This window comes from Agrobacterium tumefaciens, from assembly GCF_009649785.1.
Lineage (GTDB): Bacteria > Pseudomonadota > Alphaproteobacteria > Rhizobiales > Rhizobiaceae > Agrobacterium > Agrobacterium tumefaciens.
In genome coordinates this window covers 1-115343 of sequence record NZ_WJOK01000004.1, presented here as the reverse complement: position 1 = coordinate 115343, position 115343 = coordinate 1, and the positions used below count along the sequence as shown (strand labels likewise).

Genomic DNA, 115343 nt, shown 5'->3' with positions numbered 1-115343 from the left:
TCTGGAATCGCGGGATTTTTGACGCGATTGAGAAACGCGACGCGTCGACGGTCTATTTTCTCGGATCCGTCTTTCCGCTGCTCGTCCTGGGAAGTGTCTTTATCGTGACCTCGCAGGTCTATGTCAGGATGCGCATTCAGCGGCGCTGGCGCTCCTGGCTGACAAAGGCGCTCGTTGGAAGATGGATTGCGAATGGCCGCTATTATCAGCTCAATTTGATCGATGGTGACCATCAAAACCCCGAGGCAAGGCTCTCGGAGGATATGCGTATTGCCACCGAGGCGCCCGTGGATTTTGTTTCAGGTGTCATCGCTGCATTCGTGTCTGCCTCCACTTTTATCGTTGTCTTGTGGACGATTGGTGGCGCTCTCACGGTTTCCATCGCGGGTGTCTGGATCACGATCCCCGGCTTTCTCGTGATTGCGGCTGTTATCTATGCAATCATCACATCCAGTTCCATCGCCTTCATTGCCAGGAACTTCGTCAAGGTTTCCGAAGTCAAGAACCAGGTTGAAGCGGAGTTTCGCTACACGCTTACGCGCGTCAGGGAGAATGGTGAGAGCATCGCCCTGCTTGGCGGCGAAGACGAGGAGCGCAGCGATCTGGACAAGCGCTTCGGCAATGTCCGGCGGCAGTGGCGTCTCATGGCGCAGCAATACATGCGCACCACGGTCGTATCGAATGGATCGATGTTGATTGCCCCCGTCGTACCGGTTCTGTTGTGCGCGCCGAAGTTTCTCGATGGAAGCATGTCTCTCGGCGAGGTAATGCAGGCTGCTTCCGCTTTCACCATTGTCCAATCCGCATTTGGCTGGCTGGTCGACAACTATCCCCGTCTGGCCGACTGGAATGCCTGCGCGCGACGTGTTGCCTCCCTGATGATGTCGCTCGATGGCCTGGAGCGGGCCGAAAAGAGCGACACTCTCGGTCGGATCGTGCGAGGCGAAACGGAAGGCGAGACAATACTCAGCCTCAAGGATGTGTCTGTTTCTCTCGGTGACGGAACGGCCGTCGTCAAGGAGACGGATGTCGAGATCGGCGCGGGTGAGAGAGTGCTTGTCGCGGGGGAATCGGGCTCGGGCAAAAGCACACTGGTTCGGGCCATTTCCGGTCTCTGGCCATGGGGTGGGGGCAGCGTCAATTTTCGCGCCGGCAGCCGATTGTTCATGCTGCCGCAGCGGCCGTATATTCCGGCCGGCACGCTACGTCGGGCGGTCTGCTATCCGCAACCGGCCGAGAGCTGGACGCCGGAAGAGATCGGGGCCGCTCTCGACAAGGTCGGTCTGGGTCAACTCAAGGACAAGATTGAAGACGAGGCGCCGTGGGACCAGACCTTATCAGGTGGCGAAAAACAACGGCTGACCTTCGCACGCCTGTTGCTGAACGCCCCCGACATCATCGTTATGGACGAGGCGACGGCGGCTCTGGACGAGAAAAGTCAGGACAAGATGATGCAGACGGTAATTGATGAGCTACCCGATGCGACGATCGTAAGTGTAGCGCATCGTGCCGAACTGGAAGCGTTTCATAGCCGGAAGATCACATTGGAACGGCGGGAGGGGGGCGCAAAGCTTGTCAGCGATATCGATCTCATTCCTCGCAAGGCGAGAGGCTCCATGCTTCGGAGAATAGTCAAGCGGAGGTGATGGCACCGACGCTTGTGCTGACCTGCTTGAATGCCGGGGTAGGAGAGTTGGTGGCCGCCTCATTGTCGTTGGGGAGAATTCACCGACCAGTTTGGCGCAAACGACCACAAACGAGGGCTTGCGGCGGATCGAAGTGTAAATCGGAACTTCTGCTGTCACGGCACCCCGGAACAATCGTGCATTTTGTTGGTTGGTTGGCATCCCTAAAATGGCAACAAGGGGCAGCGTGTTATGAATAAATTCTTCACTCGCTTCGCAAGCGCTATAGCTTCATTTTCCGGCTCTCCAACGGCTTTCATGGTGGCTCTCGGAACCGTGCTCGTCTGGGGGATCAGCGGACCGCTTTTTGGGTTTTCGGAGGTCTGGCAACTGGTCATCAATACGGGTACGACCATTGTCACCTTCCTGATGATTTTCCTCGTGCAGAATTCACAGAACAGGGATTCCGCAGCGATGGAAGCAAAACTGGACGAGCTGCTGCGGGCGGTGGAGCAGGCGCGCGGTGACTTCATTGGGATCGAGCACCTCACGGAAGAGGAAATCGAAAAGATTCGTGCACGTCTAGAAAGGGAAAGCGGACCCGATAGCGATAAGCCGGCACCCCATCATGCCATGGCCCGCTTGCTTTCCCGACGTTAGTGGCATTTACCTTTGGCAGGCGCGTGTCAGTCCCGCTCTATGCGCAGAGAGAATTCGCCTCGGGTCAAAAGTGGCTCGAAGCCGTCATCGAAGCGTCCGAGGCGGATCAGCCCTTTCGAGTATCGGTAGCTGTCGTAGTAGAAGACCAGATTACCCCATGGCGCGTAATAAGCGATGTCGCCGGGACGTGCGTTATCGAACGGCGTGTCCGTGACCTGCGTCAACTTTCGAGGCAGATATGCGATTTTCTCGTTGGTCGAATAGTCTTCGATCGTGAGATCGAGCGGCAGCATTTTCATGAGCTCGCGTGCCGACGGGTTGTCGAACAAGGTCGCGGTCATGCTGTGACCACCAAAGGCCATTCGGAAACTCATCAAGGATACCTCCGTTTTTGTTGCCTGACCGAACAATGCGGACGGGAAAGCTGTGGCCGCGGTAGCCAGCCCAAGAAATAGACGCCGGTCGATCATTGGAATGCTCCCATGCCGAACTGCTTTACGAGGATATTCTCGATGATTTGAATGCCAGCGCTGACGCGGCCAGGAGCAAACCTGCGCTTGCCAGGAAAGTCATGCGGTAGCCGGATGCGTCGTAAAGAAATCCGCCCACTATCGCACCGGCTGATATCGCAAGCTGGATGACCGCAACCATGAGACCACCTCCGGCTTCCGCATCCTGCGGCAGTGAGCGGGCGAGCCACGCCCACCAACCCACTGGCGCCGCAGTGGCGATCATTCCCCAGACCGCAAGCGCTATCGCCGCGACAGGGAGAGTGTTGCCGAAGGCAACAAGTATCACGGCCGTCACCGCCATCAGAGCCGGGATGACGATCAGAACGCGATACAGGCGGTTGGCGAGAAAGTAACCGATAAGGCTGGTGCCAACGATGCCGGCAACTCCGATGCCCAGAAGAATGAAGGTGAGTACCGAGATATCTACTCGTGTCACAGTTTCGAGAAACGGGCGGACATAGGTGAACAGCGTGAACTGGCCCATGAAGAAGACCGAGACCGATGCCATGCCGATAGCGATCAAAGGACGGTTCAGTAGCCTGAATGCATTCTTTGACGTTTTCCCGGGGAGGGGCTTCATGGAAGGGAGGCTTGCCAGCTGCCACAGGAATGCGATCGCCGCGACGGGGACGACAGTGAAGAAGGCACCTCGCCAACCGATGATCGATCCGAGAAACGCGCCGAGCGGAGGAGCAACGACAGTTGCCAGCGCGTTACCGCTGTTAAAGATTGCAAGCGCTCGGGGAACGAGATGCTCCGGTACAAGACGCATGGCGGTCGCCACCGATATGGACCAGAACCCACCGATCACTATCCCGATGAGCGCGCGCCCGACCATGAATATTTCATAGTTCGGTGCGATCGCCACGGTCACGCCAGAAAGGGCCATCAGTGCCGTCAGAGCAAGCAACAGCAGCTTACGGTCCCACTCTCCCGCGAGATACGAGACAAAGAGGCTCGTGACGACGGCGAAAGCGCCGGAGATCGCGATCGAATGTCCGGCCGATCCTTCGCTGATGCGCAGTTCATCCGCGATCGGCGTCAGCAGGCTGAGAGGCATGAATTCAGACGCGATCAGGGCGAAAACGCAGAGCGTCATCGCCAACACACCGCCCCAGTTTGCGGATCGGGATCTGGCTTCCCCTGTGGAAATTGTAGTTTCTATGGACATGGTACGGCAGCTTTTCTTGGCTATTTCTTCAACGGTCTTCCGCTGCTGATGGGAGGCAGCGAGGTGAACATAAGTCATGAAGCATCTTGCAATAAGCCGCCTGTCACGGGATGCAGTCATGAACGATGCTCATCAAAAGGTCTTGTTTAGCCGCGCCCGGCCTGCTTGCGTATTATCCACGTCGATGCAGGGGCTCGGTTCATTCATGAATATCGCTCATGACGGCATGCCTTCGCCGCGCTCTAATCTCGCGACAATCTCCGATCTATCTTTTGAACGACGCTGCTGCATCACCCCTCAAAGCAGCCCACCGGCCGCTCGTCACGGCAACGACAATGGAGAGTGAAGTGAGCAATCAGAACGAAAACGCTTCTACGGGAGAGGGCCTGGACATGGGCCGCCGTGGCCTTCTCAAGATTACAGGTGTCGGCATCGCCGCGATTGGCGCGGTGTCAGTGATGGCGGTATCGAAGGCAGAGGCGCAAACATTGAAGATGACGCAGGACTGGGACAAGGTTTTTCCGAAGAGCGAGAAGGTCGATCACCAGAAGGTCTCGTTCAAAAACCGTTATGGCATCACCCTGGCGGCCGACCTCTACATGCCCAAAACCCGCAACAGCGTCGGAAACCCCGCAATCGTGGTGAGCGGACCGTTTGGCGCGGTCAAGGAACAATCGTCCGGCCTTTACGCACAGACGATGGCCGAACGCGGTTTCGTCACTCTGGCATTCGATCCTTCCTATACAGGTGAGAGCGGCGGCGAACCGCGCAATATCGCGTCTCCCGACATCAACACCGAGGATTTCAGCGCGGCTGTGGACTACATCGGCCTGCGTCCCGAAGTCGATCGCGAACGGATCGGCGTCATCGGTGTCTGCGGCTGGGGTGGCATGGCGCTCAATGCCGTAGCCTCGGACAAGCGTGTGAAGGCCGTGGTTGCCAGCACCATGTACGATATGACCCGCGTCATGTCCAAGGGCTACAACGACAGCGTCACGCTGGAGCAGCGCACGGCGACCCTGGAACAGTTGAGCCGCCAGCGGTGGGTCGATGCGGAAAAGGGTACACCTGCCTATCAGGCAGCCTACAACGCGGAAGTCGGACCCGACGCGCCGCAGTTCATGGTCGATTATCACGACTACTACTCGACACCACGCGGTTATCATAAGCGGGCGGTCAACTCCCGTAACGCCTGGTCGCAGACAACGCCAATTTCGTTCATGAACATGCCGATCCTGAGCTACATCGCGGAAATTTCGCCGCGCCCGGTTCTATTCATTCATGGCGAGAAGGCCCATTCTCTCTATTTCGCAGAGACCGCGTATGCGGCGGCGGCCGAACCGAAGGAACTCCATGTCATTCCCGGCGCCAGCCATACGGACCTCTATGACAAGATGGATGTGATCCCCTTCACCAAGCTCGCCAGCTTCTTTGAGCAGCACCTGTCGGCTTGATACGTTCGGCAGTGACGTAACAGCTCAGGAGCCCGCCCGAAGCGGGCTCTTTTTCTGTTAGTGCGGCATGAGCATTATGCCATAATCAACAGGTCTGGATGCAGGAGGCTCATGAATGGCACGCGATACCGTCAACGATCTTGCAGCTTTCATTGCTGTTGCCCGAGAACAGAGCTTTACCCGGGCGGCGGCGAAGCTGGGCGTATCGCAGTCAGCATTGAGCCACACACTCCGCCAGCTTGAAGCCAGGTTGGGCGTGCGTCTCCTGATGCGGACGACCAGAGCGGTTTCGCCGACGGAGGCGGGCGAGCGGCTGCTAAACGGGATCGGTCCACATTTCGACGAGATCGAAGCGCATGTCGATGCGTTGAACGAACTGAGGGAAAAACCGGCGGGAACGATCCGTATCGTCGCCGCCGAGTACGCGATCACCTATGTCCTCTGGCCCAAACTCAGGAAATTTTTGCCTCAATATCCCGACATCAAGGTCGAGCTGATCCTCGATAACGGACTGACCGACATCGTGACGGAGCGTTATGATGCGGGGGTGCGTATGGGTGAACATCTCGCGAAAGACATGATCTCCGCAAGGATCGGTCCCGACTTTTGTCTCGCTGTCGTCGGATCGCCCGCCTACTTCAAGAACCGACCACACCCCAGGCATCCCAAGGACCTGGTCGGCCATGATTGCATCAACTTCCGGCTGCCGAGTGCCGGCGGCCTTTATGTATGGGAGTTCGAGGACAAGGGCCGCGAGATCAAGATCAAGGTCGATGGTCAGCTCGCCTTCAACAACAGTTTCAATTCGCTGGAAGCCGCGCTTGACGGCTTCGGGCTTGCCTACATCCCGGAGGAAATGATCCTTCCTTATGTCGCAGACGGCCGGCTGGTTCGCGTGCTGCAGAAATATTCCCCGCCCTGGGACGGATATTACCTCTATTACCCCAGCCGTCGCCAGGCATCACCGGCGTTCGTCAGGGTTTTGGAGGCCCTGCGATATCGGGTTTGACGGGAGTTGTCGGCCCCCCTGTGGATGTCCGTAACCCGGAACGATCCATGTCCGACTTTCGTCTTCTCTGCGCTCGCTGCGGCTGACAAGTCCTTATCCTAGATCAGCAGATAGCTGGCTTCAGAAATGCGTTGAACAATGGCTTGCCCCGCAAGGACGATAATGTCGCCCTCCATCGGTTGATGAGGCCGCAGCAAGTGTTTGTCGATCGTCAGCAGGAAATGCGATGAATGCAGTTCGCCTGGGGAAATGGAAATGTAAGACCAGCGATGCCAGGCAAATGGCATGGTGGCGAGGGCCATTCCCAGCAATCCCTTGAGGCGCATCGACCATGTTGACGAGGACTTGGCGTGGCGCGCAGCATCGGTTGCAACGGCACCGTCGACAATATGCTGTTGGTTCCAGGTTGTCTGGCCATGGTTGATCTTCCATGCTTCGGGGTCATCGTTTGCCAGATCGATCCTCGATTTTACCGGTTCGGCGATCAGCGCGACGTTCGGACTGAGCAAGCGTGGAACAAAAGAAAACGGCAGGCTGCGGATTTCGCGCAGGGGCGCGTTGACGCGGATAAGCTGCGCCAGACACCGCCAGTCGAAGCCCTGATGTGACGTATGGTGAGCGGGCACGCGGTCCAGCCGGTATAAGCCTGCCCAAAAAGTCTCTTTCAGATTGCCGGATTGCCGATTGTAGCCCATGAGGGCCGAACCCCAGTTCTTGATCCATACGGCTGGCCCTACTTCGACGGGTACCGTAACCAGGAAAATGCGGGGACGAACGATCGCGCAGACGTGCTCAATGACACGGACGGTGCGGTTGAGGTGGATATGTTCAAGCGTTTCCAGCGCGATGACGATGTCGGCCTCGATCGTTTTGTAAAGGCTCCCGTCGGTGGCGTCGCCGACGATGAAACGGCAGTTTTCGTAGTTGCTGTAGCGATTGCGCGCGGCCTCGATGAAGATTGGATCGTAGTCGATACCGACGTAATCAACGTCGAATTTTTCCAGAATATGTCCGACCGCGGTTCCGGGGCCGCAGCCGATATCCAGTATTCTGACCTTCCGATTGCCGACGTCCTTCTGCACTGTTTCGAGGACCTCAAGCAGCTTTCGATAGCGGCCTGCATGCAGAAAGCGCGTCAGCCAGTTGAAGTTCTGCATTTTTTCGTAAGTCGTCGCGAACGTACCCATCCAATCCGCCTCCATGAACCGTAGATGATGTCGTCTCGCGCTCCCTGTTATCGTAAAGATCGTGCGCGACCCGGCGTTGTATTTTTGAAGTCTGGCACGGCCTGCGTGACCTGCAACTCGACCAAAAGGCTTAAGTCGGAAGCGGGGATACCCACCCTGCCTCCTCTTAAAGGCAGATGTCGACGTGGTGGACGGTTAATCAGCCGGTTCTGACCGGCCGTCCTCTCCCTTTTGGTATGCTGCCGATGCGCAAGGCCTCGTTATACCTTTCAAGGAGGCGCCATCCGGGGCCGGAACCGCTGGGAGATGTGGTGGATGGTAGACAAGAGAGCCTTGATTATCGGCGTAACCGGGCAGGACGGCGCTTATCTCAGTGAATTGCTGCTTGCCAAGGGATATATCGTGCACGGCCTGAAAAGGCGGTCTTCCTCATTCAACACCGGCCGGATCGATCATCTTTATCAAGATCCCTTCGAGGAAAACCTTCGCTTTCGTCTTCACTTCGGTGACCTGACGGACGCCACGAACCTGTGCCGGGTCATTCAGGAGGTCCAGCCCGACGAGATCTATAATCTCGGCGCCCAAAGCCATGTCCAGGTCAGCTTCGAGACGCCGGAATATACGGCAAATGCGGATGCGCTTGGCACGCTGAGGCTGCTGGAAGCCATGCGCATTCTGAACCTCGGCGACCGTTGCCGGTTTTATCAGGCATCCACGTCGGAGCTGTTCGGGGGGATGGGCACTGTTGCTCAGCACGAGGGTACGCCGTTCTATCCGAGAAGCCCCTATGCTGCGGCAAAACTCTACGCATACTGGATGACGGTCAATTACCGGGAAAGTTACGGCTTTCACGCATCCAACGGCATTCTCTTCAACCATGAGAGCCCCATTCGCGGGGAGACATTCGTCACGCGGAAAATCACGCGCGGCGTTGCCGCCATCGAACGCGGTCTCGTGAGCAAGCTGCGTCTTGGTAATCTCGACGCAAAGAGGGACTGGGGGCATGCGCGCGATTATGTTGAAGGCATGTGGCGTATCGTGCAGCAGGAAATACCCGAGGACTATGTGCTCGCAACCGGCGAGGCACATACGGTGCGGGAATTCGTCGAGCTTGCTTTCGGCGTGGTCGGCAAGACCATCGAGTGGAACGGCGATGGCAGTGACGAAGTGGGATACGACGCCAAAACCGGCAATACGATCATCGAAATCGATCCCAGATATTTTCGTCCCGCGGAAGTGGATTTTCTTCTCGGCGACCCCAGCAAGGCGCGCAGGAAACTCAACTGGAGCCACTCGACTTCCTTTTGCGACCTCGTTCAGGAAATGGTCGAAGCGGATCTTCGCCTCGTGATGTTGGAAGAGGGAAGAAATGAATTCGTCGCATAAATCGCAAGAAATCCCGTTCAGCTTGAATGGCAAGCGCGTCTGGGTTGCCGGCCATACCGGAATGGTCGGCTCGGCACTCGTGCGACGTCTCCAGCGCGAAAATTGCGAAATTCTCAAAGTCTCTCGCAGCGAGCTCGATCTGACCCGACAGTACGAGACGGAGCAATGGATGGCGGCGGCAAGACCTGAGGTCATTTTTGTCGCTGCCGCCAAGGTTGGAGGCATCGCAGCAAATGCGGCCTATCCGGCGGACTTTCTTTACACCAATACGCTAATTTCGATGAATATCATGAAATCGGCTGCCGATATCGGTGTTGAAAAGCTTCTCTGGATGGGATCTAGCTGCATCTACCCGAAATTCGCAGCGCAGCCGATCACGGAAAATGCCCTTTTGACAGGCCCTTTGGAGCCTACCAACGAGGCCTACGCGATTGCGAAGATCGCGGCGCTCAAGCTTTCCCAATTCTACTCCAGTCAGTACGGCCTGAATTGCGTCTCCGTCATGCCGACCAATATTTACGGGCTGAACGACAATTTCGATCCGCAAAGCTCACACGTCATTCCTGCGATGATCAGGAGAATGCATGAAGCGAAAATCAGCGGCCAGAACAAGATTGTTCTATGGGGCACCGGCAGTCCTCTGCGGGAGTTTCTCCATGTGGACGATCTGGCGGATGCCTGTTGCTTCCTCATGAAATCATCGGCGCATTTTCCGCTGATCAATATCGGCTCGGGGCGGGAGATATCCATCCGCAATCTCGCCCATCTGATTGCAGGCATCGTCGGCTACGATGGGCAGATCGTTTTTGACACCAGCAAACCGGATGGAGCCCCCAGAAAGCTGCTCGATTGCTCGCGGCTCAACGCGCTTGGCTGGAACTCGACGGTCGAGCTCAGATACGGAATTCAGGATTTGTATGAGTGGTGGCGACAACCGAAGTCGCTGCAATCGGATATGTTACGACAAGCGGCAAGATGAGATCGCCAAATGCCCTGATATTATCGATTTTGCTTGCCGCCCTTGTGCTCGCATTTTCGGGTCTCTCGTCTGCCGGGCAGCCTGCGGTGCGGGGAGGGCAAGAGCAAGCCAGCCAACCTGATCCACGGCAGTTCGGTTTCCCGATACCTGTTCCAGAACCACGATTGCCGGATGATGCGGATGCCTTCAATCCGCCGTGGACAGGGGTAGGCGGCAAGGGGCCGGCAATCGCGGAAATTTCGAGAACGGCGGGCCCTGGCGAGGTTGTCTCGATGACCGGTGTCGATCTCGATGGACGAACGGGTTTCGAAGTCTTTTCGCAACACCCCGGTGCCGCGGAGGGCGTGGTGACACCGTTGGCGTCGCTGACGGCTGACGCGACGGCGGCGACGCTGCTGCTGCCAGCCACGCTTCCTTCATGGTCCACCTACCTGATCAGGCCCCAGGGTAGCACTGTTCAAGGGCGCAGCTTCGCAATCAATCGCACGGAAAGCTGGTGGATCGGGCCCGATGCCGCAGCGCCGGGAGCCATCGTCTCGGTCTATGGACGCAACCTTTCGCGGTCCAACGGGACCAGCCAATCCTATCTCTATATCAAGCCGGTCGCTGTTGCCGGCTCGTATGTTCCGGCAATCTCCGTCAACCCCTTCAAGGTCGATTTCGAGGTGCCGGCTCTGCCACCGGGTAACTATGAAGTCTGGGTTCACAATACCCATGGCGGCCGCTTCGGCTGGAGCGGTCCGCTGACGCTTGAGGTCCTGTCGCAATCGCCATGGGCGGCGCAGGATAAAAAGCGCATCGATGCCAGGCAATTCGGGGCAGCGGGCGATGGCATGACCGACGACACCGCAGCCATCTTGCGCGCGCTCGACGCCGCGGCCGCAACGGCGCCATCGGTTTTGTATTTCCCCGCCGGGATTTATCTCGTGACAAAGCCTTTGATTGCGCCCGCCAATGTGGCGTGGTTCGGGGAAGGGGTGAACAAAACGGAGATCAGGCTGAACCACGGGATTGATCAGAGCATGGTTGTCGTTAATGGCGACGACACCCGGTTCGGAAACCTGACCCTCAATGCCAACCGCAACATTGCAGGTAAACCTCTTCTTGCTTTGCGCAACACCAAAAACACACGGCTGGATTCCGTACGTATCGACGCCTGGGGCGTGCCGGCGTTCGATGCCCAGGACACCGTAGGTCTTTTTGTGCATGCGTCCGAGCTGATCGAGAACGGATCCTTTTACGGCGCGAGCCGGCAGGTGTTTTTCTCCAACAATCGGTTTCGGATGACGGGTTACGGCGAATCCGTCGTCGCGCTATGGGGTGGGCGCGATTTCGCCATGATGGACAACGAGCTGACAAATGCGGATGAAAGCCGCGACGACGGTCATGGCATAGGACGTTTTTTTGTTGGCCAGGCGCATTTCGGGAGCATGCGAAACCTCTATTTTGAGAAAAACATCTCGCGAAACGCCGCGCCCCACGACTGCACCAAGGTCGATTGCAACAAGGGCGAACAGATCTGCTTCGAGATCGTCGGGAGCAAGCTTAAAAACGATTTCGTCCGCGCTTCCTCGAACTCGGTTACCTTCAAATCCCTGTCGGATCTGGGGGATGCCAAGCCGGGCGGCTTCGATCTCGTCATCGTTGGCGGGCGAGGGGCCGGGCAACACCGTCACATCGCGTCGACGGACGGATCTGTCGTTCTGCTCGAGCAACCCTGGAATGTCGTGCCGGATCGAACGAGCCGTTTTGCTCTGGCAGCGACCGCATCGAGAGCCGTGATATACGATAATGTGTTCGATGGCAGGGCAAGCTATGCGGAGCATGATTCCGATTCCACCGGCGTTCTTCTCTACGGCAACGTCTATGACGTGGTGGTCGACAGCAACCGCATCTCTCAGATGCGACATGGCATGATGACGGTTGCGCTGGACTCGACGCGGGGACTCAGCCCGTATTTCCTGCAATATTCCAACAACAGTGTTACACGCAGCAACAGCGGCCTCTATGTCGGCACGACATTCGCGGATTCCGGCGTTCCCGGCATCTGGGGCGGTCTGGGGAATATTTATCGCAGGAACAGGTTCACGGATATCGCCTATATCGGCGTCGAATATGAAACCTGGAACCATCCCGGCGCCGACTATAATGGGACGGTCTTCGATGGAAATACCTTCGCCAACGTCCGTTACGGCTTCGTAGATGCCTACAAACTCATGTGGACGCACGACGGCAGCTTCAAGGCCGGACCGGCCGAACGCTCAAGGCGGATCAACACGGTGCTCTACGACAATCATTTTACCCGAGGAACGCCAGGGCCCGTTCAAAGTGCGGGCTTCGTGACGATGCATCCGCAGAACAGCTGGGTAAATGTCGGCTCTACATGGAGCGGTTTTGCAGTGGGAAACGAGGGGCCAAAGGCCGGCACCGTTAAATCGTCCTCCAATGCTGCAAGGCTGACACCTGATTGAACCGGAGTCTATTCCCCGAAAATCCCGGCAAGGTACCTCTAATGACGTATCTGCGGTGAATTGACGAGCTGCCGGAAAGTGGCGAATATGGCTCAATCAATCAAGGCAATACGATGCCACTGGCCATTGAGATCAAGGCTCGACGGTTTTCATTTCAGGCGAGGGGACCGACGGATCGTTCGTTACTCCATGAGTGGCGAGCGATCTGTGGTTCCAGTTTGACGAGGGTAATATTCTTGCAAATTTCAATCTCAACCCGTCGGCGCAACAAGATTTGCGCGGCGCTGGTGACGGTTTGTGCCGAACGCAAATAGGCTCGCCCGGTTGAACGAGCGAGCCCTCCCAGTTACCGGGTAACCCCGGTTGCCAGGGACCCGCCAAAGTATCAGGGGGCGACGGGTTACTCTTACAAACCGCTTTTATCGTTTCGGTTCAATCTAGCTATAAGCGGTAGGGTTCGCATCCATCCATGTGCTGTGCGCCGAATTTTCGCGCTTGGGGTAAAAGTATAGGGACAAAAGCGTTAGAGTTTGAGAGACGTTACTTGGCGGCCCCGTTTTCCGCCGCCAAATTGAGCCAGGCATGCACGTCGGTCGCTGTGATCCAAATCCGTCCATCGAACGCGAACATTCCCTTCTCGATTTTGGATGCCGCTATCGTTGCAAACACGTCGACGAATTGCGCCAGACGTTGCGCATCGCACCGCGGTGGGGACTGGATGTCGTTCAGTGCATCCTGTGTCACATTGACGGGCTGCAGCCCTTTCTCGCCGTTCACGATGATGACGGCACGCTGCCTGACCATATGATAACCGACCGGAACGTTCGCAGATTCCATCTCCGTCTCCCTGGCAGTGGTACCGGTCGTTTCTATTCTGTGGAGGAAATCGAGATCCTACCGATCGGAACGCCGGCAAACTCTTTTGATTGGTGCTGGTCCTACGAGACTGCTGGAGGGCACTATTGAGGATAGCAAATTGCGACATGGCGCTATAGCTCTCCAAAAGCGGTAGCTGCTTTCAGGGCCGCTCAAGCAGGGGCGTCGGAGACGCTCGTCTCTCTTAGTTGACGCTTCCTGTGACGACTGCCGCTGAAACAGGGTCTCTGCCGGATACCGACAGGCGGACGCGCACAACGTCTCCCGCCCGGACCTGCGTATGCTCGTCCGCAGCTGTTTCGCGGTATGTACCTGCAACCTGACGCACGATGAAAAATTTGGTCTGGATCATGTCCTCGAGGCTGGAAACCCGCCGCGCCGTCGAGCCGATCTCGGCCATGGATTGAAGGCTGAAGGCCAGCTTTTTCTTCAAACGCATGATGTCCAGGGAGGTTTCCCGCAATTCGGTCGCGGCGTCATTGTGCCTTTTGCTTTTCAGCTCCAGAATACGCCGCTCTACTTCGCTTTTGTTTTGTTGCGCGCGCGCCAGAAACGATGTCGATTCCAGCACCTGCTGGTTCATGGATAGCAGTTCGCGCTTACGCTCTCTCAGTGCTGATTCTGAGGCTGCACCGCGCGTGACAAGCTCCTTCGAGGCGTTGACGTCCATGTCGAGCAACTCTAGTTGCTGGGTGCGCATGACGTTGCTTTTCTGGAGCGTGTCTATTTCCTGAATGAAGTTCTGTCGTTGGACCTCGAGGTTGGTCTTTTCGTCTTGCTGCGCCGAGAGGCGAAGGCGAAACAGACTTTTTTCAGATTCTACGATCTTCTCCAGTGCGGTGCGATCCCGGACGAGTCCGATTTCGTCGCCCTTATATTCAAATTCGGTGTCGTTGAGTTCCGCTTCCAGTCGGACGCGCCGGATATCCTGCGACAGGAGTTGCATCGACATGTCTTCATATTCCTGTTGGGCAGAGATCAACTGTATGCCCGAGGTATCCCTCTGTGCATTCGACTCGCGCAATCCGCCGCCGAGTGCGAAGAGTTCAAGCACGATCATGCCGGGACGGTATTCATATTTTCCCGGCTTCTGGACGTCGCCGACAACGAAGATCGGAGCATATTCCTTGACCGCAACGGCAACGGAGCGGTTTGCCACATGGCTTGCCAGATCGCGGCTGATCCGCGCACCGATTTCGTTCACTGTCTGGTCGACCACGTTGACGTTGCCAAGAAGCGGATAACCGATCGTTCCATCTGCACTGACGGGGAAGAGGCCGGTCAGGCCCGGGTCGCCATAGACGGAGATCGTCAAGACGTCGCCGGTAGCCACCTTGTAGTTCGTGCCATCTGCGGCGGCCGGTAATTGGCAAACGGCGAGAGACAGAAAGGTGGTGCTGGCCATCATCAAGGAAAAGCCCTTGGACCTTGTCACGAAGCGCATGTTTCACCTCTCGCTATGGACGACAGCCGGGGGGCGCAGACTGGTCGCCCGTTTCCGCAGCTTGAAATGAGTATTCCAGTCCCGGAAAATCCTCGGCCAGACTGGGGGATGGCGCTTTTTCGGGCGTCGGATTCCGTTGAGGATGATGCCTGTGATCGGCCGGCCCGCGACCCGCAGTTTGATGACGGCATTTTTCATGCCCGTGCCATCTGCGACGTCCTGCCGGACCACGAATGATACGGCATCCGACAGGGTGGCGATCCGCAACAGGTCTAGGTCATGGGCAACGGATGGGGCCTCGATCAATACCAGTTCGTATCGCTGTCTCGCCTCTGCAATCAGGCCGGCGAAGCGCTTGCTTCCAAGAACAAGATTTGGCGGCAGGTCGCTTTTCTCGGCGACGATGATGTCGACCCCGGAGGCCTGATCGCGTTGGATGATGTCGTCCAGAGACACCTCACGGCTGACCGCCTGGCCAATATGCAACGTCGATCCCACATCGAATTCCCTCCCGAGAGCCGGGTTCCGCAGATTGGCATCGATCAGCAGCAGATTAACGCCGCTCATCGCAAGAGATCTGGCAAGATTGGCGATCACGAACGTCTTGCCTTCCCCATCGGCCGAAGAGGTGAAGGCTATCACTTTCGCCTTGCTCTCGGCCAACTGTATGTGGGTCTGAAGGTCGGCAAACGCGCTGTAGAAATCCGCCGCGCCGCTGCTGAATTTTCCGGGCGTGTTCTGGAGCTCTCTGAAGGAAATGCGTGGAATGCTCCCAATGACGTTCAGTCCGGTTTTCTGTTGAAGAGACGTGATGGAGCCAACGGACCGGTCCGTAAAGTTCAGGATAAAAGCTGCCGCTAAACCGGTGCTGCAACCGAGAAGAAGCGCGACCACTGCCCACAGACGCTCGTCAGGACTGGTCGGTTTACGGGAAGGCATGGCGCTCGATATGATCCGAGCCTCGGCAGTTGCGATACCGTCCTGTTCGATGGTCTGCTTGTAGCGTGCGAGGTATGTCTCGTAGATCGAGCGGTTCGCTGCTGCTTCCCGGTCAAGTTGCCCGGATTGAACCATTGCCATATCCGTCGTGGAAATGGCGCGTTGCACATCATTGAGGCTGGCCTCTACTTCCTGCCGCTGTTTTTCGTTGACCTCGATCTCGTTGCGCAATGCAGCGATGATCTGGGCGATCTCTGAATCGATTTGCTTGTTGAGTGAACTGAGCTGGGAGGATAACTGCGGCCGCTCTGGGCTCATGACGGCGCCGCTTTCATCGATCTGGGCAATGGCTCTGATGACCCTTGCCTGCTCGGCCCTTAAAAGCTGGATTGATGGTGAGGACAGAACTTCGGTGATCCCGAGCCCGTCACCGCTTTTCTGCAGTTCGAGTGCTGTGGCCAGGCGCGCCCTTGACCCCGCCAACTTGGCCTGTAGCGTTGTCAGCTCGACATTTAGACTTGAAAGACGCTGCGACTGCAACGGAAGACCACCAGTGTCTATCAATCCGGATTTTTCGCGAAATTGCGAGGCCTGGCGTTCAGACTCCTCGAGTTCCGTCCGAAGACTGACCAGCCGCTCGCCGAGCCATGCGCTGACACGCCGGGTTGCCGTTGTCTGGAGGTCGATCTGGTAGTCGATATAGGCTGCTCCGAAAGCATTGGCGACTTTCGCAGCAAGCGCCGGATCGTTGGCGTAATAGGATATGTAGATTGTATACGACCGGCCATCATTCATCACACGAACATTGGTCATGAGGTTATCGATCATTTTCGATGTCTCGGCGTCGTTGCCAAGCACGATCGCGTCGGCGTCCGCCCGGTCGGAGTTGGGTTGCCGCCCTTCGAGCAGTCGATCTTTTTGCAGGATGACGAGAACCCGTTCCGCCATGGACCTTGACCCGATGATGTCGAGTTCGGTTCGAAGCACCGGGCTTTCCTGAGGCAGCGGAGAGACCACGGATTCAGTGGGGAGCGCCTGAAGCTTGCGGACATCAAGCGCAAGGGTTGCCTCGGCCTTGTAACGGATGGGGGTTCGCGCATAGCCGATTGCCGCGATTGCGAAACTGGCGAGAAAGCAGATGAAGACGGCTCTGCGCCGCTCCCGCAGTATGGATATGAAGCGGGAAATACCTTCCTGCTCAACCGGAGATGATGACGACTGGATCATGACGGTTCCTGCTGTAAGCGGGGCGTTCGGTAGCGGTCAGTGGATGTCGTGTGCTTAGCGGTCGTACGCCATGTCGCCGATCTTGCAGGCAACTTCCGTGCGGTTCGTTGCTCCAAGCTTCTTCATGATATTGCGGATATGCACCTTGATGGTGCTTTCACAAAGGTTCAGCTCCAGAGCGATATCCTTATTCGCCTTTCCGCACCGCAAGGCCTCCGCAATAGCCGATTGACGGCTTGTAAATTTCGTCGGAGGAACGGATGCGTGTGCAGTCAGGCCGAATAGACTTTTCATGTTCATGACGCTGCTGGCCGGTATGAAACGGCCGCCCGCGATTGCAAGACTGATCGCCTGGACGCAGACGTCGATGCTGACGGAACTCGATATGTACCCGCGCACGCCAAGAGCGATGGTATCCAGAATGGTATTGATATCCTGATCGTCAGAGAGCACGACGACGGCGGCCGGAGACACGGCAGCCACAATCTCTGCAAGATCGCGGTTTGTCTCTGCAGACGGACCGGGCCAGGCGCTGACCAGAACTGCAGCAGGCATGCCGATTTCCGCGCGTGCCTGTTGCCATTCGCCGAGATTGGAGAAGGTCAGGATGCGCCTGTCCGCATATTGATAGTTGAGACTATGGGCGAGGCATTCCCGCTCCAGCATGCGACGATCTATGATGCCGATATAGCCAGCCGCACTTGCTGCGGCCTGCGGATGCAGTGTGCCTTCCGGCGGGTTTTCGGAGATGTGGTTCTGGATCATGACGACAATGCCCCCTGTATTGTTTTTGGTTTCTTTTAATTTCCGCAAAACGTCGATTTCGTACCGTAAACGGGCCTTCTGCCTGTTCAGGCGAACGTCAGCTTCCTGACGGTAAAGGCTTCCGCAAAACGTGTAGGCGCACGGCATTCCATTCCCCGCAGCCGCGCCAGACCGCGAAAGGTATCCGCATCGAACCAGTCCTTGGATCTCTGTGTTCCAAAATGCTGCAAGAGAAGCTCGACCTTCATGTTCATCGCGTCTTCGCTCAACGGCACGTAGGCGTTTCTTCTGCCGAAATCGCCGTCCCATTTCGGGATTTCGTATTCCATGATCAGGTGATTTCTGAAGATGTTGGATGTGAGCCTGTTGATTTCGCGGTGATCCTGATGCGCGTCCTCGCGGCTATGCGTGAATATGACGTCGGGACTGACTTTGTCGCGCAATGTCAGCAGCCATGACTTGATCTCGCGGCTCTGCGAGGGAAAGTAGCTGTCCTGAAACGATGCCAGTTCAATTGAGTAGGACGCTGCTTTTGCAAGAAAAGCTTCGGCGGAACTGCGTGCCTCCAGGGCGCGCTCGTTACCGGCACTGAGGACGCACCAATAGACATCGAGCAACACGCCCTTTGAAAGCAGGCTGAGTACCGTGCCTCCGACGCCGATCTCAATGTCGTCGGAGTGAGCTCCGAGACAAAGGATCGACAGACGATCACCGGCGGAAGCGAGGGACATGTTTTTCATGGCAGCAGCTTCGTGTTTGACGACTTGCGTGCCATCGAGGCATCGTCTCCAATCCATGGCATGTCACCACGCTCTACCATTGCCTCCAACGTCTGCCAGTCGCGCAGCGTATCCATTGACCGCCAGAAACCCTCATGTTTGTAGGCCATCAATTTATCTTCAGAAATCAACCTCGAGAACGGTTCCAGCACGAGTTCCTCACCCTCGCGCATGTAGTCGAAAATTTCTGGTCGCATCAGGAAGTAGCCGCCGTTTATCCACATGTCGGATGTTTCCGACGACCGAAATTCCCGGACTCTTCCGCTCTCGTCGATTTCCGCCAGGTGGTAAGTGAGGGGCGGTCTGACAGCCAGAAAACAGGCGAGCTTGTCGCTCTTTTCGAATTGGTCAATCATGTCGTCGAGATCGACGTCGGTCAGGCCGTCGCTATAATTGGCAAGGAACATCTTCTCGCCCTTGAGATGATGACGTACGGCCCAGAGGCGCTCGCCTATATTGCGCCATATCCCCGTATCGATCAGGGATACGCGCCAGTCCCTTGGCAGTTCCTCAAGCAATTCCACGCGTCCGGGGCTCGATATGACGCAGTCGGCATAGCTTTCCGGCCGGCTGTTCAGAAAGAATTCTTTTATGACGTGCGCCTTGTAGCCAAGGCAGAGGATGAAGTCCTCATGCCCGAAACGGGCGTAATATTGCATGACATGCCGCATGATCGGTTGAGACCCGAGCGGGATCAGCGGTTTCGGGACGCTTTCGGAATATTCCCTGATGCGAGTACCCCTGCCGCCACAGAACAAGACGACCTTCATTGTACCAACTCCTTCGGATCAATGATGGATATGTCGGGAATTGGAACGACGAATTTCCCGCCCCAGTTCCTGATGTCGTTCATTTGTGCAACGATCTCATTCTTCAGGTTCCAGGGGAGAATGAGAACGTAATCCGGCTTCATGCGCTGGATTTCGCTCACGGGCCGGATCGGAATATGCATTCCCGGCGTGAGGCGACCATGTTTGTAAGGATTGCGATCGACTGCAAAATCGATGAAATCGGTGCCGATACCGCAATAATTTAGCAGCGTGTTGCCCTTTCCCGGTGCGCCATAGGCACAGATCGATTTGCGCATTTCCTTGAGGCGGATGAGGAAAGACAGGAGGTTTCGCTTGGTTTGGCGCACGGCTTCGGAGAAGGCCGTATAGGTCTCTATTCTGTCGAGCCCAGCATTCAGCTCCCGTTCCAGGAGGCTATCCACGCGGGCTTCACGCGGGAACTTGCTGTCCTCGTGCGAGAAAAAGACCCGCAGCGAACCGCCATGTGTGGGAATCTCTTCGACATCGAAAACCTTTAACCCATGACAGCGGGCCATTTTTTCTATGGTCAGCAATGAGAAGTAGGAAAAGTGCTCGTGATAGATGGTGTCGAACTGGTTTTCCGCGATTAGCTTTTCGATATGCGGGAACTCAAGGGTGATGACGCCTTCAGGCTTGAGCAGCACTTTCATACCGGCGACGAAATCGTTGATATCAGGCACCTGGGCAAGGACATTGTTGCCGATGATGAGATCGGCTTTTTGGCCTCTGGCCGCCATATCGGTTGCTAGAGCCTCGTTGAAAAATTCAGTCAGTGTCGGAATACCTTTGCCGATCGCCACCTTTGCGACGTTGACCGCCGGTTCAATTCCCAGCATCGGGATGTTGCTGGTCAGGAAATGTTGCAGCAGGTAACCGTCGTTGCTGGCAAGCTCGACAACGAAACTGGATTCGCCAAGCGCGAAGCGCTCGATGACCATGTCGCAGTACCGCTTTGCATGAGCGACCCAACTGTCCGAGAACGAGGAGAAATACGCGTACTCCGTGAAAATATTCTCGGGCGCTACATATTCCTGAAGCTGGACGAGGAAGCATTCGTCGCAAACGAATGCGTGGAGCGGATAAAACGGCTCGACGTCGTTGGCTGCGTCAGCTGCGACGAAGCTTTCGCAGGGCGGAGACATTCCAAGATCGACGAAGGTATGCACCAATGGCGAGCTGCAAAGACGGCAAAGCCCGACGTGATGCGTCGAGCTCAGTCTTGCAGAAAAAACTGCCTCATTATTCATCTGACGCCCCCTGATTTCATCGCATTGTCTTCGAGTGAATTTCAGAAAATTCTTTTATTAACTGGAAAAAATACTATGGATCGGGGTGGGTGACGATACTGCATTCGGCTCGAAAACGTCATCCATAAGCCGTAGGGTTATATTGGAATCCGCTAAAATTCGCTTCCGGCGGCTGGTTTCCGCAACCGAAAGGGTGACTTATTTGCCAGCCCGCCTTCAAGGTATGGTGCTGCCTATGGGTGTATTCCGGAGCCGCTGAAATGGCGGAGAATTCTTCTTGAATACGGGATTGCATCAGGAGCGCCGAATGCTGTTTGAGAAGACGAAAATCGAGGGGCTCTGGGTCGTCAATACGGTGCCTGTGCGGGACAGTCGCGGCTCTTTTGCCAGGACGTTCTGCAAACGCGAATTTGAGAGCAACGCGCTGGTATCGGACTTCAGTCAGCACAGCCTTTCTCTATCGAAGCTGAAACACACGGTACGAGGGCTGCATTTCCAGCGACCGCCGCATCAGGAGACAAAGCTGGTTTCCTGCGTCAAAGGATCGATCTGGGATGTCGCCGTCGATCTGCGCCGGGGCTCGCCCACCTATCTGCAATGGGTTGGCACGGTGTTGTCGGCCGACAATGGCGCGCAGTTCTACATTCCCGAGGGTTTTGCACACGGCTTCCAGTCGCTCAGCGACGACGTTGCTGTGTCCTATTTGATTTCGGTGCCCTATGCCGAGGCAAGTGCGGCAGGGATCCGGTATGACGAGCCCGCGATAGGTGTAGAATGGCCTGCGCCGCCCTCGGTCATATCGGAAAAGGACCTCGGTTGGCCCGCTTTGCAATGAAGGTCTAGCGCGTCAGGAAACCGAGGTTCGAGACAAGGCCCGCCTCGAGCAGCCTGCCGGCAGCGCTCGCAATATCGACAAACGGCATTTTTGACCTTTCGGCGATATCCAGTAGTGAGTTGGTTCCATCGGCGAGGTTGAGTATCCATAGAAAGGCCATGGTGCGGTCGTCATTCGTCTTATGGCCGCCTATCGCAGGAAAAAGCCCGTATTTTCCGAGCTGTGGCTCACCCTTGGGCCGAAGGTTCAACGGCGTCCAGTTGTCTTCGAGAGCATCGATCATGTCCATGATCATCCAAAAGGATGACTCGAGATGTTCGGGCCGGATGAAGTCGAGATTGTCGGCCGAGGTGTGATATTCGGGAAAGGTTCCGAAAGCGCTTCTCTGCAATAGTCCAACCGGCAGGTTGAAGCCCGGCGAACAGAATTGGCGCTCGTCATAGCCGTAGGGAATGAAGTCGGCGATTGCCAGATGTTTACGATCCTCTCCGCAGCGGGTGCAGGCGGCGATCCGGTCGATCAGTGCATCTCCCCTGCGGCTGCGCTTGTAGTTCGGCCCGCCCCCGTCACCAATGCACGAAACCACAAGACCATGCGCAATGTTCGATATCCCGTCTTCGTTCTGCGCAAGCCATGACAGGGAGCCGATCGTTCCGGGTGCGAAGACGAACCTGTAGCTGTAATATGTGGACCTGCTTTTCAGGCCTGCAGCAAGACACGTCAGCAATGCCAGGCCGGAACAATTGTCGTTTGCGAGCGACGGGTGACAGATATGCGCGAAGAGAAGCACTTCTTCGGTACTTTGTCCGATATGCAGATATTCGCCGTAATACAGATTGCCTGACGCCTTTTCGGTGTCGATGACGACCTCATAGTCGCCTTCCTCTAGCTTGAGGAATTCATGATGCGACATGCAAAAGCCCCAGGCATCCGTGTAATAGGCTGTTTTGTAAGGAATGAGATCGGGTTGTGCCGGCAAGGTGTAGATATGCGCTTGCAGTTCGGCCAGCGGCATCACGCGACGTTGAGGGATGCTGTAGCTCATGAGATGCAGGTTCGACATTTGAAAATCGATTACCTTGCGTCCCGCCGCGTTCTTCACATAGGCGTCCCGGACGTTCCATTCCTGGGGCACCGTCCAGTCGAAAACCCGCGTCCCGCTAGGGACGGCGCGCTGCTCGATATCGATATATTCTTTAAGGATATCGATGGTGTCGCGCACGCCTTTGCCGGTGATGCTGCGACAGATCGGAAAGAGGCGGGAAGCCAGATCATGAATAGTCTGGCCGATACCTGCCTCTCTCCATGCATCGCCTGTCAGCTTTGCACCGGGCTCCATCTTGCCCATCCGGGCCTCCTGTTTAAACCGATGCCGCAATATCGGCGTTCTGGCGCGGCGCGGCCATGGGGCGGCGCAGGTTGATGTCGATATCCTTGTCGCCGATCAGCTTCTGGAGCTGGCCGATCCGCTGATAGTGCGGTCCCTCGAATTCGGCCATTGTCAGGCCGGCACTCTTGTAGGCCCGGTAGAGTTGCTCGGCACCCGCGGCCGCCGTCCATGTCGGTCTGAACGCCGGAAGCGCACGGGCGATCTTGCCAAAATCGACGCGGTAGGAACGGGTATCGGGGCTTGCATCGCTCGCATATTGCAGCCGGCATCCGGGCACCGTGAGAGCGACGATTTCGGCAATCTCCCGGATCTGATAGTTGTGCGCATCCTGTCCGACGTTGAAAGCCTGATTGTGTATGGCATCGGTCGGCGCTTCGAGCGCAGCCAGAAAGGCGCGCGAAATATCCTCGATGTGAACGATTGGGCGCCATGGCGATCCGTCGGATTTCAGGAGGATCAGTCCTTCCGTCACCGCCCAAGCGGTCAGGTTGTTTAGGACGATATCGAAACGCAGCATGGGCGAAAGGCCATACGCTGTAGCCGGACGCATATAGACCGGCGAGAAGCCGGGGCTCGCGAGGCTTGCAATCTCCCGCTCCGCCAAGACCTTCGACGTGCCGTAGGCCGATACCGGTTTCAGCTCTGCCGTCTCGTTGACCAGTCCCTCGCCAGCGGCGCCGTAGTTGCTGCACGACGAGGCGAAGATGAAACGCTTGACGCCAGCCTGTTTTGCGGCTCGCGCTGCCCGAACGCTGCCGCGGTAATTGATCTCATAGGTAATTTCCGGATTGAGATTGCTCAGCGGATCGTTGGACAGCGCCGCAAGATGAATGACAGCGTCGAAACCTTCCATATCCGAAGGCTGGATATCGCGGATGTCCTTGCATACGCCGGGGACCTGCGGCAAAGGTCCGCCTGGAACATAAGCGCAGCGATGGTAGAATTCAGTGTCATAGCCGTGTACTTCGTGACCCGCCTTGCGCAGGATGGGTACCATGACGGAGCCGATATATCCGCGATGCCCGGTGACCAGAACGTGCATGAAATTTCCCCTCAAAATCTATTTTCGATTGCAACGAGCGTATCTTTTCAGGCGAGATCGATGCACCGCACAAAGCGGCTGTATCGATAATGCGAACGGTCTAGGTGCCCCGGCCGGTTAAGGCTTTCGGACGCTTTCCGATAATTCGGGCATGTCGGCCATGACCAACCCATGGCTGGCGTGATGCTGCGCGTTGCCGTTGAAACGCCGGAAGACGACATCGGATGGGCGTCCCGTCAGGAATTTGTCGACGCCGTATTCCAGCGCTTTACGGTAGACGACGAGCGCTCCATCGATGGCGTCAAGCGTTTTGGCTATATCCTCGTCCTCATGCGTGTAGCTTACAACGAGAGAAGGTGCGAGAAGTCCGCGACGTATGGTTTCCTGCAGAAACAGCGAGCGAAAAGCCTGAGACGGCTTTCCGGTCTGGTCCAGCGTGAAGTAGCTGAGGCACGCGGAGTGGCCCTGAATGCCGAAGTAGGAATCGAGTCCGTGCGCAATTGCGATCTGGCTGATGGCGGCGCGCAGCGAATTTCCCTGTCGGACCAGATGTGGGACCACGGGTTCCTGCATGTAAACTTTCATGGTCGCGATGGCCGCCGCCATCGCATGCGTTTCCGCGCCATGCGTCGTCGAAAGCAGGAAGACGCGGGGGGCATCGGTTTGATCGATACCGCCTCGTTCCATGAACTCCCGCTTGCCGGCAAGTGCGGAAATCGAAAAGCCGTTCCCCAGCGCCTTGCCGAAACAGGATAGATCGGGGACGATATCGTATGTCTTCTGCGCGCCACCCGCATCCCAGCGGAAGCCGGTGATCATTTCGTCGAGAATAAAAAGCGCGCCGTTTTCGTGACAAAGCTTCTGGAGTTTGTGAAGAAACTGGTCCCGAGGCGGATCACCGCGTGACGGCTCCAAAATAAAGGCGGCGATACGACCTGGAAAGCGGTCAAACAGACTACGCGCACTCGCCAGATCATTGTAGGTGAAGCCAAGGACCAGCTCCTGGATCGCCTGAGGAATGCCCGCATTCATCTCCGTTGTTCCGATGAACCAGTCGTCCGTGGAGAAAAAGGGGTGGTCGCTGCAGCGCGCGATCAGGTCACGGCCGGTAACAGCCCGTGCAAGTCGTATCGCGGCGGATGTCGCATCGGAACCGTTCTTGCAAAATTTGACCATTTCGGCCGTCTGGATCGTATCGAGAAAGGTCGAGGCGCAATCCACCTCGATCTTTGACGGGCGCGTGAAATTGCAGCCGCGGTATAGTTCCGCACGCGCCGCCTCTACGACGTCTGCATAGGCGTGGCCTAGGCCGACAGCCCTATTGCCCATGCCATACTCTATATATTCATTTCCATCGACATCCCAGACATGACAGCCATATCCCCGTTCAATAAAGCCGGGAGACAGGACAGGGTACTGGTCGTCACCCTTTGCATAGGTATGTGCACCGCCCGGTATGATGTTGCGGGAGCGCTGGCGCAGTCGATCCGAGTTTTCGAAATTTTCGACGAAAGTTTGCATGGCGCAATCCCGGGTCCATATGTCCAATGACCAGAGATTACCGTATCCGGCTCGGTGGCCGTTACCCCGTCTTTATGTTGGGAATGCTAGCCGAAAGGCTTAGAGGAGATGTACAGCCTTCCCGTCATAATCGCTCCGATACGTCCGCATCATGCGGGGCCCGACACCCGCAGGCAATTATGGTTCTGCAATAGGTCCACTGCACGACACTTGATTTTAGTTTTTGAAGAGATCGGATATTTTGAAGATCACTTCCGTTCTGTTTTTGGCGCCTACTTTCTTCATGATATTGCGAATATGTACCTTTACGGTGCTTTCACGAAGATTGAGCTCATAGGCGATGATCTTGTTTGGCTTGCCTTGCGTCAAAGCGTTGATGACGTCGACCTCACGTTGGGTGAACATGGCCGTGCGCTGTCGTTCCTTGTCTTCCGCAACCACGAGCAACTGCCTGAGATCGCTCAGATTTTCAGCCGATACGAACGCGCCGCCCGCCAATGCAAGTGAGATGGCGCCCACGCACACCGCCAGTCCTATCGACGAGGAGATGTATCCCCGAACGCCCGCGTCGAACGCCCTCATGACCTGACGCAGATCGCGGTTTTCAGCGAGAATGACGACCGGCAGATAAGGGAAGTCGGCAATGAACTCCCGTAACTCATGGAGGGATACGTCATCGCAAAAATCGCTGCGACCGACGTTGACCAGGATGCCGCTATGCTGGCCGTTTGGAGCATGTCTCCAGTCGTCGAGTGATGAAAACAACTCGACTTCCATATCAAGGCCGTATGCGATCAGGCTCTGAGCCAGACACTCACGGTCGAGCGCGCGGTCATCGATGATCGCCAGCTTTCTGACTGAAGTTTCCATAGGTTTCGAGTGCGCAACCACATGGAAATTTGATGAGAATTGGCTATGTCCGTTGTTGGGAACTGATGTCAGCATGGTATGTCCTATCCGCGCTAAAGAGTGCTTTGCGGATCTGTCTGGCTTGGCAGAGACGCAACCGAAGATTTTCTTTCTAAGATTCGGCACCACGGAAGTTTGAAGTAATTCAACCCGGAACGCCGTCATCAATCAGAACTTCGGAAGCTACTCTGTTGCGGTCTGGATTTTTCGGAATTTAAAAATCGGCCAGAAATCAACAGACGTGGCACTACCCGAATTTCGACTCCGGCATCCTACAATGGAGTATCGCAACTGGAAAAGGTTCGGAAATTACTCACTTTTGATTGAGATTTCGAGCGGGCGTTCAATCTGGCATGATGTGGGTAGACAACCAGACACGCCATAACTGTTGAAATATAATTCTTTCAGGCCATCATCATGTTTTGCGCGACACCACTAACTATAATGGATGAATTATAATCGCGGCCGGATTGATTTATCATCCTCCATTCGTGCGTTTGTTCGCGATGTCAGCAACTTATACGTGTTAATCGCATTTTGAAATTGCACCTCACGACAATCGGACGCGCTGCGCCCCGCATGTGACGGGGCATGGTGACTATGTTTCCCTGACTGATGATCTCAAGGCCTTGATGGCTGCTTTCAAGACTTGTTGACCCACAACGCCTGACGCTTCGCAAGGGTCGATCTCTATTTGGAATGCGCGTCAATTTTAACGAGAGCGAATATGGCGGAACGCGGCGAGGATAGTAAAAAGGTTCCTTCTACTTTCGAGGTAGACACCGGTTCGATGTCCGGATCACAGGAAGAACGTCCTGTTAGGATGTTCCCGATTGTCGGCGTCGGTGCTTCATCGGGTGGACTGAATGCGTTCAGAGCCCTGCTCAAAGCGTTGCCTGAAAAAACCGGCTGTGCGTTTCTTCTCGTTCAGCATCTTGACCGGTCGCATGAAAGCATGCTCGCAGAACTTCTGGCAAGCGAAACGACTATGGTCGTAACGGAGGCTGTCAACCTTGCCTTGATAGAGCCCGAGCACGTCTATGTCATTCCACCAAAATTCCTGATGTCGGTTGACGGAGGAAGGATATATCTGTCGCCCCGGCGGGAACTGCATGAGGCACCTCTGCCGTTTGATTTTCTCCTGGGTTCTATGGCCAAGGAATTCGGGCCGTGGGCGATAGCAGCTGTCCTGTCCGGCACGGGGTCAGATGGCTCATCCGGCGTCCAGCAGATCAGGGATTTCAAGGGACTTGTTCTGGTCCAGGAGCCTCAAGAGGCACAGTTTGGCGGCATGCCCGAAAGTGTTATTTCGCTGGGCATTGGCGCTACGGTTTTACCGGTTGAAGAGATGCCTGCGGCCATCGCCAAACATATTGAGCTGCTGTCGCGGCTTCGAGCCGATCACTCGATGGTGCGCCGAATGCCCCAGCTGGACCGGATCATCGAGATATTGAGGTTTTCCACAGCGAATGATTTTTCGGCCTATAAACATGGAACGATGCAGCGCCGGGTCGAAAAACGCATGGCGGTTCTCGGTATCGAGATTGAGAAGATAGACCGGTATCTTGAGATTCTCGAAAGCAGCGAAGACGAGCGGCAAAATCTCGTCAGAGATCTCCTGATCAACGTCACCAGCTTCTTCCGCGACGGGAAGGTGTTCGACTTTCTACGAGATACCATTATTCCGGATATTCTCCACGCAAAAGCGCCTCACGGAGCAGTGCGGGTCTGGGTCGCTGGATGCAGCACGGGGGAAGAAGCATATTCTCTGGCTATTCTCTTCCTCGAGCTCATTCAGTCCATGGGCCTTCGTCTCCAGTTTCAGATGTTTGCCTCGGACGCTGATGGCGAGGCGGTCGCAATTGCCAGAGATGGACATTATTCACATGAGGCGACCAAGTCGCTGCCGCCCGACTTGCTGGAAAAATATTTCGTAAGGGATGACAACGGATACACCGTGACGGCGCAACTGCGTGGGGCGGTGGTCTTCACCGTGCAGAATGTCCTCAGCGACCCACCGTTCTCACGGATCGATCTAATTTCATGCCGCAACTTGTTGATTTACCTCGAAGCGGAAGCCCAAGCCAAGGTCTTGTCGCTTTTCAGGTTCGCCCTGCGGGAGAACGGCATTTTACTGGTCGGAAAATCCGAAACCGTTGGCGGAATGGATGACCGTTTCAAGCTGATTTCGGAATCCGAAAGGGTATATCGGCGTATCGGGCCGCCGGTTTTCGGTGATCTTAATTTCGGTGCGGTTGCGGGCGGAAATGTCAGAATTCCCTCTTCGCTAGGAAAGGTGACTTCAGCGTCGAGGCACAGTGCGCTTGCCGAGGCGGTTTCCCAGGTTCTGCTGGGTAGCTACGTGCCCGCCGCAATCCTCGTCAATCGGAAGTATGAGTATCTCTACTCCATCGGCCCGACAGCAAGGTTCCTGCGGATCGCTTCAGGCCCGGCATCGCATGACCTGTTCGCCATCACACCGACGGCGCTCCATAATAAGATCAGGTCTGCGATCCACCATGCGAGCCGGGATCAAAAGCCGTTCGTAGCCAAGAATGCAAAACTCGACAGCAACGGCGCACACATCGAGTTCAACATTCATGTCGAGCCGCTCTTCAGTCAGGGTGAAGAGCTATTTCTCATATGTTTTGTGGAGGATGCTGCGCAGGCCAACGGTGTTGTCCGATCGCAGAAATCATCAACGACAGATGCGTCGCCCATTACCGAGCTTGAATTCGAACTGGAGGAGACACGGGCGGAATTGCAGGGCGCCATACGCAATCTGGAAATTGCCAGCGAAGAACAGAAGCAGATCACCGCCGAAGCGCTGTCTCTGAATGAGGAGTATCAGTCGACGAATGAGGAACTCTTTACTTCGAAAGAGGAACTGCAATCCCTCAATGAAGAGCTGACAGCCCTCAACAATCAATTGCAAGAAGCACTGGAGCGTCAGCGGGCAGTTTCCAACGATCTGCAAAATGTCCTGTACAGCACCGATGTCCCAACGCTCTTTCTGGATGCCAGCCTTCGTATACGGTTTTTCACACCAGCCACCCGGTCAGTATTCAAGATTATATCGTCCGATGTCGGCCGTCCCCTCTCGGACCTTAGCGGCTTTGACGGCGACATTACGCTTCAAGTCGATGCAACGGCGACGCTGCTCCGAGGCAACACAATCGACCGAGAGATAGGAGGACCCGATGGTCGCTGGTATGTCCGCCGCGTCAAACCCTATCGCGGCGCGAGCGAGGCAATCGACGGAGTGGTCATCACCTTCATCGATATAAGTGCCCAGAAACAGGTTGCCGAAAGCAGGGAAGCTGCCAAGAAGTTCGCCGAGCGGGCGACCGAGGCCAAGTCGCAATTCCTGTCTGCGGCAAGCCACGATCTGCGTCAGCCGCTGCAAACCTTGAAGCTGTTGCACGGGCTTTTGGAAAGGAACGTGGGTGAAGGGCAAGCACGCACTTTCGTCCAGAGGATGGGGGAGACGCTGTCCTCGATGCTGGGTATACTCAACTCTGTTCTTGACATCAACCAGATCGAGGCGGGGATGGTGGAACCGCAGATCGTGAGCTTTGCGATTGGCGATCTTCTGGGAAGGCTCTTCAAGGAATTTTATTATCCCGCTCGGGCGGCGGGGCTGCAACTCCGTGTCGTACCGTCCAGCCTTGCCGTTCGCACCGATCCCCGCCTGTTCGAGCAGATCGTTCGCAACCTTCTATCCAATGCACTGAAATACACGCCGAGCGGCAAAATTCTGGTCGGCTGTCGCCGGGTCGATGCAAAGGTTCGGTTCGAAGTGTGGGACACCGGTATAGGCATTCCCGAAAACCATATCGAGGAAGTCTTCCAGGAATACCATCAACTCGACGCATCTGCTGGCGCGGAAGACCGGGGTTTGGGGCTGGGATTGTCAATCGTCAAGCGGCTGAGCGAACTTCTGGGACTGAAGATAGCGGTGCGGTCGCGATTGCATGAAGGTTCCGCATTCATGATCGAAATCGATCGGGCGCCGGCAGGGGAGCCGCTTGCGCCATTGCGTGCGCCAGTCGATGACAATTCGCGTCAAGCGACCGCCCTGTCGTCCGCGTCGATTTTGATCATCGAAGACGAAAACGGAATGCGCGATCTGCTCAAGATCGGTCTGGAGCAAACTGGATACGTGGTCGCTGCGACCTCAACCGCTGCCGAAGCGATCGCGATTGTTAGAGGGCTGAAGTTCATGCCCGACGTTGTTCTCGCAGACTACAATCTTCCTACAGGGGGGAATGGCATAGCTGCGATTGAAGATATTCGGCAGGCACTCCGCCAAAATGTTCCGGCACTCATTCTCACTGGTGATATTTCAAGCAAGGCCCTGAGGGATTTTGCTCAGCACGAAATTCCTTATCTGCACAAGCCGGCGAAACTCAAGGACGTCATGCAGATGGTGGAGACACTGGTCGTTCGCCAAAACGGCGAGAGAGCAGGTCATATAAGCGAACCTGAATATATGGAGCCGATGACGGGCAGGCTCATCGAAGTCATCGACGACCAGCAGGACATAAGGGACAATTTGCGCGCTCTGTTCGAAGGAGAAGGCTGGGCGGTCGCAACCTATGTCTCGGCAGAAGAGTATCTTGCAAACTACAAGCCCGACAGATCAGGTTGTCTGCTTGTCGATGCGTATCTCCCCGGCATGGTCGGCATGGAGTTGTTACGTTTGCTGAAAGAAAGACATCATCGGTTTCCGGTGATTGTGATCACGGGTCGCAGCGATGTCCGTATGGCAATCAATTCGATGCGATATGGAGCGGCCGATTTCATCGAGAAGCCTTTTTCTTATCAGGAAATATATCGGAGCGTGCAGTCGGCCCTCGAGCGATCGCGTGATGCGAACGAGCGCGAAGAGCGGCGTGAAACAGCTCGAGCCACGCTGGCGATGCTTACTCGCAAGCAACGTCAGATCCTTGACCGAATTGTTCAGGGGCAGGCCAACAAGGTCATTGCAGCCGATTTGAAGCTTAGTCAGCGCACTGTCGAGAATCATCGCGCCTCAATCATGCGCCGAACGAAATCCACTTCGTTGCCGGCGCTCTTGCGGCTTGTCCTGAATGCAGAAGAATAGGCCTTCATCATCGAAAATTTGGCCGGTCGATCACTATCGGCGGGCGATCGCTGCGCGAATCCGATGCAACGCATCAGGTCGGCGGACAAGATAACTTACCGGCGGCAGAAACGCTGAAGCGGGTCTCAGGCGGAAAGCCTGTGCAAGAAGGGCACCCGCGCCGGGCCGGCGTCGGATCAGATTGGAAAGCGCACACCAATAGGCGCGGTCGCTCAGGCTCGCGCGACCGCGCCGGAGCAGGGTTTGGGCATCGGCAAGCAAAGCCCCTTCATTGCCAAAGAAGCTTTCGAGCGCGGCTTCGATTTCGGTATTCCAGGCAAGCACGTTATCAAGGATGGCCGACTGGTTGGCACCGTGGATACGGGTGAAATTCTGCACGACGTCAAGTTCGACGATATCGCCCAGAACTGCTAGCCGCATCCACATCTCGACATCGTCAGTATGGCGCAGTGCTGGCCGATAGTGACCGGCATGTTGTTGAATGTGTGTTCTGGTGACAGCGAGTGGGCCTGGCACCGGGCTGCGTCCCGTCGCGCAAATTTTGGCGATGAAGTCCATGCCCCGATGAAGCTGCATGCCATTGGCATCGCTGCGAAGGCCCGATTCTATTTCGGCGTCGTCACGGAAGAAGGCGGTGCGCCCGAAGGCCATGTGCGCGCCGGGGTGATTGTCGAGCGCCTCCATCGCGCGCGCGAGTGCTCCAGGCGACAGGACATCGTCGGCGCAGATGATGGCGAAATAGTCCGCCCGGGCCCAATCAATGCCTTCGTTGAAAGACGCGTGACCGCCGAGATTCTTTGGCCGCAGGCACGTTTCGATACGGGGATTTGTTGTCGCCAGAGACCGGGCGATCGCGACACTGTCGTCTGTGGAGGCGTTGTCGATGATGAGGATACGCATGTCCGGGATGTTCTGGCCAAGGACGCTTTCTACGCATCCCTCCAGAAAGCGACCGTAATTGTAGTTGGGGATGACGATATCGATGCTGCTCATGGTTCCACCGCTGCGGGAACGACGGTGTCGGGAATGGAAGCCGATACAGGTGGTTTTCCGATCTTGCGCGGTCGCCCGGCAAAAGCATCGAGCGTCGAACGTATTTCGCTGACGAGTGGGTGACGCAGAAGAAAGAGGCAAGCGGCCCAGCCTGTCACCGAAAGGAGGACGGCGCCGCCAGCCTGGGCGAGGGAGTAATCGAAGCGGAATCCCATCCAGGCGGATATGGCGAGCGGCCCCGCAATCGCGGCAAGGGTCACAGCGGAACTCGGCCCGATGGCAGCGAACAGTTCGGGTAGTTTAAAGTGCGCATGGCGTCTTACCAGATAGAAGGCGACGAGCATCTGGAAGGGCAGCGTGACGAACTGGCTCAACGCTACCGCGGTGAGACCGAAGAAGCTGGCAGAGCAAAGCACAATTGCCGAGACGCTGCGGCAGACGAAATTGCCCAGAAAAGCCTCCCGGTTGGCGTTGAGAGCGATCAGCAGCGGCGTTGTCAAAACCATGGGAAACCAGAAGATCGACGCAAGCGCGAGAATCCGGGTGATCGGTACGGCGGCAAGCCACTGGTCTCCAAGTGCAAGGCGCACGATAGGATCGGCGAGAATGGCGACCATGATCAGCGACGGCCAATACAGCACAGTGATGTAACTGAGGGCGCGCAGGTAGGACCTGCGGACATCTCCACCCTCGCGAACCTCGGCGGCGAGCGCCGGGAAGGCGAAGGAAAAGATCGCCGAGAGGAAAATGCGGTCGGGAATGGAGCAAACGGTATTGGCGCGATTGTAGATCGCGACCGCTGTCGGTGTCATGGCAAAGCCGAGCACCAGTTGCGGCAGGGACTCGTATAATTTGTCGACGATGGTTGCAGCGCCCCTGTAACGGCCGAATTCGGCCATACGGCGCCACGACTTTAGAGAAAGGCGTGCGGTACGCTGGGCCGGATCGGCATAGGCGGCAAGGGCGCTGGCAACGCTGTTGCCGACGAGCAGGCCGAGCGCGAAACTGACAAAGCCCCATCCATTGCTGGCAGCGAAGATCGTCACGCCAGCCATAACGACGAGGCCGGTGGTTCGGACGCGTGCGATGGTGCCGAAGGCCAACCGGCGACGCAGCATGGAAAACGCTGGCATACCCAGGCTTTCGGCCATGACCGCGGCAATCGCCAGGATAAGATAGTGCTGGAGACTGGGCTGGTGGTAGAAAATCGCCAGATAGGGGCCGCATAGATAGAGAACGATCCCGAGAATGCCGCTGACCAGGAGCAAGAGCGTAAGCGACGTGTTGATGTCATCGCGTTCAACAACATCGAGCTGAATGAGGAAATCGGAAGAAACGAATTCGCGAAAGGCGAAGATCACCGCTGTCACTCCGTAGCCGATAACGGCAAAACCAACTTCCGCAGGCGAGAGCAGTCTCGATACGATCGCGATCAGAGCGAAATTGATCGCAATTCCGAGGTGCTGTTCCAGCATGGCCATGAAAAAGGCGCGGCGGACTTTGTGCATCGAGGGCTCCGACAGCGTCGCCGATAATCGACGGTAGCGTCAAATCTAGAGTGTGGACTTGGACCTTGGAAATCTGACCGTTGGGATGGCAGCCGGATCCGTAGGTGTAGGCCGTTTGGAGAATGTTTGTTGAGGGGCATACAGGAGCGTGCGGTCTACTCCCGTCGAGTATTGAAGAGCCTCGGTATTACGCCGAAAGCATTAGGTTGCAGGACTGCGTGTCTAAGGCGTCACGCTCTGCGGCGTTGCGACGGCATCAATTGAGAGAAATTCCCGGCCGAGCAGCGCTTCCTGCTCGGAAAGCTGGCGCTTGAAGCGATCATTGGCGTGGGCAATCCTCTCCCTCACCGCACCGGCTCCAGCGAGTATCTCCTTGACCAGCTCAATGACTTCCTCGACTTCGAACGTGTCGATATGCCGGGCGAATTTCTCCTGGTCGAAATCGTTCATCAAATCACCGAACTTTCTGGCATAACCAATTGATATCGTTGGAATACCTAGTTTTAGAGAGCAGACAACTCCATGATATCTCGACACCACGGCAAGATCGATTGCTGCCATCTGCTGCATGATGTCGCGCAGCGTTGCGGCAGAGCTGATGTCGATCCGCGACAGCTTGTCCTCGGACAGCATTTCCGTCAGCAGGAACATCAAATCCGCGCAGGCGACCCTGTCGGTAACGTCCCCCATCAAAAGGGTGATGCGATGGCCTTCACCGATCAACCAGCTCACGAGACGTGAGAGCTTGTGGATGTAGGTCTTGTAAATCCTGGCGGCCTCGGGATCGTTGTGACGCCAGCCGCGATAGTCCATAACGCCGACGCCTATTCTCATTGAGCCGCCGGCGGGGCTCTGCCGGTGGGGCACAGGAACAGGAAGATCAAAGGCGATATCGGGGTAACGGTGGTCGCGCGACACGTCGACACCGATCATTTTCATATAGTTGAGCGAGAAATCGTCCCGGTAGGATCGATAGGAGGCCATCTGTGCGGCCGAGCGCAGGAACCAGCGGCTGAGACGGCTTTTCATCGGACCGGCGCCGATGCTGACAAAGGCGATCCGCGTGTTGCGAAGGCGTGCGACGAGGCACCAGCAAAACACGACAAAGGGCCAGCCGAACCACTTTTCCTGAAAATCATCAAGGATGCCGGTCCCCGGTATGATCATCAGGTCAGCCTTGTCGAAACTAAAGAGGGAACTGACCAATAGCATGAGCCGTGAAGGCACCTTGCCGAGTAGCTTGTCCAGTTGCCTCATCCAAACATTTGTCAGGGGAGGCCCCCCAACACCCATCGCACGAATATTGAACTTCGCACTTACGACTGTCGGACTTGCACAGATACACAACAGATCGGCATCGGGCCTCATCCTGCGCAGATAAAGGAGCATGGCTTCCAGCGATCCGTCATTGCCCGAATTGCCAGAGCCAAATTGTCCAAGGAGAGTGATCCTCATTTATTTTCCAATCGCAGCCCGGCGCCGACACGCTCGATATGGTATTGATATCCGCTGGATCAGCACGACCCCACACCGACCTTCGGGTTGCGTCTTACGCCAAACGAATAGTCTGGCCGACGCAAACCTCTCAAAGGAAGATACAGCTAAGCCTAAGATGCAACTGACTGTCATCCCGTGGCTTTTTAGAATGTCGCCTTAGCAGCCACTCGAACCGTCCGCCGTCGATCCGTTGCGGCATGGTTGTGGATGCAGGAGCGAGAGTGTCCCATGAAGCTTGCCTATTTTGTCCTTCCTCATATTGGCGGCACCTATTCCGTCTTCAAACATCTTCGCAAAGGCCTCGCAGCCTATGGCATAGACGTGCGATGGCTCGGCGTGTGCAAGGAAACATACGGGCTGCCTCTCGATCTGCAGGGTGAAAAGGCATTCGGGCAACTGCTGCGCATGCCCGTCAATCTCAGTGAACGTGAATGTGCATCGCGAATGGCGGCCGCCATCGAAGAAGGCGAGTTTGACGGGGTGATCGTCAATGTTCTTGGCGATCAGTTGCAGACGAATATCGCGCGCTATCTCCCCGAAGGTATCCTGCGTATTCTCGTCGTTCATAATATCTCACCCGGAACATACGCGGCCGCGCGTTCGGTCCGGGACTATGCCCATGTCACGATTGGCGTATCGGAGCGGTGCCGCGCCGATCTGGTCGCGCGCAACGGCTTTTCGAAGGATCGCACCTACGCAATCCCGAATGCGGTGGATAGCGATGCGTTCCGGAGCCAGGCGGTTCGGCGCGTCAACCGGGGGCCGGAACTCAAAGCTCTCTTCGTCGGCCGCATTGAAGATGCTTCGAAAGGCGTGATGTGGCTGCGGGAAATACTGGATGCCTCGCCTGAGGCAGTGCGCCTGACGATCGTCGGAGATGGGCCGGATATGGGCAAGCTCAGGCGAAGGCTAGACGGCCATGGCGATCGCGTCAGTTACGCAGGATCCGTGCAGCTTTCAGACATACCGGTCATCATGTCCAGTCACGATGTTCTCATCATGCCGTCCCGCTTCGAGGGGCTTGGCATGACGATGATAGAGGCAATGGCCGGCGGCTGCGTCCCGGTCGTGTCTCATATCCGGGGTGTGACGGACACGATTGTCGAGCCGGGCCGAAACGGCTTCCTGTTCCCGATCGGCAATTATACGGCAGCGGCTAATGCGATTGCGCGCTTGCATGCCGATCGCGACCTTCTCGAGCGGATGTCGATCGCGGGAAAGGAAATGGTTCTGAACCGCTTCAGCATCGAACGGATGGCCGCACGATATAACGAAGTCATTACCATGACACTGAACGACCGTCCCGGCCTGTCAACAGTGCTCAGGATGGAGGACTGGTCTATTCCCGCCGGTTTGAGGCCGGGCCTTCGAACCTATCTGCCGTTGCCCTTGAAAAACTGGCTTCGCGTCGTTCGTGAACGGCTCTGAAGCGATGTTCGGCGATCAGCGGCGCCTTGGACATCTGTGCGGCGTCTTCTTTTTTTGGCTTTGCATGTTTTCGGCCTGCAACGCACAGGATCCCGTTTTTCCGCTGCAGACGTCGCAGGACGGGCGCTATCTTGAAGACAGCAAGGGTCTGCCGTTCCTGATTGTCGGCGACAGTGCGTGGTCGCTCATTGGCGATACCTCCATTCCCGATGCGGAATTTTATCTGGAAACCCGAAAGCGGCAGGGCTTCAACACCGTGCTTGTATCGTTGATCGAGCATCAGTTCTCCCGCAAGGCGCCGGCGAACTTCTACGACGAGAAACCTTTCGCAGGCGATGCCTTTGAGCAACCGAACCAAGCCTATTTCGACAGGGCAGAAGCAGTCATAAAGGCAGCCGCCAGTCGCAATTTGCTGGTGCTTCTCTGTCCGGCCTATAGCGGCGCACGCGGCGGCCCCGAGGGATGGTATCAGGAAATGGTCGCGGCCGGGCCAGAAAAGCTTCGGGCTTATGGACGCTATGTCGGGCAGCGTTTTGCGAAGTACCCCAACATCATCTGGGTGCAGGGCGGGGATTACGATCCGCCAGATCGCAATCTGGTCATGGCTGTTGCAATGGGGATCGCTGAAACTGATCCTTCGGCATTGCAGACCGTGCATGGCAATCCCGATACCGTGACGAGCGATTTTTGGCGGGACGCATCCTGGCTCGATATCGATTCAGTTTATACTTACAGCAATGTCGCGGCGGCGGCGCTGGATCGTTACCGATCTGGACCAAGACGCCCTTTTTTCCTCATTGAAGGCGCATATGAAGGCGAGAACGATGTGAAGGAGCGTCAGGTTCGTCTTATTGCCTATGGTGCGCTGCTTTCAGGAGCGAGCGGTCAGCTCTTCGGCAACAATCCGGTCTGGCATTTTTCCGCCGCCGGGCTTTATGAAGCGAAGGACAGCTGGCCGGGTTCGCTGAACAGCCGTGGTGCTCAAAGCATCACCCATCTGGCCTCGCTTTTCAGACAACTGGCATGGTGGAAGCTCGTGCCCGATCAGGGCAGCTTGCTGAAAAGCGATGCGGGCGCATTCGCGGCGCGCGACAGGGAAGGATCTTTCGCCGTGCTCTATCTCGACACTCCTTCCGTTGCGATTGATCTCGACAGTTTGGCGGCAGGCGAGAAAACCCTTCGCTGGTACGATCCCTCGAATGGAATCTACATCGAACCGATCGAGCGTCTTGGCCGCAGCGGCCTTCGCAACGTGACGGTGCCGGCATTGGCGAATGCTTTCGGCTTTCAGGACTGGATTGCCGTTCTCTCCACACAGGAATGATCACTCATAAGATGCCGCTGGCTACCGAGTCGTTCATTTGTGGTCGCTTGCCGTCAAGGTCCCAAACCTAGCTCTTTCGATGGTCGATCCGGTTCGGGGGTAGGCAGGGTAGACGTTAATTTCGACACCCTCTCCCTTTGGTGGATTTCACACGCCTTTTGCCCGCATACCCCTCAGGGCCGGTGTTTTTTAGGATCGTCAGGAGGCGAGTTTCGTCGCAAATGCGCCGCCAAGGTTCAGCGTGGGGATCAGACATGTCGGGGATACTCTTCAATACCATCGCTACTTTCATTCTGTGCGTATCCCTCATCGTCGTTCTCAGGCGCCTGACCATTGTGTTTCAGCTTGTGGATCGCCCCGATTCAATCCGCAAACGCCACACGGGAGCCGTTCCGCTTTGCGGTGGCATCGCAATCTTTGCCGCTTTCGCCGTTTCCGCCTTCGTTGGTGGGTGGAGCGAGGCTCTCGGCATGAACTTCTGGCTCGGACTGGCGGTCATCCTGCTAATGGGCGTCGTCGATGATCGCCGGCCGCTGCCCGCAGCAGGAAGACTTCTCATGCAACTGGCAATGGCTATCGCTCTCGTAGGCGGCGCCGATATCGGCTCTCTCTCCATCGGCGTGCTGTTCACGCAGCATTCGGATCTGTTCCTGCCGCTGTTTTTCGTCATCGGAGTTCTCTTCGTGACCGGGCTGGTGAATTCGTGGAACATGCTCGATGGTGTCGACGGGCTTGCTGGCGGCACTGCGGGTGTCGCGTTGATCTGGCTAATGGTCGTAGCGATCTTCGCAGGTATCGGCGACGTCATCCCGCCGCTCCAGGCACTCTGCGTATGCCTCTGCGCTTTTCTGGTCTTCAACATGCGCGGTCCATGGCGCGCACGGGCGAGCATATTCCTCGGCGATGCGGGCAGTACCGCACTGGGTGCGACGATTGCCTATGTTATCGTCCTGCTGGCGACCACAAGCGCTGCCGTATCCTTTCCGGCATTGCTCTGGATCGTGATCCTGCCGATCACCGATACGCTCAGCCTGATTGTCCGTCGTATCATGAACGGTCGCAGTCCAATGTCGGCCGATCGCTGGCATTTTCATCATCTGCTGCTGGACTATGGTTTCACGCCGGCGGCGGCAACGAACACGTTGGTCGTCATTTCCTTCATTTGCGGCGGCGTCGGTTTTGCCGGGATAAAAGCCGGTATCCCGCCGGAAATAATGGCGGCCGGACTTCTCGTGCCGATTGCCCTCCACACGGCTTTCGTTCTAACCGCGACGGGCTATCTCTCGAAAACCTGGCTTCACAGGGGAAATTTCGATCTCTACCGCGAGGTGGCGCGTCTCCCTGTCTCCGCCAACGCCGCACCGGAGCCAAGAGCCATGCAATCGGCGAGTGATGAGTAATCGCATCATGAAAGCGCCGTGGCCCGGAACGCGAATTCCCTCGACACCGGTTTCGAAAGGACGGCTTTCGCGTTTGCGCATTTCCCAGAACATCAGAAATGCTCCGCCATTGAAACGGAACGCGTTTTTACTGGGCTTGATGATGCTGAGTTCAATCGGGCTCTACGGACTTGCCCTCGTTTCAGCGGGGTCGCTCCTTGTCGTGGAGGACCCGCCTGCGCAGGCCGACGTCATCGTTGTTCTGGGCGGTGACGGTCCACCTCGAGCTGCCCAGTCCGCAAAACTATGGCACGAGGGAAGGGCGCCGCTCGTTTTGGTGACTGGTTATGGGGATTGCGACTTCATCCGCGACATGCTGGTGCGGTTGGGCGTGGATTTCGCAGCCGTCTCAACGGAATGTCTTTCGCTCAGCACTTGGGAGAACGCGACATTCTCACAGCCGATACTGACTGGAATGGGAGCAAAAAGCGCCATTCTGGTCACGAGCTGGTTTCATTCACGGCGCGCAGTAAAGCGCTTCCGGTTTGTGATGCCTCAAATTCAGTGGATTTCCCTTCCTGCGGAACGAACCGTGTCGCTGTGGCGGCTTGCCATCAACGGCGACGGGGTGCAGGTGTTCAAGGAATACGCCAAAGCGCTCCTCTACGACCTCAGAAGCAGTTTCGTGCAGGATTTTCCTCCGGTTCAGGCGAGGCTCGCCTCATGAACACGCTTCTGGTTTTTTGCCTCTTTGGTGGTGTTATCCTGCTCATCTGTTGGGGAATGATGCGTCGGGAGCGAATTTACGAGTTCCCGTTTCTGACGGGCGTCATCACGTTCAGTTTCATCTTGCCCCAGGTTCCCGGACTGGCGTCAGAACGATTCTTGCCGGAAGGCGCGTTTGCAAGAACCGCAATCTTTATGATGCTGTGCCTGTTCATGTGCTGGTGGGGGTGGAGCAGAACGGCAAAACCCTTTGCATTCTTTCGTATCGATTTCGATGAAACACGTCTGCTGATCGTCGCAGCCGTTCTCTCGGTCGCCGGCGCCTACTTCTATTTCAAGCTTAGCCGTTTGCCGGGAGAGTTGACCATTGCGGTGCAGATGACGGGAGTTCCGGTCATGTACATCTTCTTTTCGCGCTTGTTGAGCTATGGTCTGGCCATTGCAGTGCTTTGCCTTGCACGGCGATTTTCCTGGCTGGCGCTGGCTGTCCTTGCGTTCGATCTCGTCTTCTACCTGGATCGCATCGTGATAACGGGAAAGCGCGCCGAAGCGGTGGAACTCATCATGATGTTCGCGCTGGCATGGTGGTTTTACAAGGGATGGGCGATCCCGCGCATCTTCGTGATCGTGGCACTTTTCCTCGGCACACTGTCGATGAACAGCATGGGCGACTACCGCGCCATCACCAAGGCCAACGACGCTCCAGTGTGGGATGACATCAAGAAGATAGATTTCATCGGCAATCTTGAGAGAGTGTTCCGGGACGGCGGCGACGAGATGCGCAACGCGATCATGCGGATCGACAACACCGCAAACACCTTGCAATTCGACTACGGTAAGTTCCACTGGAACAGGCTGGTGTTCAACTTCGTACCCGCGCAACTCGTGGGCGTGGAAGTCAAGCAATCCTTCATGCTGCCGGTGCCGGTCCAATCGCGCGACTACAATCCTGTTCTCGGCACGACCGAGACCGGAATGGCGGACGCGTTCGGATCCTTCTGGTATCTGGGAGCGTTCAAATTTTTCCTGCTCGCCTATCTGGTGCGCCGGATCTGGGTGACCGCAAACACGGGCGAGTTCGCTGCGCAATTCACCTATCTGCTGTCGATCATACCGTCCATGCACGCCATCTCGCATCAAACCGACTGGGTTCTCATGGTCTGGGTGCATATGCTGATGTTTGCTGCTCCGGCGCTGGCATTTGCCGTCATACCCGCGCGCGTGCAGCAGCGTCGATACGCGATACGATCCTTGACGTCTCAAGCCGGAGGATAGGCCATGCGCTCACGATACGACGATCCTGCCTTCCAGCATGCAACGACGCCCCTGCCGCGCTTCGGAGGTCCGACCTTTGCGCTGCATTTGCGGTTGAAACGGCTGGTCTGGATGATCGTCTGGCGGCTTCTTGCCTCCTGGACGCCGCCGCCGATGCGGCGCTGGCGCAATTTTCTCCTGCGTAGTTTCGGCGCGCGCCTGCATGCCACGGCGATGGTGCATTCCAAGGCGATCGTTTGGTGGCCGGGGCACCTCGTCATGGAGCGTCATTCATCTCTCGGACCTGGGGTGATCTGCTACAACGTCGACATGATCACCATCGGCCAATATGCCTCTGTCTCGCAACGTGCCCATCTGTGCACCGGGTCGCATGACGTTCAGGATAGCGCGTTTCCCCTGGTGACGCGGCCGGTGGTGATCGAGGAGGACGCGTGGGTGGCGGCGGAAGCCTTTGTCGGTCCCGGTGTCGTCGTCGGCAAGGGGGCTGTTCTGGGCGCGCGAGCCGTCACCGCGAAGTCATTGGAGCCCTGGACGATCTATGTCGGCAATCCGGCAAGGCCAGTCGGCTCGCGTCGTCAGGAAGCGGCCGCGTCCAACGCGCTCAGCCGATAACCTTCAAGCGTGGCATGGGCGATTGCCGGCCAGGTGAATTTCTCCAGCACGAGTCGACGGCCGTTTTCGCCCATCGTCCTCGCCTTGGCGGGATTGCTGAGCACGCTTGCCAAACCCTTGGCAACTTCTGCCGCGTCAACCGAGACGATAACTCCGGCATCGGCAGCTCCGACTTCGGGAAAGTGACACTGGTCGGTGATAACAACAGGCGTGCCGCAGGCAAGCGCTTCGGTGATTGCCATGCTGAAACCCTCCTGTCGGCTTGGCAGGCAGAAACAGTCGGCATCGACCATGGCTTCGAGCTTCGCTTCGCCGTAGATCGCTCCGACCATAAAGACGCGGTGCCGGATGTTAAGTTTTTTCACCAGGTGCATAAAGTGGCCCTCTGCTCCACCGGGCGGGCCTGCGACGACGAGATCAACGTCGACGTAGGTGTCACAGATAGCCGAAAAGGCCGAGGCAAGGATGTCGATACCCTTTTTGATGTGCAGGCGTGACAGGAACAGAATGTATCGCCTGCCGTGCGCCAGGGCGATTTTCTGCCTGAAATGTCCTCGGGCGGGCAGGGGATCGAATTCCTCGGCAAAAACACCGTTCGGAATGATCAGATTTCGTGCCTGGAGATTCAGTGGCTCGACAGCTGCCATTTCATCGACATTTAACAGGTGCAGGAACGCAGCCTCGTTCAGCATCTTGCGGTAGCACAGCATCAGGGCGATCTTCTTTTTCCACGATCGCTGGCCGAGACTCCAATGGTCCAGCATGCCGGCCGGGCAAATGCAGTAGGGTACGCCAGCGGCGCGGGCGAGCTTGGAAGCATAGAGCAGAAATGGCTCCCACACGCCGTGAATATGCATGAAGGAGGCATCTTTCAGCACGGCTTTCAGCATGCGCCGGCCCCTGAAGCAGAACAATGTCTCCAGCCTCCCGGCCGGCGGCAGGAGATGCCAGTGGATATTCTCGAAATGCGGTATGGTGCGGCCAATTTCCTTGACCTGCGCTTCAATGGCGGCGTCGCCATAGCTGACGATATTCACATCTGCGCCGAGGCCGGCCTGTGCAGCGGCTAGGCGCATGGCAACGGCCTGCAAGCCGCCGTATTTGGGATCAATCGAAGCGATGACGTGGATGATCTTCATTTCTCTTTGTTCCCCAGGTATCGCGTGTTATCGGCCATGCAAAGACCCGCCGACCCTGACAGATTCGGCCCCGACAAGGCGGCAAGAAGCCGCTCGCCATATGACTCCACGGTATGTTCAGCTGCGCGCAGGAGTGCATTGGTGGACATGCTTCGCCTTAGCTCAGGATTGTCGGCAAGCGCACGCACCGCAGTTGCGATAGCTTCCGGATCGCAGACGGGAACGATGAAACCTTCGACACCATCGCGAACGACGCTGCCGGTATTTTCGGTCGTTATAACCGGCAGGCCCGCTGCCAGTGCTTCATAGACGGCAGTCGCGGAGCCTTCGCAGAGCGACGGCAGCAGGAAGACATCCGCCCACCGAAACTCCTCGACGATCTGCGAGCGCGGAACGATCCCTCTCAGCTCGACCCATTGCGAAATCTCCTGCTTGACGTCATCGGGCACACGAACGCGGCCCGCCATCCGGAAGCGGGCGTCGCCCTCCATCAATCTGGCGGCTTCCACAACATAGGGCGATCCCTTGCGCAGCCCGACTTCGCCTACGGTCAGGACCCTGACTGGCCCCGGCATGCGCGCCGGTCTGTCGATGGCAGCGCTGGCATTGACCCCATAGGGAACGACGACACACCGGTCTTCCGGCCCGCCACATGCGACCACGTGCTTGCGGACAAATTCCGACGGGCAGACGATGACATCTGCAAGGCGCCACTCCGCTTTCTCCCGATCGGCGAATAGACGCGCATGCGGATTATCCCGCACAGGGCCGGCCCATTTGGGAAACCGCATCATTTCCTGGTCCAGAAGCGTTTCGACGACATCGCGTGGAGCGATCATTTGCTCGACTGCGGTCCAGAGGCCCTGCTGTTTTGCCGCCCGCATCTGTTCGAGTGCGTCGCCACTGAAGGCGTAGAGCCCAGCTGCGCCATGGAAGCCGCGCCGGGCCACCATTTCGGAGAAAACCGACCCGGCCCAGATCGCGTGAGAGGTTTCCTCCACAACGTCTCTCGTTCGCATGTGGCGCAGCACGGAACGGAGGCCAAAGCTGGAAAACACCGTCGTCAGCGCTGTCGGCACGCCTTTGGGCAGCCGGCCGGCCAGCCGTTTGACAGGTGCGGGATAAAGGGTCGCCGGAAACGAATTGACGATCCGCGGCCAACCTTTCGTGGCGCATATATCAGTGTAAAAATGCGCAAGGCGGCCAGCGGATGCAAATATTCTCGGTACGGCATAATGCATGCGGGCGCCGAGCTGACTGACGACGACTTTATCTTTCATGACGAGATACCTTGAGCGATAGGTGGCCTGGAAGGCTCGACAGTCTGCAGCCCGGCGATCAGCACTGCCCAGGCATCTGCCGCCTTTTCTCGGGAATAGTCGGCACACAGCAGCCGCCGTGCCGCATCCCCCATTGCTGTCGTGGCATCTGGGTCGTCGCAGAGCTTTTCGATGGTGCCGGAGAGCTTTTCGGTCTCTCCGATTTCGACGTTGCTGCCGCATCCCTTGGCTCTGAGAACGCGCGGCACCTCTCCATCAGGGTCGCCGACGAAGATCGTCGGCCTCCCGGCCGCCAGGATTCCATAGAATTTGCTTGGAATGATGCAGTGTTCCAGTTCCGGCAGCAGCGAGACCAGATGCACATCTGCAACGCTCAGGCTTTCAGCAAGTTTCTCCACGGGCTGCAGCGGCTTGAAGATGACGTTCTGAAGACCGAGATTCTGAACTACAGTCTTCACAGCCGCGTGCTGGTGTCCGCCACCAATGAGAAGGAACCGGATATCCTGCCGGTGCTCGAGACGTTTCGCCGCTGCCAGCATAGTGCCGAACTCATGCGCCCGCCCGAAGTTTCCTGAATAGCCAACGACAAACACATTCTGCAGTCCCCACGCCTTCCGCAGGCTGTTATCCTTGGGCAGGACAGGATAGATTTCCTCCCCATCCGACCAGTGATGCAGGACGCTGACGCGATCCTTTGCAAGGCCTTGAGTGAAGAGGAATTCCGCCATCTTGTCAGTGGGGCAGACAACCATGCCGGGGGTTCGCAGAGACCAGTTGCGTGCCTTAGTCAGCCATGGCGCAAGCCACCGTGCACGTTTCCTGAAAAATCCAAGCTCGATTGCGGTCTCCGGAAAAAGATCCATGATCCAGTTCACCATGAGTGCGCCCTTGAGGCGGATCGCGATACTGCTCATGACGGAGAGAAGCGGAGGATCGGTGCAGACAACGACCGTGTCCGTCGCCCGAACGTTGCGCAGAAGCCAGGCGAATGCCAGCGCCTGAAAAAGAAGATAATCAACGCTACGGCGCATGAGGCTGTGCCGGCCGAAGCGGCCGCTTGCGAGCCGTCGGATATGTACACCCCGAACCGTTTCGGTTGCGGGCAACACGCTTCCGGGATGATTATGAATTTCGCGACTTGCAACGACAGTCACATTCATTCCGCGCTGCGCCATTGAAAAGGCGAGCGATGATATCATACGGCTTGTTGCCGACTGGTCGGGGAAACCGTACCTGTTCAGGAAGATCGTCCTCACGCTTTTTTCTCCCACGAAATGTCCGGTCTGAAGGAGCATTCTTGGCGAGGTGAAAACAGGCGGCAAGCTGGTCGTAAGGACTAGTGGGCTCACGATACGGAGTGGCCAATACTCCGAAGTTGGCGCTGCACTATCCTTTTGGTAGCTGAAACGCAGATGACGCCCTTATGGGTTAGCGACTCCATAAAAGTGGCCGAGCCAATAAATGGCAGGGCGGTCGAAGGGGATCGGACACGGGCCGTGAGAAACACCTGGAGTCTACTTAGGTCAGCTTGTTGAAGAAGTAGCCAATTTTCTAGTGCCAATCGAAAGCAGTGTCCTGATCACACCGCTACAACCGTCATTGACTTACTTTCGTTCAGCCGACGTGGGCTCGATCAGGGACACTCGCTGTCGCGGACATAGCGTGCCTTGAGCCAGCCGTGGATCGTCCGGTCACCGTCGTAGTGGGTGACTGGACACCAACGGCTACCCTACGCAACGGATGAGCCAGCCCACAACAGGAGCGCAACGGAAAATAGGCAAAGTCTCAATGCTGTGTGGCTCATGACAGTCCTCTCGACTGCATCTCTAAAGCCACATCAAGCAAACAGGCGGTCTGCTTTCACTCACTCACCATCGGGCGTCATTGCCATGACATCGATGAAGCGTCCTTTGCCGTCAAATCGGCATTGGAACTTCTTGATGCCTTCGTTACCCTTGTCCACCGTACCGTCGATAGTCGTTCCCGATCCGGTCTTTTTGGGTTTCGTGGTTTTGATGTAACTGGGCTTGGTGCCGTACATTCCCGACACTTCGCCCCGACAATACGCCGGACGATTGCCCGGCGTAATTACTGCACCGGTGCCCATTGGCATCGCAGATGGCTTATTAACGGGTGCGGCGGCGGAGCCGCTCCTCACTGTGCAGATACCATTTCCCCCGCCCTTCTTCTCATAGGAAATTGAAGGGTTGCCGTCAGGATTGATGCTGATGGACAGCGTTACGCCGCCTTGTGTCGCTTCATAGAAGTTTTCATTGACGACTTTGAGTTTTGTTTCCTTGCCATTCAAGTAAACCGGACCACCGGCATCGGCGTGGACATCGATATTGCCCGGACATGTGGCATTCAGGAAGGGCACCGCCGCAATAGCTTGCCCTGCCGTGAAGATTGCAGAAATCGCCAAAACTATGCGAAAGCCTATCATCATTGTGCTTCTCCCAACGAGCCAAGTTGAGGGTGGCACGATGGCGTTTGAAGTCAAGTTGCGCATGAGTATTTATCTGTCCCAACTCGCGAAGCTGCCAACGCAGACAGAATCCCTCAGGTTTACATCAATCTCGGTAATTCCACGGCAGGAGTGCACCAATCTGCCTCTGATGATGACCATTGACGATGGCAGTCAGCGTCGCGGTCAGCCAGCCCTCGACATATTTGTTGGTGAGCACCGATCCCTCGGCATCGAGCACGGCCTGCCTCATGAACTTCTCCGAGGGGATCAGTTCGATGGGTTTGCGCCTTCGTTTTCAGCGTTCTGGAATGCGTGCGGTGCGGCTGATATTACCATTTCCGATCTCCTTAAAAGTCTTGATAGGTGGGTCGCCGGGCGACCCTCCCACGGCAGTGTTTCACAAATAATGCTCATGGGTGCAGTTGCAGTTTGCCTCCGCTTGCTGCGAGTAGGGCAGACCGCTCGGTTCAGGACGGAAACGATTTCTTTGATATTGATACTACCCGGAGTGCATTCGATAGCTTCTTGACCGCAGCCTCGATCTCGGCCGGCGTATAGGCGGCAAACCCCATAAGGAAACCGCTGCTGGCTTCGCCTGAGGCGTGCAACGCCGACAATCCGAGAAGTTCGACACCGACGCGTCGCGCCGCATCGATGGCGGCGCGCTCGGACATATTGTCGATCAGCAGGCAGGGCATTTGCAGCCCGCCGATCGGTACGTGCGGTTCGACAAAATCCGACAGGTGCTTTTTGACCAGCCCCGCAAGCACGTCGAGTCGATTGGCGTATATACCGCGCATGGTGCGAACATATGCGCCGAAATGCCCGCCCTCAATGAACCGCGCCAGTGTCAGTTGCGCCATGGGGGCCGTGTGGCCGTCCAGAAGTGTGCGTGCCACGGTCATTGGCTTCACCAGTTGCGGCGGCAATACGACATAGCCGATCCGCAAGCCCGGAAAGAGTGATTTGGTGAACGTGCCAATATAGATAGTGCGGTCGTGCGGATCTAGGCCCTGCACGCAGGCAGTCGGTTTGCCGGCATAGTGAAACTCGCTGTCGTAGTCGTCTTCGATGATCCATGCCCGATGTCGGGCGGCCCATTCGATCAGGGCGAGCCGACGATCCAGCGACAGCGTCGCGCCGGTGGGGAACTGATGCGAAGGCGTCAGGAAGATGGCTCTGGCCTTGCGCGGTTCGGCCATTATCTTTTCTACAACGAGGCCCTGTCGATCTACTCTGATGGGAACGCACTCCAATCCCGCTGCATCGAAAGCTTTGCGCGCGCCATAGTAAGCCGGGTCTTCGATGAATATCCTATCACCAGGATCAAGCAGCATATTGGCGCAGAGTGACATGGCCTGCTGCGAACTGGTTAGCACCAGTATGCGGTCGGCGGTGGCACGAGCTCCGCGCTCAAGGTTCACGTAGTCGGCGATAGCGCGGCGCAGCGGTTCGGTACCCTGCGGATCGCCGTGATGCAGAACCTGCGTGCCAACCTCCTTGCGTACCTGCCGTTCCAGTCTCTCCCAGAGCGGGAGCGGAAAGGTGCGAATTTCCGGCACACCGTGCGCAAAGGGGCGCGGGATCAGCATCTCGCGGACCCCACCGCCTCGGAACATGCCGTTGCCGCGCTTGCTAAGGTTCGGGGCTTGGCTGCGCGCGAGCGCGTCCCTCTGGGAAACCCGATGGCCGGGTGTGAACTCCGTGATTTGGGCCACGAAACTGCCGCTACCGACCCGGCGATCGATGAAACCCTCGGCGTGAAGCTGCGCGTAAGCCGCTTCGATCGTGTCGCGTGACACCCCCAGCGATTTTGCGAGCGCACGCGAAGCTGGCAGCGGTCTGCCTGGCCCAAGCGCACCATTGATGATCAACTGCCGGATGGCCCGCTGAATCCGTGCGTAAAGCGGCATCGCCGCATTTGCGGGATGGGAAAGCAATGCCTTCACGGATTCGAGTTGGGAGTGCTTGAACAAATGGTCTGAGCCTCGTTGGAAAAGTGGAAGGGCACGTCAGGCCATTGGAAGGCTAGTTGTCAAGGCAATTCATTGCCTTCGCGGTCCCAAACCCTTCAGGAGTTTCGTTACGACCATGCTCTCCAGTTCATCAGCCATCCGTCTCAACGATCTAACCCATCCCGTCGTGGCAGGGTTGATCTCGGTTATCGTCAACTATGGCGGCACCTTCATTCTTGTCTTTCAGGCCGCAAAGGTTGCGAACCTTAGCGCGGAATTGGCGGCATCCTGGGTCTGGTCGGTTTCAATAGGCGTCGGGCTGACGGGACTATTCCTTAGCTGGAGATTTCGCGAACCGATAATCACCGCTTGGTCCACGCCAGCGGCGGCGTTTCTTGTCACCGCATTGGCAACAACGCCCTATGCGGAGGCGGTGGGCGCTTACATGATCTCGGCCGCCGCCTTCGTCGGGCTTGGGCTATCGGGCTATTTCGAGAAGGTGATCCGGCTGATCCCGCCGGGCATAGCCTCTGGCCTGCTTGCGGGCATTTTGCTGCAATTCGGTATCGGTGCATTTGCCGGTGCAAACGTTGATCCGTTTCTGGTTGGAATGCTGATAGTTGCCTATGTCGTGTTGAAGCGCTTCTCCGCGCGCTATGCCGTGGTTGGCCTCCTCGCTCTTGGGATGGTCTTCCTGCTGACGCAGGACCGGGTCGATCTTTCAGGATTGAAACTGGAGTTCGCTGCACCCGTCTTCACTATGCCGGCCTTTTCGCTGAATGCGCTTCTGTCCGTCGCCTTGCCCCTGTTCCTTATTACGCTAACCGGCCAATACATGCCGGGAATGCTGGTGTTGCGGAATGACGGCTTCAAGACGAGTGCTAATCCTATTGTCACCGTGACGGGCCTCGGCTCCCTCCTCATGGCGCCGTTCGGCTCCCATGCCTTCAACCTAGCGGCCATCACGGCGGCAATTGCCACCGGCAGGGAAGCGCATGAAGACCCACGCAAACGCTGGATTGCGGGTATCGCGGCGGGCAGCTTCTACGTGCTGGTCGGGGTGTTTGGCGTCACACTTGCCGCCGTCTTCATGGCCTTCCCGACGACATTCATCACGACGCTCGCCGGTCTGGCGCTGCTCGGCACCATTGGCGGCAGCCTCGCCGGAGCAATGGCCGATCCGACATCGCGTGAAGCGGCGCTCATCACCTTCCTGGCGTCCGCCGCTAATATTACGCTGCTTGGGATCGGCGGCGCATTCTGGGGTCTGGTGATCGGTCTCGGCGCCCACCTGGTCCTGAATGGGCGGCTACCGCGCCGTCGCCGCGCTGACTTGACCGTGAGCGAGGCAACGGCGAAGTGACGGCCCAAGTTACCTCTATGACCACATCAGTCATCCCCATCCGAAGGTGGGTAGCGCATGGGCATGTCGGCAACAGCGCCGCTGTCCTATCCGCTCACGACCCATAGAATTATTGGCGTGGCTGAAAGAGTTTGGTCGGGTCTTACACGAGCCACATTTAGTAGAAGCGCGAAAGCAAAATTCGTTCGCTTCGCCTCTTGATTTTGAAAACACGAAAAACCAAATCGTCAGCCGCCAGTCGCTGATGACAGGACTGGCCGTGCTGGAAGCGCCGCTTTTGGCGCTTTGGTACCCATGTTGCTTCAAGGAGGATATGGTTATGGCAACATCTTACGACTATGCACCGTTGTACCGATCGAGCATCGGATTCGACCGGGTCTTCAATCTTCTCGAAAACGCCCAGCGCACCCGCTCGATCAGTGACTGGCCGCCCTATGACATTATCAGGACGGCCGAAGACAGCTATCAGATTTCTATTGCGGTGGCTGGTTTTACACGGGACGAGATCGACATCACTTTCCAGTCCAATCTCCTGACCGTGACAGGCAAGAGACAGGAGACACCCGCGGAGGGCTACCTGCACCGCGGCATTGCGGCCCGTCCGTTCGAGCATCGGTTCGAGCTCGCCGATCATGTCAGAGTGAGCGGCGCCGAACTGAAAAACGGTCTCCTTTCGATCGATCTCGTCCGCGAAATCCCGGAGGCCCTGAAGCCCCGGAAAATCGACATCCAGACCGATGCGGTTTTGGTGCCGACAGTTGCCCCGGGCCAGATCGAAGCACAGAAGGCGGCTTGATTTACATTGTTGGATGAACAGGGGCGCCGTCGCGATGGCGCCCACGAATATCCGGGATGGGAAGGAGAAAGCAATGAAACCCGATATGTTCAGACAGCCTGTTTTCATTCTCGTCGGTCTCGGCTTTCCAGCGGAGGTTCGAAACGTGCTGGAGGCATACCGACATCTTTCCGAGTGGCCCGCAACAAACCGAGATAGCGCACATTCCATTGCGCTTAAGGCATGCGCTGCCGCGTTGCGCGGCGAGATTGAAGCGGAGACCGCCCGCGGTTTGTTCGTGGCCTTTGCCGAAAGACACGATCTACTTGCACCGGAAGATGGTGTCATCGCCGCGTCTCGTCTTTTGCGCGACAGAGATCCGCATGTGAATTGAGATAGACACGGTTATAAATGTGTAGCGGCTAGTTGTCCGTTATGCGGGGGCGGTATCGTGCACGGGCTCTAGAATGCCGAGCGAGCTGATTTGCCGCCCCTGCGAAAGCGATTACCGCGAAGACTGTCACGATCTGGGTAAGGAGGACAGGTGTGCTGCCTCGAGGTTGACGAGGGTGTAACATGGCATCTTCTCGTCACCAGCGTGGCACACGTCTTTCATAGTCTGGGTCGAAGAGCTTCATATAGGCTGTATCATCGCGTTCTTTCATCGAGGTCTGTTCGTAAAGTGCCGCAAGTTCGGTGAGTTTTTGCCGATCGAGCGTCACGCCAAGTCCCGGCCCATTGGGGACATCGAGGCGGCCGCCACGGAACGTGAACGGCGTGCCCTCGATCACGTCGACACCGGTCCATGGGTAATGCGTGTCGCAATCGAAGCTCAGGTTCGGCGTTGCGGCGGCAGCATGGACCATTGCCGCCAGTGTGATGCCGAGATGCGAGTTGGAATGCATGGAGACACCAAGACCCAGTGTCTCGCAAATCTTCCCGAGATGGGTCGAGGCGCGCAATCCACCCCAATAATGGTGATCTGACAGCACAATCTGCACCGCATTTTTGCGGAAGGCCGCGGCGATCTGGTCGAATTCAAGGACGATCATGTTCGTGGCGAGCGGGATCGACGTAGCGGCTGCGACTTGTGCCATCTGATCCACACCGATGACCGGATCCTCGAGATATTCAAGGATATTCTCAAGCTTGCGTGCGATGTAGATGGCCGTGTCCACAGTCCAGCCGCCATTGGGGTCGATCCGCAGCGGATGATCGGGAAAAGCTTCCCGAAGCTTCAGCATGGTCTCGATCTCGAGATCCGGATGCAGCACGCCACCCTTGAGCTTCAGCGACTGGAAACCGTATGTGTCGACCATCCAGCGGGCTTCGCCAACCATCTGATCAGGCGTAAGAACCTCTCCCCATTCATCCGGGGCTTCACCTATATGGGCTGCGAATTTGAAAAACAGGTAGGCGCTAAACGGAACGCTGGTACGAATGGCGCCACCAAGCAGGTCCGAGACCGGCCGCCCGAGAAGCTTGCCCTGAATGTCGAGGCAGGGGACCTCAAAGGCTGAGGCAACCACGTCCGTCAACTTGTGATCGGCCACCGCCGATTTGGCATTGATGCCGCCACTGCCGGGCAATGCGGTGATGACGCGAGATTTCAGCTCGTGAAGATGAAACGGGTCGAGCCCGATCAGGGCAGGGGCCGCCCGTCGCAACCCATCCAGCGCCTTGATACTTCCGTAACTTTCACCAAGGCCGACCGTACCGTCGTCACATATGACCTCGATGACGGTGCGCAACGCATGCGGCTGATGCACGCCTTTACAGTTCAGTAGCGGTCTGTCGGGAATGGCGACCGGTGTGAGGTGAATTTCGGCTATGCGCATTAAAAAGCTCCTTGTCGCCACCAGCTGCGCGCAGCCCTTAGCGCATCGTCCAGCGGGGACAGTTCGGGATGCCAGTGGCGTTCCCATTCCAGACTGAGAGGGATATGTCGTTCATCCGACTGAAGAAGCGAAAGCAGTTCCGCCATGGGGAAATCGCCATGGCCGGGCAATACGTAGCGTCGTCGGCCATCGCTGTCCGTGGTGCTGTCCTTGACGTGCAGATGGACGACATTTTGTGCGATGTGTTGCCAAAGGATTTTGAGATCGCTGCCTTTGGCCCAGGTGTGGTGAGTGTCCCACAAGAGCTTCGATGCTGGCACGCACGCGATGAAGGCGAGAAGCTGCTCGAAATCAGCCAGCGCGTCGTGTGTTTCGATCATGAGGTCGACATTCAGACCGCGTGATAGTCGCAGCGATTGCCAGTTGTCCAACAGGCCCGCTGCCTGCGTCATCTCATCCTGTCCCAACTGTTTGCCACCGTCGAAGATGCGCAGATAGGAAATGTTTGCGGCTTCCGCCCAGTCTATAAAGGGCTCGACGGCGGAAAGATCGGTGCTGCCGAACAGGCGAATGGATGTGTTTAGGGCGGCAACCTCGAGATCACTTTCGGCCAGAAAGGCTGCAAATCTGGAAGGAGTAGCAAATTCGGCAGTGAGTGCCGGGATGAGGTCGACCGTACCGGAGAGCGTGCGCAACTCCACATGCACGATGCCATGCCTCTGTGCCAGATCGGCCGCTTCGTGCAGGCTAAGTTCGGAACAGCCAAGCGTTGAAAAACAATAATCGAAAGCGCTCATGCCATACGCTCCATATCCTGTTTATGGACCGGGTGAAGCGCGGCTTGCCCCGCGACGAAACGTTCGATCTCGGTAATGGCGAGATCGGACAGCGCCCGCAATTCATTTCCCAGCGCCCCGGCAATGTGGGGGGTGAGCACGACATTGGGCAAATCGTAGAATGGGCTATCCGTCGGCAAGGGTTCCGGCTCCGGTGTATCGATCAGGATACGCAGCCGCCCGGAAAGTGCCTCGGCCAGCAATGCGTCGTGATCGACCAGCCAGCCCCGTGCGGTGTTGATGAAGATCGCATGATCCGCCAGCAGCGCCAGTTCGCGGGCACCAATCATGTGGCGGGTTTCAGGCAGGATCGGCGCGTGCAGGGAGACCACATCGCACCAGGCGAGAAGCTCGTCGAGCTCCATTTTCGTAGCACCAATTGCGGCCGCGTCTTCCACCGAAAGAAAAGGGTCGTAGGCGGCGATCTCGAATTTTCCGCGCGTGAGCATCTCCATGACAAGCCGACCAATCCGTGACGCGCCGACGATGCCGACTTTGCGGGAATGATTGCCGAGATAGGGCAGGCTCATGCCACGTCTGCTGCCAAAACCGCCGGTGCCGCGCTCTACCCGATGCTCGTCTCTCAGACGAAACACATCCTTGCCGCACATGATGATTGCCGCATAGGTAAACTCGGCAACCGGCACGGCCATGGCCGATGCCGCCGTGGTGATAAGAATATCGGATGTTTCCCAGAATTCGGCGGGGGCAACAGCGCGCACCGAGGACGCGGCATAAGCGACCATCCTGAGCTTTGGCGCACGGGCGAGGCGCTCGCGTGTCAGGGATGGCGTGCCCCAGGCGGCGAGCAAAATGTCCGCCTCGGCCAACGCTTCTGCTCCCGCTTCCGTGTCGAAATCCGTGTAGGGGAAACCCGGTATGATGTCGGTTACGGCATTCATACGTGCCCATTCGCGCGAACCAAAGAAACCTTCGGGAAGCTCGTTCCGCATGGCGATCAACAGCCGTGGTTTGTCTTGAGATGGTCTCATCGGCGTACCGGACTTGAAACAGGTCGAACCTCGATGCGGTTGACGTCGATTTCGATCGGTTGAGAACCGGGCCGCAGGATCACATCGAGAAAAACTTCGGGAGGGGCTTCACCTGGCCTGAGTTTCAGGGGAGGAGTTCTGAGCGCCCCTGTCCATTGGGTGGCAGGGAAAGGAAAAAATGTGCCGTCTTCGGCAGGGAAAGGCGCAAGTGCTACCGCCTCCTGTCCTTCGGCTGCAGCATCTTTCAGACGCAGCGATATTCCGAGTACGTCGCTATGCGCCGGCACATCAACATCGCATATGGCCTCCACCCATAAGCCTGTGCCCGGATGGACAAGCCGCCCGCCGAGACGGTGGCTTTGTTCACCTGTTTCCGTGAATGTCAGGGCTGAAAAATCAGATGCCAGATTGCCTGCTGGATTGTTCACCGGGTCAAAACGATCGTCTGTCGCCAGGATACGGGCCGGCGCGCGCGGCACGATCGCCTCCAGATAGGTGGCAAGCAGCTTTCCTACGGCAAAAGCGCCTGTCACCGCAAAATGGGTGCCGTCGTCGGAATAGCCGGGGTGAGGCTCGCCGAATTCACTTTCGGGATCGACCCATGCCGAGTTCCAGTCGAAGACATGGCAATTGGCATTATCTGCGGCAAATTCGATGCTCTGCCGGTTGATCCAGTGCGCTTTTGCCCGCTCTGCACCGCCTGCCGGCCATTTCCCGGTGCCACGGGCGAGGATCGGGAGCAGGATGACGGTTTTGCCTGCGTCGAGCAGAGCCGAAACGATCCGCGCCCGTGTATCGGCAATCGTCTGGCGTGTTTCCACCATCATGTCGTTGGTGCCGGCATCGACGATGACCAGATCGAAATCCGATTGCAGCAGTCGCGGTAGCCGCCGTTCGATCTCGATTGCCTTCTGGCCGGAAACTCCGAAATTGAGGCCGGAAAAGAACCGGCTGACGCCCGGTCGATTGCTCGGTTCCCAGCCTGTTGGTGCTGATGGATCATGGTGGACAGGGCAGCAAAGCCTGCCATGCGACAATACCTCGGCCCAACTCATCCAGCCGCGGGCCGATGTGGCCAGCGAGGACGCGTCGCCAATATGGTTCTGTTGGACGAGCGAAGTGCCGAGAACGGCAATCCGGCTCGCCCTTGGTAACGATACGGACATGGTTTTTTACCGGATATCAGGAGAACAGGACGCCGCCATTGATGTCGTAGCAGGCGCCGGTGATATAAGCGGCATCGTCGGACGCAAGAAACGCCACCAGACCGGCAACGTCTTCGCTTGAGCCTTCGCGCTTCAGCGATGTGGCGCCTGCTACCCTTTCACGCACTTCGGGTTTGGTGAAGGTGTCGTGGAAGGTGGTGGAGATCATGCCGGGGCAGACGGCATTGACGCGAATATTCGGGCCAACTTCCTTGGCAAGTCCTCGGGTAAAGGTCATCACGGCACCCTTGGAAGTGGCATAGGCGAGCGCGCCCGGCCCACCGCCGTCACGGCCCGCCTGCGACGAGAAGGTTACGATCGCGCCGCCCTTTGCCATTTTGGGCAGTGCGGCCTTGGCTGTCAGGAACAGCGACGTCAGGTTGACGTCGAGGACCTGATGCCAGAAGGCTTCGTCCATGTCAGCGATTGTCTTGCGGGCGATAAGCCCACCCGCAACATGGACGAGGCCATGGATCTCACCGAATTTGTCTGCGGCAGCAGAAATGGCAGCCTCTACTTCGCTTGCGTTTGTCAGGTCTGCCTTGATCGCCAGAGCCGAACGGCCAAGCTTTTCGATTTCGGCAACAGCCGTGGCCGCACCTTCAGCGGCTCCATTGTAGGTGAGGACGACATTGGCGCCTTCCTGCGCAAAACGAATGGCGCATGCCCGGCCGATATCCCGGCCGGCGCCGGCTACAACAACGGTCATGTTGGTAAAACGCTGCATTTGAAGAACCTCGTATGGTTAGAATTGCTTGGGAAGGGAGAGCTTGAAACGCTGGTCGTCGACGTCGCTGAAATAGATGTCGGTCGAAAAACCCTGATCGTCTATGAAGCTGAAGATGCGCTTCGGCTCCTTTAAACTGTAAGGCACCAGAAGGGTGACCAGCCGATGCCGAGTTGCTGCCGGAACCGTGGCGCAGACGTGATGGTGGATATCAAGACCCTCGAACTCCTTGGGATCAATGTCGGGAAAACCTTCGACGGCCGCGATCTGCGGTGTGCCGGCTGACGAGAAGACAAACTGGCCGTAAAAGCCCGCCTTTTGGCCATTGTAGCGAAAGCTCGACTTGCCGGTCTGCGGTGCCCCTGTGGTATGGCAAAGCCATTGCAGTTCCTGGGGCTCGGAGCACTCCACCTCATCGACAATCACGAAATAGCTGTCGTTGACGAAGTGCATTTCGCGCTGCGCTTTCATAACCAGCGGGTTCGCGACCTGATAGGCAGACGTCGCATCTCCAAGGATCCGGATATGTCCCGGATTTTCCTCAACCGATACGATACGGCCGGCGGCACGACGCGCGAGTGCCTTGTCCTTTTCCGCATATTGTCCCTTGCCGCCGATCAGGACGGCGTTCTTCGACCGTGTCTGACGGCGCCAGTTCAGATGCATCTGCGAGTTGAACGCCACGTAATAGCCGGACTGGATCGCCAGATCCTCACCGTAGGCATAGAGGACAAAGGCATTCTGGTCGCCATGGCTGTGGCTTAGCGAACCGTAGGGACTGGATTTGAAGACGAATTGCAGATGCCGTTCCGGGTCTTCCATATGTTGCTGGATGGTCGCCCAACCGATATCATCGAAAACAGCGAGTGCCGGCAAGTCTGCAGGCGAGACTGCTTCCACCTGCTGATAGTCGTGACGATAGACGAGATCATCGAAGTTCAGGTCCCACCAGCCGTAATTGTAGAAGGCCATTTCTGTGCCCGTCGCATCGGCCTTGATGTGATCGAAATACCATTGGTAATGGCCGTTGCCGGTAACGCCGGCAAATTGCCGAACATTGTAACCCAGTTTCAGGCCGGGAAGATCGCCAAGCGTGGAGTCGTCGCCAAAATTGGCGCGACGGGTTCCCGGCGCCTTGGTATAAAGCGGGAAGCGCCCCGTATTCTGGAAAAATGGCCGCTGATAAAGATCGTAACCGATATAGGAGCGGACCAGATTGGCGGCCTCTATGAGATAAGCCATGCCGGTCATCCAGTAATGTGGCCCTTCCGCCCAGCCACCGTCAGTTCCAGCCCAGGGAGAATAGAGGGTGGCGAGGAATTCAACGGTATAATCGAGCCATTCGCCCGCCTCATCGCTTTCGCCCTGAAGTGCGATACAGGCCGGCGTCAATACTGCCGAAAGCGAACGTACGGCATGGCTGTCATAGGGAAACACGTGGATGCGGGCATGGGCAATAACATGGTCGGCGACCTCCCGCGTTCGTTCAAGAAGAACCGAGCGGACGGTCTCGCGCTCGTCTTCGCTCAGATAATCGCATAGCCAGTCATAGCCCCAGGCGAGTGCCACGACGACACGGAACCCCGCCTCGTCATTATAGGCCCGGGAGGTCGCGCCTTTCGGATCCCAGCCAGCGACTGCCAGCAGCCACTTGCGCGACGCATCGAGTAGTTCGTCGCGTCCGAGCACCCGACCGGCAATAGCCAGGTGCCGGATCGCATAGATCACTTCCTGGCAGTCGATATACATCTGTCGCCAGAGTCCTGCGACGCGCATATTGTTGGGATAAGGCTGAGGTTCCTGTATGACCGGCCGCTCAAGCCAGGGTTTTACCGATTTCTCGTAGAACTCGGACCAGCTGCAATGATTGGGGTCCTTTGCCACCGCCTCCGAGAAGCAGCGCAACTTTTCCGGATTGAGCCAGAGCCGTGGATGGCTGGCATGCGCGGCTGCATGACGCGCCTTCCTGCCGGGTAGCGGCGTTTTCGGCAGCGAAGCGCCGATCTCGAAGCTGCGCACGGTACTCCAGTTGGAATTCGGCGTCGCGGACGTCTGGCCCCACAACGCGTAACACCAGTGATAGCGGCCTTCCGGAAGGGCTTCGTCCGGCGTGAAGAAATTCCACGCGAGATCCTCAAAGACGAGCGTCTTTTTGTCTGCAAAACCGGGATCGGACGAAATCCGCAATACGTAGCGCGCACCGTCGTCGATGTCGGGCAGCCATGAAAAGCGCGGAGGGTTCTCCGTCGGCGGTACTTCTTCGCTCGGCTCGTAGCCAATGGTCAATGAACCCGGCCGGGGTTCATCGAGAAGTGTCTGTCGGGAGATGGCCGGGGCAGAGGGACACATTGCGCTCTAACTCCTATGAAAACAGAAGGGAAAGGATGGCGGCGACAAAGCCGCCATCACGGTCGAAGGTTTATTGTGCGGCCTTGTACTGGCGGTCATAGGCCGATTGCATCATCTCGATGACCTCGTCGTAACCGAGGGCCGTGAGGCGCTTCTTGTAGGCATCCCAGCCGGCATCGACGTCCTGGGCACCCAGTATCCAGGTCTGCTGCATCTCGGTCATGTAGGTGAGGATGCTCGGCCAGTAGCGGTCGAATGTCGCCTTTTCCTCTGCGTTCAGGGAAACGCCCATGAACTCATCCTTGAGGCAGTTGCACTTGTCGTACATATCGATGCCTTCAAGCGCGATCTTGTTTGTCCACTGGCGCTCATATTCGTAGTCCATCCAGTATCCGCGCGGGATCGCCGCACCGACCGCCCACAACTGGGCATTCACCGGGTCCTTGTTGTCGAGGATTTCCTTCTTGAATTGCGGCTTGCCATCGACCATCTCGTAGGTCAGGCCCTCGACGCCGAAATTCGACAGGATGCGCCCCTGTTGAGAGAACCAGAAATCGAAATACTTGATTGTTTCGACCGGGTGTTCGTTGGTCGCCGAAATAGCCCAGCCGACGGGCTGGACACGCAGCCGACGGGAATCCTCAAACCGTTGGCCCGCGACCGTCTTTGGCGGCAGCATCGGCTTTAGCGCGAAACCGTTGATCTTTGGCGACAGGGCGTCGTTGTAGGTCGAGGTGCTGGCGAACCAGTCATGCGTCATGCCGCCGAGATTGTTGCCCAGCAGATATTCACGCGAGCGAGCACCGCGGGTGAAAATCTCCTTGTCGATCAGGCCTTCCTTGTACCATTTGGCCACGTTGGAAATCCCGGTCTTGTAGTTTTCCTCCGCCCAGGGATGACGAAGTTGTCCGTCATAAACGGCAAAGTCGCCATAACGCTCGGATCCGGACACGCGCGCATCCCACAGATTGATAAGGCGGACTGCATCGATTTCCTCACGGGCAAAGTAGGGAACTTCGTCCTTGAGACCGTTGCCGTTCGGGTCCTTGTCACGGAAGGCTTTTAGAACTTCGTAGACCTCATCCGGTGTTTCCGGCTGCTTCAGCCCAAGCTTGTCGAGCCAATCCTGGCGGATGAACCAACCGCGCGAGAACTTGCCATCAGGGACGTAAGGGATGAAATAGAGCTTGCCGTCCGGTCCGGAGATGGCGTTACGGATTTCCTTGTGGCTGTCGAAGAATGCCTTGAGATTGGGGGCGTTTTCCTCGATCAGGTCATCGAGTGGAATGAATGCGCCCTCCAACCCGTAGCGAATGAAGTCTTCCTTCAGCCCGCCCGTGGCGTCGCCGCCGACGATGTCGGGAAGGTTGCCCGAGGCGATCAGAAGGTTGAATGCATCGCGGCTGCTGGTGGTCGCCAGCGACGCCACGTTGCGGACATGAATGTTGGTGATCTCGGCGGCCTTTTGCTCCACCGGCCATTTTTCCGAGTAGACGTATTTGTCACGGAAGTGGAAGTGGATCGTAAGCTCCAGCGGATCCTTGGAAATTTTCCCTGAATCCTGCGCCGATGCCGGTAAGGCCAGGGTTGCGGCTGTCATCAACGCCAGTAGGGGCGTGCCTTTTCGTAGTGCTCTCACAGGTTCTCCTCCCTTGTGCTGCTACTCTTTGACTCCGCCCAGCAGAATTCCTTTGGTGAAATACTTCTGCGCGTAGGGGTAAATGATGAGGACGGGAATGATGGAAGCGATCATGATCGCGGATGTTACCGTCTCGAACGAATAGTGGGCGGTGAGCAGACTCGATGCGAATTCGTCATTCGAGTTAAGATCGACGATCACGCGCTTCAGATAGACCTGAAGCGGGATCTTCTCCTCGCCGCGCAGCAAGACCATCGCCCAGAAGTAACCGTTCCACCGCGAAACGACGCAGAACAGCGCAACGGTGACGATTGCTGGCTTGGAAAGCGGAATGAACACCTTCCACAGCAGCTGCAACTCGCTTGCGCCGTCCATTTTGGCGGCTTCTTCGAAGGACTTTGGCACCGCTTCGAAGAAGTTGCGCAGTAGAATGACGTTGAAGGCGTTTGCCGCAAATCCGAGGATGATGCCGAAGCGGCTGTCGAGAAGTCCAAGATCGCGCATGTTCAGAAAGAAGGGGATCATGCCGGCGTTGAACCACAGCGTAAAAGCGATGGCGATGTTGAAGAAAGTGCGGCCGCGCAGGCGTTTGCGCGAAAGGGCGTAGGCTCCGGGGATCATGATCAGCAGGCTCATCAGCGTGCCGCCGAAGGTGTAGATGAACGTGTTGCCATAGGCGACCCAGAACATCTTGTCCGACAATACCCTGTCGTAAGCGGCAAGGGTCACATCAACCGGCCATAGCGTGACACGGCCAGCCGTGACGGCGGCCCCAGAAGATAGCGAGACCGACAGCACATAGATGAAGGGATAAAGCGTCGACAGAACGAACAGACCCAGAAGAATGGCATTTGCCCAGCCAAAAATCCTGTCGCCGCGGGAATATAGATTGAAGTTTGCCATCTTTCAGCTCCTCACCAAAGCGATGTCGACGAGACTTTTCGGCTGATGCGATTTGCCGAATAGACGAGGACGAAAGCGATAACCGCATTGAACAGTCCGGCGGCCGTCGCGAGATCGTATTGGGTACCCTGCAAGCCGGTGCGGTAAATGAAGGTGGAAACGACATCTGCCGTTTCATAGGTGGATGGCCGATAGAGCAGAATGATATATTCGAACCCGACCTCGACCAGATTGCCGATGCGGATGATCAGCATGATCACGATTGTCGGCAGGATGCAGGGCAGGGTGATCCGCCACATCATCTGCCAGCGCGATGCCCCGTCCACCCGGGCGGATTCATAAAGCGTCGGGCTCACGCCAGCGATGGCGGCGAGATAGACGATGGATTCGAAGCCCGCTTCCTTCCAGACCGACGAGCCGATATAAATTGGACGAAACCATTCCGGCTGGGTCAGGAAGTATATCGGCTCGAATCCAAGGCCTTTCAGCAGAAGATTGACGATGCCTATCGACGGCGACAGGAAATTGATGACGATGCCGGCCACGATCACCACCGAAATGAAATGCGGCAGGTAAACGATCGTCTGGGCCCAGCTTCGGGCAACGCTGTTTTGAACCTCGTTGAACATCAAGGCCAGGATGATCGGTACTGGAAACGCGAAGATCAGGCCGAGAGCGCTGATTTTTAGGGTGTTCCAGAAGGCGCGGATGAACATGTCATTGTGAAAGAGCTCCGCGAAGTTTTCAAAACCGACCCACGGGCTCTTTGCAATGCCGCGAAAAATCGAGAAGTCCTGAAACGCGATGACCAGCCCGTACATAGGCTTATAGAGAAAGACGGCGAACCAGATAATCATCGGAGCGAGAAGTAGGTAGAGCTGCCAGTCGCGGCGAACATCTTCCTGGAGATCGTGAAGGCGTTCCTGAAAACCCTTTTTCATGGTCGCGCCCCGCTTGGGGTTTTCAGCGACCTTCCGGTTGCCGCATCGAAGACATGGATGCGTGTGGTATCGATGCCAAGTCGGGTGACGCCGTTGAGAGTATGATCGCCGTAAAGTGTTTCCGCCTTGGCGATAAATGGCTGGCCATCAGCCCTGCCGTGGAGCAGAGCCTCCGCGCCCAAGGGCTCCACAAGGTCGATGCTGCAATTGAGGTTTTCACGACTGTCTTCGGTCTCTACCGACATGATTTCGGGTCGCAGGCCGAGTTTGACCTGCTGTCCTTCCGTCGCATTTTTCGCAAATGCTTCCGGGACGCTGAAGCGTTGTCCGGCACTACCCGTGATTTTGACCTTTACGGTGCCATCCTGCTTTTCAATCGTCCCGTCCAGAAGGTTCATGGGCGGTGAGCCGATAAAACTTGCGACGAACGTGTTGGCCGGTTCGAGGAAAACCTCCATCGGCGAACCGACCTGCTCGATATGGCCGCCATTCATGATGACGATGCGGTCCGCAAGTGTCATTGCCTCGACCTGATCGTGCGTCACGTAGATGCTGGTGGCGTTCATCCGCTTGTGCAGCAGTTTAATCTCGGCCCGCATGTGGGTGCGCAGCTTGGCGTCGAGGTTCGAGAGAGGTTCGTCGAACAGGAAGATTTTCGGCCTGCGCACGATGGCACGACCCATGGCGACGCGTTGGCGCTGGCCACCGGAAAGATCTGCCGGCTTGCGGCCCAGATATTCGGTGAGCCCGAGGATCTGTGCAGCTTCTGCCACCGCCTTGTCGATAACCGCTCGCTTTTCTCCCCTGACTCGCAGGCCAAAAGCGATGTTATCGGCCACGCTCAGGTGCGGATAAAGCGCGTAGTTCTGAAACACCATCGCGACATCGCGGTCTTTGGGCGCGATCTTGTTGACCACTCGGCCGTCCATTGAAACGGTGCCGTCCGAAATGTCTTCCAGCCCGGCGAGCATGCGCAGCGTGGTGGACTTTCCGCATCCCGAAGGACCTACGAGGACAACGAATTCCTGCGGCTGTATGGAAAGATTGATACCGTGGACGACTTCAAGGGCACCATAGCGCTTGACGACGTCGTTGATTTGAACTGCGGACATGAAAGGCCCCTCCTCAAAAGCCTTGAATGTTCAGTCAGGCGTCTTCTGCCCCCGTGAAGCGCGCTTCCTCGTGACGCGCGTGTTGACCTGCTCGATGAAGGTCCAGATCTTCGGGTTCTTGGAGAGTTCTGCGATTTTTGTTTCGAGTGATCCGAGGTGGCGCTGTACGGCCTCTCTTGCCGCTTCGATATCGCCGGATTCGATTGAGTTCACGATTGCTTCGTGCTCTTCGATAACCTTCTCGGTGCGACGGACTGCAAAAACGCGCTTCAGGTGTCGCATTCGGTCCATTTCGCCTTTCGCCTGATTTACCACGCTCCAGGCTCCAGGAAGGCGAGCTGCCGAAAAGATCGTGCGGTGGAATTCCTCGTCGAGCAGGAAAAAGTTGGTGAATTCCTCATCCGCGGCAGCAGTGCGCTGCTGCGACAGACAGGTTTTCAGCCGTGCGATGTCTTCCAGCGAATGCCGCTTGGTGGCCTCGATCACAGCGCCTTCTTCCAGCTTGAACCGGATGAAACAGGCCTCCATGTACCGCTGAACGTCGATCGGCGAGATGTAGGTGCCACCTTGCGGCACGACAGTCACGAAACCTTCTTCGGAAAGGCGAATGATCGCCTCGCGGACGGGCGTTTTGCTGACATGCAGCAGTGTCGCGATCTCCTTTTCCGACAGCGCCCGCCCTGGGAGCAGCTTCACCTCGACAATCAGTTTGCGAAGTAAGGCATGGATCCTGTTGGTCATGTTTCCGTCAGCCGGCAGGTCTTGGGGGGTGACGAGTTCGGACAGCGGTAACGATGGGAATTCAAGGGTAACAGACATATCAAATGCCTAACTGATATATTAGAATTGAAAGTGACATATCTTTTGATTTTCCGCGAGTCAAGCCCTGGGCAGTCTCGTGTTGGCGGTTGAATAATCGGGTCCGACCTCAATGCGTCCGGCAGTGGCCGGTGTTGTCTGGCTATCTGCCGATCCATGCTTGCCGCTCGTCGCACGGCAAAAAAATCACTATATGAAAAAAGAACGCTATGACGGTCGTAATATGAGATCGCGATTGACGATTTGCTGTAAAATCTGGCACGCATAGAAAATCAGCAGTGCTCATCTGTAATCCATGTCGAGACATCTTTTCCCGGAACTGCGCTGTTCCCGGATTACCTTCGTGTGCCTTGAGGAGAACGAATTTGGGAAAATTTTCACCTTTTGACCAAACCTTGTGGTTTGCAACCGCAGCGCCCGCACCGAAAACCGCGAGGCTCGAAGGCCGTGTCGATGTGGACGTCTGTGTCGTGGGCGCGGGATATACCGGATTGACGACGGCGCTGGAGCTTGCGCGCAGGGGCGTCAAGGTTGCTTTGGTCGAAGCGCAAGAGGCAGGTTTTGGCGGTTCGGGCCGCAATGCCGGCCACTGCACCCCGACCTTCAGCTATTACAGCCTGCCGTCGCTCGGAAAAATTCTGGGCGAGCCCTGGGCGGAGCGCCTTATTCACCGCCAGACGCGGGCCAATGATCGCGTCGTCGAGATGATCTCGACCTACGGAATCGACTGCGAATGGGTCCAGAATGGTTATGTTATGGGCGCATTGCGTCCCGGCGCCATGTCCACGCTGCAGATGAAGTCTGATGCATATGCCGGCGCTGGCGCGCGCTGCCGGGTCATTGGCAGGGACGAGGTCGAAGCGTTGACAGGAAGCCCTCGTTTTTATGGCGCCTGGTATCACGAGGAGGGCGGTCATTTGAACCCGCTTTCATACGCACGTGGCCTTGCGCGCGCCGTTATCGCAGAGGGCGGGCAGGTGTTTACCGCGTCCCCGGTCGAGGATGTCCAGCCAGAGGCCGGGAAATGGTCCGTGCGAACGCCCCGGGGCACTGTGCTGGCTGAAAAGGTGATCTTCGCGACCGGCGCCTACACCGTCGGTGGCTGGAAAAACCTCGATAAAAGCTTCCGCATCAAGAAAGTATTTCTCGCGGCCACCCAGCCGCTCGATCCGGAAACGCGCGCAAAAGTCCTGCCCCACAATACGACCATGCATGATGGGCGCGGCGATATCTATGTCTACAAATACAACCGTGAAGGTCGCATTGTTGCCTCCATGTTCCCCATGGGCCAGCGTGGCGCCGACCCTGACTATACCCGGCAGGTTCTCACAGACCGGCTGAAATTCCTTCATCCGCAGATCAGCGAGGAAATCCGTTGGGAATATTTCTGGTTCGGCGAACTGGACATGCAGATGCGCACTGTCCCGAGGCTCTATGATCTGGCGCCCGGCATCGTTGCCTGTACGGGACTTTCTGGCCGCGGGGTGCCAACCGGCTCCATGCTTGGCGGCGTCTTGTCAGAATGGGCGCTGGGCGTGCCGGACAAGGATCTCTCCCTGAAAATCGAACCGCTGCACAAGGCGCCGTTGCTGATGTCCTTCGCGCCCGGTCTGCGCCTTCGTTATTTTCGCATGCAGGAAAACCGTGCAACCCGCAAGGAAGGCGCCACCCTTCTGCCCCATGCCTGAGAAAGGAAAACCTATATGACCGACAGGAAAACCGTCCTCATTTCCGGAGGCAATCGCGGTATCGGTGCTGCCACTGGCAGGGCCTTTATGGAGGCCGGCTGGAAGGTCTCGCTTGGAATGCGCACGCCGCTACTGCCGGAATGGGCAGATCCAGCGTTAGTCCACGTGCAGGCCTATGACGCGCTCGCCCCGCAATCGCCTGTCGACTGGGCGGCTGCCGTTCTGGCACGGTTCGGCCGCATCGATGCTGTTGTTGCCAACGCCGGCGTCATGGTGCGCAAGACCGTGGTGGAAGCGACTGACGAGGAGTTCGCCTCATTGATGGACGTCAACGTCAATGGCCCGCGGCGCCTTGTGCAGGCCTGCTGGGACCCGCTAATCGCGTCCGGAGCAGGTCGCGTGGCGATTGTCGCCTCGCTATCGGGGAAAAGGGTCAAATCGGCCGTGTCTGGCGCCTACTCGGTCTCGAAATTCGCAGCCCTTGGCCTGTCGCATGCAATCCGTCATGCCGGTTTCGACAAGGGTGTGAGGGCGACCGCCATATGTCCGGGTTTCGTTGCGACTGATATGGGGCTGCCTCTGGCAGGCGCGACGCCGTCGGACACCCTGACCCAACCTGCAGATATTGCCAGCTCCATCCTGCATGTCGTCAGTTTGCCGAACCGCGCGAGTGTTTCGGAATTCTGGGTCAACTGCCTGCTCGATGACAGCTATTGATCGACGATCGCCGAGATTTCGTCCTTCAGCAGCATCGCATATTGCTCCAATGTGCCGGGCTCCAGCTTGGCACTTAAAAGTGTGAAGCCCAGGGAAGCGTTTGGCGTTGTACCATCCGAAAAAATCGGCACGGAAACGCCGGCAATCCCGGGGATAAGCTCGCCGACGTCGATTGCATAACCGCGTTCGCGTGTTTCAGCGATCAGTCGGCGCACTTTGTCGGCGGTGAGATCGCGGTAGGCGGCATAGCGCTCGATATTGGCGCGGATGATGAATTCCTGTTCGTCCTCTTCGAGGAAGGCGAGCATGGCAATTGAGCCTGGACCGACGCCAAGCGGGACCGAACCACCGATCGAGCCGGTCAGTGTCGGCACCACGCATTCTCCGTCGCGTCTGTCGAGGCAAACGGAATCGTGGTTCAGCCGGGCCATCAGGTGGATGGTATCGCCAGTTCGGCGCCGAATGCGGGTCAGCGCCATTTCGCAGCGGCTGATGATGCCAGGTCCACGTGCGGCGCGCGCACCGTAAATCGCCATACGCGCGCCCAGCCGGTAACAGCGCTTCCTGTCGTCACGGGCGAGGAGCTTGTGGCCGACCAGCGTGTTGAGGATGCGGTGGCAGGTAGCCGTGTTGAGTCCGGATCTGTTCGTCAGTTCCTTGAGCGTGACGCCCTGTACGCCGCCGTCTGCAACAAGATCGAGAAGAGCTACCGCTCGATCCAGAAGCTGCGCGCCACCAGAAGAGGATTGGGTGGATTTGGCCATATCTTCTCACATTATGAAAATAAAATCTCAATAACTTGTATAATGAGAAAACTGCGTATTCAATGACCAAAATTGAGCAGATTAAATAAGTGAATATTTTGTAGGCAGCTTGATTTTGAAGACGACCTGCGGGTTTCGAGAACGCCAGACCCGCTTGAACAAACAGGGGAACAAAATGAAGAAAAAAGCAGCAAACATTCTCGCAACTACCGCCCTGGCGGCCTTGGGCATGCTGGCGGCCAGTGCCGCGCTCGCCGGTACGCTTGATGACGTCAAGGCCCGCGACAAGCTGATCGTCGGCGTCAAGAACGATTATCCACCTTATGGGTATCTCAACGACAAGGGTGAGATCATCGGCTTCGAAGTCGAACTGGCGAAATACGTCGCCAAGGAACTTCTGGGGTCTTCAGACAAGATCGAATTTGTGCCGGTCGTTGCCGCCAATCGTATCGAGTTCCTGACCGCTGGTCGTATCGATGCGATTTTCGCGACGCTTGGCGTCACGCCGGAGCGCGACAAGGTCATCGATTTCACCACCGCTTACGTATCGTCGCCAGGCCCGGCCGTCATGATGGCCAAAGAAGCGACCACCAGCAAATGGGAGGAACTGAAGGGTAAGCCGGTCTGCGGCATTCAGGGATCCTATTATAACAAGAAGATGACCGAGGAATTCGGAATCCAGCTCGTTGCCTTCAAGACCCAACCGGAGGCCATGCGCGCTTTGCGCGACAATCGTTGCGTAGGTTTTGTCTTCGACCAGATGACCCTTGACCTTAAGGTTCAGGAAGCGGACTGGAAGGGCTACAAGGTCGCCGTCCCCACCTATGAGTATCTGCCGATGGCAGGTGGTATCCGCGAAGGCGACAAGGCGTTCCAGGAGGCCGTGGACAAGGCCATTACCAAGGCGGAAGCCGAAGGCAAGATGATCGCCTGGGAAACCGAGTTCAATATTCCCCACGCCGATTACATTGCCGAGCGCGCCAAGGCTGCCAAAGCAAAACTGAACTGATAGGGTCTGGAGCAGCTATTGTTCGGTCTTGATTATTCCTGGCTTACGGATCCAGCCTATCAGCAATGGCTGCTCACCGGGGTCCTCAACACACTCAAACTTGCGGCACTGTCATCCAGTGCCGCGATCATCATCGGCCTTCTCGGTGCGCTTGCGCTGACTTTGCGGATTTTCTGGCTGGATGCCATCATCGAGTTGTTCGTGGAGGTGTTCCGCAACACGCCGCCACTGTTGCAGATGCTGTTCGCCTATTTCACGCTGTCGACACTGGGGTTGAAAGTCACCGATCCCTCCACCGGTCTGCAGATGCCGCTTCTGAGTGCATTCGCCTGCGCCTCGATTTCGCTCAGCCTGTTCGGCGGAGCGCTGGCGATCGAGGCTTTCAGGTCCGGCATCGAAACCATGCCGCGGTCGATCATAGAAGCGGCCCGGTCGCTCGGATACAGCCGGTGGTCGCGTTTCTGGAAAGTTGAGGCGCCGATCGCTGTGCGCATCAGCCTGCCGGCGATTACCAACATTCTCACCAACCTGTTCAAAACAACCTCTCAGGCTTCGGTCATTACGGTGCCGGAACTGATGTACTACGCCGGCCAGATCTACAACGACACGTTTCGCACACTCGAGGTCATGATCCTCGTGCTCGTCATCTATGTGGGGCTCGTATCCATCCTGACATTTGCAATGTCCAGGCTCGAAGCCTGGATGGCTTTCCCCGGTTATGGAAAGGGACACTGACCATGGTCTCCACCATGACTTACGAAAACAAGAAACGCGCCGTCCTGCTTTTCATCGCGCTTGCGGTGGCAATCTGGATTGCGATCGATGCACTCGCCGGCGGCGCGCAACACTGGAACCGCGTCGCCGTGCGCCTGCCACTGCTCCTGACAGGCTCCGGCTCCGGCTGGCCGATAAGCGGCGGCTTCATCCTCAACATCCTGCTGTCGATTGCCTCCATGGCGGTGGCGACTACCCTTGGCACCGCGATGGGTCTTGCGACGCTCGCAAAATCGCCCTTCATTCGCCTGCCGGCATTTTTCGTCATGAATTTCCTGCGAAACTCGCCCTGGCTCGTCCTGCTTTTCGCGATGCTTTACATTCTTCCTTTCGAGATGAAGATCTTCGGCTTAGTCATTCCTTTCCCGCCTTTCGTAAAGGCGGTCATCGGGCTGGCGTTACCGACGGCGGCAAACTTCTCCGAAGTCATTCGCGGGGCGGTGCAGTCGATCCATAGCGGTCAATGGGAGGCGTCCCGTTCGCTCGGTTACACCCAGCTGCAGATCTATCGTTACGTCATCCTTCCCCAGGCCTTGCGTCGGATGATACCTGGCTGGATGAACCTCTATGCCCTGCTGATGATTGCAACCGCGCTTGCCACGGTCACGGGTATTCAGGACGTCTTGACCATCCTCAACACCTCACTGGCGATGGAGAGCGAACGGGCGCTCGTCTATTTTTATCTGACCATCCTCTTCCTGTTTTTTGCCTATTGCTACCCGATCGCGATCTTCGCGCGGCGCCTGGAGCATGCGGTTAAAGGAGACAATCTATGAACCGCTCCAACGCCCTGATCGAGATCGATGGCATCCGGAAATCTTTCGGCACGTTCGAGGTCCTGAAAGGAATTTCCCTCAGCGTCGGCAAGGGGGAGGCTGTCTGCATCATCGGACCGTCCGGTTCCGGAAAGTCGACCATTTTGCGCTGCATCAACGGCCTGATTCCGGTCAATGAGGGTTTTATCCGGGTGGGAAATCACAAGGTGCACGAGATGCGCACCGAGAAGGCAATGCGGCCATTGCGCCACCAGGTGGCGATGGTGTTCCAGCAGTACAATCTCTTTCCGCATCGCACCGCCCTGGAAAACATCATGATGGCGCCGATCCAAGTGCTCGGCCATGACAAGGCAGAGGTCGCGGATCGCGCCCGGAAGCTTCTCGCCAAGGTGCGCCTGTCGGAAAAGGCCGACAGCTATCCTGGCCAGCTTTCCGGCGGCCAGCAGCAACGCGTGGCTATTGCCCGCGCACTTGCCATGCAGCCGGAAGTCATTCTTTTCGATGAGGTGACTGCCGCCCTGGACCCGGAAACGGTCAAGGAGGTTCTCGTTACGATCCGCGAGCTTGTTGAGGAAGGGCTGACCTGTGTCCTCGTCACCCACGAAATGAAATTCGCGCGTGAGGTTTCACACCGCGTCTGCTTCACCGACCGGGGGTTGATTGTTGAAAGTGCCCCACCCGTCGAGCTGTTCGACCATCCAAAAGATCCGCGCACACGCGAATTTCTTGGCCAGGTTCTGTGATTGCCCAAAACTCCTGAAAGGCGGGCCTCAGCGGCCCGGTATGCAATGCGTAAGTTTGACGATATCTACGCCGCCGATTTCAAGGAAGCTCCCTATTGGTGGGAGGAGGCCGAGCCGGAGACGAATCTCGATCCCGTTCCCGAGTATGCCGACGTCGTGGTTGTCGGCTCCGGCTATGCCGGTCTTGCTGCCGCAACCCACCTTGCGCGTGCCGGACGCTCCGTTGTCGTGCTGGACAGTGACCGGCTCGGTTCCGGCTGCTCGACGAGGTCCGGCGGAATGGTGTCCAGCGGCCAGAAGCTCGTCGTTGGCGGCGCCATCAAGGGAATTGACCCGGAGTTGATCAACCGGCTTATCGGCGAAAGTAACGAAAGCTTCGAATATCTGAAAATGTTAATCGACACGGAGAAGCTCGATGCCGGGCTGAAGCTGACTGGTCGCTTCTTTGGCGCCCACACCGCCACAGACTACGTGACGCTGAAGCGCCACGGCGCTCTGCTTGCCGAAAAGACTGGCGTGAAGGTCAGCTTCCTTGATCGAGATCAGCAGCGCGCGGCCATCGGTTCGGATTATTATCACGGGGGTATGCTGATAGATGACTATGGCGGCCTGCATCCGGGACTTTACCACAAGGCGCTGCGCGGGCGGGCCAAGGCTGCCGGTGTCATGCTGCGTTCCCACGCCCGTGCTGGCGTCGTTGAGGACGGGCCAAACCGCGATAAGATTGTGCCAACGGCGCGTGGGACGATCCGCACGAAGGATGTGATCGTCGCGACCAATGGCTATACGGCGGATGATGCGACGCCGGAATTGGCGCGCCGGCTCGTGCCCGTAAAGAGCTATCAAATCGCTACCGAGCCGTTGCCGGCCGATCTGATGGCTGAGCTTATCCCGCAGGGCCGCATGATTTCGGACACCCGCCGGGATCTCATCTTCAGCCGACCATCGACGGACGGGACGCGGCTGCTGTTCGGTTCGCGCCCGGGAGTGTTCGAAATGTCGGAAAGGCGCGCCGCAAAACACATCTATGCCAGGATGCTGGCTGTTTGGCCCCAGCTCGCTGGCGTCAAGATCACCCATTCCTGGGTCGGAAGCGTCGCCATGACGGTTGACAAGCTCGCTCATATCGGTGAGCGCGATGGGGCGAATTTTGCGGTGGGATGCAATGGCAACGGTGTCGCGCTGATGACCTATCTCGGTTATCAGACGGCGCGAAAGATCCTGGGCGAGCAAAACGCCAAATCGGCGTTCGACCGGCAAAAATTCACCGCCGTTCCTTTCTATTCCGGCAAGCCCTGGTTCCTGCCTGCCTTTACCGGATGGTATCGTCTGCGCGATTTCCTCGACCGGCCGGGGCGTTGAGATGGATGAAGGGCAAGCGGAAATGCGCCTGGAAGAAGATGCGCTCGGAACACGGCTGATGCCGGCCGCCCTGGCCTATGGCATCCAGACGGCGCGCGCGGTCGAGAATTTCTCGATTTCCGGCCGGACGATCGCCGATATCGAAGGCTTCATCCCGGCGATTATTGCCATAAAGCAGGCTGCCGCACGGGCCAATTGCAGGGCCGGCGACCTTGATCCGCAGATCGCCGGGGCAATCGAAATGGCTGCGAGCGAACACGCTGTAATGCCAGGCAGGCAGGATTTTCCTGTCGATATCTATCATGGCGGCGGCGGTACTGCGGCCAATATGAATGTCAACGAAGTCCTGGCCAACAGGGCAAGTGAAATTCTGACCGGCAGGAAGGGACAGGATCCCGTTCATGCCAATACCCATGTCAACATGGCGCAATCCACTAACGATGTCATTCCCTCGGCAATGAAAATGGCGGTTGGGGGTGAACTGGCTGGCCTCCGCGCAGGTCTGGGCTCTCTCGTCGATGCTCTTCGGGTCAAGGAGAATGCCTTTCGCGACGTGGTCAAGCTTGGTCGAACCTGCTTGCAGGATGCGCTCCCTGTCACTTTCGGTCAGCAGTTTTCAGGTTATTCAGCCGCCTTTGAGCGACAGATGGCGGGGATGTCTGGTCTGGAAGACGTTTGTCTGCGGCTGCCGCTTGGCGCCACTGCCGTCGGCACTGCCTTTGGCGCCTCGCAAGCCTATCGCCGCTTCGTCTTCGAAGAATTGCAGGCACTGACCGGCAAATCTTATCAGCCGGAGGAGAATTTTTTCGACGCGCTGCAAAATGCCGACGATTGGGTGAGGATTTCAGCCGCATTGAAAGCAATCGCCCTGACCCTGTCGAAATTTGCGGCCGATCTGCGCCTGATGTCATCAGGACCGCGGGCGGGGCTTGCCGAGGTCACCCTTCCAGCGGTGCAGCCGGGTTCGTCGATCATGCCGGGCAAAGTCAATCCGGTTATGCCTGAAATGATGATGCAGGTCTCCTTCCGTGTGATCGGTAATGATGCCACAGTCACCCGCGCCGCCGAGGGTGAACTTGACCTCAATGTCTGGGAATCGATCATTCTCGAAGCCATCAGCGAAAGCATTCGTTTGATGCGACGCGCGATTCCGCTTTTTGTCTCCCATTGTATCTCGGGGATAAACGTCAATACGGAGCGCGGCCTCAGCGATGCATCCGGATCGCTTGCCCTGTCGACGGCACTCGTGGCGATCTACGGCTATCCGGCGGCATCTGCCGTCGCCAAGCATGCGGCCACCAACGGCCTTTCCGTCCGGGAGGCTTCCGTGGCTTGCGGACTGATGACGCGAGCGGAGGCCGACCTGTTTTTTTCCGATGTTGCAGCATTCGCAGACCCGGACCGGACCGAGCAACGGATCGCCAGCTTCCGCAACCGCACGTCCACCCTCAACAGGCGCTAAAAAAATGTCCAGAATAATTCCTGATGCCGTCTTGCCGTCGAAGACCCTGCCTGCGCACGTGGATGTCGTGGTTATCGGTGGCGGCATCATTGGCGTATCGACAGCGTTGTCTCTGGTCGAGCGTGGCATCAGCGTTGCCGTCTGTGAAAAGGGGCTGATCGCTAGTGAGCAATCGTCCCGGAACTGGGGCTGGGTGCGCCAGATGGGGCGTGATCCGGCCGAGTTGCCGCTTTCCATGGAAAGCTTGAGGCTCTGGAGAGGCATGAACGAGCGGGTCGGCGCCGAAACCGGGTTGCGCCAGTGCGGCATTGCCTATCTGTGCGAGACGGACGCTGACGTCGCCTTTTACGAGGAGTGGCTCCAACATGCCGCCGCAGTGGGTCTCGACTCGCGCATTGTGCGCGGTGAGGCAATGCACGCGCTGGTGCCGGGCATGGGCAGGCAGTTCAAGGCCGTGATGCACACTCCGAGCGATTGCAAGGCCGAACCGTTCATGGCGGTTCCCGCCATGGCACGCGGTGCTGCCGCAAAGGGTGCCCATATCCTCACGGGCTGTGCGGTCCGGTCAATCGAACGCTCCGCCGGGAAGGTAAGCAGTGTGGTGACGGAACATGGCGAAATCCGCTGCTCTTCCGTCGTGCTGGCGGGTGGCGCGTGGTCCAGGCTTTTTGCGGGCAATATGGGAATTGATATTCCGATCCTCAAAATCCTGGGCAGCGTCGCGCGTCTGTCGGGTGTTGATGGCATGACGGATATGCCGGTGGGCGGTAACGATTTCGCCTTCCGTCGCCGTTATGATGGCGGCTTTACGGTAGCGCAGCGCAACGCGGATATCGCGCCCGTCACTCCGGATAGCTTCCGTCTGTTCGCCGACTACCTGCCGTCGCTCGTTAAAAACTGGCGGGCATTACGCTTTCGGACAGGCGGGCAGTTCCTGCGGGAAATGGCGATGCCCCGCCAATGGAAAAGTGACGCTGTGACGCCGTTCGAGCAGATCCGCGTTCTCGATCCGGTTCCGTCATCAAAGCTCATTTCCCAAGGTATCGACAAGTTGTCCAAGTCCTTCCCGGCATTTGCAAATGCCCGCATCACGGCCACCTGGGGCGGCCTCATGGATGTCACGCCGGATGCCGTTCCGGTGATCTCTGCTGCTAGTGCCATTCCCGGCCTTTATCTGGCCGTCGGATTTTCCGGCCATGGGTTCGGTATCGGCCCCGGTGCCGGAGCGCTGACGGCTGATCTGGTGACAGGCTCCAAGCCATGCGTCGATCCTGCGCCGTTCCGCCTGGAGCGTTTCGGGCGACTGCACCGCTCGCTGGAGAATTTGCGGCAAGATTTTTAAGATCAAGAGAGGGCGCCCGGTGCGCGGTCCCGCTTCTGCGAGACGTGCTACAGGCGGGCTGATACTTGCCGCGCCGGTCATCCCGCAGACATCTTACGGCTCGGAAAACGGCCAGGTTTCCCGTCAGGTCGTCCAGGCTGATACGGACGCCCAGGGCCAGATCAGGCCCACTCTTCATTCCACACCTGAACCATGTGGCCGGGTGTAACTTCGCGATATTCGCGGTTTGGCGGCGTGAAGGTTTTCGGCCGGATTGGGCTGCGCAACTCTGTATCAGCGAATTTGCGCCGCATATGCCTGCGTGAGGGATCTGGCAGCGGCACGGCCGATAGCAAGCGCCGGGTATAGGGATGTTGCGGATTGGAGAAAACAGCTTCGCGCGGTCCTGTCTCAACGATTTCGCCGAGATACATTACAGCTATGCGATGGCTCATGCGCTCGACAACTGCCATGTCGTGGGAAATGAACAGCAGGCCGAGTTTCAGTCGTTCCTGAAGGTCCAGTAACAAGTTTACCACCTGAGCCTTGACTGAAACGTCGAGTGCCGAAACCGCCTCATCGGCAATGATGAGTTCGGGTTGGAGCGCCAGCGCTCTTGCGATGCAAATGCGCTGGCGTTGCCCGCCGGAAAACTCATGCGGATAACGGCTCGCCATAGCGCCAACCAGACCGACTTCGCCAAGCAGATCACGCGCAAGCTTTCGGGCATTTCGGGGCGTTTCCAACCCATGGATCAAAAGAGGCTCCGCGATGGCGTTTTCAACCGTCAGGCGGGGATTGAGGCTGGCGAATGGGTCCTGAAAAATCATCTGAACTTGACGGGACAGGTCCGATCTGGTGAAGGAGCCAACATCCGCGCCGTGGATATGGATTGAGCCGGAATGCGGCCGGTTAAGCCCGGCCAGCAAGCGGCCAGTGGTCGATTTTCCGCAGCCCGATTCACCTACCAGCGCAAGTGTTTCACCCCGCGACAGCGAAAAGCTGACATTCTCGACCGCATGCACGCGCGAGTGCACCATCCGGGTGAAGGCGGATCGCATCTCGAACCGCGCCGACAGGTTCCTGACCTCGAGAAGCTTGCCACTCGCCGCGTCGATGGTGTCGGGCCGCTTCTTCTGTGGCAGTGCCTGTCCTGTTTCCATGTCGATAATCGGGAAAGGACTGGGGCCATCTTCGCCGGCCGAACCGAGGTGCGGCACGGCGGAAAGCAGGGCGCGCGTATAGGGCTTTTGCGGGCTGGCAAAGACTTCTGATGTCGTGCCGGTCTCAATCTGGTCGCCACGATACATCACCAGCGTACGGTCGGCGATTTCAGCGACGACACCCATATCATGGGTGATGAAAAGCACAGCGGTGCCTTCCTCTTCCTGCAGGGTTTTGATGAGGTCGAGGATCTGCGCCTGAATGGTGACGTCAAGCGCCGTCGTCGGTTCGTCGGCAATCAGAAGGGCGGGGCGACAGGCAAGTGCTATCGCAATCATCACGCGCTGGCGCATGCCTCCGGAAAACTGGTGCGGGTAATCGTCGATACGTTTGGCAGAGGAGGGAATCCGCACTTTCTCCATCAGTTTCAAAGTTTCCGTCCGTGCCACGCTTTTCGAAATACCGTTATGGGCAATCAGGGCTTCCGCGATCTGTTCCCCGACGGTCAGTACCGGATTGAGGCTCGTCATCGGTTCCTGAAAAATCATCGCCACCCGGTTGCCACGGATTTCACGCATGCGAGCAGGGGAAGCGCCGATCAGCTCTTCATTGTCGAGCTTGATCGAGCCTTCGATGCGGCTTGTCTTTTCCGGCAGAAGCTGCATCACGGACAGTGCCGTAACACTCTTGCCGGAACCGCTTTCTCCAACAATCGCAAGTGTTTCCCCGGCACGGATGTCTAGGTTCAGCTCGCGAACCACCGGGTTGAACGTGCCGTCGCGCAGGAATGAGACCTTGAGATTGCGGATGGAGAGGACAGGATGAGGCGTGGTTTCGGTCATTGTCACTTTTTCCTGTTTCATACGCCGCTCTTGCCGCCGCCCGCAAGGACGGCTCCTGCCGCCGAACGCGGGTCGAGCCAGTCGCGCAGCAGATCGCAGACCCCGTTGAGCACGAGGATCATCACGACCAGCGCCAGACAGGGCCAGACAAGCAGCATGGGCTGATGAGCGATGGCCGCCCGGCCGGTTCCGATCATCAGCCCGAGTGAGGGCGAGGGAGGGACGACGCCGAGACCAAGGAAGGACAGGCCCGATTCAAGCACAACCGCCGCCGCCGTGACGAAGCTGGCCTGAACCAGAAGAGGTCCCATGATGTTGGGTAAAATGGTTTTCAACATGATGCGGATGTTACTGGCACCCATGGCCTGTACCGCCTCGACATAATCCTGCGAGCGAACGGTAAGCACGCTGGCATAGGCGATGCGGGTGAAGCCGGGAACGAACACTGCGGCAAGCACGGGGATCAGTGTCATGGGGCCTGGCCCATAAAGGGTTACGGCGAGCATGGCGAGGAGCAGCGGGGGGAAACAGAGCACGACATCCATGGCCCTGAGCGTCAGGATTTCCGGAAAACCTCGCATGTAACCGCCGATAATGCCGAATGCGGTACCGATGACGCCCGAAAGGATGGAGGTCGAGAGGGCGATAAACAGCGAGATACGGATGCCGAAGACCAAACGGGAGAGAATGTCGCGGCCCATTTCATCCTGCCCGAGCGGGAAAGCTGAAGAAGGCCCGGCGAACCGCTGACCCATGGTCATCTTCAGAGGATCTGACAGGGGCAGTACTGGAGCAAGCAGGCATATCAGTGCGATGAGAGCGAGCAGCAGCGGCCAGACGAGACGAAGCGAGCGCGTCATTTGCGAATCCTCGGATCGGTGACACCGTAGACAATATCGACGATGAGGTTGAGCGTGATGAACAGGGCCGAAATGACCAGGATGACCGCAGTAACTGTGGGGTAGTCACGGGAATTGACGGCGCTGACCAGCATGCCGGACAAGCCTGGCCAGTTGAAGACATATTCCACCAGTACCGTGCCGCCGAACAGGCCGCCAAGATTGAGCGCGAAGACCGTGATGACCGGCATCAGCGCGTTGCGCAGCACGTGGCGGGCAATTATGCGCCGTTGCGGCAGACCCTTGGCGCGTGCGGTTCGGACATAATCCAGCGGCAGAACATCGAGCACTGAGGCACGCGCGATGCGCACGACGATCGCCGCAAGACCGAGCGCGATGGCGAAGGCGGGCATTGCCAGCAGGATCAGATGCTTGCCGGGGTCGTCTGAAATATTGACGTATCCACCGGCTGGCACCAGCTTCCACATCTGGGCAAAGACCAGAATTATCAACGTACCGGCGACGAAAACGGGGATGCCCTGGGCAAAACCGGCAAGAAAATTCGAAACGCGATCGAAACTGCCGCCCTGTCGCAAGGCTGCGACAACGCCGACCGGTAAGCCGATGATCAAACTGAGGATCGCGGCGGCTGCGATCAGCTCAAGTGTACGCGGCAGGCGTTTGGCAATTTCGGGTGCGACCGGTGAACCGTCGATCATCGAGTTGCCGAGATCAAAGCGAATGAGGCCGGACATCCGATCGACATATTGCGTCAGTATCGGCCGGTCGAGGCCCAGATCGTTGCGCAACTGCGCAACCGAAGCCGCGTCAGGCGTCGAACCTTCTCCTGAAAGCAGCAGTTCAGCCGGATCGCCTGGCACCATATAAATGGAAAGAAAGACGAGGCTGGTAACGACCCAGAGCAGCGCCAGAGAAATGGCAATTCGCTGCAGGAACCAGAACATGAAGACCCTCCGGCAGTCAGCCGTGCAACGTCAGCCTGAAAATACTTGCCTTTCAGGCCTCTTCCGCACGGAAGATGAGAAACGGGTGCCCGGACAGGCGAGTGCCGACCGGGCTAATTCCAGATGTTACGACAGCGAAAGCTCGTCGAAAAGGCGACCGGAGAAGGGAGAAATCTGGTCCGGAAGCATATGGAAATTGTTGACGCGCTTCAGGTGGGCAAAGCCGGTGGCGCGGTAGGAAAGACCGCAAAAAGGCGTGTATTCGATGACGAGCTTGTCGACTTCGGCATATATCGCCTTGCGCTTTTCCAGGTCGAACTCCGCACGGCCCTTGGCAAGCAGCTCGGTCAGGCCTGGAACCTCGAAATTGCGTGAGCGGAAGAAGGTCGGCGACAGCGTCGGGTCAATAAGGGCGCTTGTCGCATCCGGATCGAAGGTGTCGAGGCCGAGACCCTGAATGGCGAAATCGCCCTGGCCACGGTTACCCATGGTAACGCGGGTGGACCAGTCGGGCATCGTCAGTGTCACGTTGATGCCGACTTCAGCCAGATGGCCCTGGACGATGACGGCGGTATCGCGGTGCATGCCGTACTGTGCGGTCGAGAGCAAATTGACGGTCACACCTTCTGCACCGGCCTCCTTAATGAGCGCCTTGGCGCGGTCGGGGTCGTAGCTCTGCCCCTTGGCGAGTTCGGCGTTGTAGAACGGCGTCGCGGACGAGCGCGGCACGCCTTCGAGCACTGCGCCACGACCGAAGAACACGCCCTTGACGATCTCTTCGCGGCGAATGGCGAGGGAAACGGCGCGCCGCAGGCGCTGGTCCTTGAATGCACCAGCTCCGTTGAACGACAGGAACATGAAAGCGCCTGTGGCAGCTGTCTCAAGCGCAACACTGGCGTCCTTGTCGAGCTGGTCCATTGCGCTCCACGGAACGTAATCGATCACATCGACATCGCCCGCAGTGATCGCTGCAACACGTAGGTTTTCGTCGGCGTAGGCGGTGACACGAACCTTCTTGAAATGCGGCAAGCCGTCCTTGAAATAATGCGGGGAGGCTTCGAAATCGAGGCCTACGCCCTTTTCTGCATTGGCCAGCGTGAACGGGCCTGCGCCTATGCCATGGTCTTGTTTGTCGGTCGAACCCTTGGCGATAATCTGCAGGAAGGGGTTGGCGAAGAGCGCCGGCAGCGCCGCGTTCGGTGATTTCGTCAGGAGCTTGAAGGTGCGGTCATCGACAATCTCGACCTTCTCGACTTCGAGCATCGCATCACGGGTATAGGCGCCGGAGCCCTCCGCCTTGATCTTCTCGATATTCCATTCGATGTCGGCCGACGTGACGGGCTGGCCGTCGGAGAATTTAACATCCTTCAGCTTGATCACCCAGGCGCGGTCGCCGTCTCTGTCGAAGCTTTCGGCCAGTTCACCCACAAGTTTGCCTTCTGGCGTGTAGGCCATGAGGAAACGGTTGATCAGCGAAGAAACGAGTTGGCCGGCATAGCCGACATTCACCCACGGTTTCAGATGAGCGGGATAGGTGGAAAGGCCGATGCGCAATGTGTCGGAAGAGGCCTGCGCAAAGGATCTGGACGCTCCGATGGCAAATGCGGCACCTGAAGCGGCGGTCAATTTCAGAAGGGTACGGCGATCGAGTATCATGGTTAGTTCCCCATTATGTGTTGATACATGCTTGCCAGCCGGCGTGGACGATTTCGGCGCGCCACCTTTCCGGAAAAGTGTCGGTCCCGGTGGGCGTGATCTGGTCCCGTCGATATCGAAAACAATAAAGAGAGCCTTTTCCGGGTGTCAAGCGAAATTCCATTAATTAATTCATTGGAAAATCTTTGTGTCAAATAACGGAATAAGAACCCGAATTTTTTAACCTCCGGCGTAATTTTGTCTTATAATCTAATTATAGGAATACAATAAATATTCTGATCGTAATAATGGAATTGAGATTGACAAGGGAATGAAGCCGATCATAGGGTCTGAACAACTGGCCCGGATTGCCCGGCAGCCGTTTCTCCGGGGCCGAAGGCTTGGCTTTCGCAGCGGGCGGCGCATGCAATCAAGGCAGTGTCGCACGACCTCCAGATGAGGCGTTGCCTTATGACATCCAGAAGAAGGAGCGAGCCATGGCATGGCGGATTGGCGTGGATTCCGGTGGTACTTTTACCGACGTTTGTCTGTTTGAGGATGAGACGGGCGAGGTGGTGATCTGGAAGGTTTCATCAACACCGGATGACCCTTCGCGCGGGATCACGCAGGGTGTGGCCGATGGCATCGAGCGCGTAGGCATCAAGGCCGAGGACGTTTCTTATGTCGGTCACGGTACAACGGTTGCCACAAACGCGCTCATTCAGGGTCGTGGCGCAAAAACAGGGCTTCTGACGACCGGTGGTTTCCGCGATCTGCTGGAAATCGGCCGTCAGAAACGCCCGGACCTCTATGATCTCCAGGCAGATAAGCCTGAACTTCTGGTCGAGCGTCACCTGCGCTTCGGTATTGAAGAGCGTGTTTTGGCCACTGGCACTGTTGAAACACCACTGGACGAGACTGCATTGCGCGAAGCGGTGCGGGCTCTGAAGGCCGATGGCGTAAAGGCGGTCGCAGTCAATTTCCTGTATTCTTTCATGCACGCCGAGCATGAGAAGATCGCGGCCCGCATTCTGGAAGATGAGTTTCCTGAAGCCTTCCATTCGCTGTCACACCGTATCGCGCCGGAATTCCGTGAGTTCGAGCGATTGTCGACCACGGTCGTCAATGCCTATCTTGGCCCCGTCATGCAGGGTTATGTGAAAGCGCTGTCCGGCAAGCTCACCGATCTCGGCATCACGGTTGCGCCGCAGCTCACCCAGTCGAATGGCGGCGTTATCGGCTTTGATGCTGCTGCCGAAATGCCGGTACGCACGGTTCTGTCCGGTCCCTCGACCGGTGTTGTCGCTGCCCAGGCGGTTGGTCGGATGACCGGCATCGACAACCTCATCACGTTTGACATGGGCGGTACCAGCTCTGACGTTGCACTGCTTGCTGATGGTCAGTGCCGAGTGGTGAACGAGTCGGTGGTCCACGGTTATCCGATCAAGGCTCCGATGCTCGATATACACACGGTCGGGGCCGGTGGTGGCTCGATCGCCTATATCGATTCCGGCAATCACCTGAAAGTTGGTCCACGTTCTGCAGGCGCCAATCCTGGTCCGGCCTGCTACGGCCTTGGCAATGACGAGCCGACGGTCACTGACGCCAATGTCGTACTTCAGACACAGAACCCGGAATATCTGCTCAACGGCCGAATGAAGATTGACCGTTCGCTGTCGGTAAAGGCCGTCGAACGGCTTGCGGAAAAGCTCGATATGGGCGTTCTGGAAACCGCGAACGGCATTCTCGACATCGTGACGGCCAACATGGCCAAGGCCATTCGCGTGATTTCCGTCCAGCGTGGCCATGATCCGCGTGACTACGCGCTGGTCGCCTTCGGCGGAGCGGGTCCGGTGCATGCCGTGCGTCTGGCCCGTGAGCTGGGCATGAAGCGCATCGTCGTGCCGAAGACGCCGGGCGTCTTATGCGCTCTTGGCCTTTTGATGACGGATCTGAGAACGGACTTCTCTGCGACTGTCCTGCATCGCCTCGACCAGGTGGCGTCGGAAACGATCTCCACGCTTTATGATGGCCTTTCAGCTCAAGCCAATGCCTGGTTCGAGCGTGAGAAAATCGCACCAGCCGCCCGCGTTGTCACCCGCACTGTCGATTGCCGCTACGCCGGCCAGAATTACGAGATCGCAGTCGCCTTGCCGGAAGGACCGATCACCGAGGAAACCTTCCGCCTCGTCAAGGAGCGTTTCGAGCAGGCGCATCGCCAGCTCTACGGCTTCATCGCCGAAGGTGAGCCTGTGCAGCTTGTTACCTATCGTTTGGTCGCAAGCGGCGTCGTCGAAAAAGCAGCGTTCAAGGCCCGCGAGATGGAGGGCGAGGATTCCTCTGCTGCGATCTCCGGCAAGCGTGATGTCTGGATGGCCGAAGCCGGCGGTTTTACTGCAGCGTCGCTCTATAACCGCGATCTGCTGAAACCCGGTAACGTCGTCGCCGGTCCTGCCATTATCGACCAGATGGATTCGACCACGGTTCTGCCACCTGGATATGTCGCTACGGTCGATGCCTATCTCAACCTCATCGTGGAGGGAAAATGATGACGAATGCAGCCATCGCACAGAACTCTGCTGCAGCACTCAATCCGATAACTGTCGAGGTCATCGGCAGCGCATTTGCCTCCACCGTCGAGGAAATGGGAGAGGCGCTCGTTCGTGCCAGCTATTCCACCAATATCAAGGAACGCCGCGATTGCTCTACGGCACTGTTCGACGCCAGGGGGGCAATGCTTTGCCAGGCAGAACATATCCCGATGCATCTCGGCTCGTTTATCGGCTTTATTCCCTATATTCTGGAGCATGTGGGCGCGGATAGTCTTGCTCCCGGCGACGTGTTTATCGGCAACGACGCCTATGAGGGTGGCGGCACCCATCTGCCGGATATCGTTCTGGCGGAGCCGATTTTCCAGGACGGCAAGTTGATCGCCTGGGCGATCAATACAGCGCACCATTCCGACTTCGCAGATCGCGGCCATGCCCACATCTATCAGGAAGGCCTGCGCATTCCCCCGGTTCGCCTCTATCGAAAGGGCATTCTTCAGGAAGACATCCAGAAGCTGTTTCTCCTGAACTGCCAGGTGCCGCATGAGCGAATGTCGGACCTGCGCGCCCAGATGGCAGCGAACCGCCTTGGCGTGACGCGCCTCAAGGAACTCTGCGACAAGTATTCCACCGGAACGGTTCTCGCTGCTGGTCGCGAACTGATGGACTATGCCGAACGCAAGATGCGCGCCGGCATCGCTTCCATTCCGGATGGCACCTACAGCTTTTCGGATATGTTCGATGCGGAATCGCTGCGGGACGAGCTCGAATTTTCGGTGACAATTACAGTCAAGGGTGACGAGATGCATCTTGATTTCGTCAGCCCGCCGCAGGTTCGCGCCGGTCTGAACGTGGTCTATACCGCGCTCCTTTCCACAGTCTATTATGCGGTGAAGACCGTTGTTGATCCAACCGTCCTGCCAAATGCCGGTCTGGCCCGGCCGATCCATGTGACGGCGAAAAAGGGTACATTGCTCAATTGCGCTCACCCGGCCGCAGTCGATGGCCGCATTGCCGCATGCCAGCGTGTGGTCGATCTCATCCATGGCGCACTCGCGAAGGTGGTTCCGTACCGCGTGACCGCCGCCTGCAACGGATCTGTCGCGGTTGCGAGCTTCTCTGGTACACGCGCGGACGGCAGCCTCTGGGTTTATCTCGAAACTATCGGTGGCGGCTTCGGGGCGCGGCATAACAAGGATGGTCTGGACGGCGTGCATGTCCACATGACAAATACGTCCAACCTTCCACTGGAATCGCTTGAAACCGAATATCCGCTAACGCTGGTTGCCTATGAATTGGTCGACGGTTCCGGTGGTGGCGGACAGTTCAGGGGTGGCATGGGTCTTCGCCGCGTATATCGCGCGGAAGCAGATTGCCGGGTCTCCATCGGTGGCTCCCGCTTCGTCTCGCGCCCCTGGGGTCTGGATGGTGGCCTTGCAGGTGGTCTTGGCTCCTTTACCATTCTCGGTGCGCCCGAGCGGCTGGTGAATGGTGCCGGCGACATCTTCAAGGGTGACATTCTCGAGATCGTAACGCCCGGTGCCGGCGGATATGGCGAGCCCTCCATGCGCGACCCGGCATCCATTGCAGCCGACGTCCGTGACGGACGCATTTCCTCCGAAGCGGCCAAATCCGTTTACGGGCTCTGATTTCCCAAGCTGGCCCGGTTTCCCTCCATAGGGAGCCGGGTCTTTTTTGGGCGAGTGGCTTGAGGTTCCAATTTTTTAACCCGCTTGACTACCCATGCCATATTGCCTAATCCAGTTCCAATTATCGGATTTTAATGAATGATATATTCACCGAAACCCAGGGGACAGCATGGCAAAGCAATCGTCCAGCAATGTCGAACGCGGTGCGGAAATTCTTCTGGCGCTAGGCAATGCGGGTGTCGGCGGCATGAGCCTTGCTGAAATCGCAGATGGGATCGGTGATGCTAAATCGGCGGTGCATCGGGCTCTGACGGGACTGTCTCATTACGGTTTTGTTGAGCAGAGCGGTCGGCGCGGCAACTACAGGCTGGGTAGCGCGATTTATGCGCTGGCGCAGCGCGTGCCAGGTATTGGTGATCTGGTCGATCTTTTCCGTCCGGCGCTTATTTCCATCACCGCCGGCACAAACATATCAAGTTTTCTCATGGCGCGGTCGGGTTTCGAATCCGTTTGCCTCGATTTCCAGCTGAGCGCGGCGCCGGTCCAACCCTTGCTTTCGGGCGTGGGCGGGCGTCTGCCGCTTGGTATCGGCCATGCAGGGGTTTGCATGATGGCACGGCTGGACAGGGAATCCCGCGAACGCATCCTCGAAATCAACGCCCCGCATTACGAACAATGGCAGATCGAAACGGATACCATCCGCGCCGAGATCGAGATGTTCCTCGAAAAAGGCTATGTGATCGGCACGCGCAAGGCGGCGGGGTACGAGGTCTGGACGCTTTCGTTTGCGCCCGCGCCCGGTGACAATCGTTATGGCGAAACCGGGGTTTCTCTGCTTGCGCTGGCCAACAGCGTTTCGGATGACGAGGCACAGCGCTGCGTCGCGCTGATGTCTGAAGCACTGCCCTACAAGTGGTCCGGCCTCAACGCGTAACGCCGGATCATTTCCTGGATATGGGCAAGGCGCGCGGTGCGCGCCGGTTCAGCAAGAACGTCCCGCCCGAAGGTAAAGCGGATGGTGTGTGCCGTGGAGACCGTGGCCCAGCACAGATTCGAGATTGACAGCCATAACTCGACAGGGTCCAACTGAGGGCGAAAAACGCCAGCTGTGACGCCACGCTCCAGAATGCCCGCCACCATCCGGGAAATATTTCCCGCATATACCGTTTCGGGCTCCGATTCGCGGATGTTCTCGCCACCGTGCAGGTTCTCGATGCCGACAAGCGTCAGGAAGCCCTGATTGTTCCGGTAGTAGTCAAAGGTGAACTCCACAAGCCGGTCGAGCGCAGCAACCGGATCCGAAGGCATAGCCAGCGATTCCTCTGCATCGCGCATTGCCCGGTAAGCGTCTTCCAGCACATGCCGGAACAACACTTCCTTGCGGGAAAAATGCCGATAGACAAGTGCCTTGTTAACGCCAGCCGAATGGGCGATAGCCTCGATATTTGCACCTTCCAGACCGTGCGCAACGAATTCGCCTGCCGCAGCCACAAGAATGGCCTTGCGGGTGCGCGAGGTGCGCGCCGCGTGTGATCCTGGCGGCTTTTCATTCACCTTTGTTGCCTGCGGCCTGTCGTTCATTCATGTCGTCCTTCCGTGGCCGGTGAATATCATCTTTGTCTCGTCTTGTCCTCTCTTCGGCAGGGAACGAATTTTGCAGCGTTGTCGCCAACACCTCTTTACAGCTCCCGTTGCTTCTGTTTTTGTAACGACAACGTTACTGTTACACAAGAGGCAGTTATGACCCCGCATATACGTGTCGCATCCGACGTCGGCGGAACTTTCACCGACAGCATTGCCTATGACGAGACGACGAGAACCATCACCGTCTCGAAGGTATCGACCACGCCGGTCAACCGTGCGCTCGGCACGCTTGAAGGCCTGCGAAACGCCCTGGGCCTGCAGGGCGCGAGCGGTGCGGATGTTGCGTATGTCGGCCATGGCATGACAACTGCAACCAATGCCGTGATCCAGCGCAATGGCGCAAAGACGGCATTTCTCACCAATCACGGCTTTCGCGATCTCCTTGAAATCGGCCGCCAGAACCGTCCGACGCTGTTCGATCTGACCAGGGTGAAGCCTGAACCGTTGGTGCCGCGCGAACTTTGTTTTACGGCGCGGGGCCGTATTCTGCCGACAGGTAAAGAGTTGCAGCCGCTCGACGAGGCCGGTGTGCGCGCGGCTGGTGAAGCGATGAAGGCGGCTGGCGTCGAGGCCGTCGCCATCCTTTTTCTCCACTCTTACGCCAATCCCTCCCATGAGTTGCGGGCGCGCGATATTCTGGCTGAAGTCCTTCCAGATGTGGCAATTTCCGCTTCGGTCGAGGTGAATGCTGAATTCCGCGAATACGAGCGCGGCTCGACGGCGGTGCTCAATGCCTATCTTCGTCCGGTCATGGACCGTTATCTGTCTTCGCTCTCCGGTATGTTGCAGGATGAGAAGGAAGGGCTGGGCCTTGGCCGCGACCGTCCGGTTATGGTGATGGATGCTGCCGGTGGACTGATGAGCCTCGAAGGAGCGCGCCTCAAGCCCGTCCATACCGTTCTATCCGGCCCCGCCGGTGGTGTGGTCGCCAGCGCGCATGTGGCTATGCTGGCAGGTATTCCCGATATCATCACCATGGATATTGGTGGAACGTCCACGGATATCAGTCTCATCCGGGCTGGACGGCCGGAAATCACCCGTTCGGCCAGTCTTGAAACCGTGCCGATCCGCCTGCCGGTTATCGATATCAATGCTATCGGTGCGGGCGGTGGTTCCATTGCCTGGATTGATGACGGTGGGGCGTTGCGTGCGGGGCCGATGAGCGCCGAGGCGGTGCCGGGCCCCGTTTGCTATCGTCGCGGTGGAACGTTGCCGACAGTTACCGATGCCAATCTTGTGCTGGGGCGGTTCTCGCCGCAATCGCGTCTGGGCGGTTCGATGACACTTGATCTGGATGGGGCCCATAAAGCCATCAACGATGTCATTGCCCAACCACTTGGTCTTGATGTCTATGAGGCGGCGGCAGGAATATTGCGCGTAGCCCATGCCAACATTGTTCGGGGCATCCGCGTTGTTTCCGTGGAACGTGGTTATGATCCACGTGATTTCGCGCTTGTGCCATTCGGCGGTGCGGGACCGATGCATGGCAGCCCCGTAGCCCGCGAACTCAAGATGCCGCGTGTAATGGTGCCGCCGACCCCTGGCATTCTCTGTGCGCTGGGACAGCTGATTTCAGACCTGCGCCACGATTTCGTCGAAACACACGTCGTCCCCTATGCCGCCAATGGCGAAGCTGAAGCGGCTTTGCGCATCAAGCGCCTGACTGACCGCGCCGACGGCCATCTCGATCATGATGGCGTCGCGCCGGACCGGCGCGACGTGGAAATACGCATCGACATGCGCTATCAGGGCCAGTCGTTTGAACTGTCAGTGACGGTGAATCCCGGCGAACCCTGTTGGTGGGAGGACCTTCCTCGCCGGTTTCACGCCGCGCACCGGGCCCGCTTCGGTCATGCTGACGAAAACGCCGCAATCGAGATCGCCGGCTTCGGCGTCACAGGTATCGGCCGCATCAAAACGCCGGTGCTTCCCGAACTCGACGACGGAGGCCCTGCGCCCGACAACGATGCCCTGACCGGCGAACGCCCGGTCTATTACGACCCTGGCGATACCGGCGCGCGTGGCGCCTTCTATAAGGCGGCGGTCTACGCCCGCGAAAAGCTCAAGGCTGGCAACATGGTATTCGGCCCCGCCATTATCGAGGAAGTTTCTTCGACCACCGTTCTTTATCCTGCCGACAGTCTCACGGTTCACAAATCAGGCAGTCTGATCGTTGAGGTAGCAGAATGACCATGTTTGATCCGATCCGTCTCGAAGTTCTGCGAAATGCCCTGGAAGCAACCGCGCAGGAAATGGGCGTCGTGCTGAAATGCACTGCCTTTTCGCCCAACATTAAAGAACGCATGGACGCATCCTGCGCAATCTTCAACGCGAATGCGGAGCTGGTCGCGCAGGCCGAGCACGTACCGGTGCATCTTGGTTCCATGCTGAGGGCCGTTGCGCCGACACTTGCACAGTTGCCACCGCTCAAGGAAGGCGATGTCGTCATCGTCAACGACCCTTTTGTTGCCGGCGCGCATCTGCCCGACATCACGTTGATAGCTCCCGTTTTCGCCGCAGGTGAACTCGTTGCGCACGTGGCAAGCCGCGCGCACCATTCGGATGTCGGAGGCATGGAGCCCGGTTCGATGCCCGGCAGCTCAACAGAGATATTCCAGGAGGGACTGATCATTCCGCCAGTCCTACTTTACGACGGAGGTGCGGAACAGGCCGGTATCATGCGCATGGTGCTTGCCAATGTGCGCACGCCGGAAGAGAGGCGCGGTGATCTCAATGCCCAGTTGGCGGCTCTCAGGATCGGGGAGACCCGCCTGCAGGAAATGGTGGGGCGTTTCGGTGTCGATGGGCTGAAACAGGGCCTGTCGGCCATTCTTGACTATTCCGAGCGGCGCATGCTGAAGCGCCTCGCTGAGTTGCCGCCCGGCCGCTACGAGGCCGAAGACTGGCTGGATGACGATGGATCAAGCCCGGAGAAAGTCCTGATCAGGGTTGCCGTCGATGTTGCGCCCGACCGTCTGGTATTCGATTTTGCAGGAACCGCGCCGCAGCGGCGTGGCAATGTCAATGCGGTCAAGCCGATGACCCATTCGGCGGTGTTCTACGCCATCAAGATACTGACCGACGCAACACTTCCGCCAAATGCCGGCGTGTTGCGTCCAGTCGAAATTCACATTCCGCAGGGCTGTTTCCTCGATGCCCAGCCGCCGGCCGCCGTCTGCGCGGGCAATACTGAAACCACGCAACGCGTGGCAGACACGGTACTGCGCGCCTTTGCGCTTATCGCGCCCGATCGCATCGCTGCCGCCAGTCAGGGGACGATGAATCTGATCGGCATTGGTGGACGTGATCCCCGAAGCGGAAGGCCCTATACCTATATCGAGACGATTGGTGGGGGGCAGGGCGGCCGTCCTTATGGTGCAGGCATGCATGGCGTGCACGCAAATATGTCGAACACGCTCAACACCCCGATCGAGGCGCTTGAAATCAGCTATCCGCTGCGTATCGAACGTTATGAGCTGCGCCAGGGATCGGGCGGGACGGGGCACCATGCCGGCGGCGAAGGCCTGATACGCGCCATTACAGCGGTGGATCACGAGGCGCGTGTTTCGCTTCAATCCGACCGTCGGATCACTGGTCCTTACGGTCTGCATGGCGGTGACGCCGGCGCGACGGGACAAAACTCGGTCATCGATGCGGCCGGCATTGCGACACCGCTAGCCGGCAAAGGCTCGGTAACGCTTTCGTCTGGAGAAACGGTCGTCGTGGAAACGCCCGGCGGCGGCGGCTGGGGGAGGGTTCCGGTTCAGATCGAATAGAGACGCTAGAGTCTCCCGCATACCTTGGACATCTGCGATCTTCTGCGGCACGCCATTGCCCGGAAACGACAATTTCAAGTCGGTTCAGTCACCAGCTGAGGAACGAGGGGGGGCGCAGACGCGACTACTACCTTTTTACCCGCAATCCGCTGCCGCTATCTTGCCGGCACGCGGCCGGTGCCAGTCGCTTCCATTGATGGTGGTTCGGGATCGGGTACGACTGATAATGTGTGTTTGAGACATTTAAGTGCGAAACAGGATCGGGAGTGGCGTACACCCTCGATCTTGTAGAGCTTCCGGCGCAGAAACTGCTCGTAGCCTGCAGTTCCTGCCACCGCCACCTTGATGAGATAATCATATTCGCCTGTCGTCAGATAGGCTTCCAGCACCTCCGGAAGAGCGGCCATCGCCTCTCCGAAGCGTTCCAGAACCTCGTCGTCGTGGCGCTCCAGCATCACCTCGATGATAACAGTTTCGCTCAGTCCAAGCTTGGCCTGATCGAGAATGGCGGTATAGCCGCGAATGACCCCTTCGTCTTCCAGCCGCTTGACACGCTGCCAGCAGGGACTGGGCGACAACCCCACCTTTTCCGAAAGCTCCGCATTGCTCAACCTGCCGTTCTCCAGCAGGGCGCGCAATATCTTGCGGTCAATTCTGTCCAGCGGTTTCGTCATCCCCGGTCTCCACACAATACGTTGCAAAAATCTGCCGTCACTGCGGCAGACTGAGAAAGAAATGTTTTCCGACAGGCGGTTTGGCGCTGGCATTCGAAAGCACCTTCCGCTGGTTTTTAAGTACCGTACTGCAAGGTACAGGCAGCAGGGAGGAGCAGGCGTGGCACCCGTAGAACAGCATCATTTTCCAAGGCCGAGAACGTTGATCCATCCCGGCATTTCCTCGCCGGTGCGCATCAACAGCCTGCACTCGCCATCCGCGCGCCACGTGCGGCTGTTCATTGCGGCGGGCCGCAGTCTTTACGATGGAATCGTGCAGCCGCTTTTCGAAAACGGCATTGAGAATGCCTCGCTCACCATTCTCGGCGGCTATTTCGACATATTGTCCTATTGCGTCGCTCCGCCCGACCCTTCCGGCAAGGCGGTCATTGCCTATACGAAACCCATCGACGCCGGTGCGGCCTGGCTTGTCTTCGGCAATGCTACGCTCGGGCGCAGCATGAAGGGCGAGCCGATTGTTCATTGCCATGCCGCCATGCGCACCGCGGCGGGTGTGGTCAAGGGCGGCCATCTGCTGACTGAATCCTGTATTGTTGGCGAGAGCGGCGTTTCCGCCCTGGTGACGTCACTCGACAGTTTCGTGCTGCAGCAGTCCTTCGACCCCGAAACCAACATTCCCCTTCTTCAACCCAGGAACCGTACGGAGCGCGCTGATGAACACGCATAACACTGTCGAAATCGGATCCATGGGGCGTGTGGCCTATGCCCGCATCGCACCCAATGAAGACCTTGTTCTCGGTGTCGAAAAACTGTGCCTTGCCGAAGGTTTCAGAAATGCCTTTGTGCGCGGTGCACTTGGTAGTCTCGTTGATGCCTGTCTCGGCACCCGCAACGGCGCGTTCTTGCAAATACGCGGTCCCGCCGTGGAAATCGTCTCCATCGCCGGCGAAGTGCGTGCCCAGCCGGACGGCTCGCTGCGCGCCTCGCTGACCGGTGTCGTCGCCGATACCGAAGGTTCGGTTTATGGCGGTCCCTTTATCGCCGGAGCTAACCCGGTTTGCATGACTTTTGAAGTGACGCTGGAAGAGTGGTTGCCTGCGGAAAAGCCGCAGGCGGCGTGAGTTGTCGTCAGGCGGGCCGGTGAGTTGCTCAGCGCAACTCATGCGGCGCGCCCCTGTCTTTCGGTCAGAAGTAGCTCGAAAGTAACGCAGACCGGGTTCTTGCCGCGCACCAGCCGCCCGCCGCTGATATGTGTGGTGAGGTCCACCATCGCAATATCCAGCATTGCTTGTCGGTCTCCCGACGCGGCCGTGGCGATACGGCCGTTTCTTATGAGGATTTCGCTCGCGTAGGCAGTGAGGCTTGTTCCGTCTTCATAATCCGCACCGACCAGGCTGCCAATTCCATTTACTTCGACTTCTCGCAGGCCAAACTGGGTAGAGACCTCTTCGAGTGCCGTGCATATATCGGTATTGGGGCGCACTGTGCATAAAAGTGCCCGAAGACCCGAACCCTTCTGGCGGCGCTGCTGCGCGATGGGTGTAAAAAGGGGGAAGTTGGTTTCCTCATCCTTTTGCACATCGAGGATCGCTCCATCTAGCGCCAGAGCTTCAAGCGTTGTTTCTACAGCAAATTCGGTCTCGAAAGGCAGCAGATGCCCCATGGAGACAACGCCGTCGGCACTCTTCCATGAACCATGGCAATGCAGAAACGGCGCGCTATCTCGCCGGCCCATATGCAGGCCGGCATCGATGATAGTGCCACCCGGCATGGAAAAGGTTTCGCTATACCATGCGGCATGGGCGTCATCCGGTGCGGCTGCCGGCATGACATAATGCAGCCGTTTCATCGGTACGTTCTTCAGTCTGACGTAACCGCCTGCGAACCCCAACTCCGCAAAGGCATCGGCAATCGCTTCATTGGCGCTTACGCCGGGCCGGATCGTCAGAGTAACAGGATAGGCATGGCAGCCGACGGCGCGAAAGCGTTCAGGCGTTATCGGTCCGGGATGGACGATGTGGCGGGGAAGCTCTTGCGTGCATGTCTCCGTCATACCGCAAGCCCCGCGGTAATGAAGCCCCCATCCACGGCGAGTACCTGTCCGTTTATGTAGCTTGCGTCATCCGACACGAGGAAAGCCACGGCAGAGGCGATCTCGTCCGTCCTGCCATAGCGATGCATCGGAACGCGGCTATGCCATTGGTCGCGAACATTTTCCGTATGAACCGCCTGGGTGAGGGGAGTATCGACCGGACCGGGAGCAATTGCGTTGACACGAATGCCTGATTGCCCCAGCTCGTTTGCCATTACCATCGTAAGAAGATTGACGCCGCCCTTCGAAGCGCCATAGGCACTGCGGCCACGATTTCCACACATGCCGGAAACAGAACTGATATTCACGATCGAGCCGGCAAGATCGCGCTCCAGCCAGTAACGTGCGGCAGTGCGCGCTACCGCGAAGCTGCCGACGAGATTGACATCAACGATGCGGCGAAATTCTTCGACGCTTGTGTCGACGGACAGTTTGTCGATACCGATGCCGGCGCTGTTGACGACGGCGACCAGATCAACCGCATGATCGGCACCGTTAGCCGTCAGGGCGGCGAATGCCCTCTCTATCGATGCCTCGTCCGCAACATTGCAGACGATGCCGCGCGAGAGATCGATACCGAGCTTTTCGCAGGCTATATCCAGCGCCTCGCGCTTGAGATCCAGCAACCATGGCTGCCAGCCGCGCGCCATCAGGAGCTGCGCAGTGGAGAAACCGATGCCGGATGCACCGCCGGTGATTGCGACGGCCCCTTTTGTCCCTGTCTTCTCTTGTGTCATGCCGTCTCCTCCCGATTGAATGTCACGCCTGTCAGCCTGTCCGCTTTTCTTCGAAAGCCGGCATCTGACCGCGTTTCTCCAGTTCCTCGCGGATCATTTTCTTGGTGATCTTGCCGTAGGCGGATTTCGGCATGGCATCCCAGAACACCACTGATTTCGGCAGCTTGTAGCGGGCCATCTTGCCTTCCAGATATGCCTTCAGATCGATGGCGGCGATATCCGCGCCCTCGCGGGCCACGCACACGGCCACACCGACCTCGCCCCACACCGCGTCCGGCACACCCAGAACCGCAGTCTCGCTGATGTCAGGATGCATGAGGATTTTTTCCTCGATTTCACGCGGATAGATGTTCGAGCCGCCGGAAATATACATGTCGGAGGCGCGCCCGGTGATGTAGACGAAGCCGTTCTCATCGCGATGACCAAGGTCGCCCGTGCGGAACCAGCCATTGCGGAAGGCTTTGGCATTGGCCTCGGGATTATCGTAGTAGCCGGCGAAAACGGCGGGACCGATTACACAAATTTCGCCGGTTTCGCCTGCGCCAACCTCCTCGCCAGCATCGTTCTGGATCTGCACTTCCATGGCGGTGCGGTCGAAGCCGCAGGTGCCGATCCGCGTTTCCGGACCGTCCTCGGCGTTATGAAAAGAAGGCGGCAGCACGGTGATATTCCCGGTGACTTCACCCAGGCCGAAATATTGCACCAGCACCGGGCCAAGCTTTGCAAGCGCCCGTTTCTGGTCCGCGCGATACATCGGCGCGCCGGCATAGATGACATAGCGCAGCGAGGAGTGGTCGAAACGATCCACAGAGGGGTCTTCGACGAGCATTTTAAGGATGGTCGGTACAGTGAAGGCGTTGGTGATATGCCATTTTTCGATCAGCGCCCAGACGGCGGGCACATCGAGCTTTTCCGCCGCCGGAAGCACGGTTTTCGCGCCATGCGCCACCTGCACCAGCTGGTGAATGCCCGCACCGTGTGAAAGCGGGGCAACGACGATGGAGGCGTCGTCCGGTCCGGTGCCGGGCATCAGATCGCAGAGATGGTTGGTGATGACGAACGCCATCTGGCCATGGGTAAGCACTGCAGCCTTGGGCCGGCCGGTGGTGCCTGAGGTGAAGAAGAACCAACACGGGTCATCCCGATCCACTGCCTGACTTTTGACTTTGTGCCCCATATGACGGGCCACGATGGCATCGTAATCCTCACCGAACTCAGCCGTACCGATGGCGATGCTGAAATCGATAGTGCTTGCCTCATGGCTGGCTTTTGCATGATCGGGAAAAGCACTGGCGCAAATCATGCCGCGTGCGCCGCTGGCCTTCGCCAGATAGGCAACTTCATCGGGCGATTGACGGTAATTGGTCGGCACCCACACCGCACCCACGCGGAAGCATGCGAACATGGATTCGAACATCTGGTTGTTGTTGGAGGACTGCACCAGAATGCGGTCCCCCTTTCTGACGCCGAATTCAGTCTCCAGCGCATGGGCCATGGCGTCGACGCGGGCTTCCATTTGAGCCCAGCTCCAAGTCTTTTCACCCCAGACGAAACCGATATGGTCCGGGTTGCGGCGTGCCGCCTGCGTCAGGAAATGCGAGAGGTTCATCACCCGCGTGGTGGAGGGCGCAACCCCGCCCGCGGGATGCTGCACGGCACTTTGCGTCGTCATTTCACACGCTCCATGATCGAGACGTAATTGGCAACCGCCGTGCCACCCATGTTGAACACGCCAGCCAGCGAGGCATTGGGAATTTGCATGTCGCCTGCCTCGCCCATCAATTGCATCGCCGCCATGACATGCATGGAAACGCCGGTCGCCCCGACGGGATGACCTTTCGACTTCAATCCACCCGATGGGTTGATTGGCAGGCGTCCGGTCTTCAGCGCCGTTCCATCCTGGACAACGCGATATCCTTCACCGGGCTTCGCAAGCCCCATGGCCTCATATTCGATAAGTTCGGCAATGGTGAAGCAGTCGTGCGTTTCAACGAAAGAGAGGTCGTCGAGCGTTGCGCCGGCAAGTTCCAGCGAGCCGGCCCAGGCGCGGCGCGCGCCTTCGAAGGCCAACGGATCGCGACGGCTCAATGCCATGATGTCATTGACATGCTTGCGGCCCCGGAAACCGATGGCGCGGTTGAGTGTGGCTGCCGTTTCCTCGTCGGCCAAAATGATCGCGGCAGCGCCATCAGAAATCAGCGAGCAGTCGGTGCGGCGCAGCGGGCCTGCGACGTAGGGGTTCTTGTCCGAAACCGTATTGCAGAAATCGAAGCCGAAATCCTTGCGCATATGGGCATAGGGATTGACCGCGCCATTGGCGTGGTTCTTTGCGGCAATCATCGCCAGCTCTTCGGAGCGGTCGCCATAACGTTGAAAATATGCCTGTGCGATGCGGCCGAACTGACCAGCAAACCCGCCGGGAATATTGGCCTCCTCTGCACGGTAACAGGCGGAGAGCAGGATTTCGCCTACCTCTGCGGTCGGCAGCGCCGTCATTTTTTCGGCGCCGACAACGAGTGCGATACGGCCGCGCCCGGCTTCGATGAAATCCATGGCGCTATAGAGGGCGGCCGATCCTGTTGAGCAGGCATTTTCGAACCGCACCGCCGGCGTATAGGCGAGGCGCTCATCGCCCATCGCTACCAGGGCGCCCTGAAAATCCTGTTTCGAGAAGCCATTGTTCATCACGCCGACGAAAATGCCGTCGATATCGCTGACATCGACGCCCGCATGGTCTATGGCCGGCGCCACGACCGAAGCCATCAGTTGCTCGGTATTTTCAAGGGCCGACTTGCCGAAAGGCGAATGCGCCCAGCCGACGATCTGCGCTTTGCTCATTTGCTCGTTCTCCTCGTTTGCCGTTTCGTGTCGCCTTCACCGCGCGTGCGGGCGCGGCTGGCCATCATTTCTGCGATGCGTGTCTCGATGCGGGTTACTTCCTCGCGCAACAGCGCTGCCAGTTCCGGCTGGCGCTCCGGCCGCATGCGGCTGTCCACAGCGGCAATGCTCAGTGCTCCCGCCACAGCGCCATCAGGCGCGCGGATGGCAACGCCAATACCCCAGGAATTAGAAAGGATCAGGCCGGGGTTGAGCGAATAGCCATTGGCTCTCGTCAACTCGACATCACGGCGCAGGCCCTCAAGCGTTATGCCGGGATAATTAGCGGCAATCAGCCCGCTATTGGCCGCAATGATACTTTCCACCTCGGCGTCCGGCAGCGCCGCCAGCATGGCGAGCGAACCCGCGCCAATACCCAAGGGGTGTTCGAAACCGGCCTGAAGCGCATGGGTGCGCACCGGCCAGGTGCCTTCTTCGCGGTAAAGGCACAGGGAAAATGTATCACGGCGCACGGAAAGGAAGCTCGAATCCTCCGAGCGGCGGGAAATGCGCGTCAGGCCGTCCTGCGCCATTTGAAGAAGGCCAAACCGGCGCGATGACAGGCTGCCCAGCACATAGGTTTCTTCGCCGAGGTAATAACGCCGCGTTTCCTCATCCTGCTCCACAAGGCCGGCACGGATCAGAGCCAGCAGCAGGCGGCGGGCCGTGGGCTTGTTCAGTCCGCTTTCTGTCACGATGACCGAAAGCGCCACGCCGCGTTCCGCGTGCCTCCCGACCATGGAGAGCAGCGCCAGAGCCCGGTCCACCGCGCGCGCGCCCGTCAGATCTTTTTCAACCGGGATCGTTGTTGTTGTTGCCATCTCAGGAAAACGCCCCCACCGCACAGCTTTGCCCGCCATCGACCGGCAAACAGACGCCAGTGATGAACTTAGCCTCATCAGATGCGAGAAAAACGGCGGCGCGGGCAATATCGAAGGCATCGCCCATGCGACCCACCGGGACAGCCGCGTTGCGCGCCGCCACCATCTCCTCGACAGACGCATATTGATTGCTGATCTGCTTGTAGATCAGTGGGGTGTCGATCATTCCCGGAAGAATGCAATTGGCGCGAATGCCCTGCCGGGCATATTGCATGGCCAGCGCCACAGTCGCCTGATTTACAGCTGCCTTCATGGCGTAATAGGCAAAATAGGGATAGCCGGTCCAGCGAATGGAGGCGAGCGACGAGATATTGATAATGGCCCCGCCGCCCTGCGCCAACATCACCGGCAACACAGCCTTGGAGGTGCGATAAACGGAGCCGATATTGAGATCGACCGAGGCGCGAAAGCTTTCCTCATCCAGCTCAATCGGCCCGCCCATATGGGTCACGCCGACATTATTGTGCAGAATATCGATGCCACCAAAGGCCTCGCAGGTGCGGGCAACGGTGGCCGATACGGACTGTAGTTCAGTGACATCGGCGGCAACCGCAATCGCCTCTAAGCCTTCTCCGCGAATGATCTCAGCCGTCTCTTCGGCTGCGTCAGCGGAGAGGTCGACACAGGCTACGCGCGCGCCTTCCCGGGCAAATTGCACGGCCGCAGCCTTGCCGTTGCCAAAACCCGGCCCCGATGATCCTGCGCCAAACACAAGCGCGCGTTTTCCCGTCAGGCGACCTGTCAAAGCAGTCTCCATTCCAATCGTCAGACATAGTCGGGTTGGCCCCGCTACGGGCGGGGCCAGTTATTCAACAGGCCGGTCAGGTCAGGCTTGCACCAACGGCCTTTTCAAGAATGGCCCAGGCTTCATCGCCGTATTTGCCCTTCCACTCGGAATAGAAGCCTGCCTCTTTCAGCGCGGCGCGGAAGAGTGTCGCATCCGTGTCGTTGAAGGTCATGCCCTTGGAAATCAGATCTTCCTTGACCGAGGCATTGAGCTTCGCCACATCGGCGCGTTCATCCTTGCCCGACTGGTTGAGGTTTTTGGCGACGATGGCGCGCAGGTCATCCGGCAAACGCTCCCAGGCGCGCTTGTTGGCCAGGAACCAGAACCCGTCCCACATATGATTGGTGACCGAGCAGAATTTCTGCACCTCGAACAGCTTCGCGGTGGAAATGATCGCCAGCGGATTTTCCTGGCCATCGACCACACCGGTCTGCAGTGCAGTATAGACCTCGGCGAAATTGATCGAGGCAGGGGCAGCCTTGAACGCCTTGAACATAGAGGTCCAGAGCGGGCTCACTGGCACGCGGATCTTGAAGCTTTCGAGATCGGCCGGCGTGGCGATGGGCTTGGAAGCGCTGGTGATCTGGCGGAAGCCGTTATCCCAGATGGTGTCCATGGCAACGAGATTCTGCTTGGCAATTTCGCCACGGACATATTTACCGAGATCGCCATCCATGGCCGCCCATACGGACTCGTAGTTCGGGAAGGCGAAACCGATGCCACTGATGGAGGCGTTCGGTACCAGCGTCGACAGGATCAGCGGCGAAAGCGTGAAGAATTCAACGCCTCCGGAGCGCACCTGGCTCAAAACGTCTGTGTCGGCACCCAGCTGGCTGCTGGGGAAGATGCTGATATTGACCTGCCCATCGGTCTCTTTGGCGATGCGCTCAGCGGCCTCCTTGGCGCGAATGTTCATCGGGTGCGCTGCAGGCAAGTTGTTGGCATATTTATAATTGTATTGGGCAGCGCGGGCGCGCGACACGAAGGCGGTGGCCAGTACGGCGGAACCGGCGCCGGCGAGTATGGTACGTCTGTTGATATTCATTGCTTTCTCCTCCCAAAATAAAGCAGGTATCATTCATCGGCGTGGCGGGCGGACCCGCCACGGTCTCAGAGCAGAATGGTCGAAAATCCGGGGATTGCTGCAATCAGCAGCAGACCGATGATCATGGCTGCGAGATAGGGCCAGATGGCACCCATGGCTTCGTCCGGCGACACGTTGCCGATCTTGCAGGCGATGTAAAAGCCGATACCGATGGGCGGCGCCATCAGGCCGATATTCATGGCGACCACCACGACCATCGAATAATGAATGTCATTGATGCCAAGCGTGCGGGCGATCGGGAACATGATCGGCGCGAGCAGAACGATTGCTGGCAGTCCTTCCAGGACGCAGCCCAGGATCATGAAAATCAGGATCGACACGACCATGTAGGTCATCCAGCCGCCCGGAAGATCGGTAATCATCGCGGTCAGCTGGAAAGCAAAGCCGCTCTGCGTCAGCCCCCAGGCCATGGCCGATGCACAGCCGAGGATCAGCAGGATCGCCCCTGAAAGGGCTGCCGTCTCAACCAGCATCGAATAAAGCTTCCTGAGGCTGATGCCGCCATAAAGCACTGCGCCGACGATCATGGCGTAGAGCACGGCAATAGTGGATACTTCGGTTGCCGTGGCGACACCGCCGCCCACCAGGCTGCGGATGAGGAAGGGCAGAACGAGCGCCGGTGCGGCAATCAGGGCTGCCTTGCCGACCTGCGGCCATGGCGTGCGCTTTGCGCCTTCCATGTTTTCATCCCGCGCCTTCCAGCGGGCCAGAACGGCCAGCACCAGAAGCAGTACCATTGCGATCATGAAACCGGAGGTGAAGAGGCCGGCAATAGACACACCTGCCGCCGAACCCAGAACGATCAGCACGATTGAGGGCGGAACGGTATCGGCCATGGCGGCGCCGGTGGCCAGAAGCGCGATCATTTCCTTGGGTTTATGGCCACGGCGCTTCATTTCCGGAAACAGCGCCGGTGCGACGGTTGCCATATCAGAAACCTTGGAGCCGGAAATGCCGGAGACAAGAAACAGAGAACCGAGCAGAACATAGGACATGCCCGCGCGAATGTGGCCAAACATCGAGGACAGAAGCTCGACAATCGCCTTACCCATGCCGGTTGCATCGAGCACGCAGCCGAGCAGCACGAAGACTGGCACTGACAGCAGAATGATGCCGGACATGCCCTCATCCATGCGCCCGATCATCACAATGGTCGGAACCCAGGTGGTGAAGGTCAGATAGGCGAGGGTTCCAAGGCCGAAGCAGAAGGCAATAGGAACGCCCAGTACCAGAAATACCGCAACGAACAGGCCGAGGAAGATCGCCAGATTAAAATTGCCGAGGGATTCCAGCATCGGCGATGCCAGATAGAGCAGGCCGGAGGCAACCGCGACCGTTACAAGGGCCGCAATGATATCGCGCAGATTTTCTCGTCGGAAGAGATTGTTGAGCACCAAAAGCAGCATAAGACAGGCGCCGACCGGCAGCGCCGCAGCGCGAAACGACATCGGAATATTCAGCGCCGCTGACGTGACCACCCATTCCTCGATGGCGTATTCCATGGCGGGCTTGATGATTGCCGCAAGAAATGTCGCCACCAGCACCAGTGCCAGGGAATTGATATAGCCCAGAACACGTTGCGGGAACATGTTAAGAAACAGCGTGAGGCGCAGGTGTTCACTGCGATCGATGGCGATTGCCGCGCCCAGCATGGCAAACCACAGAAAGCACAAGGACGCCGTTTCATCGATCCAGACAATCGGTAGATGCAGGGCATAACGTGACGTCACGCCCAGCAGAAGCAGGCCGATCATCACCGCCAGCAGCACCGCCGCCACGGCCTCGATGGGGCGCATGAACCAGGAGCCTGTTACCTGTCCGGTGTGCAACAGTTCGCCATCGAGTACAAATACGTCGTCATTCGCGTTTGCGGTCATGGTCATCGGGGCCTCCTCTCCCACAGAACAACCTTCGCAATGAACATGTCTGCAAAACAGGATGTCCGTGCCACGACCGCGACATCAGGATAGCTGTTGTTGCCAGACAGGCCAGACCCCTCCAAAGGTCTGAATGTATCGGGATATTGCCTCCACAATATGGACCGTTACAAAATCATGTATTCGGGATACACAGGAAAATTCATGAAATCAACAGTAAATAGACGGATTTATGCAGTTAATTTGTCCATCTATAAGGTCCACATAGTGGATCATACTTGGTGGTAGCCCTCATTCCTCATGATTGCCTTGCAGCGCGGCACCTCGTTCAAAGGCCAGTCAATGCAAATCGTGCCTACCGATTGGAGCAGGTCGCCGGACATCCGCGACGCCTGCGTCGCGTTACAGAGAGCCGGAAAACATGTCTGCCTGTCCGTAAACTGGCGGGGGTTGGAAAAGCTGCGAAGTGACGACCGCTGGGCGCAAAAGGAAAAATGACGGTGGTCCGCCTGAGCCCTCCCTAAACGGCAATACAGGCGTCGATTATCTATCGAAACCTTCCCTTGCGGTGGTTTCTTGACCTAACGTTATGCGGCAAGAAAATATGTTCTTCGCGACGTCACCGCTTGGAATTCTTCCTGTCAAGCGCGGGGCGACGCGTTGCCTAGCCTTTCCTTTCGACCGCGGCGGATGCTGAGCGGACTGATCTGATGCGGCAGGTAAGCGGTTGCTGCATGCGGGGGCGGCCCGGCGTACTACGTTCAGACCAGAGCCAGAATCCGGGCCGGACCACCCGTTCCGCCGCGATGTGCAGGCGCGCCTACGACGATTGTCGCGCCCTTTACCGGCAAAGCCTCAAGGTTGTTGAGGCCTTCGATGCCGTAGCGCCCCGCCGGGAGCCAGGAATTGTGAACTGCGAAATCGGCGGAGTTGCCAGGATCAAGCGAGAGCGTGTCGACACCGATTGCGACCGTATCGTGCTTGAGCAGAAGGTCGGTTGCCGACTTGCCGAAACCGGGGAAGGCAAATTTTCCGGCGTCGTCATTGCGGAAGGAGGGGCTCTTTACTCTGGTTGCCCAGCCGGAGCGCAGAGCGACGATCGAACCTGCCGGGATGTCGCCATTTGCGGATATCCAGCGCTCGATGTCTTCGGCCTCGATCGTGGAATTGGCATCCTCTTTTGCGCGGTCTGTGATGTCTATGATGACCAGCGGCGCGACAAGTTTCTGCGCTTCCAACTGATCGACACTCGCTCCGTCGGCGCTGAAGTGGAAAGGTGCGTCAATATGCGTTCCTGTATGTTCGTAGATCGTGAGTTTATGGAGCTGATAACCGTCCTTGGCGATCTCAGCTGCCCACTCGTATTCTATGCCCGGCTTGCCATCGAATGTAGGGAATGTGGAATCATATGTATGTGTGAGATCGATGACCTGTCTGGGTGTTTGCGCAAGTACCGGGGCCGCGAGGCTGCCAGCCGTCATCGCCGTTACACCGGCCACGGCGCCCTTGAACAGCAAGCGTCGCGACAGCATGTTCTTTTTCACGTTCTCGATCACGCAATGGTTGCACATACCTTAGTCCCTCCAGTGAAAATCCCTGATCGCAACCGTAGCGCAACGATGGAGTGAAGCAAGACATGACCTTCCCTGATTTTTGACCCGTGTTCAGATGGCGGTTTCGGCAGCCCGGCGTCCATAGGCAGTACCCGCTTGCCCACCGGCAGGCCGGTCTCCAATATCGTGAAAGGGTGGTGGACAGATTGTCCGCTTGCCACAGGGCGTTGCGCAACGCCATGGTGTTGTCAAAAGCGATGGAAGGAAGAAGTGAATGCGAAAACGGCCGCGGCGGGGCGCCGAGCCGTTTCCTTGAGGTCAGATCGATGAAACCGCGCCCAGAAGTCCCGCAAGCGGCGACGGCTCGTCGGATTTTGCGTCATATACGCATGGTACCGCAAATATCGCCGCAAACACGATGGCGATGACAAGCGCGCGGGCGGGAACCATCGGCTTAAGCGAGAATGAGCGTAACATCGATGTTCCCCCTGGTTGCCTTCGAATAGGGGCAGATCTGGTGGGCATCCTCTATTATCGTCTGCGCGATGGGACGATCGATACCAGGCAGGCTGACAGTCAGGCGAGCCTGCAGAAAGAATTCGCCGCCCGTCGTGCCGAGGTCAACCTCCGCATCGACAGTGGTGTCGGCTGGAAGCCGGAGCTGGTGTTTTGCCGCCGCTTTTGTCATGGCGCCGATGAAACACGCCGACCAGCCTGCCGCAAAGAGCTGCTCGGGATTCGTGCCCGGCTTTCCGCTGCCCGGAGGGGAAAGCTTGATGCCAAGCGCGCCATCATCGCTTTGCGCCGATCCGTCGCGCCCACCGGTCGTGTGGGTCTTGCCAGTATAAACAACAGTCTCGATCTTGGTCACGGGAGGTTCCTTTCATTTTGCCGCTGTTGCGGCGTTTCGTGATAGGAGCTTTGTGACGGATCGGCGTATCCGGCATGTTTCCGGAAACTGCAAAACTGTATCGAAAAGTATCGTTGTTACTGGTCTTCAGACGCCACCTTTTCGATATTTTGGTGGGAGTTCTGCGGTGGGCAGGTCGGCGGCCCGTTTGGGGACCTGCGATGGATTGGCGGCTTGCCGTTTTGTCATGTTATTTTCGCGCATTTTTCAGGTGCTTTGTACAGATAAGAAATGCGCGAAAAAATGACCGGTTGTAAGCGTGTATGAGCTAAGTACAACGTCATCAGGCTCGAAATGCGGCGTTCGGTGGAGCTATGACATAACCTGCATCAAATGCACGTTGGCGGCCGTCTACAGCAGAAGTTGCTTAAAGCACGGCGTTCAGGGGGGAGGTGTGTTGTCTCCACGCGGAATGAACATGCATGATGGCCGAAACAAAGGGTGCGAAAAAACAACAGTTAGCCATCAAGATGGCAGATGCCATCTTGATGGCTACCTTCATTTAAGCTATATTCGATCCAGACGAAGGAGCACTCGATGGTAACCCCGCAACTATCTGTCCGCAGTTCCAAAGCGCGCGACCTTGCACACAAGCTCGCCCGCCGAGAAAATCGCACGATTGCCGATATCGTTGAGCGCGCGCTCGAAACATATGAGGCTCGTGAGGCAGGACGTGAACCCGCTGCGAAATTCTATAGTCGTCTTTCATCGCAGTCGGGCACGGATATCGATTTCGACAGTATCATCGATGAAAACAGACGCGCTCACAAAGGCGTCGAGCTTTGATTTTTCTCGACACGAATGTGATGTCGGAGACTTTGAAGAAAGCTCCCGATTCTGCAGTCATAGCATGGCTGGTTCGTCACGACGCCGAATTGGCATTGTCGACGGTTGCAGTTGCCGAGATCGCTTTTGGTATTCAAAAGATCAGGCCGGATCAGCGCGCCGATCGCCTGGAAGAGGGACTTGTGAGCTGGCGTCGCCGGTTCTCCGACAAGATGTTTGCCTTCACGGAAGAAGCAGCATTGGCCTATGGCGATATCATGGGAGAGGCTGCGCGGCAGGGGAGGGGGATGTCGGCTCCGGACGGCATGATCGCGGCGATAGCGCGGATCAATGGTGGCCGGTTGGCGACCCGAAACCTCAAAGATTTCGAGACGACAGGGCTCGAATTGATCTCGCCCTGGCAATTCTAACAGTGAGACCCGATCTACAAAAATCGGGCCGCTCGCCTGCTTCTCCGTGTAGCACTGTTATAATAGCTGGATGCTTGCTGGACGGATCGGTGGCGTGATTGCTCCATGGCTTCTGGCAGGGGAATTCCGCGGTTGGCAGCCTCGGTCAGGCGCACACACCATCTGGCGAAGTGCTTACTTCAGCTAGGGCCCAAGCTGTCGTTATTCCGGAGTCCGTGGTGATCAAATGATAAGGGATACTTATCGTTAATCTGCGTCCCTGTCAGGCAAAAGCCACCTCGGCTGCAAGCCCGCCGCCTTGCCTGTTATAGAGGCGCACCGAGCCGCCGATTGTTCCGGCGAGCTGCTGCGCGATCGCAAGTCCGAGTCCTGTTCCGCCGGTGTCGCGGTTTCTCGATGTTTCAATCCGGAAAAAGGGCTGCATGGCATTTTGCAGCATCTCGTCGGGGATGCCCGGCCCACGATCGAGCACCGTGATGACCACGGTGCCTTCAGTGCGCCGGTCGACGTTGATTTCCGCACTGCCTCCGAATTTGAGCGCGTTATCTATCAAGTTCGTCAGGATTCTTCGCAGGGCATGTGGCTTTGTCGATACTGTGCCGCGCACCATACCGTCAACCGTGACTGCTTTTCCGGTATCCTGATAGTCGTAGGCTATGCTGTCGATGAAAGAGGCCAGATCGATACGTGAGGATTTCTCGCCATTGCCATGAGCGCTGCGTGCATAAGCGATACCATCCTGTACTAGACGTTCGATTTCACGCAGGTCACTGACCAGCTTTTCCTTTTCCGGCGTATCGTCTGCCATGTCGGCCCGCAACCGCATCCGGGTGATGGGCGTCTGCAGGTCGTGCGAAATCGCCGCAAGAATCTGGACCCGCTCCTCGAGATATTGGGCGACGCGATCGCGCATTGCGTTGAAGGCGCGGGCGGCGTGGACAACTTCGCTTGGGCCGCTCTCACTCATCGGCAACCCCTTTTCCCCCGGATCCAACGCTTCGGCTGCCGCAGCCAGCGCGCTGAGCGGTCTGGTCGTCTGTCGCACTGCAAACCAGGTGCACAGAAGTAGAAGCGCCATCTGCGCGGCGAAGACATAAGGCAGCCACTCCGCCAGCGGCATCACGCCGCGCGGTGTCACGTCAATTGTGAGGGGCGAGCCGTCCGATAGCGTCAGATGCGCCTGAAGCCGCTTGCCGTCGCCGGGAATGGACTCGACCTTGACGGGGAAACGGTGTCCTGCGGCCTCCTCGATCCTCTGCGCAATTTCAGCGCCGCGGCCAGACATGTCGGAAACACCTGGAACACCCGGGCCGAGGACGAGCTGATAATTGCTGCGGCTCAGGCGATGGACCCATTGCGCCCGCTCTTCCGCAGGCAGGCGGTCGATTATGGCGATCGATACAGCCAGATCCTGCTCAAGAGTGCCGAGCATGACCGCCTTTGCCGACATATATCGTTCGGCAAAGAGGATGCTGAACGACAGACCGTAGGCAATGGCGAGGCCCGCAAACAGGATGATGAAAAGTCTGGACCGCAACGAGCGCGGCCACCAGCCGGCGAGCAGGCGTGGGCCGTTCATATCCTCGGCTCCGAAATCTCCACGGGCACCGCAAAGACATAGCCTTCCGCCCGCACCGTCTTGATGTAGACGGGTTCGCGCGCGTCATCCCCTAGCCTTTGGCGCACGCGGCTCACGAGAAGATCGATCGATCGGTCGAAAAGTTCGGCATCACGGCCCTGAGTGAGATTTAACAGCTGGTCCCGGTTGAGGACGCGCTGGGGATGATCGATGAAGACCCTAAGGAGCCGGTATTCAGCGCCGCTCAAGGCCACGGTCGTGCCCTCCCTGTCGAGCAGGTGACGGCCCACCGTGTCGAGGCGCCACTCACCAAAGGTCAGGAGCTGCCCGGCCTCGCTGATCTGCAGATTGGGAGGCAGCATCCGCGTGCGGCGCAGTATGGCTTTGATACGCGCAAGAAGTTCGCGGGCAGCGAAGGGCTTCGACAGATAGTCGTCGGCGCCCATTTCGAGCCCGATAATGCGATCCATCTCGTCATCGCGGGCGGTCAGCATCAGCACCGGCGTGGCTTTGTGTTTCCCCGCCCGCAACTCGCGGCATAGAACTAGCCCGTCATCGCCAGGCATCATCACGTCGAGCACGATGAGATCGACGGTATTGCCGTCGAGAAAACTTCTCATCTGCCGTCCATCGGCCGCCACGCTCGTACGCAGGCCGTTCTTCTTCAGGTAGCTGGAGACCAGCTCCCGGATTTCCCTGTCGTCGTCCACGACGAGAATATGGTCGATATGGTCCATTGGATGCCTTCGTCGTCCGGACGGTTCAAGTGGACCGCTACCGCGCGCCCCGCTGTCACATGCAGTAAGACAACGGTTCGCGGGCTTCGGCAAGTTTAAAGCTTTGCGACGTCCAGAACAGCCCTGGCAAAAGCCTCTGGCGCTTCCTGAGGCAGGTTATGGCCGATGCCGCCGCTGATGTTGCGGTGCTGGTATTTGCCGGAAAACTTCGATGCATAGGCGGAAGGGTCTGGATGCGGAGCACCGTTGGCGTCGCCTTCCAATGTTATCGTCGGCACGGTGATGACGGGAAGTTTCGCAAGCTGGCGCTCGTATTTATCGTACTTGGCTTCCCCGTCTGCCAGTGCAAGCCGCCAGCGGTAGTTATGGATGGTGATGGCCACATGGTCGGGATTGTCGAATGCGGTGGCCGAACGATTGAAGGTCTCGTTACTGAATTTCCAGGTCGGAGATGCCGTCTGCCAGATCAGGCGCACGAAGTCGCGGCTGTTGGCTGCGTAACCCGCACGGCCGCGTTCAGTCGCGAAATAGAGCTGATACCACCACGAAAGTTCCGCCTTGGGAGGAAGTGGCTTTCTATTGATTTCCTGGCTCCCGATAAGATAGCCGCTGACCGACACGAGCCCGGTGCAACGCTCGGGCCAGAGTGCGGCCATGATGTCGGCGGTGCGAGCGCCCCAGTCATAACCGGCCACGACGGCCCGTTTGACGCCGAGTGCGTCGAGAAAGGCAATCATGTCGACCGCAAGCGCCGCCTGCTGTCCGTTGCGTGCCGTGTCGTCCGAGAGAAAACGGGTCGTGCCATATCCGCGCAGATAGGGGATGAGCACCCGATATCCAGCCGATGCAAGGATGGGCGCGACATCGACATAGCTGTAGATGTCATAGGGCCATCCGTGCAGCAGCAGCACGACCGGGCCGTCTGCGGGGCCAGCTTCTGCGTAACCGACGCTGAGTACACCTGCTTCAACCTGCTTCAGGGCGCTAAAGGAGATAGCTCCGTCGCGTCCGGTTGACGGCTGAGGCGCAGGCGCTTCGCCCTTGGCATGAGCAAGGCCTGCGGCCCCGAATTCGACGGCGGCAACCGTCATTGCAGCAATGCCGAAGAAGCGGCGGCGTTGGAAATTGATCTCGGAAGTCATTTGCTGTCTCTCCTGTCCGTGTTGGATGCCGGACAGGTAACGGGGTGCGTGTATCCTCGATGTGTCCCAAGGGAGGCGAATGTGAATGGTTTTGTAGCAGGGCGCATTCCGGATACAGACTGATACATTTGGCTCGCCCTTCCAACGCAATCAGCCGCCCCGACATCCGGGGCGGCTGCATTTGATCTTACGAAGGTGCGCTTACTTTGAGGATTGCCGGGCGGCCTGTTCGATGACGTCTGCAACCTTATCGGGCTGGGAGGCGAAGACCGCATGGCTTGCCGCAATCTCGGTCACCGTGCTGCCAGCGCGCTTGGCCATGTCACGCTCGAGATCGGGGTTGATCGACCGGTCCTGCGTTGCGACGATCAACCAGCTTTTTTTGGTTTTCCAGGCGGGTTCGCCGGCTTTGGCGGCAAAGGCGGCCTTGGCGGCGAAGACCTGACTTCTTGCCATGAAGGTTGCATCCTCATGCGGCAGATCGCCGGCGAAATCTTGTCCAAAGACGGCTGGATCGAGGTAAAGGAACGCGCCATCCTTCGTCGGCTTGATGCCGTTGCCGGCCGGCGGTTTGGAGCCGGCGAGGTCGAGAAGGCTCTCTCCCTTCTCCGGCTGGAAAGCGGCGACATAGACCAGCCCGGCCACATCCGGCCGGTTACCCGCTTCCGAGATCACCATCCCGCTGTAGCTGTGCCCGACAAGCAGGCTCGGCCCCTGCTGGAGATCGAGAACACGGTTGGTGGCCGCCACGTCATCGGCAAGAGAGGTGATGGGCTCCTGCACGATCGTGACGTTGAAACCACGGCTCTCAAGGATGTCTGTCGCCCTGCGCCAGGCCGAACCATCGGCCAGCGCGCCATGGACGATGACGATATTCTTCACCTCTGCCGCCTGTGCGGCAAAGGCGATCAGCGCGGTTGCGACGGCAAGCGCGAATTTTGGCATGAGACGATGGTGCATCATATTTCTCCTTTGGTTTTGATGGGAACGGGAGGAAAATCCGGGTCAGCCGAACGTGAAGGCATAGGCCTGCGCGCCGGGGTCGAGGAAGCGGATGGCAAAGGTTCTCGCTTCGACGGCGCCGGTCTGGCGGACGAGCTGGTAAAGACGGGTTGAGGTAACAACACCGTTGCCTTCGGCGTCCGTGTCGGCGCCGTGATCTGCGCCCGGCGGATGCCCGTCGACGGTGACCTGGAAACGAACCGGTTTTCCGGCGCTTGCCGGTCCAAGGACCAGATGCAGGTCACGGGCGCTGAAGCGGTAGGTTATGCCGCCATCAGCCGCATCAAGTGTGGCCGCCTCCGCGCCAATCGTCCAGGTACCGGAAAGTCCCCATTCGTTGAGAGAAGGCGTCGTGACGGAGTAGTCGCGCGGCGTGTCCGCGCGCACCGCCTCGTTAGATGCGAAATTCTCAGCCTGTCGGTAGCCGATATAGGTTTCGCCGGAGCGCATGTGCCCGATATCCGCACCGGCTTCAGCCCCTGTCGCCTCCGGGCTCACCGGTGCACTGGAGGAAGCGCTACTGCCGGCTTCACGCAACAGGTCCTGGATCGCCTCTTCTGTTTGCCGATAATCGCCTTCGCCGAAATGGTGGTAGCGAATCTGGCCCTTGGCATCGATCAGGTAATGCGCCGGCCAGTAGCTGTTATCGAAGGCGCGCCAGATCCTGTAGTCATTGTCGATTGCCACCGGGTAATCGATCTTGAAGCCGGCGACGGCCTGCCTGACATTGTCGATCTTCTTTTCAAAGGCGAATTCGGGGGCGTGGACACCGATGACGACGAGGCCCTGATCCCGGTATTTGTCTGCCCAGGCCCGCACATAGGGAATGGTGCGGATGCAGTTGATGCAGGAATAAGTCCAGAAGTCGACGAGTACGACCTTGCCACGCAATTGCTCACGTGTGAGCGGTGGGGAATTGAGCCACTCGACGGCGCCGTCGAGGGATGGAGCCTTGCCCTCAACCGGCAGCTCCGACCGGGCCGCGGCAGCGCTGGCGCCTGCCGCGGTCGCCGCTTCAGGCGCTTTGGCGGTGTGGAGCCGATCGAGCACCTGCTGTTCGAAGGATGCCGTGCTCGCATAGGAAATCTGCGACAGGAAACCCGTATCCAGACCCAGCGCGATGACCGTGACGCCGGCAAGCACCGCCGCGCCAAGCACTTGGCGGATCCGCTCGCTGAAACCCAGAGACCGCTTCATACCCGCAAATACCCTGCCGCCGACGAGAATGGCGACGGCAAGGGATGTCGCTGCCCCGGCGGCGTAGGCGGCAAGCAGCAGGCTCGTTTCCAGATTGGCCCCCTTCAGGGCCGCCCCCGTCAGAACAAGCCCGAGGATTGGTCCCGCGCAGGGTGCCCATAAAAGGCCGGTCGCGATGCCGAGTATCAGGGAGCCCGCAATCGTCGGTACTGACCCGGGCTTGCCGGCGGCATTGGCGAGCCGGTTACCGAGTTCGACGACCGGGCGGGTGATGATGCTGGCCGCGCGGGGCGAAATCAGGCCGACACCAAAGATCGCAAGCAGCGCAAGAGCCGCGAGCCGGCCATATTCATTGGCGCTGATTGCCCAGCTACCGCCCACCGCCGCCAGCGTCGCGACGGCGCAAAAGGTTGCCGCCATTCCCGTAAGCAGGGGCAGCGTGCTGCGCAGAAACGGTTGCCCCGCCCGCGCAAAAACGAAGGGAAGGATGGGCAGGATACAGGGGCTGAGAATTGTCAGCGCCCCTCCGAGATAGGCAATGACCAGAAACGTCATCATCTTGTCCTTTCAGGCAGGAGTTCGGGGCTCCGGGCGGCGAAGGCGACCCGGCGATGGCGCCAATTTCCCGGCCTCACGTATCCCCGATGTGTCCGGGCTTCGGTGAATTTGTAATCGAGTGTAGAGGCCGCCGTTCGGCGAACAGTCGTGAAAGCGAAATCGCCCGAGCCCCGGCATCGGTTACGGTGCATATCGCGTGAAGACGAAATCATGGTCCTTGACGTTGCCCTCGTGGCAGGAGAGGCACGTCTCATGCTGGGCGGCATCCACCGGCTTGCCGTTGACAAACCGCCCGAAGCCCCAGCCGTGGCTGGCGGCATATTTCCTGGAGTCTTTCACCATCACCTGCACTGTGGTCGCCGCGCCCGGAATCGTGGCCGGCGGAAACTCCGTGGATTGCTGCCGCTTATAAGCGAGCTTCACCAGTATCGAGCCGTCGGGAAAGGGCAGGGTTCCGCTCTTGTAGGCGTCGACGGCGACATCGTTTGCCAGAACAGCGCGAAGCTCGTCCAGCGGCGGCGCTTCCTGCGCGGGCGCGATGAACTTCCAGTCACGATATCCTTCAGGAAGCGTCACACCATAGATGGGAGAAGCAAGTTCCGGCGGCGTGTCCGCTGAGTTCGAATAAACGGTTCCAAAACCTGCTGCCGCACCCGATAGGGCGACGGCGAAGAAAATCTGCCTCTTCATGGGATATCCTGCCTGATCCGAAATAGATCAGGCAATGATCTGCCCTGCAGGTATCCGGCATGTTTCCTGAAACCCGCATTTATGTATCAGATCGTAACAGTGCGCAGTGCCCCCGGAGGCATGTCACGCTTAAAGGCCGGCGAGCACGCTCACGTCATCGTCTTTTGGAGCCTCCATCGCGACCCTTATCGCCTTCTGGATCTCGTCCTCTATTGCCTTTCTTTCGTCGGGCGGCATGGCGGCAAGGTCGCCTTCGGACAATCCCCGCGCCTCCAGATATTGGGCCCGGATTTTCTCGCCAAGGCTCATATTTGCCCAGCGGCTAAGCTCTTCTTCATCGGAGCCTGTGCCGCCGCCCTCAAGCGGCGTCTCTTCTATTCCGCCCTCTTGCTCCCGGAGCGACCAGAGTGCGTTGGCAAGATTGGAGGAGAGCGAAGGCGCGGCGCCCCCTCCGATCAACGATGCCGACCGTTCGGGTGTGGTATTCGGCACGGCTTGGGGAACGTCCTGTGGCCGCGGGCGTATGTAAAGCGAGGCGGTGGAGCCAATTCGATCGATTGCAGACATGGTATATCTCCTTCGGTCGCAATCTGGTTCGGGTGGCTTGTGTCTGGCTGGTCATGCTGCTTGCCTGCGTTCGGCGACGTCTCTTTGGCGACCACGAGCACATTTCTTTCATCACCTCGCCGGTGGAATTGCGCAAAATCATTCCGAAGCAACGAGAAGTCGTGAAACTTTTTGGAGCGCGGCGAGTTTGGTGAAGGAGCAATCAGCTCGCATGTCTCACTGCATATAATCGCCGCTACGCGGAGGATTGATCGTCCATTCGGAGGAGATCGCATGAATTCCATCATCTATCTAGTCGGCCTCGTCGTCGTTGTCCTGTTCATCCTCTCATTGTTGGGGCTACGCTGATGGTTGATCCAACGGGTATCGAAACGAATCCAAACCGCAGCTATGTGGATTGGCCAGCGATTTTCGCCGGTGCCGTCATTTCCTCGGGCGCCATGGCTATTCTCACCGCATTTGCGGGCGGCCTGGGCCTGAGTTCAATCTCGGCGGACAATGGCGGCGAGGTTAGCACAGTCTGGCTGATCATAACGGCGCTGTTCGTCATCATTTCCATGGTCGGCTCCTACATGCTGGGTGGCTATATTGCCGGCCGCATGCGTCGGCCTGCCGGCGCTGCCGACAGGAACGAACTGACGGTCCGCGATGGTGTGAATGGCCTGGTCGTATGGGGTCTCGGCACGGTCGTCTCGGCGTTTCTTGCGCTCGGCGTGCTGTCCGGTGGCGCCAAGGCTGTCGGCAGCGTGGCGCAGACCGCGGTTGAGGCAACGGGTTCCGCCGTCGGTGGCGCCGTTCAGGGTGCTGGCCAACTTGCGGGCGGCATCATTTCCGGCGCTGGCAGCGCAGCAGGTGGTCTGGCGCAAGGCGCCGGTCAGGCTGCAGCGCCTAGCATCGAGCAAATGCTTCCGCAGGGCCTGAAAGCCAATCCAATCGACTATTTCACGGATAGTCTTTTGAGAACCGACGCGCCCGCCGCCCCTCTGACGGGTGACCAGAGCGCCGGCGATTATCAGCGCCAGATCAGCGGCATCCTCGGCAATCTTCTTGCAACCGGTGAGATATCCGATGCCGATAAGACATGGCTTTCCAACCAGGTCGCTGCCCGCACAAACATCAGCCAGACGGATGCGCAAACGCGCGTAAACCAGACGGTTGAACGCGTGCAGGCCGTCAGGGCGGAAGCGCAGAAGAAAGTCGATGAAGCGCAGAAGCAGGTAGAGACCGTGAAGGCTGAGGCGCAGAAGGCGTTGGACGATGCGAAGGCCAAGGCTGCGGATGCCGCAGAAAAAGCGCGCGTCGCAGGCATTCTAACCGCGTTCCTGCTGGCCGCTTCCGCTCTCGTTTCTGCTGCCGCTGCTTATATCGGTGCAGTACACGGTGGCCGACACAGAGACGAAGGCCGTATCTGGGGTGGTCTTTCCTACCGCAAGTAATCAGAGCGACGGCAAGAAAAATCGTCTTTTCACAAATGTCCCGCCCGGACCAAATTCCGGGCGGGACTTTCGTTTTAGGTATCTGCCGTCACGGACAGGGTCAATCGCGACGCTGCAGCAAGGCAAGTGCGACCGTGGATGCCGCCAGGATCGCGGTCAGCGCCAGCGGCGCAGTGGCGCCGTAGGAATCCACGATGTATCCGCCGACAACAGCCCCGATACTGATAGCCACCTGGAAAGAAACAACCATCAGGCTGCCTGCCGCTTCCAGAGCATCGGGTGCTCCGCGGGAAAGGTTGGTCGGCAGCACCACGGGCGCCATGCCGAAGGCAAGGCCCCAAAGCGCGACGAGCGCGAATGCGGCACCGCTATGAACACCCCAGATAACGAGGGCGATTGTCGCAAATGCCATCAGGGCGGCGGTAACGATGAGCGCGAGGCGGATACTGGTGTCTGCCATGCGGCCTCCCAGCACATTGCCGATCACGGAAGCGACGCCAAAGCCGAGCAGGGCGAGAGCAATCGGCGTGGTCTCAAGCAGCGTCACCTGTTCGAGGAAGGGACGCACATAGACCGAACCGGCAAAATGCCCCGTCATTAGCAACAGGATGGCAAGCATCCCAAGTTGAACGCTACGCCGCCGCGTCAGGCGGAAAACATCGGAAAGACTGTTGCTTGTACTTGCCGGCAGCGAGGGTAGGCTGAATATCTGAAGCAGCATGGCAATAATCGCAAGCCCCGCCGTCATCGACATGGCAATGCGCCATCCCACCCAGTCGCTGATCAAGGCGCCCATGGAGGGGGCCGCAATGGTGGCGAGTGAAACGCCGAGTGTGACGATAGCCATGCCGCGCCCGGTCGAATTCGCGCCAACGAGCCGCGCCACGACAGCAACCGAAAGCGCCCAGAAGCCGCTGAGCGCAATACCAAGTCCGGCCCGGCCGACCAGCAACAGCCAGAAATCGGCAGCAACTGATGCGAGAATGTTGGAGCCGATCGCCAGCGCACTGAGACCGACAAGCACGGTCTTGCGGTTCAGTTTGCCGATGAGAACATTGCTCAGCAACGCGGTCACAGCACCCACGGAGGCCGTCGCCGTGACAACCTGTCCCGCCGTACCCTCCGTAATGCCGAGATCTCGCGCCATGGGCGTCAACAAACCTGCGGGCAAAAACTCGGCCGATACCAGCGCAAAGCTGGTGGCCGCCATCGAAAGAACCGCAAACCAGGTTGCGGCGGTCCATGCGGGTTCCTCTGCGGCCTCCAGGCCAATCGTTGACCCATCAAATTCTGATGTCGTGTCCGTCATGGTGTCTCTCCTTGAGTTGGGAGAGTTTTAACCGAATTTTTTCGGATGATATGTATCAAAAAATCCGAAATTCATAACTATTCCTCTGAAATTTGTGCGTTGCACAATGTTTCATGCGCACTGCGCAGGCCGGATTATCCCACGTATACGTCCCATCCTTCTTTGCCGTGCGATCCTAGGGGAACCACTTCTTGATGCGGCCATATTGATCCGGATGGATTTCTTCGCCCTCAGGGCCAGCGACGATTGCCAGCTGCGCGCCCTCAATGCGCGGGCGTTTGGTTGACAGGAATTTCATTCGTAAGGCTTCTTTAAGTATAGATTAATAT

98 protein-coding genes and 2 pseudogenes (1 of these 100 running past the window's edge) are annotated in these 115343 nt (G+C 57.9%); 38 read left to right on the top strand and 62 right to left on the bottom strand.

Features of this window, described 5'->3' with window-relative positions; genetic code table 11:
- Both GH784_RS05810 and GH784_RS05805 read left to right on the top strand, forming a co-directional pair.
- Positions 1–1646: the 3' portion of an ABC transporter ATP-binding protein/permease gene (locus GH784_RS05810; RefSeq protein ID WP_019566385.1), read on the top strand. Its footprint begins 301 nt before the window's first position; 1646 of the gene's 1947 nt are visible here — the last part of the coding sequence; its start codon lies beyond the left edge, outside the window; the stop codon is at positions 1644–1646.
- A 231-nt stretch (positions 1647–1877) separates the two neighbouring features.
- Positions 1878–2285, top strand: a complete 408-nt coding sequence (locus tag GH784_RS05805) for a low affinity iron permease family protein (protein ID WP_013761309.1) — start codon at positions 1878–1880, stop codon at positions 2283–2285.
- Between the two features lie 26 nt (positions 2286–2311).
- Here GH784_RS05805 and GH784_RS05800 read toward each other — a convergent pair whose 3' ends face one another.
- Both GH784_RS05800 and GH784_RS05795 read right to left on the bottom strand, forming a co-directional pair.
- Complete coding sequence (locus GH784_RS05800) at positions 2312–2755, bottom strand: cyclophilin-like fold protein (RefSeq protein WP_112154437.1); 444 nt, start codon at positions 2753–2755, stop codon at positions 2312–2314.
- A gap of 25 nt (positions 2756–2780) precedes the next feature.
- Positions 2781–3968 (bottom strand): MFS transporter, encoded by a 1188-nt coding sequence (locus GH784_RS05795; RefSeq protein WP_173995222.1) that lies wholly within the window; start codon positions 3966–3968, stop codon positions 2781–2783.
- Between the two features lie 118 nt (positions 3969–4086).
- Here GH784_RS05795 and GH784_RS05790 point away from each other — a divergent pair, with 118 nt between their 5' ends.
- From GH784_RS05790 to GH784_RS05780, 3 genes are all read left to right on the top strand, one after another.
- Positions 4087–4314, top strand: coding sequence for a hypothetical protein (locus tag GH784_RS05790; RefSeq protein ID WP_141682332.1), 228 nt, complete (start codon positions 4087–4089; stop codon positions 4312–4314).
- A 46-nt stretch (positions 4315–4360) separates the two neighbouring features.
- Positions 4361–5422, top strand: coding sequence for an alpha/beta hydrolase (locus GH784_RS05785; protein ID WP_112513619.1), 1062 nt, complete (start codon positions 4361–4363; stop codon positions 5420–5422).
- 115 nt (positions 5423–5537) lie between these two features.
- Entirely contained in the window at positions 5538–6431 is an 894-nt protein-coding gene (locus tag GH784_RS05780; protein WP_013761305.1) for a LysR family transcriptional regulator, read from the top strand.
- A 98-nt stretch (positions 6432–6529) separates the two neighbouring features.
- Here the strand turns inward: GH784_RS05780 and GH784_RS05775 are convergent, their stop codons facing one another.
- Positions 6530–7618 (bottom strand): class I SAM-dependent methyltransferase, encoded by a 1089-nt coding sequence (locus GH784_RS05775; protein ID WP_153793268.1) that lies wholly within the window; start codon positions 7616–7618, stop codon positions 6530–6532.
- A 315-nt stretch (positions 7619–7933) separates the two neighbouring features.
- Here GH784_RS05775 and gmd point away from each other — a divergent pair, with 315 nt between their 5' ends.
- The 3 genes from gmd to GH784_RS05760 are packed head-to-tail and all read left to right on the top strand — an operon-like array spanning position 7934 to position 12454.
- Positions 7934–9004: a GDP-mannose 4,6-dehydratase gene (gene gmd / locus GH784_RS05770; protein ID WP_153793267.1), complete on the top strand. Its 1071-nt coding sequence runs from the start codon at positions 7934–7936 to the stop codon at positions 9002–9004.
- On the top strand, positions 8988–9983 hold the full coding sequence (locus GH784_RS05765; protein ID WP_153793266.1) for a GDP-L-fucose synthase family protein: 996 nt from the start codon (positions 8988–8990) through the stop codon (positions 9981–9983). The genes gmd and GH784_RS05765 overlap by 17 nt, the downstream gene beginning before the upstream one ends.
- Positions 9926–12454 carry a glycoside hydrolase family 28 protein gene (locus GH784_RS05760; protein ID WP_323131465.1) on the top strand — a complete coding sequence of 843 codons (2529 nt, stop codon included), beginning with the start codon at positions 9926–9928 and terminating at the stop codon, positions 12452–12454. Before GH784_RS05765 ends, GH784_RS05760 begins: the two co-directional genes overlap by 58 nt.
- Before the next feature lie 540 nt (positions 12455–12994).
- Here GH784_RS05760 and GH784_RS05755 read toward each other — a convergent pair.
- The 7 genes from GH784_RS05755 to GH784_RS05725 all read right to left on the bottom strand — a co-directional run bounded on the left by GH784_RS05755 (position 12995) and on the right by GH784_RS05725 (position 20543).
- Positions 12995–13291 carry a hypothetical protein gene (locus GH784_RS05755; RefSeq protein WP_065663102.1) on the bottom strand — a complete coding sequence of 99 codons (297 nt, stop codon included), beginning with the start codon at positions 13289–13291 and terminating at the stop codon, positions 12995–12997.
- Positions 13292–13514: 223 nt separating this feature from the next.
- Complete coding sequence (locus GH784_RS05750; RefSeq protein ID WP_111802961.1) at positions 13515–14774, bottom strand: polysaccharide biosynthesis/export family protein; 1260 nt, start codon at positions 14772–14774, stop codon at positions 13515–13517.
- A 3-nt stretch (positions 14775–14777) separates the two neighbouring features.
- A complete protein-coding gene (locus GH784_RS05745; RefSeq protein ID WP_111804126.1) occupies positions 14778–16940 on the bottom strand; it encodes a GumC family protein in 2163 nt (720 codons plus the stop codon).
- A gap of 54 nt (positions 16941–16994) precedes the next feature.
- Complete coding sequence (locus tag GH784_RS05740) at positions 16995–17705, bottom strand: response regulator transcription factor (protein WP_065663168.1); 711 nt, start codon at positions 17703–17705, stop codon at positions 16995–16997.
- 86 nt (positions 17706–17791) lie between these two features.
- Positions 17792–18445 carry a PIG-L deacetylase family protein gene (locus GH784_RS05735; protein WP_026330955.1) on the bottom strand — a complete coding sequence of 218 codons (654 nt, stop codon included), beginning with the start codon at positions 18443–18445 and terminating at the stop codon, positions 17792–17794.
- Positions 18442–19254, bottom strand: a complete 813-nt coding sequence (locus GH784_RS05730; RefSeq protein WP_013761295.1) for a glucose-1-phosphate cytidylyltransferase — start codon at positions 19252–19254, stop codon at positions 18442–18444. Before GH784_RS05730 ends, GH784_RS05735 begins: the two co-directional genes overlap by 4 nt.
- Entirely contained in the window at positions 19251–20543 is a 1293-nt protein-coding gene (locus GH784_RS05725; protein WP_153793264.1) for a class I SAM-dependent methyltransferase, read from the bottom strand. The genes GH784_RS05730 and GH784_RS05725 overlap by 4 nt, the downstream gene beginning before the upstream one ends.
- Positions 20544–20850: 307 nt before the next feature.
- On the opposite strand from GH784_RS05725, the gene rfbC reads away from it, so the two are divergent.
- Positions 20851–21378: a dTDP-4-dehydrorhamnose 3,5-epimerase gene (rfbC, locus tag GH784_RS05720; RefSeq protein WP_019566369.1), complete on the top strand. Its 528-nt coding sequence runs from the start codon at positions 20851–20853 to the stop codon at positions 21376–21378.
- A gap of 4 nt (positions 21379–21382) precedes the next feature.
- On the opposite strand, the gene GH784_RS05715 is transcribed toward rfbC, so the two are convergent.
- The 4 genes from GH784_RS05715 to GH784_RS05700 form a co-directional block, all read right to left on the bottom strand.
- Positions 21383–22726 (bottom strand): DUF4910 domain-containing protein, encoded by a 1344-nt coding sequence (locus GH784_RS05715; RefSeq protein ID WP_080800977.1) that lies wholly within the window; start codon positions 22724–22726, stop codon positions 21383–21385.
- A gap of 13 nt (positions 22727–22739) precedes the next feature.
- The gene (locus GH784_RS05710) at positions 22740–23810 is read right to left on the bottom strand and encodes an NAD-dependent epimerase/dehydratase family protein (protein WP_080800974.1); all 1071 of its coding nucleotides are present in this window, start codon (positions 23808–23810) and stop codon (positions 22740–22742) included.
- Positions 23811–23927: 117 nt separating this feature from the next.
- On the bottom strand, positions 23928–25331 hold the full coding sequence (locus tag GH784_RS05705) for a glutamate-1-semialdehyde 2,1-aminomutase (protein WP_153793263.1): 1404 nt from the start codon (positions 25329–25331) through the stop codon (positions 23928–23930).
- A 216-nt stretch (positions 25332–25547) separates the two neighbouring features.
- Complete coding sequence (locus tag GH784_RS05700; protein WP_038493595.1) at positions 25548–26276, bottom strand: LuxR C-terminal-related transcriptional regulator; 729 nt, start codon at positions 26274–26276, stop codon at positions 25548–25550.
- A 691-nt stretch (positions 26277–26967) separates the two neighbouring features.
- Here GH784_RS05700 and GH784_RS05695 point away from each other — a divergent pair.
- The gene (locus tag GH784_RS05695; protein ID WP_246670447.1) at positions 26968–31347 is read left to right on the top strand and encodes a CheR family methyltransferase; all 4380 of its coding nucleotides are present in this window, start codon (positions 26968–26970) and stop codon (positions 31345–31347) included.
- Positions 31348–31380: 33 nt separating this feature from the next.
- On the opposite strand, the gene GH784_RS05690 is transcribed toward GH784_RS05695, so the two are convergent.
- From GH784_RS05690 to GH784_RS05680, 3 genes are all read right to left on the bottom strand, one after another.
- Positions 31381–32340 (bottom strand): glycosyltransferase family A protein, encoded by a 960-nt coding sequence (locus tag GH784_RS05690; RefSeq protein ID WP_153793262.1) that lies wholly within the window; start codon positions 32338–32340, stop codon positions 31381–31383.
- Entirely contained in the window at positions 32337–33848 is a 1512-nt protein-coding gene (locus tag GH784_RS05685) for an oligosaccharide flippase family protein (protein WP_065663110.1), read from the bottom strand. Before GH784_RS05685 ends, GH784_RS05690 begins: the two co-directional genes overlap by 4 nt.
- Positions 33849–34070: 222 nt before the next feature.
- The gene (locus tag GH784_RS05680; RefSeq protein ID WP_153793261.1) at positions 34071–35303 is read right to left on the bottom strand and encodes a polysaccharide pyruvyl transferase family protein; all 1233 of its coding nucleotides are present in this window, start codon (positions 35301–35303) and stop codon (positions 34071–34073) included.
- Positions 35304–35573: 270 nt separating this feature from the next.
- Between GH784_RS05680 and GH784_RS05675 the strand changes: the two genes are divergently transcribed.
- The 6 genes from GH784_RS05675 (at position 35574) to GH784_RS05650 (ending at position 42089) form a co-directional block, all read left to right on the top strand.
- Positions 35574–36773, top strand: coding sequence for a glycosyltransferase family 4 protein (locus tag GH784_RS05675; protein WP_019566360.1), 1200 nt, complete (start codon positions 35574–35576; stop codon positions 36771–36773).
- Positions 36774–36837: 64 nt separating this feature from the next.
- Positions 36838–38097: an apiosidase-like domain-containing protein gene (locus GH784_RS05670; RefSeq protein ID WP_246670446.1), complete on the top strand. Its 1260-nt coding sequence runs from the start codon at positions 36838–36840 to the stop codon at positions 38095–38097.
- Between the two features lie 254 nt (positions 38098–38351).
- Entirely contained in the window at positions 38352–39497 is a 1146-nt protein-coding gene (locus GH784_RS05665) for an MraY family glycosyltransferase (RefSeq protein WP_153793260.1), read from the top strand.
- A 142-nt stretch (positions 39498–39639) separates the two neighbouring features.
- On the top strand, positions 39640–40203 hold the full coding sequence (locus GH784_RS05660) for a YdcF family protein (RefSeq protein ID WP_246670445.1): 564 nt from the start codon (positions 39640–39642) through the stop codon (positions 40201–40203).
- Positions 40200–41477 carry a hypothetical protein gene (locus GH784_RS05655; protein ID WP_038493569.1) on the top strand — a complete coding sequence of 426 codons (1278 nt, stop codon included), beginning with the start codon at positions 40200–40202 and terminating at the stop codon, positions 41475–41477. Before GH784_RS05660 ends, GH784_RS05655 begins: the two co-directional genes overlap by 4 nt.
- 3 nt (positions 41478–41480) lie before the next feature.
- Positions 41481–42089, top strand: a complete 609-nt coding sequence (locus GH784_RS05650; RefSeq protein ID WP_065660126.1) for an LbetaH domain-containing protein — start codon at positions 41481–41483, stop codon at positions 42087–42089.
- On the opposite strand, the gene GH784_RS05645 is transcribed toward GH784_RS05650, so the two are convergent.
- The 6 genes and pseudogenes from GH784_RS05645 to pdxR form a co-directional block, all read right to left on the bottom strand.
- Positions 42053–43228: a glycosyltransferase gene (locus GH784_RS05645; protein ID WP_019566354.1), complete on the bottom strand. Its 1176-nt coding sequence runs from the start codon at positions 43226–43228 to the stop codon at positions 42053–42055. The genes GH784_RS05650 and GH784_RS05645 overlap by 37 nt on opposite strands.
- Entirely contained in the window at positions 43225–44508 is a 1284-nt protein-coding gene (locus GH784_RS05640) for a glycosyltransferase family 4 protein (RefSeq protein ID WP_153793258.1), read from the bottom strand. Before GH784_RS05640 ends, GH784_RS05645 begins: the two co-directional genes overlap by 4 nt.
- Positions 44505–45707: a glycosyltransferase family 4 protein gene (locus tag GH784_RS05635; protein WP_194842953.1), complete on the bottom strand. Its 1203-nt coding sequence runs from the start codon at positions 45705–45707 to the stop codon at positions 44505–44507. The genes GH784_RS05640 and GH784_RS05635 overlap by 4 nt, the downstream gene beginning before the upstream one ends.
- 665 nt (positions 45708–46372) lie before the next feature.
- The gene (locus GH784_RS27270) at positions 46373–46954 is read right to left on the bottom strand and encodes a hypothetical protein (RefSeq protein ID WP_210251781.1); all 582 of its coding nucleotides are present in this window, start codon (positions 46952–46954) and stop codon (positions 46373–46375) included.
- Positions 46955–47162: 208 nt separating this feature from the next.
- A pseudogene (locus GH784_RS27365) lies at positions 47163–47267 on the bottom strand (hypothetical protein); the annotation flags it as partial.
- A 175-nt stretch (positions 47268–47442) separates the two neighbouring features.
- On the bottom strand, positions 47443–48951 hold the full coding sequence (gene pdxR / locus GH784_RS05620; RefSeq protein WP_153793256.1) for a MocR-like pyridoxine biosynthesis transcription factor PdxR: 1509 nt from the start codon (positions 48949–48951) through the stop codon (positions 47443–47445).
- Between the two features lie 115 nt (positions 48952–49066).
- Here pdxR and GH784_RS05615 point away from each other — a divergent pair, with 115 nt between their 5' ends.
- From GH784_RS05615 to GH784_RS05605, 3 genes are all read left to right on the top strand, one after another.
- Entirely contained in the window at positions 49067–50293 is a 1227-nt protein-coding gene (locus tag GH784_RS05615; RefSeq protein ID WP_153793255.1) for a benzoate/H(+) symporter BenE family transporter, read from the top strand.
- A gap of 319 nt (positions 50294–50612) precedes the next feature.
- Positions 50613–51089 carry an Hsp20 family protein gene (locus tag GH784_RS05610; RefSeq protein ID WP_026330951.1) on the top strand — a complete coding sequence of 159 codons (477 nt, stop codon included), beginning with the start codon at positions 50613–50615 and terminating at the stop codon, positions 51087–51089.
- A gap of 73 nt (positions 51090–51162) precedes the next feature.
- Positions 51163–51462, top strand: coding sequence for a DUF982 domain-containing protein (locus GH784_RS05605; protein ID WP_019566350.1), 300 nt, complete (start codon positions 51163–51165; stop codon positions 51460–51462).
- A 196-nt stretch (positions 51463–51658) separates the two neighbouring features.
- On the opposite strand, the gene GH784_RS05600 is transcribed toward GH784_RS05605, so the two are convergent.
- The 11 genes from GH784_RS05600 to GH784_RS05550 all read right to left on the bottom strand — a co-directional run bounded on the left by GH784_RS05600 (position 51659) and on the right by GH784_RS05550 (position 64429).
- The gene (locus GH784_RS05600) at positions 51659–52906 is read right to left on the bottom strand and encodes a glucarate dehydratase family protein (RefSeq protein WP_153793254.1); all 1248 of its coding nucleotides are present in this window, start codon (positions 52904–52906) and stop codon (positions 51659–51661) included.
- Positions 52906–53703: a sugar phosphate isomerase/epimerase family protein gene (locus tag GH784_RS05595; protein WP_153793253.1), complete on the bottom strand. Its 798-nt coding sequence runs from the start codon at positions 53701–53703 to the stop codon at positions 52906–52908. The genes GH784_RS05600 and GH784_RS05595 overlap by 1 nt, the downstream gene beginning before the upstream one ends.
- Complete coding sequence (locus GH784_RS05590) at positions 53700–54734, bottom strand: hydroxyacid dehydrogenase (RefSeq protein ID WP_025596067.1); 1035 nt, start codon at positions 54732–54734, stop codon at positions 53700–53702. Before GH784_RS05590 ends, GH784_RS05595 begins: the two co-directional genes overlap by 4 nt.
- The gene (locus tag GH784_RS05585) at positions 54731–55900 is read right to left on the bottom strand and encodes an SGNH/GDSL hydrolase family protein (protein WP_153793252.1); all 1170 of its coding nucleotides are present in this window, start codon (positions 55898–55900) and stop codon (positions 54731–54733) included. The genes GH784_RS05590 and GH784_RS05585 overlap by 4 nt, the downstream gene beginning before the upstream one ends.
- Positions 55901–55916: 16 nt before the next feature.
- Positions 55917–56666 (bottom strand): SDR family NAD(P)-dependent oxidoreductase, encoded by a 750-nt coding sequence (locus GH784_RS05580; RefSeq protein ID WP_003517575.1) that lies wholly within the window; start codon positions 56664–56666, stop codon positions 55917–55919.
- Positions 56667–56684: 18 nt separating this feature from the next.
- Complete coding sequence (locus GH784_RS05575) at positions 56685–59015, bottom strand: alginate lyase (RefSeq protein WP_153793251.1); 2331 nt, start codon at positions 59013–59015, stop codon at positions 56685–56687.
- Between the two features lie 70 nt (positions 59016–59085).
- On the bottom strand, positions 59086–60615 hold the full coding sequence (locus tag GH784_RS05570; RefSeq protein WP_153793289.1) for an extracellular solute-binding protein: 1530 nt from the start codon (positions 60613–60615) through the stop codon (positions 59086–59088).
- Positions 60616–60675: 60 nt separating this feature from the next.
- The gene (locus tag GH784_RS05565) at positions 60676–61557 is read right to left on the bottom strand and encodes a carbohydrate ABC transporter permease (RefSeq protein WP_019566342.1); all 882 of its coding nucleotides are present in this window, start codon (positions 61555–61557) and stop codon (positions 60676–60678) included.
- 11 nt (positions 61558–61568) lie between these two features.
- Complete coding sequence (locus GH784_RS05560) at positions 61569–62498, bottom strand: ABC transporter permease (protein WP_013761267.1); 930 nt, start codon at positions 62496–62498, stop codon at positions 61569–61571.
- Positions 62495–63610 (bottom strand): ABC transporter ATP-binding protein, encoded by a 1116-nt coding sequence (locus GH784_RS05555; protein WP_013761266.1) that lies wholly within the window; start codon positions 63608–63610, stop codon positions 62495–62497. The genes GH784_RS05560 and GH784_RS05555 overlap by 4 nt, the downstream gene beginning before the upstream one ends.
- A gap of 30 nt (positions 63611–63640) precedes the next feature.
- Complete coding sequence (locus GH784_RS05550) at positions 63641–64429, bottom strand: GntR family transcriptional regulator (RefSeq protein WP_013761265.1); 789 nt, start codon at positions 64427–64429, stop codon at positions 63641–63643.
- A 365-nt stretch (positions 64430–64794) separates the two neighbouring features.
- Between GH784_RS05550 and GH784_RS05545 the strand changes: the two genes are divergently transcribed.
- Both GH784_RS05545 and GH784_RS05540 read left to right on the top strand, forming a co-directional pair.
- Entirely contained in the window at positions 64795–66117 is a 1323-nt protein-coding gene (locus GH784_RS05545) for an NAD(P)/FAD-dependent oxidoreductase (RefSeq protein ID WP_019566340.1), read from the top strand.
- Between the two features lie 15 nt (positions 66118–66132).
- The gene (locus GH784_RS05540; protein ID WP_153793250.1) at positions 66133–66834 is read left to right on the top strand and encodes an SDR family NAD(P)-dependent oxidoreductase; all 702 of its coding nucleotides are present in this window, start codon (positions 66133–66135) and stop codon (positions 66832–66834) included.
- On the opposite strand, the gene GH784_RS05535 is transcribed toward GH784_RS05540, so the two are convergent.
- The gene (locus tag GH784_RS05535; RefSeq protein ID WP_019566338.1) at positions 66828–67598 is read right to left on the bottom strand and encodes an IclR family transcriptional regulator; all 771 of its coding nucleotides are present in this window, start codon (positions 67596–67598) and stop codon (positions 66828–66830) included. The two genes, GH784_RS05540 and GH784_RS05535, sit on opposite strands and share 7 nt — an antisense overlap.
- A gap of 175 nt (positions 67599–67773) precedes the next feature.
- Here GH784_RS05535 and GH784_RS05530 point away from each other — a divergent pair, with 175 nt between their 5' ends.
- Genes GH784_RS05530 through GH784_RS05500 form a run of 7 tightly spaced genes read left to right on the top strand, consistent with a single transcriptional unit; the run spans position 67774 to position 75066 of the window.
- Positions 67774–68607, top strand: a complete 834-nt coding sequence (locus GH784_RS05530; RefSeq protein WP_013761261.1) for a transporter substrate-binding domain-containing protein — start codon at positions 67774–67776, stop codon at positions 68605–68607.
- An 18-nt stretch (positions 68608–68625) separates the two neighbouring features.
- Entirely contained in the window at positions 68626–69342 is a 717-nt protein-coding gene (locus GH784_RS05525; protein ID WP_003517557.1) for an amino acid ABC transporter permease, read from the top strand.
- A 2-nt stretch (positions 69343–69344) separates the two neighbouring features.
- Positions 69345–70157, top strand: a complete 813-nt coding sequence (locus GH784_RS05520; protein WP_065705456.1) for an amino acid ABC transporter permease — start codon at positions 69345–69347, stop codon at positions 70155–70157.
- The gene (locus GH784_RS05515; protein ID WP_013761259.1) at positions 70154–70900 is read left to right on the top strand and encodes an amino acid ABC transporter ATP-binding protein; all 747 of its coding nucleotides are present in this window, start codon (positions 70154–70156) and stop codon (positions 70898–70900) included. The genes GH784_RS05520 and GH784_RS05515 overlap by 4 nt, the downstream gene beginning before the upstream one ends.
- A gap of 45 nt (positions 70901–70945) precedes the next feature.
- Positions 70946–72262, top strand: a complete 1317-nt coding sequence (locus GH784_RS05510) for an NAD(P)/FAD-dependent oxidoreductase (protein ID WP_003517554.1) — start codon at positions 70946–70948, stop codon at positions 72260–72262.
- Position 72263: 1 nt separating this feature from the next.
- Positions 72264–73724 carry a lyase family protein gene (locus tag GH784_RS05505; RefSeq protein ID WP_153793249.1) on the top strand — a complete coding sequence of 487 codons (1461 nt, stop codon included), beginning with the start codon at positions 72264–72266 and terminating at the stop codon, positions 73722–73724.
- Positions 73725–73728: 4 nt separating this feature from the next.
- Complete coding sequence (locus tag GH784_RS05500; protein WP_065705460.1) at positions 73729–75066, top strand: NAD(P)/FAD-dependent oxidoreductase; 1338 nt, start codon at positions 73729–73731, stop codon at positions 75064–75066.
- Positions 75067–75227: 161 nt separating this feature from the next.
- Here the strand turns inward: GH784_RS05500 and GH784_RS27785 are convergent, their stop codons facing one another.
- The 4 genes from GH784_RS27785 to GH784_RS05480 all read right to left on the bottom strand — a co-directional run bounded on the left by GH784_RS27785 (position 75228) and on the right by GH784_RS05480 (position 80511).
- On the bottom strand, positions 75228–77051 hold the full coding sequence (locus GH784_RS27785; protein ID WP_153793248.1) for an ABC transporter ATP-binding protein: 1824 nt from the start codon (positions 77049–77051) through the stop codon (positions 75228–75230).
- A 17-nt stretch (positions 77052–77068) separates the two neighbouring features.
- Positions 77069–77911 (bottom strand): ABC transporter permease, encoded by an 843-nt coding sequence (locus GH784_RS05490; RefSeq protein ID WP_035199211.1) that lies wholly within the window; start codon positions 77909–77911, stop codon positions 77069–77071.
- Positions 77908–78855 carry an ABC transporter permease gene (locus tag GH784_RS05485; RefSeq protein ID WP_013761253.1) on the bottom strand — a complete coding sequence of 316 codons (948 nt, stop codon included), beginning with the start codon at positions 78853–78855 and terminating at the stop codon, positions 77908–77910. The genes GH784_RS05490 and GH784_RS05485 overlap by 4 nt, the downstream gene beginning before the upstream one ends.
- 126 nt (positions 78856–78981) lie before the next feature.
- A complete protein-coding gene (locus GH784_RS05480; protein ID WP_038493503.1) occupies positions 78982–80511 on the bottom strand; it encodes an ABC transporter substrate-binding protein in 1530 nt (509 codons plus the stop codon).
- Between the two features lie 476 nt (positions 80512–80987).
- Here GH784_RS05480 and GH784_RS05475 point away from each other — a divergent pair, with 476 nt between their 5' ends.
- The 3 genes from GH784_RS05475 (at position 80988) to GH784_RS05465 (ending at position 85622) form a co-directional block, all read left to right on the top strand.
- On the top strand, positions 80988–83039 hold the full coding sequence (locus GH784_RS05475; RefSeq protein ID WP_065705462.1) for a hydantoinase/oxoprolinase family protein: 2052 nt from the start codon (positions 80988–80990) through the stop codon (positions 83037–83039).
- Complete coding sequence (locus tag GH784_RS05470; protein ID WP_246670444.1) at positions 83036–84688, top strand: hydantoinase B/oxoprolinase family protein; 1653 nt, start codon at positions 83036–83038, stop codon at positions 84686–84688. Before GH784_RS05475 ends, GH784_RS05470 begins: the two co-directional genes overlap by 4 nt.
- 169 nt (positions 84689–84857) lie before the next feature.
- Entirely contained in the window at positions 84858–85622 is a 765-nt protein-coding gene (locus GH784_RS05465) for an IclR family transcriptional regulator (protein WP_013761249.1), read from the top strand.
- Here GH784_RS05465 and GH784_RS05460 read toward each other — a convergent pair.
- A complete protein-coding gene (locus GH784_RS05460; RefSeq protein ID WP_065705466.1) occupies positions 85595–86269 on the bottom strand; it encodes a TetR/AcrR family transcriptional regulator in 675 nt (224 codons plus the stop codon). The two genes, GH784_RS05465 and GH784_RS05460, sit on opposite strands and share 28 nt — an antisense overlap.
- Before the next feature lie 159 nt (positions 86270–86428).
- On the opposite strand from GH784_RS05460, the gene GH784_RS05455 reads away from it, so the two are divergent.
- Both GH784_RS05455 and GH784_RS05450 read left to right on the top strand, forming a co-directional pair.
- Complete coding sequence (locus GH784_RS05455) at positions 86429–88522, top strand: hydantoinase/oxoprolinase family protein (RefSeq protein ID WP_153793247.1); 2094 nt, start codon at positions 86429–86431, stop codon at positions 88520–88522.
- The gene (locus GH784_RS05450) at positions 88519–90108 is read left to right on the top strand and encodes a hydantoinase B/oxoprolinase family protein (protein WP_065705470.1); all 1590 of its coding nucleotides are present in this window, start codon (positions 88519–88521) and stop codon (positions 90106–90108) included. Before GH784_RS05455 ends, GH784_RS05450 begins: the two co-directional genes overlap by 4 nt.
- Positions 90109–90263: 155 nt before the next feature.
- Here the strand turns inward: GH784_RS05450 and GH784_RS05445 are convergent, their stop codons facing one another.
- A complete protein-coding gene (locus GH784_RS05445; protein WP_038493488.1) occupies positions 90264–90782 on the bottom strand; it encodes an Lrp/AsnC family transcriptional regulator in 519 nt (172 codons plus the stop codon).
- Positions 90783–90942: 160 nt separating this feature from the next.
- On the opposite strand from GH784_RS05445, the gene GH784_RS05440 reads away from it, so the two are divergent.
- Positions 90943–91509, top strand: a complete 567-nt coding sequence (locus GH784_RS05440; protein ID WP_025596087.1) for a PPC domain-containing DNA-binding protein — start codon at positions 90943–90945, stop codon at positions 91507–91509.
- Positions 91496–91903 (top strand): PPC domain-containing DNA-binding protein, encoded by a 408-nt coding sequence (locus tag GH784_RS05435; RefSeq protein ID WP_035199191.1) that lies wholly within the window; start codon positions 91496–91498, stop codon positions 91901–91903. The genes GH784_RS05440 and GH784_RS05435 overlap by 14 nt, the downstream gene beginning before the upstream one ends.
- A gap of 38 nt (positions 91904–91941) precedes the next feature.
- Here GH784_RS05435 and GH784_RS05430 read toward each other — a convergent pair whose 3' ends face one another.
- The 11 genes from GH784_RS05430 to GH784_RS05380 form a co-directional block, all read right to left on the bottom strand.
- On the bottom strand, positions 91942–92835 hold the full coding sequence (locus GH784_RS05430) for a PCC domain-containing protein (protein WP_153793246.1): 894 nt from the start codon (positions 92833–92835) through the stop codon (positions 91942–91944).
- Complete coding sequence (locus GH784_RS05425) at positions 92832–93611, bottom strand: SDR family NAD(P)-dependent oxidoreductase (RefSeq protein WP_065705476.1); 780 nt, start codon at positions 93609–93611, stop codon at positions 92832–92834. The genes GH784_RS05430 and GH784_RS05425 overlap by 4 nt, the downstream gene beginning before the upstream one ends.
- A 31-nt stretch (positions 93612–93642) precedes the next feature.
- Entirely contained in the window at positions 93643–95283 is a 1641-nt protein-coding gene (locus GH784_RS05420; RefSeq protein ID WP_065705478.1) for an acyl-CoA synthetase, read from the bottom strand.
- Positions 95280–96449 (bottom strand): acetyl-CoA acetyltransferase, encoded by a 1170-nt coding sequence (locus GH784_RS05415; protein ID WP_003517520.1) that lies wholly within the window; start codon positions 96447–96449, stop codon positions 95280–95282. Before GH784_RS05415 ends, GH784_RS05420 begins: the two co-directional genes overlap by 4 nt.
- A complete protein-coding gene (locus GH784_RS05410; protein WP_065705480.1) occupies positions 96446–97309 on the bottom strand; it encodes an IclR family transcriptional regulator in 864 nt (287 codons plus the stop codon). Before GH784_RS05410 ends, GH784_RS05415 begins: the two co-directional genes overlap by 4 nt.
- A 1-nt stretch (position 97310) precedes the next feature.
- Positions 97311–98114, bottom strand: coding sequence for an SDR family NAD(P)-dependent oxidoreductase (locus GH784_RS05405; protein ID WP_035199177.1), 804 nt, complete (start codon positions 98112–98114; stop codon positions 97311–97313).
- Between the two features lie 76 nt (positions 98115–98190).
- Positions 98191–99201 (bottom strand): TRAP transporter substrate-binding protein, encoded by a 1011-nt coding sequence (locus tag GH784_RS05400; RefSeq protein WP_153793245.1) that lies wholly within the window; start codon positions 99199–99201, stop codon positions 98191–98193.
- Between the two features lie 65 nt (positions 99202–99266).
- Positions 99267–101144 (bottom strand): TRAP transporter large permease, encoded by a 1878-nt coding sequence (locus GH784_RS05395; RefSeq protein WP_013761236.1) that lies wholly within the window; start codon positions 101142–101144, stop codon positions 99267–99269.
- Between the two features lie 755 nt (positions 101145–101899).
- Positions 101900–102709: a cyclase family protein gene (locus GH784_RS05390; RefSeq protein ID WP_065705487.1), complete on the bottom strand. Its 810-nt coding sequence runs from the start codon at positions 102707–102709 to the stop codon at positions 101900–101902.
- A 300-nt stretch (positions 102710–103009) separates the two neighbouring features.
- A complete protein-coding gene (locus GH784_RS05385; RefSeq protein WP_153793244.1) occupies positions 103010–103168 on the bottom strand; it encodes a hypothetical protein in 159 nt (52 codons plus the stop codon).
- Positions 103146–103562 (bottom strand): organic hydroperoxide resistance protein, encoded by a 417-nt coding sequence (locus tag GH784_RS05380; protein WP_323131463.1) that lies wholly within the window; start codon positions 103560–103562, stop codon positions 103146–103148. The genes GH784_RS05385 and GH784_RS05380 overlap by 23 nt, the downstream gene beginning before the upstream one ends.
- Before the next feature lie 576 nt (positions 103563–104138).
- On the opposite strand from GH784_RS05380, the gene GH784_RS05375 reads away from it, so the two are divergent.
- The gene (locus tag GH784_RS05375; RefSeq protein ID WP_006313527.1) at positions 104139–104387 is read left to right on the top strand and encodes a type II toxin-antitoxin system VapB family antitoxin; all 249 of its coding nucleotides are present in this window, start codon (positions 104139–104141) and stop codon (positions 104385–104387) included.
- A complete protein-coding gene (locus GH784_RS05370) occupies positions 104384–104797 on the top strand; it encodes a type II toxin-antitoxin system VapC family toxin (protein ID WP_019566318.1) in 414 nt (137 codons plus the stop codon). The genes GH784_RS05375 and GH784_RS05370 overlap by 4 nt, the downstream gene beginning before the upstream one ends.
- Before the next feature lie 14 nt (positions 104798–104811).
- On the opposite strand, the pseudogene GH784_RS27360 reads toward GH784_RS05370, so the two are convergent.
- The 8 genes and pseudogenes from GH784_RS27360 to GH784_RS05330 form a co-directional block, all read right to left on the bottom strand.
- Positions 104812–104946 (bottom strand): annotated as a pseudogene (locus tag GH784_RS27360) (integrase); the annotation flags it as partial.
- A 113-nt stretch (positions 104947–105059) separates the two neighbouring features.
- The gene (locus GH784_RS05360) at positions 105060–106376 is read right to left on the bottom strand and encodes an ATP-binding protein (protein WP_019566317.1); all 1317 of its coding nucleotides are present in this window, start codon (positions 106374–106376) and stop codon (positions 105060–105062) included.
- Positions 106373–107113: a response regulator gene (locus tag GH784_RS05355; protein ID WP_003508322.1), complete on the bottom strand. Its 741-nt coding sequence runs from the start codon at positions 107111–107113 to the stop codon at positions 106373–106375. Before GH784_RS05355 ends, GH784_RS05360 begins: the two co-directional genes overlap by 4 nt.
- A gap of 95 nt (positions 107114–107208) precedes the next feature.
- Positions 107209–108255: an alpha/beta fold hydrolase gene (locus GH784_RS05350; protein ID WP_153793243.1), complete on the bottom strand. Its 1047-nt coding sequence runs from the start codon at positions 108253–108255 to the stop codon at positions 107209–107211.
- Between the two features lie 201 nt (positions 108256–108456).
- The gene (locus GH784_RS05345; protein WP_065705493.1) at positions 108457–109215 is read right to left on the bottom strand and encodes an alpha/beta fold hydrolase; all 759 of its coding nucleotides are present in this window, start codon (positions 109213–109215) and stop codon (positions 108457–108459) included.
- 45 nt (positions 109216–109260) lie between these two features.
- Positions 109261–111012 carry a cytochrome c biogenesis protein DipZ gene (locus GH784_RS05340; protein WP_111828418.1) on the bottom strand — a complete coding sequence of 584 codons (1752 nt, stop codon included), beginning with the start codon at positions 111010–111012 and terminating at the stop codon, positions 109261–109263.
- A gap of 180 nt (positions 111013–111192) precedes the next feature.
- Positions 111193–111702: a cytochrome P460 family protein gene (locus GH784_RS05335; RefSeq protein ID WP_060726455.1), complete on the bottom strand. Its 510-nt coding sequence runs from the start codon at positions 111700–111702 to the stop codon at positions 111193–111195.
- Between the two features lie 129 nt (positions 111703–111831).
- Complete coding sequence (locus GH784_RS05330; RefSeq protein ID WP_111828417.1) at positions 111832–112269, bottom strand: hypothetical protein; 438 nt, start codon at positions 112267–112269, stop codon at positions 111832–111834.
- A gap of 347 nt (positions 112270–112616) precedes the next feature.
- On the opposite strand from GH784_RS05330, the gene GH784_RS05325 reads away from it, so the two are divergent.
- Entirely contained in the window at positions 112617–113705 is a 1089-nt protein-coding gene (locus tag GH784_RS05325; RefSeq protein WP_076844906.1) for a hypothetical protein, read from the top strand.
- Between the two features lie 100 nt (positions 113706–113805).
- On the opposite strand, the gene GH784_RS05320 is transcribed toward GH784_RS05325, so the two are convergent.
- Complete coding sequence (locus GH784_RS05320; protein WP_076844908.1) at positions 113806–115014, bottom strand: MFS transporter; 1209 nt, start codon at positions 115012–115014, stop codon at positions 113806–113808.
- A gap of 175 nt (positions 115015–115189) precedes the next feature.
- Positions 115190–115312 (bottom strand): hypothetical protein, encoded by a 123-nt coding sequence (locus GH784_RS27600; RefSeq protein ID WP_269084496.1) that lies wholly within the window; start codon positions 115310–115312, stop codon positions 115190–115192.
- Between the last annotated feature and the right edge of the window lie 31 nt (positions 115313–115343).

What these genes read in the sequence shown, in the direction of transcription:
- GH784_RS05805 (WP_013761309.1), top strand. Translation starts at nt 1,878, where the DNA reads ATGAATAAATTCTTCACTCGCTTCGCAAGCGCTATAGCTTCATTTTCC.
- GH784_RS05800 (WP_112154437.1), bottom strand. Translation starts at nt 2,755, where the DNA reads ATGATCGACCGGCGTCTATTTCTTGGGCTGGCTACCGCGGCCACAGCT.
- GH784_RS05795 (WP_173995222.1), bottom strand. Translation starts at nt 3,968, where the DNA reads ATGTCCATAGAAACTACAATTTCCACAGGGGAAGCCAGATCCCGATCC.
- GH784_RS05790 (WP_141682332.1), top strand. Translation starts at nt 4,087, where the DNA reads ATGAACGATGCTCATCAAAAGGTCTTGTTTAGCCGCGCCCGGCCTGCT.
- GH784_RS05785 (WP_112513619.1), top strand. Translation starts at nt 4,361, where the DNA reads ATGGGCCGCCGTGGCCTTCTCAAGATTACAGGTGTCGGCATCGCCGCG.
- GH784_RS05780 (WP_013761305.1), top strand. Translation starts at nt 5,538, where the DNA reads ATGGCACGCGATACCGTCAACGATCTTGCAGCTTTCATTGCTGTTGCC.
- GH784_RS05775 (WP_153793268.1), bottom strand. Translation starts at nt 7,618, where the DNA reads ATGGGTACGTTCGCGACGACTTACGAAAAAATGCAGAACTTCAACTGG.
- gmd (WP_153793267.1), top strand. Translation starts at nt 7,934, where the DNA reads ATGGTAGACAAGAGAGCCTTGATTATCGGCGTAACCGGGCAGGACGGC.
- GH784_RS05765 (WP_153793266.1), top strand. Translation starts at nt 8,988, where the DNA reads ATGAATTCGTCGCATAAATCGCAAGAAATCCCGTTCAGCTTGAATGGC.
- GH784_RS05755 (WP_065663102.1), bottom strand. Translation starts at nt 13,291, where the DNA reads ATGGAATCTGCGAACGTTCCGGTCGGTTATCATATGGTCAGGCAGCGT.
- GH784_RS05750 (WP_111802961.1), bottom strand. Translation starts at nt 14,774, where the DNA reads ATGCGCTTCGTGACAAGGTCCAAGGGCTTTTCCTTGATGATGGCCAGC.
- GH784_RS05745 (WP_111804126.1), bottom strand. Translation starts at nt 16,940, where the DNA reads ATGATCCAGTCGTCATCATCTCCGGTTGAGCAGGAAGGTATTTCCCGC.
- GH784_RS05740 (WP_065663168.1), bottom strand. Translation starts at nt 17,705, where the DNA reads ATGATCCAGAACCACATCTCCGAAAACCCGCCGGAAGGCACACTGCAT.
- GH784_RS05735 (WP_026330955.1), bottom strand. Translation starts at nt 18,445, where the DNA reads ATGAAAAACATGTCCCTCGCTTCCGCCGGTGATCGTCTGTCGATCCTT.
- GH784_RS05730 (WP_013761295.1), bottom strand. Translation starts at nt 19,254, where the DNA reads ATGAAGGTCGTCTTGTTCTGTGGCGGCAGGGGTACTCGCATCAGGGAA.
- GH784_RS05725 (WP_153793264.1), bottom strand. Translation starts at nt 20,543, where the DNA reads ATGAATAATGAGGCAGTTTTTTCTGCAAGACTGAGCTCGACGCATCAC.
- rfbC (WP_019566369.1), top strand. Translation starts at nt 20,851, where the DNA reads ATGCTGTTTGAGAAGACGAAAATCGAGGGGCTCTGGGTCGTCAATACG.
- GH784_RS05715 (WP_080800977.1), bottom strand. Translation starts at nt 22,726, where the DNA reads ATGGGCAAGATGGAGCCCGGTGCAAAGCTGACAGGCGATGCATGGAGA.
- GH784_RS05710 (WP_080800974.1), bottom strand. Translation starts at nt 23,810, where the DNA reads ATGCACGTTCTGGTCACCGGGCATCGCGGATATATCGGCTCCGTCATG.
- GH784_RS05705 (WP_153793263.1), bottom strand. Translation starts at nt 25,331, where the DNA reads ATGCAAACTTTCGTCGAAAATTTCGAAAACTCGGATCGACTGCGCCAG.
- GH784_RS05700 (WP_038493595.1), bottom strand. Translation starts at nt 26,276, where the DNA reads ATGCTGACATCAGTTCCCAACAACGGACATAGCCAATTCTCATCAAAT.
- GH784_RS05695 (WP_246670447.1), top strand. Translation starts at nt 26,968, where the DNA reads ATGGCGGAACGCGGCGAGGATAGTAAAAAGGTTCCTTCTACTTTCGAG.
- GH784_RS05690 (WP_153793262.1), bottom strand. Translation starts at nt 32,340, where the DNA reads ATGAGCAGCATCGATATCGTCATCCCCAACTACAATTACGGTCGCTTT.
- GH784_RS05685 (WP_065663110.1), bottom strand. Translation starts at nt 33,848, where the DNA reads ATGCACAAAGTCCGCCGCGCCTTTTTCATGGCCATGCTGGAACAGCAC.
- GH784_RS05680 (WP_153793261.1), bottom strand. Translation starts at nt 35,303, where the DNA reads ATGAGGATCACTCTCCTTGGACAATTTGGCTCTGGCAATTCGGGCAAT.
- GH784_RS05675 (WP_019566360.1), top strand. Translation starts at nt 35,574, where the DNA reads ATGAAGCTTGCCTATTTTGTCCTTCCTCATATTGGCGGCACCTATTCC.
- GH784_RS05670 (WP_246670446.1), top strand. Translation starts at nt 36,838, where the DNA reads ATGTTTTCGGCCTGCAACGCACAGGATCCCGTTTTTCCGCTGCAGACG.
- GH784_RS05665 (WP_153793260.1), top strand. Translation starts at nt 38,352, where the DNA reads ATGTCGGGGATACTCTTCAATACCATCGCTACTTTCATTCTGTGCGTA.
- GH784_RS05660 (WP_246670445.1), top strand. Translation starts at nt 39,640, where the DNA reads ATGCTGAGTTCAATCGGGCTCTACGGACTTGCCCTCGTTTCAGCGGGG.
- GH784_RS05655 (WP_038493569.1), top strand. Translation starts at nt 40,200, where the DNA reads ATGAACACGCTTCTGGTTTTTTGCCTCTTTGGTGGTGTTATCCTGCTC.
- GH784_RS05650 (WP_065660126.1), top strand. Translation starts at nt 41,481, where the DNA reads ATGCGCTCACGATACGACGATCCTGCCTTCCAGCATGCAACGACGCCC.
- GH784_RS05645 (WP_019566354.1), bottom strand. Translation starts at nt 43,228, where the DNA reads ATGAAGATCATCCACGTCATCGCTTCGATTGATCCCAAATACGGCGGC.
- GH784_RS05640 (WP_153793258.1), bottom strand. Translation starts at nt 44,508, where the DNA reads ATGAAAGATAAAGTCGTCGTCAGTCAGCTCGGCGCCCGCATGCATTAT.
- GH784_RS05635 (WP_194842953.1), bottom strand. Translation starts at nt 45,707, where the DNA reads ATGATATCATCGCTCGCCTTTTCAATGGCGCAGCGCGGAATGAATGTG.
- GH784_RS27270 (WP_210251781.1), bottom strand. Translation starts at nt 46,954, where the DNA reads ATGATGATAGGCTTTCGCATAGTTTTGGCGATTTCTGCAATCTTCACG.
- GH784_RS05615 (WP_153793255.1), top strand. Translation starts at nt 49,067, where the DNA reads ATGCTCTCCAGTTCATCAGCCATCCGTCTCAACGATCTAACCCATCCC.
- GH784_RS05610 (WP_026330951.1), top strand. Translation starts at nt 50,613, where the DNA reads ATGGCAACATCTTACGACTATGCACCGTTGTACCGATCGAGCATCGGA.
- GH784_RS05605 (WP_019566350.1), top strand. Translation starts at nt 51,163, where the DNA reads ATGAAACCCGATATGTTCAGACAGCCTGTTTTCATTCTCGTCGGTCTC.
- GH784_RS05600 (WP_153793254.1), bottom strand. Translation starts at nt 52,906, where the DNA reads ATGCGCATAGCCGAAATTCACCTCACACCGGTCGCCATTCCCGACAGA.
- GH784_RS05595 (WP_153793253.1), bottom strand. Translation starts at nt 53,703, where the DNA reads ATGAGCGCTTTCGATTATTGTTTTTCAACGCTTGGCTGTTCCGAACTT.
- GH784_RS05590 (WP_025596067.1), bottom strand. Translation starts at nt 54,734, where the DNA reads ATGAGACCATCTCAAGACAAACCACGGCTGTTGATCGCCATGCGGAAC.
- GH784_RS05585 (WP_153793252.1), bottom strand. Translation starts at nt 55,900, where the DNA reads ATGTCCGTATCGTTACCAAGGGCGAGCCGGATTGCCGTTCTCGGCACT.
- GH784_RS05580 (WP_003517575.1), bottom strand. Translation starts at nt 56,666, where the DNA reads ATGCAGCGTTTTACCAACATGACCGTTGTTGTAGCCGGCGCCGGCCGG.
- GH784_RS05575 (WP_153793251.1), bottom strand. Translation starts at nt 59,015, where the DNA reads ATGTGTCCCTCTGCCCCGGCCATCTCCCGACAGACACTTCTCGATGAA.
- GH784_RS05570 (WP_153793289.1), bottom strand. Translation starts at nt 60,615, where the DNA reads ATGACAGCCGCAACCCTGGCCTTACCGGCATCGGCGCAGGATTCAGGG.
- GH784_RS05565 (WP_019566342.1), bottom strand. Translation starts at nt 61,557, where the DNA reads ATGGCAAACTTCAATCTATATTCCCGCGGCGACAGGATTTTTGGCTGG.
- GH784_RS05560 (WP_013761267.1), bottom strand. Translation starts at nt 62,498, where the DNA reads ATGAAAAAGGGTTTTCAGGAACGCCTTCACGATCTCCAGGAAGATGTT.
- GH784_RS05555 (WP_013761266.1), bottom strand. Translation starts at nt 63,610, where the DNA reads ATGTCCGCAGTTCAAATCAACGACGTCGTCAAGCGCTATGGTGCCCTT.
- GH784_RS05550 (WP_013761265.1), bottom strand. Translation starts at nt 64,429, where the DNA reads ATGTCTGTTACCCTTGAATTCCCATCGTTACCGCTGTCCGAACTCGTC.
- GH784_RS05540 (WP_153793250.1), top strand. Translation starts at nt 66,133, where the DNA reads ATGACCGACAGGAAAACCGTCCTCATTTCCGGAGGCAATCGCGGTATC.
- GH784_RS05535 (WP_019566338.1), bottom strand. Translation starts at nt 67,598, where the DNA reads ATGGCCAAATCCACCCAATCCTCTTCTGGTGGCGCGCAGCTTCTGGAT.
- GH784_RS05530 (WP_013761261.1), top strand. Translation starts at nt 67,774, where the DNA reads ATGAAGAAAAAAGCAGCAAACATTCTCGCAACTACCGCCCTGGCGGCC.
- GH784_RS05520 (WP_065705456.1), top strand. Translation starts at nt 69,345, where the DNA reads ATGGTCTCCACCATGACTTACGAAAACAAGAAACGCGCCGTCCTGCTT.
- GH784_RS05515 (WP_013761259.1), top strand. Translation starts at nt 70,154, where the DNA reads ATGAACCGCTCCAACGCCCTGATCGAGATCGATGGCATCCGGAAATCT.
- GH784_RS05510 (WP_003517554.1), top strand. Translation starts at nt 70,946, where the DNA reads ATGCGTAAGTTTGACGATATCTACGCCGCCGATTTCAAGGAAGCTCCC.
- GH784_RS05505 (WP_153793249.1), top strand. Translation starts at nt 72,264, where the DNA reads ATGGATGAAGGGCAAGCGGAAATGCGCCTGGAAGAAGATGCGCTCGGA.
- GH784_RS05500 (WP_065705460.1), top strand. Translation starts at nt 73,729, where the DNA reads ATGTCCAGAATAATTCCTGATGCCGTCTTGCCGTCGAAGACCCTGCCT.
- GH784_RS27785 (WP_153793248.1), bottom strand. Translation starts at nt 77,051, where the DNA reads ATGACCGAAACCACGCCTCATCCTGTCCTCTCCATCCGCAATCTCAAG.
- GH784_RS05490 (WP_035199211.1), bottom strand. Translation starts at nt 77,911, where the DNA reads ATGACGCGCTCGCTTCGTCTCGTCTGGCCGCTGCTGCTCGCTCTCATC.
- GH784_RS05485 (WP_013761253.1), bottom strand. Translation starts at nt 78,855, where the DNA reads ATGTTCTGGTTCCTGCAGCGAATTGCCATTTCTCTGGCGCTGCTCTGG.
- GH784_RS05480 (WP_038493503.1), bottom strand. Translation starts at nt 80,511, where the DNA reads ATGATACTCGATCGCCGTACCCTTCTGAAATTGACCGCCGCTTCAGGT.
- GH784_RS05475 (WP_065705462.1), top strand. Translation starts at nt 80,988, where the DNA reads ATGGCATGGCGGATTGGCGTGGATTCCGGTGGTACTTTTACCGACGTT.
- GH784_RS05470 (WP_246670444.1), top strand. Translation starts at nt 83,036, where the DNA reads ATGATGACGAATGCAGCCATCGCACAGAACTCTGCTGCAGCACTCAAT.
- GH784_RS05465 (WP_013761249.1), top strand. Translation starts at nt 84,858, where the DNA reads ATGGCAAAGCAATCGTCCAGCAATGTCGAACGCGGTGCGGAAATTCTT.
- GH784_RS05460 (WP_065705466.1), bottom strand. Translation starts at nt 86,269, where the DNA reads ATGAACGACAGGCCGCAGGCAACAAAGGTGAATGAAAAGCCGCCAGGA.
- GH784_RS05455 (WP_153793247.1), top strand. Translation starts at nt 86,429, where the DNA reads ATGACCCCGCATATACGTGTCGCATCCGACGTCGGCGGAACTTTCACC.
- GH784_RS05450 (WP_065705470.1), top strand. Translation starts at nt 88,519, where the DNA reads ATGACCATGTTTGATCCGATCCGTCTCGAAGTTCTGCGAAATGCCCTG.
- GH784_RS05445 (WP_038493488.1), bottom strand. Translation starts at nt 90,782, where the DNA reads ATGACGAAACCGCTGGACAGAATTGACCGCAAGATATTGCGCGCCCTG.
- GH784_RS05435 (WP_035199191.1), top strand. Translation starts at nt 91,496, where the DNA reads ATGAACACGCATAACACTGTCGAAATCGGATCCATGGGGCGTGTGGCC.
- GH784_RS05430 (WP_153793246.1), bottom strand. Translation starts at nt 92,835, where the DNA reads ATGACGGAGACATGCACGCAAGAGCTTCCCCGCCACATCGTCCATCCC.
- GH784_RS05425 (WP_065705476.1), bottom strand. Translation starts at nt 93,611, where the DNA reads ATGACACAAGAGAAGACAGGGACAAAAGGGGCCGTCGCAATCACCGGC.
- GH784_RS05420 (WP_065705478.1), bottom strand. Translation starts at nt 95,283, where the DNA reads ATGACGACGCAAAGTGCCGTGCAGCATCCCGCGGGCGGGGTTGCGCCC.
- GH784_RS05415 (WP_003517520.1), bottom strand. Translation starts at nt 96,449, where the DNA reads ATGAGCAAAGCGCAGATCGTCGGCTGGGCGCATTCGCCTTTCGGCAAG.
- GH784_RS05410 (WP_065705480.1), bottom strand. Translation starts at nt 97,309, where the DNA reads ATGGCAACAACAACAACGATCCCGGTTGAAAAAGATCTGACGGGCGCG.
- GH784_RS05400 (WP_153793245.1), bottom strand. Translation starts at nt 99,201, where the DNA reads ATGAATATCAACAGACGTACCATACTCGCCGGCGCCGGTTCCGCCGTA.
- GH784_RS05395 (WP_013761236.1), bottom strand. Translation starts at nt 101,144, where the DNA reads ATGACCATGACCGCAAACGCGAATGACGACGTATTTGTACTCGATGGC.
- GH784_RS05390 (WP_065705487.1), bottom strand. Translation starts at nt 102,709, where the DNA reads ATGTGCAACCATTGCGTGATCGAGAACGTGAAAAAGAACATGCTGTCG.
- GH784_RS05385 (WP_153793244.1), bottom strand. Translation starts at nt 103,168, where the DNA reads ATGTTACGCTCATTCTCGCTTAAGCCGATGGTTCCCGCCCGCGCGCTT.
- GH784_RS05375 (WP_006313527.1), top strand. Translation starts at nt 104,139, where the DNA reads ATGGTAACCCCGCAACTATCTGTCCGCAGTTCCAAAGCGCGCGACCTT.
- GH784_RS05360 (WP_019566317.1), bottom strand. Translation starts at nt 106,376, where the DNA reads ATGAACGGCCCACGCCTGCTCGCCGGCTGGTGGCCGCGCTCGTTGCGG.
- GH784_RS05355 (WP_003508322.1), bottom strand. Translation starts at nt 107,113, where the DNA reads ATGGACCATATCGACCATATTCTCGTCGTGGACGACGACAGGGAAATC.
- GH784_RS05350 (WP_153793243.1), bottom strand. Translation starts at nt 108,255, where the DNA reads ATGACTTCCGAGATCAATTTCCAACGCCGCCGCTTCTTCGGCATTGCT.
- GH784_RS05345 (WP_065705493.1), bottom strand. Translation starts at nt 109,215, where the DNA reads ATGCACCATCGTCTCATGCCAAAATTCGCGCTTGCCGTCGCAACCGCG.
- GH784_RS05340 (WP_111828418.1), bottom strand. Translation starts at nt 111,012, where the DNA reads ATGATGACGTTTCTGGTCATTGCCTATCTCGGAGGGGCGCTGACAATT.
- GH784_RS05335 (WP_060726455.1), bottom strand. Translation starts at nt 111,702, where the DNA reads ATGAAGAGGCAGATTTTCTTCGCCGTCGCCCTATCGGGTGCGGCAGCA.
- GH784_RS05330 (WP_111828417.1), bottom strand. Translation starts at nt 112,269, where the DNA reads ATGTCTGCAATCGATCGAATTGGCTCCACCGCCTCGCTTTACATACGC.
- GH784_RS05325 (WP_076844906.1), top strand. Translation starts at nt 112,617, where the DNA reads ATGGTTGATCCAACGGGTATCGAAACGAATCCAAACCGCAGCTATGTG.
- GH784_RS05320 (WP_076844908.1), bottom strand. Translation starts at nt 115,014, where the DNA reads ATGACGGACACGACATCAGAATTTGATGGGTCAACGATTGGCCTGGAG.
- GH784_RS27600 (WP_269084496.1), bottom strand. Translation starts at nt 115,312, where the DNA reads ATGAAATTCCTGTCAACCAAACGCCCGCGCATTGAGGGCGCGCAGCTG.